Below are 102,633 nucleotides of genomic sequence, written 5' to 3'. Positions count from 1 at the left end.
ATGAGAGTTACCTCGTATTTTGTATTTTGTATAAGGATTAGACACCCATATCAAAACCGGTAACTCTCAATCTTTCAAGATCCAGTGTCAGTTCAAGTCACGACTAATACAAATAACGTTATTTGTCAGTCATTTTCATTGCTTGGGTAAAAATCCGCCCCCAAGGGGGCGGATAATTCTTCCTCATTCCTATCGATACATTATCCTGCCAACACCTCTTGACGGTGTTAAATTCCACCTTTGATAATAACGTTTTAAATTCTTATCGTTATTAATCACAAAATGAAAAGATATGTACGAATTTAACCTTGTGTTGTTATTACTCCAGCAGATGTGTGTCTATCTGGTGATCGCTTGGCTCCTGAGTAAAACTCCCCTTTTTATTCCCTTGTTGCAAGTGACTGTCCGTTTACCTCATAAATTGATGTGTTACGTGATTTTTTCCATCTTTTGCATTATGGGGACGTATTTTGGGTTGCATGTTAACGATTCAATTGCCAATACCCGCGCGATTGGTGCTGTGCTGGGAGGTTTTCTCGGCGGACCAACAGTAGGTGCAATGGTCGGATTCACCGGGGGCTTACACCGCTATTCTCTCGGCGGAATGACCGCATTTAGCTGTATGGTATCCACCATTGTTGAAGGTGTAATGGGTGGCCTTGTGCATATTTATCTGATGAAAAAAGGACAGATCAATAAATTATTGAACCCGTGGACAGCGGCCATTATCACTTTCCTTGCTGAATGCACCCAAATGGGCATTATTCTGCTACTTGCCGACCCTTTCAGTGAAGCGCTGAGTTTGGTGAAAGATATCGCTGCCCCCATGATCATCGCCAATAGTATCGGGGCGGCTATGTTTATCCGCATCTTATTGGACAGACGCGCCATTTTTGAAAAATACACCAGTGCTTTTTCTGCCCAAGCGCTAAAAATTGCTGTCTGTACAGAGGGAATTTTACGTAAGGGATTTAATGAAGATAACAGTATGCGCGTGGCAAAAGTTATCTATCAAGAGTTAGAGATTGGGGCTGTCGCGATTACGGATAGGGAGAAATTACTGGCGTTTATTGGTATCGGTTCAGATCATCATTTACCGGGTACGCCGATTGCTTCCAGACAGTCTCATCGTGCCATTGAGAATAATGAGGTTGTGTATGCCGATGGCAATGAAACCCCTTATTGCTGCTCCCTTAACCCAACTTGCAAACTTGGCTCGGCGCTGGTGATCCCTTTACGGGGAGAAAATCAACAGGTCATTGGTACGATCAAACTCTACGAAGCCAAGAATCGCTTGTTCAGTTCCATCAATCGCACATTGGGAGAGGGAATTGCCAGCCTGCTCTCTGCCCAAATTCTTGCCGGACAATATGAACGGAATAAGCAATCTTTGCTGCAATCAGAAGTAAAGCTCCTTCACGCGCAAGTGAATCCTCACTTTTTATTTAACGCTTTAAATACACTGCAAGCTGTTATCCGTCGGGATAGCCAACAGGCGGGCCAGCTTGTGCAGTATCTCTCAACATTTTTCCGTAAGAATTTAAAGCGACCTGAAGATATTGCCACGCTGGAAAATGAGATAGAGCATGTAAACGCTTACTTACAAATTGAGAAGGCTCGTTTCCGTGAGCGCCTCCAAATTGCCATCGAGATACCTGAATTCCTGCGCGATGCACGGTTACCCGCTTTTTCCCTCCAACCAATGGTAGAAAATGCGATTAAACATGGCACATCACAGTTACTGGATACAGGAAGAATTACGATTAGAGCCTATCAAAAAGACCAATTGCTATTGGTAGAGATTGAAGATAATGCAGGGCTATATTGCCCCAAAAAAGTGGGCGATGATGGCCTTGGGATGAGTTTAGTAGATAAACGTCTGCGGCTTCGTTATGGTAAACAGTATGGGGTAAGCGTTGATTGCCAGCCAGAAGAATTGACCCGTGTCATTTTGTGTTTACCATTAGAAAAAAAACAGGCTAAAAAATCGGCGTAAATATGAAGATATTGATTGTTGATGATGAGCCATTGGCTCGTGAAAATCTACGTTGTCTGCTGGAAGAGGAAATTGATATTCAAATCATTGGAGAATGTGCCAACGCAGTAGAAGCGATTGGTGCCATCCATCGCCTGAAACCTGATGTTGTTTTCCTTGATATTCAAATGCCCCGCATTACCGGGCTGGAAATGGTAGGCATGCTCGATCCAGAGCATCGCCCTTACATTGTTTTTCTGACGGCATTTGATGAATATGCGGTGCAAGCCTTTGAAGAACATGCATTCGATTATTTATTGAAGCCGCTGGAAAAAGAGCGCCTGAGTAAGACGCTGCAACGACTGCGTTCTGGCTATCAAAAGCAAAATCTGGCAGATCTTCATCGTGAAGATGAGCAGCTGAAATATATTCCCTGTACCGGACATAGCCGAATCTGGCTGATGCCATTGGATGATGTTCTGTATGTCACTTCCCGCCTGAGCGGTGTCTATGTCATGAGTGCTAACGGACAGGAAGGCTTTACCGAATTGACCTTGCGAACACTGGAAACCCGTACTTCATTAACTCGCTGCCATCGCCAATATTTAGTCAACATGACCCAATTAAGGGAAATTGTTTTTGGCGAAAATGGGCAGGCAGAGCTGGTACTTAGCAATGATGAGCGTATTCCAGTGAGTCGTCGTTATCTGAAACCGCTTAAAGAAGAATTGGGGTTAAATTAATCACCGCTTTGCCCGCCGTGATCCTCTACTTTCAGATTCAGAGGTTAAAGTTGAATTAAGCAAACGTATTACCAAGAAAGAAGATTTAATAAAATCAGCAAGATAAATAGCAAAAACCCTTTCTCCGTTAAGAGAAAGGGCTTTATTTAACTCATCATTGCGATATTTTTAACGCAACAATAAGTCAGGCACGCCAATGAAAGACCCGTGCTTATACATTGCCATTGCTTTGACGGCGACGTGGTGCTTCATCGTTGCCGCGACCGCGGAAAGAACCACGCTCACCACCACCACCACGACGTTCGTTGTTAAAACGACGACCACCGTTATTGCCATTGCCGAAACCCTCACGGTCACGACGTGGGCCATTGCCACCATTACCACTGTTACCATTGCGACCACCGCGACGCTCACGGCGCTCAAAGGGTTGCGCATCACCCATCAACTGCATATTCATTGGTTTGTTCAGAATACGAGTACGGGTGAAGTGAGACAGTAACTCCCCTGGCATGCCTTTTGGCAATTCAATCGTAGAGTGGGTAGCAAACAGTTTGATATTACCGATATAACGGCTGCTGATATCACCTTCGTTTGCAATTGCGCCCACGATATGGCGAACTTCAACACCATCATCACGACCCACTTCAATGCGATACAGTTCCATATCACCCACGTCACGACGCTCACGACGAGGACGATCACCTCTGTCACGCTCACCAAAGCCATTGCTATTGCTATTGCTATTGCGACGACGGTCATCACGATCGTTGAATTCACGGCGAGGACGACGCACTGGATCGGGTGGCAGAATAAGAGAGCGCTCACCTTGTGCCATTTTCAGCAGGGCTGCTGCCAGTGTTTCCATATCCAGATCATCGCCAGTACCCAACTTAGACAACAATGCACGGTATTGATCCAGATCGCTGCTTTCCAGTTGATTCTGAACATTGGCCGCAAATTTCTCCAGACGACGCTGGCTCAGAAGCTCTGCGTTTGGCAGTTCAACTTCTGGGATGGTCAGTTTCATGGTACGTTCAACGTTACGCAGCAAACGACGTTCGCGGTTTTCAACAAACAACAGAGCACGACCCGCACGGCCAGCGCGACCGGTACGACCGATACGGTGTACATAAGATTCTGCATCCATTGGGATGTCGTAGTTAACCACCAGGCTGATGCGATCAACATCCAGACCACGAGCAGCGACATCAGTCGCAATCAGAATGTCCAAACGGCCATCTTTCAAGCGCTCAAGTGTCTGTTCACGCAGAGCCTGGTTCATGTCACCATTCAGTGCCGCGGAGTTGTAGCCGTTACGCTCCAGCGTTTCTGCAACTTCCAACGTTGCATTCTTGGTACGCACGAAAATAATCGCAGCATCAAAATCTTCTGCTTCCAGGAAACGCACCAACGCTTCATTTTTGCGCATTCCGTAAACAGACCAGTAGCTCTGGCTAATGTCAGGACGGTTTGTCACACTGCTCTGAATGCGAACTTCCTGTGGATCATTCATGAAACGACGGGTGATACGACGGATCGCTTCTGGCATTGTCGCAGAGAACAGCGCAGTTTGATGTTCAGCAGGGATCTGGCTCATGATGTTTTCAACATCTTCGATAAAGCCCATACGCAACATTTCGTCAGCTTCATCCAAGACCAAACCTTTCAGGTTGGACAAATCCAATGTTCCACGTTTCAGATGGTCGAGCAAACGTCCTGGCGTCCCCACCACAACTTGTGGCCCCTGACGCAAAGCACGTAACTGAACGTCATAACGCTGACCACCGTAAAGCGCAACAACATTCACATTGCGCATATGTTTGGAAAAATCTGAACACGCTTCAGCAACCTGCACCGCCAGTTCACGGGTTGGCGCTAACACAAGGATTTGTGGCGCTTTAAGTTCAGCATCAATGTTATTCAATAAAGGCAAGCTGAAAGCGGCGGTCTTACCACTGCCTGTCTGTGCCATGCCAAGTACATCACGGCCGTTCAGCAGGTGTGGAATACATTGTTGTTGAATAGGAGAAGGCTTCTCATAGCCCAGGTCTCCCAACGCAGAAAGAATAGGTGCCGATAAACCTAAATCAGCAAAAGAGATTTCAGTCTCAGTGGTCATGTAATGGTGCCTCATTGATCATGGCGGCCAGTCTACATAACACAGTGAAAAGAATTTCTGTCATTTTCATTTAAAATGTGAACTGGCTCAAATTATGTTATTAAACGAACAAACAAGCCCCCATCTCCAGAGATGTGGACTTTAAAATCTGTCGTGAAAATGTTCGTCAGCTATTGTTGGTTCGATTCCGATAAGTCATCTTGTTTTTGGCCCAATAGTGCCAATTCCAACAATGCGTAGCGGTGCTCAACAAAGTTATGCACATTGTTAGCCACCGTCAGCTTGAATAACGCAGTTGCGCTATCCTCATCCCCCAGACTTAGGTAATGTTTACCTAAATAGAAGTCAGTTTCACTGAGATGCTCAGCGAGCGAAGTGTTATCTGTTGAACCCTGTTTTAAGCGTTCCATCAATGTTTTTTCACCGATTTTACCTAAATAGAATTCAACAATATTCCAGCCCCATCTCCCCCGGTTCGCTTTGTCAAAATGGTACGACAAATTCGTCATTGCAGCCTTGGGATCAATCTTATCTTCCACAAGGTACAACCACAACGAACGGAAGGGATCATTTGGATCGTCTTGATAAAACGCCTGCAGATCATCCTGCGCCAATCGATAGCGGCCACCGTAATACAGTGAAATGCCGCGATTCATTCGCGCGTAATTGTAAGTTGGATCAAGCTCTAAAACAGAATCAAACGCTTCATAGGCAGAATCAAAATTGCCTGCCTGCGTAAAATAAATTCCCAGATAATTAAAAATTTCAGGAATATCAGGGCGGATAGACAAAGCCACTGAAAAATCATTCTGTGCCAGTGCCCTCAACCCGAGGCTATCATACAGCACACCTCGTTCATATAAAAGCTGTGCATATTCATCTTCCGTCAGTGACCGACTCGCAAGTATTTGCTCCATGCGAGCCAGAATAACCTCTTGTTGCAATGTCGGTTGTAATGGAATAGCAATAACTTCATTTTTACGCCACCCAGTGCCGCTACATCCCACAAGGAGAAAAATAGCTGCAACATAACACCAGCGCAGAAAAGAATTCATTTCCCACTCCCGAAGCCCAGACATCAATCAGAATGCCCTATTACTCCACCCACATTGTATATTTCAGGCTTCCTGCCCAAAATTGACTTCCTCTCATCTTTCAAACTATTGCTAAGAACAATAACTCGAAGTTTATTGAGATAAACGGCGCCCTTTTTACAGGACGCCGCTCTTTACGTCAAATTTATTCTACTGATGATTCCGGTGATTGCAGTTCCACATCAGTGGTCATCACGGCTTCTTTCATGCTCAGGCGGATACGTCCCTGACGGTCAATTTCCAGCACTTTCACCGGAACTTCTTGCCCGATTTGCAGATAATCAGTGACTTTCTCTACACGTTTTTCGGCGATCTGAGAAATGTGTACCAGCCCTTCTTTACCGCCGCCGATAGCAACAAATGCACCAAAATCAACAATGCGGGTCACTTTGCCAGCATAAATACGACCCACTTCAACTTCCGCAGTGATTTCTTCGATACGTCTGATGGCATGACGAGCTTTGTCACCGTCAGTCGCCGCAATCTTCACTGTGCCATCGTCTTCAATTTCAATGGTTGTTCCTGTTTCTTCCGTCAAGGCGCGGATCACGGAACCACCTTTACCAATCACATCTTTGATCTTGTCTGGATTGATCTTGATAGTGTGGATACGTGGTGCAAATTCAGAAATATCATTGCGTGGGCTATGAATTGCCTGTTCCATCACACTCAGAATGTGCAAGCGGGCACCTTTGGCCTGATTCAAAGCAATCTGCATGATTTCACGGGTGATACCTTCAATTTTGATGTCCATTTGCAATGCGCTGATACCATCACAGCTACCCGCAACTTTAAAGTCCATGTCACCCAGATGATCTTCGTCACCCAGAATGTCAGACAGAACAACAAAGTTTTCACCTTCTTTCACCAGACCCATTGCGATACCCGCAACGGCTGCCTTAATTGGCACACCGGCATCCATCAATGCCAGTGATGCACCACAGACAGAAGCCATAGAAGAAGAACCGTTGGATTCAGTGATTTCAGAAACCACGCGAACGGTATATGGGAATTCGTTGATGCCTGGCATCACAGCCAATACGCCACGTTTCGCCAGACGACCGTGACCAATTTCACGACGTTTTGGTGAACCGACCATACCCGTTTCACCAACAGAGTACGGAGGGAAGTTATAGTGGAACAGGAAGCGATCTGTACGCTCACCCATCAGCTCATCGATAACTTGAGCATCACGCTCTGTGCCCAATGTTGCTGTTACCAGTGCCTGCGTTTCACCACGGGTAAACAGGGATGAACCATGAGTACGCGGCAGTACACCTGTGCGAACGTCAAGAGCACGGACCATATCTTTTTCACGGCCATCAATACGCGGTTCACCACGCAAAACACGGCTACGAACAACATTTTTCTCCAGAATAGCGAGAACTTCAAGCACCTCGGTTTCTTCCAGTTCAATGCCTTTTTCTGCAAATTCTGCCAAGATAACCGCAGTAACTTCTTCTTTGATGCTATCAACCTGAGCGTAACGTTCCTGCTTCTCAGTAATGCGATAAGCATCACCCAGACGGCTTTCAGCCAGTTCTGCAACACGATCGTGCAGAGGCTGATTAACAGGCTCTGGTGCCCAATCCCACTTCTCTTTACCTGCTTCAGCAGCCAGCGCATTGATGTTATCAATCACAATCTGTTGTTGCTCGTGACCAAACACAACCGCACCCAACATTTGCTCTTCAGTTAACAGTTCTGCTTCGGACTCTACCATCAACACCGCGTTATTTGTACCTGCAACGACCAGATCCAGGCGGCTATGTTTCAGCTCATCACTGGTTGGGTTCAGTACGTACTGATCATTAATGTAACCCACACGCGCAGCACCAATTGGGCCATTAAATGGGATGCCAGACAATGCCAATGCAGCAGAAGAGCCGATCATGGCAACGATATCAGGGTTTATTTGTGGGTTAACAGAAACGACGGTCGCGATGATTTGAACTTCATTCAGGAAACCTTCTGGAAACAGAGGGCGTAGAGGGCGGTCGATAAGACGGGCAACTAATGTTTCACCTTCGCCCGGACGGCCTTCGCGACGGAAAAAACTTCCCGGAATACGGCCAGCAGCGTAAGTACGCTCCTGATAGTTAACGGTCAGAGGGAAGAAATCCTGACCTGTTTTGACTTTCTTTTGACCGACAACGGTGACAAATACCGCTGTGTCATCCATATTTACCATGACAGCTGCTGTCGCCTGACGAGCCATCATGCCAGTTTCGATGGTCACAGTATGCTGACCATACTGGAATTTACGAACAATCGGATTAAGCAAAATAATATTCCTTTGTTAGTGTTGCCGATTTAAGAAATCAGCAACAATGGATTTTCTCTTCTTGCTACACCCTCACGACTAATGACAGTGCTCACTGCTTTGAGGACTCTCATTAGCCGCGCGAGTCACTGTAGCGGAAGAGGTTCAAATTTTAGAAACGGTGTAAAAAAACAGTAGATTAAATGTTCTGTTACCTATCAATTCCGTTTCCTAGAAGAAAAGGGGCCCAATTAGGCCCCTTTCCACCGAAACTCATCAATTAGCGACGCAGTCCCAGACGCTCAATCAGAGCAGTATAGCGTGCCACATCTTTACGCTTCAGGTAGTCCAGTTGCTTACGACGCTGTGCAACCTTTCTCAGCAGACCACGACGGCTGTGGTGATCTTTTTTGTGCTCTGAAAAGTGACCTTGCAGGTGGTTGATGTCAGCAGTCAGCAGTGCGATCTGAACTTCGCTGGAACCACTGTCGTTAGCGCCGCGACCAAATTCAGCAATAATCTGCGCTTTTGCAGCAGTACTTAGAGACATAGTATAACTCCAAATATGTAATTTAAAATGACGAGTGCCGATCTCTAATTCAGCCACTCATGTACAGACGCGGTATTCTACGCTGCAAATAGGTGAAGCGCAAGACAGCACAATCACCGTCATTCTGTGCTCCAACTCAATTTACCTACTGCAAATTCCTTGTCTGTTGCTATCGTTATTCCGTTTCAACAACCAGGCGGCGTGGTGCCACTAATCCATCATCATCAATCACTGCAATGCCGATGAATTTATTTTCATCTCCTTCGGTCACCCTCACCCATTCATCTGAAGCCAAATTATGTTTGCTGCGAACTGGCTGGCCTTGTTTGAAGTACGACGCAACGACAGATGTTAAGTGAATGACAGGAAAATGAACCACGGCGGTATCCATGGGTAGCAATAATGGATCAAGCAATTCCCACACCTCAATTTCTTGATCTTCAGCTTGTTGTTTTAACGCATATAACTGTTCCAACGTGACCATTCTTTGATTGGGATAGTTGGCAACCTGCAAACGACGCAGATAAATGACATGCGCGCCACAGCCCAAAAGTTCCCCTAAATCATCAATGATGGTACGAATGTAAGTTCCCTTGGAACAGTGTATTTCCAATTCCAACTCATTCCCTTCCCAGCGAATGAATTGCAATTCATAAACAGTAATAGGACGCGCTTCCCGCTCCACTTCAATCCCCTGACGGGCATATTCATATAGCGGTTTTCCCTGATGTTTCAATGCAGAGTACATGGAAGGAACCTGCATGGTATCACCACGGAATTGATCCAATGCAGCATTGAGCTGAGATTCGGTGATTTTTACGTCGCGCTCACTGATGATTGTTCCATGTGAATCCGACGTATCTGTACGCTGCCCCAAACGGGCAATCACACGATAGCGTTTGTCAGAATCCAGCAAGAATTGGGAAAATTTGGTCGCTTCACCCAGACAAATCGGCAACATACCTGTCGCCAATGGATCGAGTGCACCGGTATGACCCGCCTTACTGGCATTAAAAATCCGCCTGGCTTTCTGTAACGCATCATTGGAGGAAATATCCTGCGGCTTATCCAGCAACAGTACACCGTGTACAGCACGGCCTTTACGACGGCGCCCCATCATTTTTCCTCATTGTGATCCGCAGATGCGCGACGCTTCTCATCATTTTTAACGACGTTGCTAACCAAATTCGACATACGCATCCCTTCCACCAAAGAACTGTCATAAGAGAATGTCAGTTCAGGAATAATACGCAGGCGCATCGCTTTACCCAGCAGGGAACGAATAAAACCAGAGGCTTCGTTCAATGCCTTGATACCTTCTTTAACCATCTCTGAATCATGCCCGTCCACCAGCACATTCAGAAAGGTGACAAATACTTTGGCATAAGCCAGATCGCGGGAAACCTCAACACCAGAGACTGTCGCCATTCCGATACGGGGATCTTTGATTTCACGCTGTAAAATGATGGCAATTTCTTTTTGCATTTCCTGTGCAACGCGCTGAGTACGGCTAAATTCTCTTGCCATTGTTATATCTCCTGACATTTTGGGGGGCATAAAGCCCCCCAAGAATGGAATGAATTTATTAATAAATAATGGTATTAATCGATAGAGCGTTTAATTTCAATCACTTCAAAGACTTCAATCATGTCACCAACGCGAACATCATTGTAGTTCTTCACACCAATACCACATTCCATACCATTACGGACTTCGTTAACGTCATCCTTAAAGCGACGCAAGGATTCCAATTCACCTTCGTAAATAACAACGTTATCACGCAGTACGCGGATCGGATTATTACGCTTGATGGAACCTTCTGTCACCATACAACCCGCAATCGCACCAAATTTCGGTGACTTAAATACATCACGGACTTCGGCAAGACCCATGATCTGCTGCTTGTATTCTGGTGCCAACATTCCGCTCATAGCCTGTTTAATCTCATCAATCAGGTTATAGATAACGGAGTAGTAACGCAGATCCAGACTTTCGTTTTCAATGATACGGCGTGCAGAAGCATCAGCACGAACGTTAAAGCCCAGAATAATTGCTTCAGATGCCGCAGCCAGCGTCGCATCAGTTTCAGTGATACCACCCACACCAGAACCGATGATTTTCACTTTAACTTCATCAGTAGACAATTTCAGCAGTGAATCACTGATTGCTTCACATGTACCTTGAACATCCGTTTTCAGAACAATGTTCAGTTCAGATACTTTGCCTTCTTCTAAGTTAGCGAAGATGTTTTCCAGCTTAGCTTTATGCTGACGAGCTATTTTCACTTCGCGGAATTTACCCTGACGATACAAGGCCACCTCACGCGCTTTTTTCTCATCACGAACAACCGTTGCTTCATCACCCGCAGATGGCACATTGGACAGACCCAAAATTTCCACCGGAATAGACGGGCCAGCCGAGGTCACTTCACGACCAAGCTCGTTACGCATTGCACGAATACGGCCATACTCGAAGCCACACAGAACGATATCGCCTTTGTTCAGCGTACCGGATTGAACCAGAATGGTTGCAACTGGGCCGCGGCCTTTATCCAGGAAGGATTCAATGACCACACCATTCGCCATACCAGTGCGTACCGCTTTCAGTTCAAGCACTTCAGATTGAAGCAAAATGGCTTCCAACAACTCATCGATACCAATACCAGCTTTAGCAGATACATTGATGAACTGGTTTTCACCGCCCCATTCTTCTGAAATGATGCCGTATTGCGACAATTCATTCTTCACGCGATCCGGATCAGCTTCTGGTTTATCAATCTTGTTCACCGCAACAACAACAGGTACGTTGGCCGCTTTAGCATGCTGGATAGCTTCTACGGTCTGTGGCATCACACCATCATCCGCTGCGACAACCAGAACAACGATATCTGTTGCTTTTGCACCACGTGCACGCATGGAGGTAAACGCAGCATGGCCTGGGGTATCCAGGAAAGTGATCATGCCTTTTTCAGTTTTCACATGATACGCACCAATGTGCTGGGTAATACCACCCGCCTCTCCAGAAGCCACTTTAGTGGAACGGATATAATCCAGCAGAGAAGTTTTACCGTGGTCAACGTGCCCCATGATGGTCACAACTGGCGCACGAGATTCTGCCTGTGTTTCACCCGTATCACGATCACTCATCAGCGCTTCTTCCAGTTCGTTTTCACGACGCAGGATAACTTTGTGCCCCATTTCTTCGGCAACCAGTTGCGCGGTTTCTTGGTCGATCACTTGATTGATGGTGACCATTGCGCCCATGTTCATCATGGTCTTAATGACCTGAGCACCTTTAACGGCCATTTTGTTAGCCAATTCAGCAACAGTAATTGTCTCACCAATCACAACGTCGCGGTTAACCGCGGCAACAGGTTTCGTGAAGATCTGTTGTAAAGCACTAGGCTTACGTTGCTTACCTTTGGTACGACCCACTGCACGCGCTTCTTCGCGATCAGCTTTCGATTCAGAATGTTTATTATTCTTCTTCTGGCGGGATTTACCACCACGGGAGCGGGAACGACGTTCGCCTTCTACTTTGGCGTCATTTTCATCTTCCGCGTCACGGGCATAGCGGGAAGTGGTTATGTGGTAGTCGCTATTGTCACTGTTATCAGAATCATAAGACCATTTGTCCTTGTTCTCTTCTGCCATTTGACGCGCTTCTTCTGCAACACGTTTTGCTTCCTCTTCCACCTTACGGCGCATTTCTTCTTCAGCTTTACGTTTTAAAGTTGCAGCTTCAGCCTCACGACGCGCTTTTTCATTTAGCGCAGCAGATTGATTCTGAACTGATTTTTGATTGTTTTCGGTATGTTGCTTAGTCACTTTTTCTTTTTCCGCCGCCTCACGCTGAGACAGTTTAGCCTCTTCACGTTTGGCTTTTTCTTCTGCTTCACGTCGAGCGCTCTCTTCCACTTCACGTTTTGCCTTTTCTTCAGCTTCACGTTTAGCTTGCTCTTCCGCGAGTTTTTTCGCTTCAGCCTCAAGCCGCGCCTTCTCTTCTGCCTCGCGCCGAGCCTGCTCTTCCGCTTCACGCTTTGCCTGCTCTTCCGCTTTAACCTGTTCAATGGTATCGCGGTTTACATATGTGCGTTTTTTGCGGACTTCAATCGCTACCGATTTACTTTTGCCACCGGTGCCAGGAACGTTCAGTGTACTGCGCGTTTTACGCTGTAGTGTCAATTTACCTGGCTGACCGCCAGAACCGCCTTGTTCACGGTTCAGGTGGGCCAGCAAAGCTTCTTTTTCTTTCTGGGAAACAGAGTCAGTTGCGGTTTTCTGAATGCCAGCATCAGCAAATTGCTGGATGAGACGTTCCACCGATGTCTGGATCTCTTCTGCCAGTATTTTAACGGTTACCTCTGTCATTCTGTTCCTTCCTGCTACAGTTTATTTATGCATCATCGCCAAACCAACAGATATTTCGGGCTGCCATAATGAGTTCTCCTGCTTTCTCATCATTCAGTCCTTCGATATCAGATAAGTCGTCGATACCCTGCTCGGCAAGATCTTCCAGAGTGCAGATGCCACGGGCAGCCAGGTTAAACGCCAAAGTACGCTCCATGCCAGGCAGATTCAATAAATCTTCGGCAGGTTGCTGATCACTAAGACTCTCTTTCTGAGCCAGTTCCAGCGTCGTCAAGGCCGCTTTAGCACGTTCACGAAGAGCTTCAACGGTTTCTTCATCAAGGCCTTCTATTGCCAGAAGTTCATTGATTGGCACATAAGCCAGTTCTTCCAGTGTAGAGAAACCTTCCTCGACCAATACAGTGGCGAAATCTTCATCAATGTCGAGATGCTTAGTAAATGTATCAATAGAAGCGTGTGCTTCTGCCTGATGTTTTGCTTGTAGCTCTTCCGCAGTCATGACATTAAGTTCCCATTTGTCATCACCACGATGTTTTTTCAACAGCTGTGCCGCCAGACGAACGTTCTGACCATTACGGCCAATCGCCTGAGCGAGATTACTGTTTTCTACGGCAACATCCATGGTGCAGTTGTCTTCGTCAACCACAATAGATGCAACATCCGCCGGAGCCATTGCATTAATGACAAACTGCGCAGGGTTATCGTCCCACAACACGATGTCAATTCTTTCACCGCCCAGTTCACTGGAAACGGCTTGTACCCTTGCACCACGCATACCAACACAAGCACCAACAGGATCAATACGCTTGTCGTTAGTTTTCACTGCGATCTTTGCACGGGAACCCGGATCACGAGCAGCCGCTTTGATCTCAATGATCTCTTCACCAATCTCAGGCACTTCGATGCGGAACAATTCAACCAACATCTCAGGACGAGAACGAGTGATGAAAAGCTGTGCACCACGCGCTTCAGGGCGAACATCATACAGAACACCACGCACGCGGTCACCTGGACGGAAGTTTTCCCGTGGCAACATGTCTTCACGTAAAATGACCGCTTCAGCATTATTACCTAAATCCAAAGTAATATTTTCGCGGTTCATTTTTTTGACCTGACCGGTCACGATTTCACCCTGCTGCTCACGGAATTGATCAACAACCATCGCGCGCTCAGCTTCACGTACTTTCTGTACGATAACCTGTTTTGCCGTCTGGGTCGTAATGCGGTCAAAGGTCACTGATTCAATTTGATCTTCAATATAACCACCCAATTCAATCTCTGGGTTGTCAAATTTTGCCGCTTCCAGAGTGATTTCGCGCGTTGGCTGAGTCACTTCGTTAACAACTAACCAGCGACGGAAGGTATCAAAATCACCTGATTTACGATCGATACAAACACGGACGTCGATTTCCTGCTCATACTTTTTCTTGGTGGCTGTCGCCAGTGCAATCTCTAATGCTTCGAAGATTTTTTCGCGAGGGAGTGATTTTTCATTAGAAACCGCTTCCACAACAGCCAGAATTTCTTTATTCATCCTAGTTGCCTCATCCGAACTTTAAAAGTGGGGTACCAGGTTCGCTTTCTGGATGTTGCTCAGTGCGAACACTTCGTCTTTTCCATCCACCGTAACCGTAATCATTTCACCATCAACTGCCTTGATGATACCTTGCCATTTGCGACGGTTCTGCATTGCCATGCGTAAAACCAAACTGACTGCTTCACCAATAAAACGCTGGTAATGTTCAGCCTTAAACAGTGGACGCTCAAGCCCTGGTGAAGATATTTCCAGGTTATAAAGCCCTGGAATCGGATCTTCAACATCAAGCACTGCACTGACCTGGTGGCTAACATCAGCACAATTATCAACAGTGATACCCTCCTCACTATCAATATAGACTCGCAACGTCGATACACGAGCGCGAATAAACTCCAGGCCAACTAATTCAAAACCCAAAGCTTCAACTGGTGCTGAAATTATCTCTGTTAATTTTTGCTCTAATGTGGACAAGCCCACCCCCAAGACATAAAAAAAGGGCTATATTAGCCCAGTAGTTCTGCTGTCAAATAACAAAAAACCCCGATACTCGGGGCTTTATGCAACTGGACCCTATTTACTGCCAGCGGTCTCAACCTACTTCTTTTTTATACCTTTCAAAGCAACCTGTCAAATCAGGATAGATATCTCAATGGCTACTGAATCATTACTATTGAAAAGGTATAGGTTGTTAAGAAGTGGTTGCGGGAGCCGGATTTGAACCGACGACCTTCGGGTTATGAGCCCGACGAGCTACCATGCTGCTCCATCCCGCGTTCGAAAACGTGGCAAATCTTACGCTGATAATACTAAAAACGCAAGTTTCTAGATTAATGGTGCCGAGGACGGGACTTGAACCCGTACGCCCGTTGTTTAGGCACTACCACCTCAAGGTAGCGTGTATACCAATTTCACCACCTCGGCACTGATTTTATAGGTTTGTTATTTTAATGGTTATCTAAACTCATTGTTAAAATCAACAACCCTATTTCAATTCTGTTACTGAATGTTACTGTGGGATATCACTATTTGGTTTTGCTGGCGTTGTCGGAACTTCTGCCTGTTTTTCAACTTTTACAGGTTCGACAAGGTTATCCCATTTACTGCCGGAACTTGTCTTGTTGCTGGTCATATTACCAAGAATCAGACTGATAACAATGAACAACGTGGCAAAAACAGCCGTCATGCGGGTCATAAAATTGCTGGAACCCGATGAACCAAACAGCGTGTTAGATGCACCCGCGCCGAAAGAAGCACCCATATCAGCACCTTTACCTTGCTGTAGCAGAACCAGAGCTATTAGCCCGATGCCAACCAGCAAGAATATACCTAAAAGAGCTTCATACATATGTTGTACCCGTTTCCTCGTGGTGTTTACCACAATTTCATAGCGACGTTATGTTGCATCACCCGCTCACAAAATTAGAAAAATTAACTTATTGAGCGGGTGTGAATACTAACCAAAGCGTATCATACACGCAAGATTAATTTTAAATCCTGACGCTGATCGGGTGAAAAATCAACAAATCAACCGATTTTTTTCACCGCATCAGCAATACGATGCGCCAATGCCGTGACTTGCTTTTCATCTTCACCTTCCACCATGACACGAATCAATGGTTCTGTACCTGATTTACGCAGCAGAACGCGACCACGACCATTCAATTCAGTCTCAACTGATTTTACGGTTTCAAGCACTGATTCTGATTGCAGAGGATCGACATTACCTGCAAAGCGAACGTTAACCAAAATTTGTGGCAGAAGTTTCATACCACTGCACAGATCATGCAAGCTCATATTATTACGTACCATTGCACTCAAGACTTGCAATCCAGCAACAATGCCATCTCCTGTTGTGGTTTTGTCTAGCAAAATCACATGGCCTGAATTTTCTGCGCCCAAACGCCAGCCTTTTTCCTGCAATTTCTCCAGCACATAGCGATCGCCAACTTTCGCACGTTCAAAGGGAATACCAAGCTGTTTCAGTGCCAACTCCAGCCCCATATTGCTCATTAACGTACCCACTGCACCGCCACGTAGCTGACCTTGTCTCAACGCTTCACGCGCAATGATATAAAGGATCTGATCGCCATCAACTTTTTGCCCCAAATGATCAACCATAATGATGCGGTCACCATCGCCATCAAATGCCAGACCAACGTGCGCTTGTTCTTCCAATACACGCTGTTGCAATGAATGAACATCTGTTGCACCACATTCTTCATTGATGTTGATGCCATTAGGTTCACAACCAATGGCAATAACCTCCGCTCCCAGCTCTCTGAGCACATTCGGGGCAATATGGTAGGTCGCACCATTGGCGCAATCCAAAACAATTTTCAATCCATTTAAACTTTGTTCACTAGGGAATGTCCCTTTACAAAATTCAATGTAACGACCCGCCGCATCAACTATCCGATTTGCCCGTCCCAACTCAGCAGATTCTACACAAGTCAGAGGCTTTTCCATTTCCGCTTCAATCGCTTCTTCAACATCATCCGGTAATTTAGTTCCATCGATGGAGAAGAATTTAATACCGTTATCATAGTAAGGGTTGTGGGAAGCGGAAATGACAATGCCAGCTTCTGCACGAAAAGTACGTGTCAGATACGCCACGGCAGGAGTTGGCATCGGGCCGGTAAAAGATGCTGATAATCCCGCTGCGGCCAGTCCAGCTTCCAGAGCAGATTCCAACATATAACCTGATATTCGGGTATCTTTACCAATAATGATTTTGCGAGAACCATGACGCGCCAGCACTTTTCCCGCAGCCCAACCAAGTTTCAATACAAAGTCAGGGGTAATTGGGGTATTCCCCACTTTGCCACGGATACCGTCAGTGCCAAAATATTTACGGTTACTCATAAATTTCTTTCCTTTGCTGAACGAATTTTCTGCTCTCAGCGTTTTTTGCTGACATCATGTTCTTTAAAAACGATATATTTTCTGAATATGTATTTTATGGACATGTATTCTTTTCAGATACCGAATTCCGTACAAGTGTTGTTGGCAGACGCGGACAGAGTTGCATGAACGACTTGCATTGCCTGAACGGTTTCTTTTACATCATGCACACGGATAATCTGGGCACCTTTCATGGCTGCAATCACAGCACAAGCAACGCTTCCTGCCACACGCTCTTGCGGCGGCATATCAAGTAATTGGCCAATCATAGACTTACGGGACATCCCCGCCAGAATAGGTAATCCCAAATGATGGAATTCTTGCAAGTAAGCCAATAACTGATAATTATGCGATAAGTTCTTACCAAAACCGAAGCCAGGATCAAGAATCAGGTTGTTTTTTGCGATACCCGCAGCAACACAGCGCTCAATTTGCTGTATCAGAAAGGTTTTCACTTCCGACACAACATCTTCATAGTGAGGTTCTGTTTGCATTGTGCGAGGTTGCCCCTGCATATGCATCAGACAGATTGGCAAACCACTTTGTGCTGCCGCATCAAGTGCTCCAGGTTCCTGCAACGCACGGACGTCATTGATAATATGCGCTCCCGCCTTGGCTGATTCCCGCATAACAGTAGCTTTTGAGGTATCAACAGAGATCCAGACATCAAATCGTTGTACCAGCGCCTCAATCACCGGAATAACACGATCCAGTTCTTCCTGCCCACTTACCTCATTCGCTCCAGGACGAGTCGACTCTCCTCCCACATCAATAATGGTTGCTCCTTCTTTGATCATCCTGGCGGCATGTTTCAATGCTGCGTTAAAAGTATTATGGGTTCCACCGTCAGAGAAGGAATCAGGAGTGACATTCAAAATCCCCATCACTTGTGGGCAGGAAAGATTGAGGGCGCTGCCTCTGGCTGTCAGTTTCATCGCTAGGTGCCTTAATGTCAAAACCCCAGGACAAGCCTGGGGTTTAATATAAGATTATTAGCCTCGTTATGCGGTTGGATTACCATCCGCAGGCTTTGAAGTTTGCTGCGGAGATGAGGTGTTATGACGGTTATTGCTATTACCGCCGTTCTTATCACCTTCCCAACCTGCTGGTGGGCGTACTGTTGTACGATTCATCAGATCATCAATCTGCGGTGCATCAATAGTTTCATACTTCATCAATGCATCTTTCATTGAGTGAAGAATATCCAGATTATCCATCAGAATCTGACGAGCACGTACATAGTTACGATCGATGATAGCCTTCACTTCCTGATCGATTAAACGCGCGGTGTCTTCAGACATATGTTTAGCCTTGGCAACCGAACGGCCGAGGAAAACTTCACCCTCTTCTTCCGCATACAGCAATGGTCCCAGTTTTTCTGAGAAGCCCCACTGTGTCACCATGTTACGCGCAATAGATGTCGCCACTTTAATATCGTTGGACGCACCTGTAGAAACATTATCTACACCATAGATAATTTCTTCCGCTAACCGGCCACCGTATAAGGTTGAAATTTGGCTTTCCAACTTCTGACGGCTTGCACTGATCTGATCGCCCTCTGGCAAGAAGAACGTCACACCCAACGCACGGCCACGCGGAATAATCGTCACTTTATGCACGGGATCGTGTTCTGGAACCAAACGACCAATAATGGCATGTCCTGCTTCATGGTATGCCGTGGATTCTTTCTGTTCCTCCGTCATAACCATTGAACGGCGCTCCGCACCCATCATGATCTTATCTTTGGCTTTTTCGAACTCAACCATGGAAACAACGCGTTTGTTACCGCGAGCCGCAAACAAAGCTGCCTCATTCACAAGGTTTGCCAAATCTGCGCCAGAGAAACCGGGTGTACCACGCGCAATGACCGATGCATCAATATCAGTATCCAGCGGGATGCGACGCATATGAACTTTCAGGATTTGCTCACGGCCACGAACATCTGGCAGGCCAACAACGACCTGACGGTCAAAACGGCCAGGACGTAACAAAGCTGGATCGAGAACATCAGGACGGTTAGTCGCTGCAATAACAATAATGCCTTCGTTACCTTCAAAGCCATCCATCTCAACCAGCATTTGGTTCAATGTCTGTTCACGTTCATCATGTCCGCCACCCAGACCCGCACCACGCTGACGACCCACTGCATCGATTTCGTCAATAAAGATAATACATGGCGCAGCTTTTTTCGCCTGCTCAAACATATCACGAACACGGGAAGCACCAACACCAACAAACATTTCAACAAAATCAGAGCCAGAGATGGTGAAGAAAGGGACTTTCGCTTCGCCAGCAATAGCTTTCGCCAGCAATGTCTTACCCGTACCTGGAGGACCAACCATCAGGATGCCTTTCGGGATCTTACCACCCAGTTTTTGGAAACGGCCAGGTTCACGCAGATACTCAACCAATTCACCCACTTCTTCTTTTGCTTCATCACAACCCGCAACGTCGGCAAACGTGGTTTTGATCTGATCTTCCGTCAACATCCGAGCTTTGCTTTTACCAAAAGACATCGCTCCTTTACCGCCACCACCTTGCATTTGGCGCATAAAGAAGATCCAGACGCCAATGAGCAGTAACATTGGGAACCATGAAATAAAGAGGGTCGCCAACAGGCCTTGCTGTTCTGGTGGTTCACCAACAACTTTTACCTGCTTATTAAGCAGGGTATCCAGCAACTTTTCATCCTGAATTGGCATATAAGTGCTGTATTTTCCACTGTTGTCTTTCTTAGTGAAATCAATGTCACGACCCGAAATACGTACTTCGCTTACTTGATTCTGCGATATCTCATTGATGAAATTAGAGTAATCAACCCTACGACCACTAGAATCGCCGGGACCAAAACTCTGGAACAATAACATCAAGACAACTGCGATGACTAACCAGAGAATCAGGTTTTTCGCCATGTCACTCAAGGGATTAACCTCATATTACAACTGTGTTAACAAATAGTAGTCAGGGTACTACACTTTCCGCCCTGTCGCTACAATGTATACTTCACGTGATCGTGCCCGCGAAGATTCTGGTTTACGAACTTTTACCTTCGCAAAAAGGGAGCGTATTTCCCTCAGGTATTCATCAAAGCCCTCTCCCTGAAATACTTTGACAATAAAACTACCCCCAGGGGCCAGCACATCACGACACATATCCAACGCTAATTCAACCAGATACATGGATCGGGGAATATCGACCGCGGGGGTTCCACTCATATTAGGAGCCATATCCGACATGACGACCTGGACTTTATTATCACCAACTCTCTCAAGTAATGTTTTCAATACCAGCTCATCACGAAAATCTCCTTGCAGGAAATCGACTCCAACTATCGGATCCATCGGCAAAAGATCGCAAGCAATGACTCGCCCACTATTACCAATCTGACTCACTACGTACTGAGACCACCCACCTGGAGCAGCGCCTAAATCAACAACGGTCATGCCCGGTTTAAAGATTTTGTCGCTTTGCTGTATCTCATCAAGTTTAAACCAAGCGCGAGAGCGAAGCCCTTTTTTCTGCGCCTGGAGAACATATTTATCACTAAAATGTTCCTGTAACCAGCGACTTGAGCTTGCTGAGCGTTTTTTATTGGCCATTGTTCTTTCCAACTTTACTAATAGGTGCCTTATTTTTTGCGCTCTCTTATCAAATCACACCACACTTTTATGGTGATAGATATGAGATGGCGGTAGAATATATCGTTTTCAATCCCAACTAAGCAAAAAAACGATGACTCTTAACAAGAAACAAATCCAATACCTGAAAAGTCTCGCTCATTCATTAAAGCCTGTCGTTATGATCGGCAACAATGGGTTAACCGAAGGTGTGTTGGCTGAAATCGAACAAACTCTTTCGCATCACGAGCTTATCAAAGTCAAAGTTGCAGGCGAAGACCGTGAAATAAAAACTTTGATCGCTGAAGCGATCGTTCGTGAAACGGGTGCACATAACGTGCAAATCATTGGCAAAATGTTAGTTCTCTACCGTCCATCAGAAGAACGCAGGATTAGTCTACCTAAATAATCACGGCATATTTATACAAAAGTGCCATATTAATTTATACCCAATGAATTTCAAGTTGCGGCTTGCAAATCAATGTGATTGTTTATATCTCCCCGCGTAGGGGGGAGATATAAGATGCATCTTGAAAGACGATGGGTATATTTACCTTAATAAAAAAGGCCAAAAACTGGCCTTTTTTCTTTGAGCATGGTGTATTAGATATAATCCACGTTCAAAACTTCGAATTCCACTTGACCGCCAGGCGTGGAGATGACAACAACATCATCCACTTCTTTACCAATCAGGCCACGGGCAATCGGTGAATTCACTGAAAGAAGATTTTCTTTAATATTGGCTTCATCATCACCGACGATACGGTAGGTTTGCTCTTCATCGGAATCCAAGTTCAGTACCGTGACCGTTGCCCCAAAAATCACCCGGCCATTGTTGGTCATCTTCATGACATCAATCACCTGTGCATTGGAAAGTTTAGCCTCAATTTCCTGAATACGGCCTTCACAGAACCCCTGCTGCTCACGAGCAGCATGATATTCCGCGTTTTCTTTCAAATCACCGTGTTCACGCGCCTCAGCGATTGCGGCAATAATTTGAGGCCGACGTACATTTTTCAAATGTTCTAATTCTTCGCGCAATTTATCCGCGCCACGTACCGTCATCGGAATTTGTTTCATTTATTAAACCTCTAAATTAATCCTAAGCCCAAACAACATCTTCCTGGTTTTTGTAATAACAGCACATTTTTTAATAACAGCACAATGAGCACACCTTATCAGGCGAGCTTACAGATACTTGATAAAAAGAAGTGTAATTCAGCACAATCTGAAGTCCACAGGCATAATTACCTGCCAATCTATCATTCTAACGTAGAGTTGATGATGGATCATCGTTTATACGCATTAAACTTCAAGTTGCAATTTACAACACTCTATGAAACCTGATTTCTCCCCGCTCCGCGGGGAGAAATCACACGCATCTTGAAGTTAGATTGGTATACTTTTCCTTTGAATTATACCTTAGTATGATTAATACAAATATTCCTGGAATACATTACCTTCATACGCGAGATCTATGGCTCTTTTAAAAATGACCAGCAGAATAGCTTGTATGCTCAGCTTGAGTCTGAGTATTTTCAGTGCAAATGCCTCTTCTGATATTTCTTATATTGAGAAAAGTGCCCAGTATTTGCCTACAGGAACTAATTTATCATTTATTGCCCAAGCTGTTGGTGCAAAAAATCCCTTAGTTGATTATCACGGGCAACAAATGGCCTTACCTGCCAGTACGCAGAAAATTGTGACGGCATTAGCAGCGCTATTGCAGCTTGGTAAGGATTACCGTTTTATCACAACGCTGGAAAGTGATGCCCATCTTTCAGAGGGTGTATTAAAAGGTAACCTAACGGCTCGCTTTGTCGGTGATCCCATGCTGACACGTTCACAACTGCGCAATATGGCCGAAACTCTAAAACAATCTGGTATAAAACAGATTGATGGAGATCTTGTCATAGATATTTCGATTTTCTCCAGCCATGATAAAGCGCCAGGCTGGATATGGAACGATATGACACAGTGTTTCAGTGCCCCTCCATCAGCAGCCATCGTGGATAAGAACTGCTTTTCTGTTTCACTCTACAGCGCAGAACAACCTGGCGAACAGGCATTTGTCCGTGTGCCCTCTTTTTATCCTGTTAATGTACTGAGTGAAGTTAAAACCTTGGCTAAGGGTTCACCAGAAGCGAAGTATTGTGAATTTGATGTTACATCAGGTGATTTAAATCGATATACCCTTACAGGTTGCCTGACACAACGCGATGAACCACTCCCATTGGCTTTTGCTATCCAGAATGGGCCTGGTTATGCTGGCAAGCTCCTAAAGAATGAACTGAATATTGCCGGTATTGAGTTAAAAGGCCATATACGGCTCCAGTCGGCTCCCAAGCAACCAGAAAAGATCCTCGCCGTAAATCAATCTGTGCCATTAAATAAGATGCTCGAAATCATGTTGAAAAAATCAGATAACATGATTGCGGATACTCTCTTTCGTACCCTCGGCCACCGCTATTTCAACGTTCCTGGGACATGGCGGGCAGGTTCCGATGCTGTTCGCCAGATTCTGAAACAGAAAGCGGGTATTGATTTGGGCAATACTATCATGGTAGATGGCTCTGGCCTTTCACGCCACAATTTAATCGCTGCTACAACCATGATGGAAATATTGCAATTTATTGCTCAGCATAATAATGAGCTGGACTTCATCTCCATGTTGCCCAAAGCGGGATATGATGGCACGTTGGCTTATCGGCCTGGTCTGCATGAATCGGGACTTGATGGTAAAGTCTTTGCTAAAACGGGATCATTACAAGGAGTTTATAATCTCGCAGGGTTTATGACTACTGCCCGTGGACAACAAATTGCTTTTGTCCAGTTTGTCTCTGCATACTCTGTTCCTCCAGAAGATCAACGAACCCGCCGTGTTCCTTTATCTCGTTTTGAACACAATTTATATAAATCGTTATATCAAAGTCACTGAGTTGGCTCAGTTTTGGTAAGAAGAACTTGATCAAAAAAAGGGCGCCAAATACAGCGCCCTTTTTTATATTCAAATGGTTACGGAAGATTAGCGTTTATAAATAAACTCAACGCCTTCGTCATCTTCTTCGTCCCAGTCATCATCCCAATCTTCGTCGTCAGATGCTTGCTGTAGCTGCTCTTTATGGTAGTCATCCCACATAAATTCAACTTTTTCCGGTTGGGACTCCTCCGACGCTTCCATACTGCGAGGCTGCGTCTTCATGAACTCCATAATATCCCAGCAAAGCGCTTTCACGCCCTGACGATTCACGGCTGAGATCATGTAATAATCGCCTTCCCAACCAAGCTCATCAGCGATAGCTTTTGCCCGCTGTTTAGCTTCTTCTGGATCGGTGAGATCGACTTTGTTAAAGACCAACCAACGCGGTTTTTCTGCCAGTTTTTCACTGTAATTATGCAGCTCTTTGATGATGATACGGGCGTTTTCAACCGGATCGGATTCATCGATTGGGCAGAGATCAATCAAATGCAGCAATACGCGGCAACGTTCCAAATGCTTCAAGAAACGGATACCCAATCCAGCGCCTTCTGATGCACCTTCAATCAGCCCAGGGATATCGGCGACGACAAAACTTTGCTCGTTATCCATACGCACAACGCCAAGGCTTGGCACCAAGGTTGTAAATGGATAATCAGCGACTTTCGGTTTTGCGGCCGATACAGCACGAATAAAGGTGGATTTGCCTGCATTTGGCATTCCCAGCATTCCCACATCAGCCAGCAGCATCAGTTCCAACATCAACTCACGACTTTCTCCGGGCGTTCCCATCGTTCTTTGACGAGGAGCACGGTTCACCGAAGATTTAAAACGAGTATTGCCAAGGCCGTGGAAGCCCCCTTTTGCTACCATAAAACGCTGTTCATGGTGCAGCATATCCCCAAGCACTTCGCCCGTAGCAACATCACGTACACGCGTTCCGACCGGAACCTTAATCGTAATGTCCTGACCACGTTTACCCGTACAATCGCGGCTTTGTCCATTCTGGCCACGTTCAGCACGGAAGGATTTTTCAAAACGGTAATCAATCAGTGTATTGAGGTTTTCATCTGCCAGCAGGTAGACATCTCCACCATCACCACCATCGCCGCCGTCCGGCCCACCTTTTGGAATATATTTCTCACGACGGAAGCTGACGCAACCATTGCCACCATCTCCCGCTACAACCAGAATCCTGGCTTCATCTACAAATTTCATCAATTTTCTCCGTAGGATAGCCACTGTAAAGCTGGATGGCAGCTAGTACCCAGAGATGGCGTAATCCAAAATAATAAAAAGCCCCGCAACACACATTGCAGGGCTTCTGATTCGATCAAGATACAAAAAACTTATTCAGCTTCGATGCTGATAAATTTACGGTTTTTTGGACCTTTAACTTCGAACTTAACTTTCCCGTCAGCTAATGCGAACAGGGTGTGGTCACGGCCACAACCTACGTTGTTGCCTGCGTGGAATTTAGTACCACGTTGACGAACGATGATGCTACCTGCCAAAACAGACTCACCACCAAAACGTTTTACACCCAGACGTTTGCTTTCAGAATCGCGACCGTTACGAGTCGAGCCGCCAGCCTTTTTGTGTGCCATTAATCTGCTCTCCTAAAATCTTAAGCGATGCCAGTGATTTTAACATCGGTGAACCACTGACGGTGGCCCTGTTGCTTACGGCTATGTTTACGACGACGAAACTTAACAATTTTAATTTTCTCGCCACGACCGTGTGCTACAACTTCAGCTTTAACTTTAACGCCTTCAACTACTGGAGCGCCGATTTTGATATCTTCGCCGTTAGCGACCATCAGCACCTGGTCAAACTCAACAGTTTCACCTGTTGCGATGTCCAGCTTTTCCAAGCGAATTGTTTGGCCTTCGCTTACTCGGTGTTGTTTACCACCACTTTGGAAAACTGCGTACATATAAACTCCGCTTTCCGCGCACCCCCTAAAAATGCTTTCCAGAGCGCGCTATAAAATATTCACAATAGGGCGCGAATTCTACGCAAAAACCACTTGGAAGACAAGTGCAGAATTAGAACAGATGAGAAAAAAACAGAGTTTTTCAATTGTCATTTATTTGAACGGTTTTTCAAGTACAATCGATATATCTTGATATCTATTGATATGCTAATTAATGAGCACAGCTCTGAATCAGAGTCCAAAGCCAAAACATGAATTTAGAATCGATACTTAAACTCACCGCTGATGATATGGCAGCGGTTAATGCAACCATTCTTAACCAATTAAATTCTGACGTTGCGCTGATTAACCAACTTGGTTACTACATCATCAGCGGTGGTGGCAAACGCATTCGGCCAATGATTGCTGTACTGGTAGGTAAAGCCCTTCATTGCCAAGACGAAAAACATATCAAAGTTGCTGCTTTGATTGAATTTATCCACACGGCAACACTGCTGCATGATGATGTCGTTGATGAGTCTGATATGCGCCGTGGTAAGGCGACTGCCAACGCCATTTATGGCAATGCCGCCAGTGTCCTTGTGGGCGATTTTATCTATACGCGCTCATTTCAAATGATGACCGATCTCGACTCCATGCGCGTATTAAAATTGATGTCTGACGCTACCAATGTCATCGCTGAAGGCGAAGTTATGCAGTTGATGAACTGCAATGATCCTAATATTTCAGAAGATGACTATATGAGAGTCATTTACAGTAAAACCGCTCGCCTGTTTGAGGTCGCTGCGCATTCAGCCGCCATTCTCGCCAACGCCACGCCTGAGCAAGAAATAGCACTACGTGATTATGGTCGTTATTTAGGCACCGCATTTCAATTAATTGATGATCTGTTGGATTATGACTCAGATAACAGCACGCTTGGTAAGAACACAGGAGATGACTTAAACGAAGGCAAACCCACTTTGCCTCTTTTGCACGCCATGAACCACGGAACACCGGAACAATCCGCTTTGATCCGAAGTGCCATTGAGCAAGGTAATGGCCGCCATTTGTTGAATACCGTCCTGGCAACGATGAAACAGTGTGGTTCACTTAAATACACCCGTCAGCGGGCAGAAGAAGAAGCTGATAAGGCCATTTCAGCATTGCAGTCACTGGAAGATTCTCCATACAAGGCGGCCCTTGAGGGATTGGCCCATGTCGCTGTACAGCGACTTTCCTAAAACTGAATCAGCGCCCCAGAAAATTCAATCCAGGGCGCTGTCTTTATTATCAATATCATGAATACCGACATATTGGACAAGGCTGGCTAGCCCTTTTCTCAAAATAAATTTAACCATGCGTTCTCTTTCGGATTTGCTCAACTGGTAATAAGCCTCTACCCAGATCATAAATGGGTCCTGTCGCTTATTGCGGTAGTATTCGACTGAATTTTCACTGACCGTCAATACATTCACGACTTCTTCGGGCAAACTGTTGACATTATATTCGAGCGCTTTTCCTTGTACGCCACGCTTACGGCGTTGTTCCCAGCCCTCGCGTCTTGCCATCAGATTGACTCCTTGGGGAGACGATGGCAGCCCTGCGAGGCCGATGAGTTCTTTTGCAGAATACCACTCTTTTTTCATCTCTTTCTCCTCGCTTGATACTGGAACAGTGACGAGAAAGCCAAATTTTAAGCACCTGGCTTTTCAAAAGCTGCCTCAAGTAGCTATGATTTTTTCCAAAAAACTTCTTATGCCATCTCGTAATATCACTTCGGTAATGACCTCCTTCTCTTCCTCAGTGAGTAAATTAAATGCACTTACCCAAATAGATAAAGGATCTTGTTTCTGAACCTGATATTCCGCCGGTGTTTCATGAAGCTCCAAAGCTTCTAACGTTGATTTAGGAAAACAAGAGTAATGGTATTCAATCGCCCTTCCCTGGACACCTGACCGTTTTTGCCTCAACCACTCTTCACGTTTTGCCTTGGCATTAACTCCTTGTGGTGATCTAGGTAACTCACCTACACCGGTCAACTCCATTGCCGTATACCACTCTTTTTTCATAACGTTTCTCTATTTTTGTAACCAAGTTCAAAAAAGACGTCATTAAGAAAAAATTAGAAACATTTTTAGAAAAAATAATGTTATTTTAATTTCTTAATAACAGGTTCGTGTTCGTTATTAATTTCACATTAACGCTTTAGTTATACCACTAATGTGGCTTCTAATTTAATAGAAAAGGATTAAAAAAATGATTTCTATGAAATCGGATTGGCATCCTGCTGATATTATTGCCGCTTTACGTAAACGAGGAACGACGTTAGCTGCCGTTTCTCGTGCGGCAGGACTGAGTTCATCTACTTTGGCGAATACACTTTCTCGCCCGTGGCCCAAGGGAGAATGGATAATAGCGAATTACTTAGAACTACATCCGTCTGAAATATGGCCAAGCCGCTATTTCGATCCCCACACAGGAGAACTATTGGAAAGAAAAGTTAGAGAGAAAAAAAATAATTAGCTATCAATATAACTATTGAAAGAAAAACCGCTGGTTATTTCTAACTAGCGGTTTTAGTTATTTAATATATTTAACTTAATTCGTATATTAATAAATCATTAATAAATGAATTAGCCGTTAATAAACTTCTCGCCCAATTCAATATCTTTCTTCAAAACATCCAGCATGTTATCCAATGCTTTCTGTTCGAAGTCACTCAACTTGCCAATATCTAAACGTTCTTCGATACCATTTTTACCTAAGTGAACAGGCTGCGCAAAGAAACGGGCATATTTGCCATCACCTTCAACATAGCTGCACTCAACAACATTGCTTTCGCCTTGCAAGCCACGGATCAGCGCCAGCCCCAAACGAGCCGCTGCTTGTCCCATAGACAGTGTTGCAGAACCGCCACCCGCTTTCGCTTCAACAACCTCAGTACCCGCATTTTGGATACGCTTGGTCAATGCTTCAACTTCTTCATCAGTGAAGCTAACACCTGGTATTTGCGACAGCAGAGGCAGGATGGTCACACCAGAGTGCCCACCAATAACAGGAACTTCTATTTCTTCGACTTTCTTGTCTTTCAGTTCAGCAACAAAGGTGTTGGAACGAATGATATCCAGGGTTGTGACACCAAACAGGCGGTTCTTATCGTACACCCCTTCTTTTTTCAGTACCTCGGCGGCGATCGCTACAGTGGTATTGACTGGGTTGGTAATGATTCCAATTAATGCTTTTGGACAAGTTTTAGCAACCTGCTGAACCAGATTACGAATGATGCCCGCATTGATATTGAACAAATCGGAACGATCCATACCAGGTTTACGTGCCACACCCGCAGAAATTAATACGACATCTGCACCTGCCAGTGCAGGAGTTGCATCTTCACCAGCAAAACCAGCGACTTTGACTTCCGTTGGAATATGGCTCAGATCGGTTGCCACGCCTGGAGTCACCGGAGCAATGTCATACAAAGAAAGTTCTGAACCTGAAGGAAGCTGGGTCTTGAGTAGAAGGGCAAGTGCCTGACCAATACCACCGGCTGCACCGAGAACTGCAACTTTCATCCTGATACTCCTTAAATTAAGTACTGTAAATACGATCTATTTGTATACACTATGTATTAAAAACACCATGCATTAAAAACAATCTGTTAACAGTCAGATTATCCACTTAATAGCCTGATGATGGAACACCAAAGTCGTTTTATTCTAAACAAAATGCTTATCTGTTAATGAGATAATGGACACTTTTTCAAGAATTATTTCAGCCGTATTCCTCATCAATTAACGGATTACCTTACTCTTCCCTTTCAGGCCAAACAATCCCCAAACAGCACCATTTAATTAACAATACATTTACTCTGTTTAATTCACTATGCGCTGTATGTTGGTTTATTCTTCTCTTTCTTGAATAAAAATTCACTCTTTCGCATAATGTCCGCCTGATAACGGATTCAACGATGGTGAAATATGCGTGTTCCTTCGAAACAGGAAGATTTGGTAAAAGCTTTCAAGGCATTATTGAAAGAAGAAAAATTCAGCTCTCAAGGCGAAATTGTTTTGGCACTTCAAGAGCAGGGGTTTGAAAATATCAACCAATCTAAAGTTTCCAGAATGCTGACGAAATTTGGTGCTGTCCGAACCCGTAATGCAAAAATGGAAATGGTTTACTGCTTACCCGCAGAATTGGGTGTTCCTACTGCCACCAGCCCATTAAAAAATCTGGTATTAGATGTCGATTATAATCACAGCATTGTCGTCATACGAACTAGCCCTGGCGCAGCACAATTAATTGCCCGCCTATTAGATTCATTGGGGAAAGCAGAAGGAATTCTTGGCAGTATTGCAGGGGATGACACTATTTTTTCCACTCCAGCACAAAACTTTACGACCAAACAACTCTACGAAGCGATCCTCAACCTGTTTGAGCAAGAGCTTTAATTTATTCAGGTCTGCCGTATGACAATCTAATCAAAATATGCGTATGGCAGACCGAATTATAAGAAAATATTGACTAAACCACGTTGGCTTTTTGCGTTAATGCCGCCAATAGCTTTTCGTGGATGCCTCCAAATCCACCATTACTCATCACCAGAATATGGTCACCGGGCTGTGCCGTTTCTACAATCATTTTCACCAAAGTATCAATATCAGCACTCCAGCGAGTGGGCTGAATACACTGTTCAGCAATTTCAATGACCTGCCACGGAATATTGGTGGGTTGATAGAGAAAAACCTCATCGGCACGTCCCAAAGAAGAGGCAATATCATTTTTGCCCATGCCCATTTTCATGGTATTCGAGCGCGGTTCCAGCACGGCAAGAATGCGAGCCATGCCGCCCACTTTACTTCTCAACGCCTCCAGTGTAGCTAAGATAGCCGTTGGATGATGGGCAAAATCATCATACACCGAGATGCCATTAACTTCGCCGCGCAATTCAAGGCGACGACGGGCATTAATAAATTTATCTAGTGCCTGACAGGCATCCGCAGGTTGAACGCCCACATGATGGGCCGCCGCAATTGCGATCAAACCATTATGCATATTGTGTTCACCGACTAATGACCACTTCACTTCCCCAACCTGCTCACCCCGATGGAATACCTGATAGTGACTGCTATCCTGACTGATTTTCTTCGCCTGCCAATAACCACTTTCTCCGATCTGTTCCAATTCACTCCAGCATCCCATTGAGAGCACTTGCTTCAAATTAATATCATTATCAGGAACAATGATCTTGCCGGTACTTGGCACAACCCTGACGAGATGGTGGAACTGTTTTTGAATCGCGCCCAAATTTTCGAAAATGTCGGCATGATCAAACTCAAGATTGTTCATGACCAGTGTACGGGGACTGTAATGGACAAATTTCGAACGCTTGTCAAAGAAAGCACTGTCGTATTCATCCGCTTCAATCACAAAAAATGGGCTTTCACCGATGTGTGCTGAAACGTCAAAATTTCCTGGCACGCCACCGATCAGGAACCCTGGTTTATAGCCACACTCTTCTAGGATCCAAGCCACCATACCCGCCGTCGTTGTTTTGCCGTGGGTTCCTGCGACTGCCAATACCCAACGCTCCGGCAATATATGATCATGCAGCCACTGCGGGCCAGAAGTATAAGGAATGCCACGATCTAGCACCGCTTCAACGCAAGGATTGCCACGTGTCATGGCATTACCAATGATCACCATGTCTGGAGCAGGATCAAGCTGTGCCGGATCGTACCCCTGGATCAGCTCAATGCCCTGTTTCTCCAGCAAAGTGCTCATTGGGGGATAGACATTGGCATCAGAGCCAGTCACTTCATGCCCCTGTGCGCGAGCGAGGATCGCCAGCCCACCCATGAAAGTACCGCAAATGCCAAGAATATGAATACGCATTTATTTCTACCTGATTCATGAACTGTATCACTATTCTACCCCTCAAATCAGAGATTAAAAATGCAATAGCCTATGAATCATCGGATTCTTTAGCTAAACTGCCCGCGCCTAAGTGCGGCACATAAGTGCGACACATTAGTGAAGCACGCTTCCTAAAACCACAACCAAATTCAAGGCCTTTGTCATGAAAACATTGGGCGAATTCATCGTCGAAAAGCAGCAAGATTTTCCGCATGCTACAGGTGAACTGACTGCACTGCTGTCTGCCATCAAGTTAGGTGCCAAAATTATCCATAGGGATATCAATAAAGCCGGTCTGGTGGATATTTTAGGCACAAGTGGCGTATCTAATGTTCAGGGTGAAGTCCAGATGAAACTGGATTTGTATGCCAATGAAAAACTTAAGGCAGCACTGAAAGCACGCGGCGAAGTTGCAGGCATTGCTTCCGAAGAGGAAGACGACATCGTTATTTTTGATGGCGACCGCGCTGAAAATGCGAAGTATGTTGTTTTGATGGACCCACTGGATGGTTCTTCAAATATTGATGTAAACGTTTCCGTCGGGACTATTTTCTCAATTTACCATCGAATTACCCCGATCGGTCAGCCTGTCACCGAAGAGGATTTCCTGCAACCCGGCAATCGTCAGGTTGCAGCTGGTTATGTGGTTTATGGTTCATCCACAATGCTGGTTTACACGACAGGCTGCGGTGTCCATACTTTTACTTATGATCCTTCCCTTGGTGTATTCTGTCTGACCCATGAGAAAGTCCAATTCCCAGAAAAGGGCAATATGTACTCTATCAATGAAGGCAACTACATCAAGTTTCCAATGGGTGTGAAAAAATACATCAAATATTGCCAGGAACAAGACGAAGCAACCCAACGCCCTTATACAACCCGTTATATCGGTTCTTTGGTTGCTGATTTCCACCGCAATCTGTTAAAAGGTGGGATTTATATTTACCCAAGTACGGCAAGCCACCCAACGGGTAAACTCCGCTTACTTTATGAATGCAACCCAATTGCATTCTTGGCTGAACAAGCCGGTGGCAAAGCCAGCGATGGCGCAAACCGTATTCTGGATATCGTGCCAAATAGGCTGCACCAACGCGTACCTTTTTTTGTTGGCACCAAGTCTATGGTAGAAAAAGCCGAAAGTTTTATGGCCGAATTTCCTGAACAATAAACAGTATGATTAAGCCATAATTTAACGAGGTGGGTTTCCACCTCTTATTCCATTTGTTTTTCAAACCTCAGTTTTTTCTATTTCAATAACTCTCACCTTGCAACCAATTAATCATATATTTCTCCTGATATCCCATAGTCATTCCTAAAAAAACCCCTCTTTTGCATAAAAAATAAAACCCAATTTCAGCGGAAATAAAGCGATAACTTTTGGTTATCTGCTGATAATCATTTTTCATTACGCATAACAACAAAAGATTTCCTAATGTATGTAGGTATGGGAAATATTATCTTTTTTATATTAATGAGATAGCTATACCCAATAAAACAGAAATTTGGAACATCAAAGGTGTAATGCTAAAGCGCTGGCGACAGCCCATATTTTATGAGGAATTCATATATGGACTCGTATATAAATCATAAAGTTTTTCGGCTTTCTATTATCATGTATTCGCTTTTTTTACCCTTTACTCCTACGGGTGCGCTTTCAGCGGGTGAAAAGATTCAAGAGAATAGAATGTCCTTACAAGAGTCAGAAAATGAAAGGTACGCCAATCAGGCGCAGGATAAGCAAGCTATTCTTGATGCGGAAGCCGGTGTCATCGCACAAAATATCCACAAAGTGAGTAATATTTTATCCTCTTCCCCATCACAATTAACCGAGCAAGCAAAATCCTACGCTCTGGGGAAAATCAATGGTGCAATATCCACAGAAACACAAAAGTGGTTATCCAGATTTGGTACAGGCAGGATTAATCTCTCCGTCGATAAAAAAGGAAAGCTGGATAGCAGCTCTCTGGATTTGCTGTTACCGCTCTATGACAATAAAGCGGATTGGCTATTTTTCTCTCAGGTAGGTTATCGCCGTCACGATAGCCGCAATACCCTAAACCTCGGTCTTGGTGGACGTTATTTCACGTCTGATTGGATGTATGGTTTAAATACTTTCCTTGACAATGATTTTACGGGACAACATCAACGGCTGGGTGTTGGGGGTGAAATCTGGACTGATTATGTTAAATTATCTGCCAACACTTACTGGCGTGTGAGTAAATGGCGTGATTCCCCCAAAGAACTGGACTATGAAGAACGGCCAGCCAACGGCTACGATATTAATGGTGAATTTTTCTTACCCGCCTATCCAAACCTTGGGGGTAAGTTGAGTTATGAGCAATACTTCGGTGATAACGTCGCCCTGTTCAATCGGAAAACCAGGCAAAAAAATCCTAATCTTGCCCGAATTGGTCTGAATTATACCCCGATTCCACTGATGACAATGGGCGTGGATTATAAGTTCGGCAGCAGTGGACACAGTGAGGGACTCTTCCTGGCCAATTTGAATTATCATTTTGGTATACCTTTTGCTGATCAGATTTCACCAAGTCATGTTGCAGCTATGCGCACACTGATGGGGAGTCGTTATGATCTGGTGACAAGAAACAACAACATCGTATTGGACTACAAGAAAAAACCGGTGTTCAGCCTTGCCTTGCCAAATACCTTAAGCGGATATAGTGCCCAACATGTCCAAATCACGCCGAATATTACCGCTGAGAACAAACTGAAGAAGCTATCATGGCAGGTTAATGAAGAGTTCCGTAAAAACGGGGGAGCTGTCATACCTCATGGAAAATCTGTTGAACTGGACTTGCCGAAATATTCTGTCAAGGGGATAAACAGCTATACCCTGTCTGCGACTTCTGAAATAACGGGCAGCAACAAGCCCATAACATCTTATATGAATGTGGTTGTTGAACCTTTTGCCATTAAAGAGCAAAGCATCAAACCCAGTGGCACAGGCCCTGTAATTTCCAATGGCAAACCGGCTTATGATCTGGCAGCAACCATCACCTATGGCAATAAAAACAATCCGCCGGTTGCAAACAAGGCAATACCGAACGTGCAATGGAGCCTCGAGCCAGCAGATAAACATGCAACATTAGTCTGGGACTCAGCAGGCATGACCAATGATGCTGGCCAGTTAACTGCAACGTTGAGCAGCACTCAGCCACTAGACCCGAAAACAAAGATTTATCTGTCAATGGATGAGCAACCCAAATTGGAGATAAAAGGCGACAAGCCACTGAATTTCACCAATCTTGGTGATGCCATTTTAGCCAAAAATTTTGTGTTTGAGCAAAAAGCGCCTTATGAAGCCATGGAACACAAGCCAATCACTGTGACTGCGGCTGTGTTCGATCTCAATGGCAACCCAATCAATAAAAAGATAGATATGAACTTACAATGGAGCGTCGAACCGACTGATATACCGGGATTATCTGTTAAGCCCGCTCCCGGCTATGAAAACTCTTCTGATCAGGATGGTAATCTTAAGGCGATTGTGACCAGTACCCAAAGCGTGAAAGGTGTTAAAGTTGGGGTATTGATTAATGACCAACGTCAAAGCTTATCTGAACCATTCGATTTTGTCACACCAAAAAGCCTGAAGTTTGCATTCGGTGTAATATCGCAGTCACCTGCGGGGCCATTAACCGCTAACGGAAAGGAACGCTATACTTATAAGGTACCAGTTATCGACGTAGATAGTAAACTTCCTCTGAAGAATCAGGCTCTTGGCAAACTCGCAGTGGAGCTATTGAGTGCTGAACAGCAACAGTATGTATTTCCAGATAAAACAAAGATTGAGGTCCCTGCAAATCCAATCACCGATGCTGACGGTTATGTGACTCTCTCGATGACAAGCCAAGTCGCTATGGATGGTCTTTATTTTACCCTGTCCCCAGATCCATCCAGTGGCAATGATGCAGATAGCATACAATCCGAACCGGTAAACTTCGATCCTATTCCAGTGCCGGTGGGGATTTTTATGGGTACGAAAGTTTCAAATAACAAGAAATATATTCAGGAGCAGGGAAGGCCGTATAACGTCCATGGAGATCTCGTCATTCAACTGACGCAAGATGGAAAAAACAATTTGTTTACGGACTATAATTTTTCCGACGGCGCTGGTGACATTATCAATCCAGTCACCTTCAAATCTTCTAATCCCAATTTGGTGAGCGTAGATACAAATCCAAACGGTGACGGAAATATCACATTCTCCGAAAAACATTTCTCCAATGAGAGCTGGCCGGTAACAGTGACGCTCATCAAAAAGACTGATCAGGGTATCAAGTACGGTTATTACTATACTTTCAACCCACGAAAATACATACTTTTCGCCGATAACAAACCAACTGTTGATTTGAATCTAGGAGAAGTCTGTCCGCAGGTGAAGTGGGACCAAAACCGTCTCAATGGCCAGATAGCGCATGATCCGAATGTGTTTGATATAGGAGCAACCCCGCAAACGACGACGCCGACTTCACTAAGTTATGAATATGACGAAGATCATTTCCCTAATTTTGGACTTCAACGTCTTAGTCAAAACACGACGGGAACGACAATATTACGAACATTTATTCCAGGAGATAAATCCACACACTATACAAGAGTGATGTATGGATATGACTACCTGACAAGGCAAGGTAAAAAGGCAAATGAGTATGCACCCAAACAGCCGTCGATACCTATTTGTGTAATACGTGTTGATGGTTATGGCGAAATCCCTTAATTAAACCACGGCTAATCTAAAATAAGCGCAGACTCAATTAGGGTTGGGTCTGTGCTTTTTTATTATGCTCTTAAGCCACGCCAACAGCCGAAAAATCCGAGGAATTTTGGCCTGTTTTGGCTATAATACCTCGCACTCCATTTTGGTTTAAAATTGAAGGAAATCGTTTTATGAGCCTGAATAATGTACCGGCTGGCAAAGAGCTACCTGAAGATATTTATGTCATCATTGAAATCCCAGCGAATGCAGATCCTATCAAATATGAAGTAGACAAAGAGTCTGGTGCCCTGTTTGTAGACCGTTTCATGTCAAGTGCAATGTTCTACCCATGTAACTACGGCTACATTAACAATACTCTGTCTCTCGATGGTGATCCGGTTGACGTATTGGTGCCAACACCCTACCCATTACAGCCAGGTTCTGTTATCCGCTGCCGTCCGGTTGGTGTGCTGAAAATGACTGACGAATCCGGTGAAGATGCAAAACTGGTCGCTGTTCCTCATACCAAATTGAGCAAAGAATATGATCACATCAAAGATGTGAACGATCTGCCAGAGCTGCTGCGTGCCCAAATTACTCACTTCTTCGAGCACTACAAAGATCTGGAAAAAGGCAAATGGGTTAAAGTTGATGGCTGGGATAATGTTGAAGCTGCTAAGGCCGAGATCCTGTCTTCTTTCGAACGCGCTGCTAAAAAATAATCCTGACAGGTAGCTACCCAAAAAACCTCTGTCCCGATCAAGGACAGAGGTTTTTGTTGGTCTCTAATGTCCCATTTTACTTTTCTTCGTGGCGTTTCAGCCAGTCACCACAGGTTATCCGATGCAATCCCTCAACAGGCAATTTATAGAGGTAGATCCATGCTTTACCATACGGTGTTTCAATCAGTTCCCTGTCGTACTCCTGAGCGTTTTTTTTCAACTCATCCAACTCTGTCAGGATGGATGGTGTAATACGATAAACTTCACATTCGATTGTTCCTTCACCACGGATAACCGCCGGATAGTGCCCCAGATCATAAATTTCATAACCTGCTAATCTGTGTTCTCCCAACAATTGGGCATCCGTCATCCAGTGATGATTGCCTTGTTTTCGCCTCAGGCTACCATAAACAATAACTCGCATCTTTAAAACTCAAACTCATAGAGCAGATCTAAAGCCTGATCAATACCAGATACCGCTTCCAGATACAATCTTGGCATCACACGATAACGCAACGTCAACGTCGCCAAAGAGTCAAAAATACCCACACCATACTTCACCTGTAAGTCGTTGGTAATTCTGCCACTGACAACCACTTGAGATTTATCACCGACCCCTTGGGTATCCAAAGCCAAATCAGAGACACCAAAAGTTTCCCCAATCTTACCGACTAATTGACTACTCTGAGCAATCCCCAATCCAATCAGCATAGCCGCCATCTGCGAGTTGTCAGAATCTCCTTTTTCCAATCCTTCGCCACGTAACAAATAAGACAAGGCTTCCTGTTGGGATTTTACCGGATCAGAGAAAACTTCTACTTTCGGTTTATCTGCCAATCCGGTAACACGCACACCCGCGATGACTTTGTTCGCTGTCGATTCTGGATTACGGATAGCTTCAATGTTCAACAATGGCTGATCTGGCGGGCCAGAGAACATAATAGTTCCCTTACGCACTTGCAAATCTTGCCCATAAGCATGGAAATTCCCTTCCGGGATATCAATCTGACCATTCAGCCCCAACCCTTGCTTATCCTGAAGGACTTTCAAGTTCCCTTTAAGCTGCGCCTTCAAACCAAATGCACTCAGGTGCACATCATTACCAATATGAACATTTAAGTTACTTTGAATCAAAATAGGTGATTTTTTCTTCTCGATTGGCTGGAGGTTATTATCCAGCATCACTTCATCCGCAGAAACACCTACCGCTGACTCCGGTAACTCCTGAACGGTAATACGTGCCCACGGGATATCTACATTACCGTCAAGTTTCAGCAGGTTTGGTTTTGCTTCCAGCACCAAATTTGGACTGACATCCACCTTCACCATCGGCGGAACCGTGACACGTAACTGGTCACCATTGGCTGTCACTCTGGCGTACCAGGCATTCAGGTTGCGCCAGTCAGCATAACCATTCAGGTTTAGTTGTCCCTTGGGCGTTCTAATCATACCATGCATATCAGAGCTGGCACCGGCAAAATGAACGGCTAACTGGCCTTGGGTGATATCGAATGGCAGCCAATGACTACTCATTTGCAGGGCATCAGCGTTAAGTTGACCAAATAGCAACGGATCTCTGACATTACCACCAATACGTAAATTCGCACTTAATTCTCCCTCCGCTTTTTCGCCTTTACCCAAAATGGGTTTAACCAAGCCTAAAGAAAGTGCCTGAATATCGACATTGCCCGCTAATTTTCGGCTGCCTTCTAAATCAGCGACCTGCACATCGCCTTTTAACTGCCCGTTGCCAACCAATTTGAATAACCATGCCAAATTAGCCTTGCCATCTGCCAGCCCTGCATTCAAGGTGAGTGTGTCAAAATTAACCGGTAAAGTATTACCTTCCACAACCTGACGAACTTGTACCCCATTCCCTTGCAGAGCCACTTTTGCCTGGGGCAATCCCTGTCCTGCTGTCCATCTGATCTCAGCATGACCATTGAATACGCCCTTAAGTTGGGTGCTTTTATCAAGGAATGGCCGGATCATAGCCAGATCAAAGCGTTCAAGTACCACTTGTGCATGACCGCTGCTCCCCGCCTCAATGGGTTTTGAGATACAAAGCTGAGCATTGGGATTAAGCCAGCAATGAGGTCCCACAATGGCCTTTTGCTTCAAGTTGAAATAATCAATGGCTATCGCTTTGCTTAAACGCCACTCACCAACAGGTGTATTAAAGTCAGTATCGTTAATACTGCCTTGCCAATGCTCCTTTTGACGATCAAAGCTGCCATGAAGTGCCAATTGGCCTGATACCGGCGTGCCTTCAATTTTCAGTTGTAAATCATGTTTCTTTTCTGTACCTTTCGCGTTGAGTGTCAGGTTCCTGATGGTTAAATCCGCCTGCTGCAATTGCCGCACAACAACCGATAACTGACCCTGGATCTGCTCAGCCGAACGTACATCACCTTTGATCGTGGCGCTATCCACGCTTAGCTCATTCTGCCAGCGCAACCCGCGTGCATTCAAATCCGCCATGATTTGTGGGGCCTGCATATTTCCGCGCAGTTTGACTTCACCGGTAATAAAGCCAGCCAAACCCGGCAATAAGCCCGTTAATTGCGGCGCATTAATTTCACCATCCAGTTTCCACGCCTGATCCGTAAGTTGCCCCTGTATATTCAGCGTATTACGCCCAACGGCAAGATCGAGTTGCGGAATATCCCACTGGCCTGCTGCGTTACCCGATGCCTTGCCACGCGCTCTGATGACATTCTGTTTCACATGACCATCAAGGGTAATTTCAGGGATCTGGAGCTGCCAGCTTCCTCCATACACGCTACCACGCACGGCTATGTTACCGCCTAGTCGGGCGGGCCATTCCGGCCACTGTTTGGCCGTATTGATACCATCCAACATTAATTTAGCATTCCAGCTAATAGCTTTACTCCAATCAACCACGCCTGCAATATCGGCTTTACCCTGCAAGGCCGCCAAACGCAGGCGCGTTAACCTCAGTAATTCTTCATTACCTTTTGCATCCAACATTAACGATGCTGGCGGAAGATCATTGCCCTTAATATCCGAACGGAGAGAAAGATCGTAGTGACTTGCTTGACCATTCAAGCGCAACTTGACGCCATCAAGCTGATATTCTGGCTTGCCTTGCAGCGGCCATTGCAGGTGCTGGCTTTTCAATGTCAGACGCACAGGTAAGCCGGCTTTTGCCAATGCAGTCTGGGCATCCAAACTGGCGGCAACAGGGCCGGAAAGATTCAATGCGAGATCAAGCTGCTGTAATAGTGCACCTTTTAACGTTAAATCAACCTGTTGTCCGGTTAAATCATCCAGATTGATATGTTTTAAATTATCGACCTTACCCTTAACCACCAGATTTATTGGCCATTGTTCAGCTAGTTTTGCCGTTCCCCGTATCGCCAGCGAACCTTCCGGTGCCTGCACACTTAACGTTTTTATTTCGACTGCCTGCCCCTGATTACTGGCCTTTAGTCGCAAATCGTTAATCTTGATATCGGTATCACCGGTTAAATGAAGCTGGCTACCGTGGATACCTTCCAGCGTGATATCAAGCGGAATGGGAATATTGGGTAACTCCGCTAACAGCGGTTGGGCAAACAGCGCTTTCAACGTTTCACCCAGAGATTTTTCCGGTTCAGCCTGCTGCCTAACTTTTTGTGCTGTACCGATTTTTTCAGGTGCACTTTTTGGCAATGCCACTAACAGGTTATTAATTTCCGTCGGTTTTAATATCAGCCGTTTTTCTTGCCACTGAGCTGCCGTTTTAAACTCATCCAATGCAATGGCAATATCATCCACCTGCACATGAATATTTTTCAAGGAAAGCAAATCCAGTGAAATAGGATACGGTGTTTGCAATTCAGTTAATGGTTCCGATTCAGTCGTAGGTGCCGATGGCGGCAATTCAGCGGTATTCACCGAAACAGTAACACCTTCAGTGGTCAAGGCATTGACACATACCTGGCTGTGTTTCAGGCAGGAGAGCCGGATAGAGAGGTGCAAATTATCCGCATTAACGTTAACGCCTGGCATCTGATATTTGACGCCTTTTAACGTTAAATCGCGCCAACCGCCGCTGACACTCGCAATATCCAATCCGGGAACCCAACGTGCCGCACTGTTGATCACAAAATGCAAGCCCGTTTGCGTGCCAACCAGCCCGGCAACTGCCACCAATAACAGGCCGACAATCAGCAGGAAAGCAATACTCACCCTTTTTGCCCACTTCATAGTTCAGCCCCTAAACCAATATAAAATTCAATATTATGACTATCTGGATCTCCGATTGGTGTTGCCAAATCAAATTTTATCGGCCCAACCGGTGAAGCCCAACGCACGCCAATTCCCGCACCGGTTTTAAAATTACTTTTTCTGATGTCATTCACCGCTTCACCGGAATCAACAAACAATGCACTCCACCAATTGCCATAAATATTGTATTGATACTCCAACGAACCGACCGCCAACTTTGATGCCCCGATTAATTTACCTCCACTGTCTTTTGGTGAGATTTTCTGGTACTTATAGCCTCGAATACTGCGATCCCCCCCGGCAAAGAAGCGCAGATCCGGTGGTACTTTGTCGAATTCACTGGTTTCTATCCAGCCCAAATCTGCTCGTACCACAAAACGGTGATTCTCCCGATACGTTCTTACCCAGACGTGATGTGCCTGTAACACCAAAAAATCGACATTGGACTGCCAGGCTGTATCAGAAATATCGATCGAGTAACGCTGGCTATCTCCCCAATAAGGCATCGTGCCACCACGCTGGCGAATACGGCTGAGACTGAATCCCGGATAAAGCAACATAGTGGTATTACTGACTTTAGCCTGGGTAAAGTGGCTAAGGCTCCAGCGCAGATTCACGCCGTATTGCCAACCCGTAAAACGATCCCAATTACGAGAAAGGTTCAAGGTTGCCGTATCCGAAATAGTATCGTTAATATCTTTACGTCTATAACCCGTTTGTAGTTGGTAATATTCTTCCAGTGGGTTGACCTTAAGCGGCATTTTGTAGGATGCGTCAATGACTTGATCGCGTGCAGAAAGATTAAGGCTACTACTCAAACTGTGTCCACGGGAATTAAGCCATGGTTTTTTCCATTTAGCCTGAACACGAGGTCCGACATCTGTTCCATAACCGCCCCCCAATTCAACATAGTTGGCAGAGCGAGGCACTAAGGACGCAGTTAATGGCAATACCTTATCTTTACTCTCACGCCCTATTTTAAAATCGGGCACAACAACCGCAGAATTGAACCATCCGGTATCAACCAAACGGCGGTTAAACTCAGCTAATTGTTCCGAGGTATAGTATTCACCGGGTTTGAAAGGAATAAGGTTATCCAGGTAGGTTTCACGAATTTGCGATCCGTAGAATGTCACTGGGCCAAAATGATAGCGTTGTCCGCTATCAAAATCAAAATCCCATATAGATTCATGCAGATCCTTTGCTACCCCTAATTCACTTTTTTTCATGACAGCATCAAAATAGCCTTTTTTAACCGCCAAATTTGTCAACGAATTTTTAAAATCTTCATATTCACCGTGGTTGAGTATTGCCCCGTCTTTTGGCATATTTTTCTTAATCAGGGCGGCATAATCTTTATCTGTTTTAGCGCCACCTTCCAAATCAACATTCACTTTAGCGACTCGCACAGGTTCACCAAGCGTAACCTTTGCAGTTAAAACAGGACGGGCAGGAGGCGTGTTCTCTTGATAGTTAAATTCAACGGTGGGAGCATAATACCCCAATGGACGAAGCCCTTGTCGTATTGCTTTCTCCACACGAGCACGAAAACGGCCATCAGGAGAAACTTCATCGGTACTGATATTGGAAAGTTGCACTCTGGCATTTTTTTCTAATTCGCCAGAAAGACCTTCCAGCTTCAATCGTAAATTTGCACTATAAGCCGATGGAGTGATGATAGAGACAAAAAGCGCACATATGAGGGGATATCGTGACACTCGAACTCCTAATATTTATCTACCTGTTGAATAAAATTCAACAACATAAAAATGCCGCAATGAATTAATTCTGGTAAAGTTTTAACAATATACAAGCAACATATAATCATAAGACTTTGAATATACAGGAGGGAATCTTGCCAAATTCAACCAATGAAAGACAACCTGTTTCTTCACCAAATGCCATACCGGGTAGAACCACTCCATTAACCGTATCACCCTACCATGTCATCACACAGCATGCGATAGAGAACATTCCTGAAAATATGGAAATTGCCTATGTAGGAATGGGATGTTTCTGGGGCGTGGAGCGCCTTTTCTGGCAACAGGAAGGCATTTACACCACCTCTGTTGGTTACAGCGGCGGCACTACGCCAAACCCAACTTATGAAGAAGTGTGCACTGGCTTAACGGGTCATGCAGAAGTGGTCAGGATCGTATTTGATCCCACCAAAATTACCTATTCGCAATTACTCGCCCTGTTCTGGGAAAATCACGATCCAGCCCAAGGTATGCGTCAATATGGTGATATTGGTACTCAGTACCGTTCCGCCTTGTACACGATTTCACCACAACAGTATGAACAGGCTATTGCCAGCCGTGACCAATACCAGCAAGCGCTGACGCAAAATAACGACCAACGCACCATCACGACGGAAATCCGCGAAGCGGGGCCATTCTATTTTGCCGAGGATTATCACCAGCAATACCTCCACAAAAACCCCGAAGGATATTGTGGCTTAGGGGGCACTGGGATCTGCTTCCCGCCAACACTTAGGAATTAGCTGATTGCCTTTTTAGTGATATATACGCATTAAACTTCAAGTTGCAATTTACAACACGCTATGAAACCTGATTTCTCCCCGCTTCCGAGGAGAAATCACACACATCAAAAGGTGATGCGGTAATTAGACGACTCTCTCTGGTGCTGACAGAACACGAACTCCCTGAATATCTGGTGCGTTTGCTGATGAAATTACATGCCCATTATCTTTACCTTGTTGCGCAAATATCAGAGCTGGAATCTGAATTAGAGCAGGCAATCAAAGTAGACGCTACAGCTCAACGTCTTATGACAATACCCGGTGTTGGGCCGATTACCGCCAGCTTACTCTCATCCCAGCTCGGTGACGGTAATCAATTTTCATGCAGCAGGGATCTTGCAGCCTCAACAGGACTTGTCCCCCGACAATACAGCACAGGGGGCAAATCAACCCTGCTGGGTATCAGTAAGCGAGGTGATAAAAACCTGCGCAGGTTGCTGGTTCAGTGCGCCCGCGCGTTCATGATGCGGCTTGAGCATCAGCAGGGCAGACTTGCTGAGTGGGTTAAGGAACAACTTAGTAAGAAACATTCGAATGTGGTTGCCTGTGCTTTGGCAAACAAGCTGGCACGAATAGCATGGGCAATCACCACTCAGCAAAATGAGTATCAGGCATGAGATATATCGGTCTAATTCGATAGGCTATTTATTAAGCAGTTAAATACAAGTTACCCATCTGGTTTTGCGAAGACTGATTATTGATGACATGAACGGCCAGTCGGCCTGATGAATAGCCTGACAAAAAGAATGGCTCATTGAAGCCGAAGGGCTTTTTAGGTTCATCAGGCGCGGAACTCATCGTGGCGCGGGCTTCCTTGCCCATTGAGACGCCGGATAGATTTAAGCAAGCCCATCATAGGTCAAAAATCAGTGTTGCAAAAATGGGGGTGACCATAGATCTTTTTGAGTCTCTGTTAGCGTAATTTTCATGGGAGCAATATTGATCTGATGAGAATGAAAAATCAAGCATCTTCAATTACGATGGGTATAAGCTCCTGTCGATTTATCATGCCGTGACTTAATACCACTGTTATTTTCAATATTACTCTAACCTCCATATAAATCGGGGAAGTTCAATTTCTTTTTCAATGTAAGAATAATTAACCCAAAGTATGTTCATTGATACAATTTGTTTTTTTACACTTAGATATAAAGATGGTATAATATCATGAAATACATCGCCAAAAGACATCTCTTCAATATCTGGCTTGAAACCAATTAAAAACCCTTTTTCATTAAATCTTCTTATTTGAAAATTTGTTCTTTCTGCCCTTAAACAAGGTTGTGTTTTATGCTTATAATTTACAGATAAATATTTATTAACTTTTATATTAAAAAAATAAATATCGTCTTTATCAAATGTAGCATTTGTTTCCCAATAAACAGCATGTTTGTCATGATATGGGGAATTTTTAAGATTAGCTGTTACACTATCTCCATTAGGAATTAAGTCATACATACCATCATAATTTATTTTAACTGTATTCATAATTAATTTACCTCACATATAGAAGCTGTTCATATAAGGTTATGCTGGTAAAATAGTGTTCCATCACCATAAGATTTTTCCATTCACTATTTTAAGTAGTTTATGTATGTTCGTATTTTAGTATAGAACTTAAATTCTCAAATATTGGATTATATTTGTAAAGTTAGTTATTCACTTGTCAATTAAATAAACCTAATCATCACAGCATTTTTTACTGGTGCCAATATTGATATTAAATTAACTTATTAATAACGCACGTTTAAAAACGGCCGAGAGGCCGTTTATTATACTAATGATTGTATCGTGTTGATCTTATTACATTGCCATTAGTCAATGAGCAGTTACAAACAATCACCCTATTTCGGTCTGTAAACACAATACTTGCTGATTAACTTCACTCATTACATGGAAATGGCGTTTATCTTTGATTTTCGGGGGTAAAATCTTTCCATAATTAAATTCAAAAGCGCCCATGTCCTTAATATATAACCGCCCACGGAATAGGGTTTTCACGTAGAGAGCAATTTTCACTGGGTTATAGTGGCGAAAGATTTTCATCTCTGTTTTTTCCTCCCATGCTTCTTACGATATTATTCTATGCTACTGCATAAAATTTATTCACTACATAACGAGTCAATGTGTCACTGTTATGCCAACTGTATAGACTACGTATATGGAAATTTGTTCCCCTCAATATTCAGATTCAATCACTATTTTGATATAACATAATGATATTAATGAGCATTATATTACATCATCCTTTTGTTTGCTTATATACCAATCTAACTGCAAGATGCGTGTGATTTCTCCCCGCGAAGCGGAGAGAAATCAGGTTTCATAGCGTGTTGTAAATTGCAACTTGAAGTTTAATGCGTATACATTATTCCAAATGTTATTAAATTGTTTATTTTATTGAGGACAGACCAGTTAACAAGCGCTATGCTGAATATGTCATTCCCTGATAACATGCCACACCATGATAAATAAGGAATAAATATGTTAAAAAACAATATATTAATGAAAATCGTGTTATCTGCAATATTGAGTATCACGTCAATATTTGCGTTCGCCCATAACATCACCTTAGAACAACCAGTTCCCGCTGTCAGCGTGACAGATAAGGGCGAGCTGTTGCTAAACGATGGTAAGTTCAACTACCAAAATTGGAGCAGTACTGAACTTCTGGGAAAAGTAAGAACGATCCAGCATATTGCCGGTCGTAGTTCCGCAAAAGAGATGAATGATCCCTTGATTCAAGCATTGAAGGATGCTGATTTACCCAAAGATAAATATCAAACCACCAGCATCGTGAATACCGATGATGCTATTTTTGGCACTGGTGTTTTTGTTCGCAATAGTATCGAAGACAGCAAAAAACAGTTCCCGTGGTCACAATTCATTATCGATAGTAACGGGCTGGTTAAAAAGGCTTGGGGACTGGAACCCAAAAGTTCGGCAATCATTGTGCTGGATAAAAATGGTAAGGTGAAATTCGTCAAAGATGGCAAATTAAGTAACGAAGACATTACACACGTTATCAACCTAATCAAAGACGAATTAGGAAAATAGCCCATTGCCCATAGGGATGGATAATTTGCTATTATTAATTGTTTTTACTAAATAAATTTAAGATAAATTATCTGTTATATTTCCCCACATGTTTTTGTTTCCCTCCCCCTCTGCCTTCGGGCAAGGGGATTGAGAACCATCAAAGATAGTACATTCTGCTTTTGTCACCGTGATGCATCTTAAAATTCATAACTAATTAACCTGTTATTACTTTTTATACTAAAAATAACCATTGAAATAGTTTCAATTTGATACTACTTTTTAGCGAAGGTATTATTTCTATACCTAACAAGGGCACCCATGTTTACTTATCTATCAAACAAAATATAAATCATTTTTAATATCAATAATATGAGTTAATTTCACCACTATTATAGAAAATAATTCTCACCATAGCTGAGGGTAAAAAAATGAAAAAGTACATCTCTATCGCATTATGTGCGGCTTATTTTGTATTTGTGCCTCTTCAAGCAAGTGCTTTTGTCTGTAGCCCTTACCAATCAGATCAAGATTATCTTAATTGTGTGTTCAATTGTGCCCAACAGTGGTGGGTTCCTACGCTTATGTGTATTTAACTCTGAAAATTATTTTGAATAACTTAAGGTTATGTAGGTGGCTTCGATGATACGCAAATCAGCACGGAGTCGCCTCATTAGGTATACAAACGTAAAAATGGCCCCCTCATAGAGCCATTATCAGTTCAGCATCAAAAAACTCTGACTCTAAACCCTGGATTTAGGAAAGATTCACGCGGCGTGTAATCGAGAGTTTTCCCTTCCCAATCCGTCACATGTGCCCCCGCAGCAATAGCAATGGCATGGCCAGCCCCCGTATCCCAGATGTTGGTTGGCCCAAAGCGTGGGTAAAGTTGAGCTTTTCCCTCTGCAACCAGGCAGAACTTAAGTGAAGAGCCTACCGCAAGTGTATCGTGCACTCCTAGCTGGGAAAGATAGTCTTGCAACTCCTCATCGTCCTTGTGAGAACGGCTGACTACCACAACGGGCGGCTTTGCAGGCATAACTTTAATGGAAAGCGTCTGACCATTGGTTTCTTTCCACGCCTGCCGCCCTTGCCCAGAATATAAGACATTCTGTACCGGGACATAGACAACCCCCATCACAGGCACACCATTTTCGACCAATGCGATATTGACGGTAAATTCACCATTGCGGCGAATAAACTCTTTCGTACCATCCAATGGATCAACCAGCCAATAACGTTGCCAATTTTTCCGCTCTTCCCATGCAGGTGGATCTTCTTCTGATAACAACGGAATATCAGGTGCAATGCGCAACAATCCCGCTTTAATGATCTTATGAGCGGCAATATCCGCAGCAGTAACAGGTGAATCATCCATTTTATGCTTTATTTGCAACGGTTGCTCAGCCTGATAGACCTCCATGATCGCCGCGCCTGCTTCCCGTGCCAATTGGCAGATCTGTTGTAGCATCATACACCTCTGCGTTTGTTGTTTGGCTATACCACTTGAAGCACCATTTTTAACGCATTTTTTACCGGAATGGCGAATATTTTATTCACCCATCATTCCCAAATACAGCTAAAAAATAGCCGGTTAACCGGCTATTCAATAACTTACAGAATTTCCAATAATTCCACTTCGAAGATCAGCGTGCTATAAGGCGGGATGGATGCCCCAGCGCCACGCTCACCGTAAGCCAGATTGTGAGGAATATAAAGTTCCCATTTGGAACCAACAGGCATCAAGGTCAACGCTTCAATCCATCCCGGTATCACGCCGCTAACAGGGAATTCTGCTGGCGTACCGCGCTGCACTGAACTATCAAATACCGTGCCATCGATCAGGCGGCCTGTATAGTGAACACGAACACGGTCAGTACGGGCAGGGATAGCGCCATCACCTTGTGTCAGGACAGAAAATTGCAGACCAGACTCTGTGCTGCTGACGCCTTCACGCTGAATATTTTCTGCCAGGAATTTTTTGCCTTCTTCTGCCATCTCCTGCTGACGTTCACGGCGAACGCTATCAGCACGTTCATGTATCTCACGTAGCGCACGATGCAGTTCTTCTACCGGAATAGCAGGAGAACGGCTTTCCAACGCATCACACAACCCTGCCAACAGGGCTTCGGGTTCTAACCCTTGTAAACCGGATTCCTGTAATTGTTGCCCAACCTGCAAACCAATACCGTAACTTGCGCGCGCTTCAATAGACTCAAAAGAAGGTTTTGTCATGAAAGTACCTGTTATTAAATGAGTGAAAGCTCAAGCATAACAGCACTGTCTGGATGGGTAAACGCGTGAAGGTGAGTAATAATAATGTAAGCACCAATTATTGGAGTATAACTGCTACTGCGCCTTAATATTTAGGGTAGTTTTCGGCGCAAAACAAAAAACGCCGGCGATGCCAGCGTTTTTTGTCACATGTTCTTCAGCTAATCAACGATTAAGCTTCTGGAACAATGTTAACGTTCAACTGTGCAAATACATCGCTGTGTACCTGGAAGTGAACTTCGTGTTCACCAATAGTACGCAGAACGCCGTTAGACAGGCGAACTTCGCTCTTAGATACTTCAACGCCAGCTGCAGTCACTGCATCAGCGATATCACGAGTACCGATAGAACCAAACAGTTTACCTTCGTCACCCGCTTTAGAAGCGACAGTGACAGAACCCAGTGCGTTGATTTTCTCTGCACGAGCTTGTGCTGCTGCCAGAACGTCAGCCAGTTTAGCTTCCAGTTCAGCACGACGAGCTTCGAAGAATTCGATGTTTTTCTTAGTTGCAGGAACAGCTTTGCCCTGTGGTACTAAGAAGTTACGGGCATAACCCGCTTTAACGTTAACTTGGTCACCCAGGCTACCCAGGTTCGCTACTTTATCAAGCAGAATAATTTGCATTACCTTATCCTCTCAAAGTCGTTAATGGACTGAACCTATTACTGATGACGATCAGTGTAAGGCAACAGAGACAGGTAGCGCGCACGCTTGATAGCACGAGCGAGCTGACGCTGGTATTTTGCACGGGTGCCAGTAATACGGCTTGGTACAATTTTACCACTTTCGGTAATGTAGTTTTTCAGCGTAGCAATATCTTTATAATCGATCTCTTGTACGCCTTCCGCGGTGAAGCGGCAGAACTTGCGACGACGGAAATAACGTGCCATTTGGCTAGTCTCCAGAATCTATCAATTCAATCTGCTCGGCATGTAGAACCAGTTTGCTAAGACCATTGCGCCCATAATGGGAATTAATGAATCCTGAAACCATTATTCGACTGCCGACCGTTATACTGTGAGTATATTCCTGTAACAACTGTCCGCTGGCAATAACGGGCATTCTGCACCATGATTGCCTGCTGAATCCGGCTTCCTGTTGCTGTGAGCGATGTTCAAGCACAAACTGACAATGTGGAATACCAGATGGACTGACTCTTCGTATCGGTGCCTTGCACACTGTGCCTGTAAGCACCAAACGATTGGTTGTCACCGTAATTACTCTTCAGAATCCCCAGCTTCATCAGCATCATCAACCAGGCCTTCTTCCAGGACCAGATCACGGCCGCGACGTTCGTCTTTAGCCTTAACCATTGGTGATGCTTCAGTTATTGCGTGTTTAACGCGCATAACCATGCTGCGGATAACGGCGTCGTTGAAGCGGAAGTTAGTTTCCAGCTCATCAATCGCTTCTTGTGGCGCTTCAACGTTCATCAGAACGTAGTGAGCCTTGTGCAGTTTGTTGATTGGGTAAGCCAGTTGACGACGACCCCAGTCTTCCAAACGGTGAATCTGACCTTGCGCGTTAGTGATAGTCGCACTGTAACGCTCGATCATGCCCGGAACCTGTTCGCTTTGGTCAGGATGGACCATAAAAACGATTTCGTAATGACGCATTAGCATTGCTCCTTACGGATTATTCAGCCTCCTGTCAGGGTCAGCCGTGGCCCATGGAGGCAAGGAACGTGTTTAATACGGCTGAAAAATCGACGCGTCACTATACCCGTACAATACAAAAAACTCAATAAAGAATTACCGGGCACTTCTCTGGCGCACGATTTCAAATAAGCATACCCCTGTTGCAACCGATACGTTCAAAGAAGAAACTGAACCCGCCATGGGAATACTGATCAATTCATCACAATGTTCGCGGGTCAATCGACGCATACCTTCACCTTCCGCGCCCATCACCAGCGCCATCGGTCCCGTCAACTTGCTTGCATATAAATCATGTGTGGCTTCACCCGCCGTTCCGACAATCCAGATATTGTGTTCTTGCAGTAAACGCAGTGTCCGAGCAAGGTTAGTCACACGGATCAGCGGTACACTTTCTGCCGCACCACAGGCCACTTTTTTGGCGGTAGCATTCAATTGAGCAGAACGATCACGAGGAACAATAATGGCATCAACTCCCGCCGCATCCGCGGTACGCAAGCATGCTCCCAGATTATGTGGATCGGTGACACCATCCAATACCAGCAGGAATGGGCGCTCCAGCCGAGATAACAAATCCGGCAGATCATTTTCCTGATACTGACGTCCTGGCTTAATTCGTGCAATGATCCCTTGATGGACGGCACCTTCTGTTTGAGCATCCAGCCATTGGCGGTTGGCAATTTGTACCGCGATACCGGTACTTTCCAACTCCTGCAATAACGGGGTTAAACGGCGATCTTCACGCCCTTTCAGCACATAAACTTCCATGAAACGTTGTGGATCGCGCTCCAGCAAGGCTTTAACGGCATGGATACCGTAGATAATTTCACTCATGACTGACTGATACCTGACTCACTGATATTTTAAGATATCTAAAAATAGAGGGCGGCAAGATCCGCCCTGTTTGATGATTGTATGGATTAATTTTACTGTCTAGTTTTTACTCGCGATTAGCTTGCGCTTTTTTTCGCACGCTTCGCTTTCAGTTTTTCCGCAATTTTTTTAGTCTTGCTTGACGGTTTCTTCTTTTTGCCTGACTTAGGTTCTTTAGGCTTTTCCGTACTTTTCTTTTTACGAAAGGCGCTATCTGGCTCAAAATTGGCTGATTTTTTATGATCACGACCTTTTTTTCCATTTTTACGCTCTGGCGTACCTTTTTTCGCCTTATCGCGCGCCGTCTTCCCTTGATTACGCGCTTTGCGGGTTGTGGAAAGTAAGGTGAAATCAATATTACGTTCATCCATGTGAACCGCTTCCACCCGAATCTCGACTTCATCGCCGAGGCGGTAAGTTGTTCCAGAAGACTCACCAATCAAACGCTGGCCGACGTTATCATATCGATAATAATCGTTATCCAACGTCGAAACATGTACTAAGCCATCAATAAACAGATCATTTAAGCGAACAAAGAAACCAAAGCCTGTCACGCTGGTAATCAATCCGGTGAAAACATTACCCACCTGATCTTGCATGAAATCACATTTCAGCCAGTCGGCCACGTCTCTTGTTGCTTCGTCAGCACGGCGTTCGGTCATGGAACAGTGGTCACCTAACTGCAACATCTGTTCCATATTGTTGTGCCACCCCCCTGTTGGTGTCCCGTTATGCTCAATAACACCATTTTCTTGTGCTAATAAGTACTTAATCGCACGATGCAGAGCCAGATCGGGGTAGCGGCGGATTGGCGAAGTGAAGTGAGAATAAGAGCGCAATGCCAGACCAAAGTGCCCCCGATTCTCCGGTTCATAGATCGCTTGCTTCATAGAGCGCAGCAGCATCGTTTGCAGTAGCTCGTGATCGGGTCGATCCGCGACTTGTTTCATCAATTGCGCATAATCTTTCGGTTCTGGCGTCAGGCCACCCAACAAGCTCAATCCCAATTCATTGAAGACCGAACGCAGGTTTCGGATACTCTCTTCTTTTGGTCGATCATGGATGCGATATAACGCGGGCTCATGGTGTTTTTCAACAAAGCGAGCGGCGGCAATGTTCGCCAGGATCATGCACTCTTCGATAAGTTTATGCGCCTCGTTGCGTACAACGGGTTCTATGCGCTCAATGCGACGCTCTGCATTAAAGATAAATTTGGCTTCTTCCGATTCAAACGAAATGGCACCACGCTGTTCACGCGCATGTTCCAGTGCCTGATATAGCTCATGCAGATGCTCAATATGTTGCACCAGCGGCTTGTAGTGCTCACGCAATTCTTGATCGCCCTGCAAAATCTTCCAGACTTTGGTATAGGTCAAACGGGCGTGTGAATTCATCACCGCTTCGTAAAACTTGTAAGAAGAGAGTTTGCCCTGGGCGGAAACCGTCATTTCACACACCATGCATAAGCGATCAACTTCTGGATTGAGGGAGCACAAACCATTCGACAGCACTTCCGGCAGCATAGGGACAACCTGGGACGGAAAGTAAACCGAATTTCCACGGCTGCGAGCTTCCATATCCAAAGCAGTTTGCGGACGAACATAGTAGCTGACATCAGCAATCGCTACCCACAATCGCCAACCACCACCCCGTTTTCTTTCGCAATACACCGCATCATCAAAGTCTCGTGCATCTTCGCCGTCAATCGTCACCAACGGCAACGCTCGTAAATCTACACGGCCTTGCGTGGCCGATTCCGGTACATGTTCGTCCAAACCGGCGATCTGTTTTTCTACCATCGGCGGCCAGCTATGGGGAATTTCATGGGTACGCAGTGCGATCTCAACCGCCATATTCGTTCCCATGGTCTCGCCCAGCACTTCAACAATTTTACCGATGGCTTTAGTCCGACGAGTCGGGCGGTTTGTCAATTCAACCACCACGACGTTACCCATTCTTGCCCCGCAAGTAACTTCTTTCGGGATCAAGATATCGAAACAGAGACGGCTATCATCAGGAACAACAAATCCCATACCCGCATCCATAAAATACCGGCCGACAATCTGACTACTCTTTGGCTCCAAAACCCGCACGATACGCACTTCAACGCGACCTTTTCTGTCTGGTCGCAAGGGCTGTGCCAGTACCACCTCACCGTGGATCGCCATTTTCATCTGATCGGCTGGCAGGTAATAGTCTTCTTTGTGGCCTTCAACACGCAGAAAACCATAGCCATCACGGTGTCCAATCACCGTACCTTTCAATAAATCCAGCCGCTCTGGCAACGCATAACATTGCCGACGGGTAAAAACCAACTGTCCATCACGTTCCATTGCCCGCAAACGGCGGCGCAGTGCTTCCTGTGCATCTGGAGTAATTAACTGAAGTTCCTGTGCTAATTCCTGACGGCTGACCGGAGTGGTATGTTTAGAAATGATATCCAAGATGTATTCACGGCTTGGGATAGGAGATTCGTATTTTGCAGCCTCTCGTTCCTGAAAAGGATCTTTTGACATCGTCATTCCTCTATTGTCATCAGCAAGCTGTTTATCCCCTTGCTTCACTTAACCAAAAGTAATTGATAAAGGGGACGATTGTCTTTGACCATATCGGCCACAGTGTGTTTATCCAACTCTTCCAAAAAATTTTCTACCGCTTGATTCAAGACTGACTTTAAGCGACATGCAGGCGTGATTTGACAGGCACTACAGTTAACCAATGACAGAGGCTCCAATGAACGAACCACATCACCAATTTTGATCTCGCTGGCAGGTTTCCCTAAATTGATGCCGCCATTTTTTCCCCTGACAGCATTCACTAATCCTAAGTGACTCAGTTGATTGATAATTTTTACCATATGGTTACGTGAGACACCATAAACTTCAGTGACTTCTGTAATACTCGTCATTTGGCCTTCTGGTAACGAGGCCATATAAATCAAGGCACGTAATCCATAATCGGTAAAACTGGTTAACTGCACACTCACCTCTGGGAGACTGAATATAACGGAGCTTATTTGGCACCAAAAAATATATGTTTATTGGTTTTCGTTAGTTGATCATCATTATGTGGGTATTTTAAAAATTAAGCAAAACGGGAGGAAACAAAAACCGGGCAATAAGCCCGGTCATGTTCGCATAAAAGATGAATCTATCGATTAAGCATCAAAGGGATCACGCAGGATCATGGTTTCCGCACGATCTGGGCCTGTAGAAATAATATCAACAGGAACGCCTGTCAGCTCTTCTACACGTTTGATGTAGTTCAATGCTGCTTGTGGCAATTGGCTGTGATCTTTCACGCCAAAAGTGCTTTCATCCCAGCCAGGCAGGGTTTCATAGACGGCTTCAAGACCTTCCCAGTTTTCGGCGGCCAGTGGCGTTGTGTCAATGACAGTGCCATCAGGCAGGCGATAACCAACGCAGATTTTCACTTCTTTCAAGCCATCCAGCACATCCAGTTTGGTCATGCAGAAGCCAGACAGAGAGTTGATTTGGATCGCGCGACGAATAGCAACGATATCCAACCAGCCAGTACGACGGCTACGACCTGTAGTCGCACCAAACTCCTGACCTTTCTGACGCAGGTATTCACCTGTTTCATCAAACAACTCAGTTGGGAATGGGCCGGCTCCTACACGGGTAGAGTAAGCCTTGATAATACCCAGTACATAATCAACATAACGTGGACCCAGGCCAGAACCCGTTGCAACGCCACCCGCCGTGGTGTTGGAAGAGGTCACATAAGGATAAGTACCGTGGTCGATATCCAGCAGAGTACCCTGCGCACCTTCAAACATGACCAATTCACCTTTCTGGGTTGCTTTGTACAGCAAGTCAGAAACGTCAACTACCATGCCCGTCAGGATATCGGCAACCGCCAAAATGTCATCTAAGGTTTTCTGATAATCAACGGCAGGTTCGTTGTAGTAGTTAACTAACTGGAAGTTGTGGTAATCGATGATTTCTTTCAGTTTGACAGCGAAAGCTTCTTTATCAAACAGATCACCCACACGCAAGCCACGACGTGCGACTTTGTCTTCGTACGCAGGACCAATACCACGACCAGTTGTACCAATCGCTTTGGCACCACGCGCTTTTTCGCGGGCATTATCCAATGCAACGTGATAAGGCAGGATCAGCGGACAAGCTTCAGAAATAAGCAGGCGCTCACGTACAGGAACCCCACGTGATTCAAGCTCTTTCATCTCTTTCATCAAAGCATCTGGTGCTAAAACGACCCCATTTGCGATAATGCTAATGACATTTTCACGTAAGATCCCGGATGGGATTAAGTGGAGAACGGTTTTTTCACCGTTGATGACTAGTGTATGGCCCGCGTTGTGGCCCCCTTGATAACGAACTACATATTTAGCCCGTTCAGTCAGCAAGTCGACGATTTTACCCTTGCCCTCGTCACCCCATTGGGTGCCCAATACGACAACGTTCTTACCCATTTCAAAAGTTCACTCGGTTGCTTAAAAATGGATTCTACCATCTCATTTAGCACCTTTCAGTATTTTTTATTACTTCTGGTTATTTCGTTTCGTTATATAAATTGAGTAATAAGTAAACCATTGGTAATTACAGCGGGTTATAAAAAAGCCACTGTCGTTTTTTTACAGTGGCTTACAGTAGGTTAAGAAGATATTACTTCACAGGTGCTTTCATATAACGGAAGAAGTCAGTATCTGGACTGAGAACCATTACATCATTACCGTTAGATTTGAAGCTCTTCTCGTAAGCACGCAAGCTACGGATAAATGCATAGAATTCGGGATCTTGGTTGAACGCATCCGCAAATAATTTAGTGGCTTCCGCATCACCTTCACCACGTAATACCAATGCTTCACTCTGTGCTTCAGCCTTGATTTCAGTTGCTGTTTTATCAGCAGCAGCCCGGATCTTTTCCGCTTCTTCCGAACCTTCTGAACGCAAGAGACGCGCCTCTGCTTCACGGTCAGCACGCATACGCTGGTAAATAGCTTCTGAAATTTCCTGTGGCAAGTTGATCTGTTTGATACGAACGTCAACAACTTCAATACCTAACGCCGCCATACTGTTTGGATTAATGGCCGGTTGCTTGCCTTTTGTTTCTTTTTCTACCAAGGCCGCAGCAGAAGCAATGGCATTATCGACATCCGTTGCATCATCTTCTTCATGGGTTCCCCGATTCAGGGCATCACGCACATCGGTAGTTAAACGACCACGGGAATCAGTCACAATACCGCGTACATCAAGACGACCAATTTCAGAACGTAAACGGTCACTGAACTTACGTCTCAGCATTATTTCAGCCCGGTTAATATCACCGTTACCTGTTGCCAGATAGTAACGACTGAAATCATTAATGCGCCACTTCAAGTAAGAATCAACGATCAGGTCTTTATTTTCACGTGTCAAGAAACGGTCAGCCTTGATATCCATAGTTTGGATACGGGCATCAAGGGTCTTAACCGTTTCCATAAACGGAATTTTGAAATGCAAACCCGGCTCATAGATGATCGGTTTATTCTCTGCATCACGTACAACCTTACTAAAACGCAACACAATGCCACGCTCGCCCTCTTTGACAGTAAAGATTGATGAATAGAGAACAACCAATACCGCAATAATCGCAACAATAAATGAATTACGCATGATTATGGTCTCCCTATTCTGACCGTATCACCGCGCTGGTTATCGTTACCACCATAAGTGTTAGATTCCCGTTGTGGTGTAGGTTGATTCTGACGAATCATCTTCTGTACTGCTGTGTTATTGGACGTATTTTGCTGAGCGTGTGCCTGATCTTTCACGGCTTGATCCAATGGCAATAACAGCATGTTGTTACTCTTCTCGTTTGCAATGATTTTACGTGTATTGCTCAACACACGTTCCATCGTCTCGATATACAGACGTTCACGAGTAATTTCTGGTGCCGCCTTATATTCAGGTAAGATTTTGGCAAAACTTGCCACTTCACCCTTAGCATTCAATACCGCGCTAACTTTATAGGCTTTGGCATCCTCAATAATACGCTGGGCTTCACCTTTCGCTTTAGGTAATACTTCGTTTTCGTAAGCTCGTGCTTCACGAATGGTTTGCTGCTTTTGTTCACGCGCTGCGATCACATCATCGAACGCAGCCTTAACTTCTTCTGGTGGACGAGCAGCCTGGAAGTTTACATCGACCACAGTAATACCCATATTGTATGGACGGATAGTCTCTTCCAGTACCTTCTGAGTATCGTTACGGACAATAGTACGCCCTTCCGTCAGATTGGTTTCCATCGAATATTTGCCAACAACACCGCGCACGGCGCTGTCTGTCGCCTGACGCAAACTATCATCAGGATTGGTCACACTGAAAAGATAAGCTGCTGGATCGGTAACACGGTATTGGACGTTCATTTCAGCCAATACCACGTTTTCATCTGAAGTCAGCATGGCACCCGTCGTTGCCAAATCGCGAACAGATTCAACGTTAACCGCCCTAACCTGATCGATGAACGTCATTTTCCAATTCAAACCAGGCTGTACAACATGATTAAACTTACCAAATCGAGTGACTACACCCCGTTCTGTTTCTTTAATCGTATAGAAACCACTGACAACCCAAACAGCAATTGCAGCAGCAACGGCAAGACCAATAAGACGCCCGCCAAATTTAGGGTTCTGCCCAGAACCATTTCCACCTTTGTTTCCACCGAGACCACCGAGTTTTTCACTCAGCTTACGGAACAGATCGTCGAGATCAGTTGCCCCACGGTTACGACCACCTTTTTTGTTGCCGCCGGAGTTGCCGCCATTATTATTGCTGCTTCCCCACGGGTCGCGGTCCTGTCCGTTATTACCGGGCTGATTCCACGCCATGTTTTAGCTCCACTTTCTAGTTTTACTGGTTTTTCAGAGGTGACTGCTCTCCACCCAGATGGGTGAGGCTTCCCACTTCACAGGCCGTTGCCTGTCCCTGACAGGTTTGACCGCGGCCTCCGTGGGCAGAAACGACGAAATTCATCGTTTTTGTAAGCAACCAATATTATTGGGTGATAACTTTTGACAGTGCTGAGCTGTCATTGCAATTCTGGCACAGTCATGTCATCACCGCCATTTCATCTCTGCCACTCCATAACTATAAGCACCTTGAAATGACGGATAAAATGATACCCTGTTTGTTGTCTTGCGCCAATCAATCAGACAACATAGTCGGGTAATTTTGGTTCTTGTTTACACAAACGACGCCAATCGACCATTGGCATCCTGACTTCAACACCCACCCGGCCATTTTCTTCCAACCATTCATGTTCAATGGCTTGAAGCTGATAAAAACGGCTACGCAGACGCCCTGCTTCAGGTGGAAGGTGCAATTTATAGTGCGCAATTTCACCTGAAAGGCGCTCAGTCAATGCTTGCAATAACAGAGGAATACCTGCGCCAGTTTGTGCAGATAACCAGACTCTGACCGGCCGATTTTCTTCATCACGATCAATACGGGGAATAAAATCGTCTAACATATCGATTTTATTCATCACCATCAGCGAAGGGATCTCATTGGATTCAATCTCTTCAAGGACACTGTCAACAGCAATGATGTTTTCATCGAAGCGAGGATCAGTCGCATCAACCACATGCAACAATAATCTCGCCTGCCGAGTTTCCTGCAAAGTCGCCTTGAACGCTGCCACTAAATCATGGGGTAAATGGCGGATAAAACCGACTGTATCAGCCAAAACAACCGTACCAACATCATCCACCGCTATTCGGCGCAGTGTCGGGTCGAGGGTGGCAAAAAGCTGGTCAGCCGCATAAACGTCGGCAGAAGTGATTTTATTGAATAAACTGGATTTTCCCGCATTGGTGTAACCGACAAGGGAGACGGTTGGGATATCGGCTTTATTACGTGCCTGGCGCCCCTGTTCACGCTGCTTTTCAACTTTGTTGAGGCGCCCCAAAATCTGTTTGATTTTGTCACGCAGCATACGGCGGTCACTTTCCAACTGGGTTTCCCCAGGCCCACGCAGCCCGATCCCCCCTTTTTGGCGTTCAAGGTGAGTCCAGCCCCGAACCAGACGGGTGGACAGATGACGCAATTGTGCCAATTCAACTTGCAACTTGCCTTCGTGCGTCCTTGCCCGTTGGGCAAAAATATCCAGAATCACCCCCGTGCGATCAACGACACGACATTGGCACAAGCGTTCAAGATTACGTTCCTGAGCAGGACTGAGGGCATGGTTAAACAACACCACATCTGCACCGCTGTTCTTGACAGCTTCAGCAATTTCCTCTGCCTTGCCCTCTCCGACAAAATATTTCGGATGAGGTGCCTTCCGGCTTCCCGTTACAATCTGCACAGGAGAAACATCTGCGGAAGTCACCAATGACTCGAATTCACTGAGATTTTCCGTATCTTTTTCCTGTGAGAAGAAAACATGCACCAGAACGGCTAACTCTCCGCCTTCATAACGATCAAACAACGGTGCAACCCCTCAGGCTGAGTAAAAATCCAATTAGAAAAAACATAGGTAAAGTCTCCCTACCTATGTTTTTATTTTCAGGCACGGCTGCTGATTTATTCAGCGCCATCGCCTTCCTGTTGTACTACCGGGTTAGTGCCAGCATGATAATTTCCAACACTAGTTGGTACATTCTGGTTGTTACCATGATGAGACACAGGACGGGAAGGTACAACAGTAGAGATGGCGTGTTTATAAACCATCTGGCTAACCGTGTTCTTCAGTAAAATGACAAATTGGTCAAAAGATTCAATCTGACCCTGCAACTTGATGCCGTTTACCAAATAAATAGAAACCGGGACCCTTTCACGTCGTAAAGCGTTCAGGAATGGATCTTGCAAAGATTGCCCCTTAGCCATTCTATATTTTCCTTATTTGTTGTTTTTAACTAAGAACCGATTGGTTCGAAAAGTAACTACTCAAAAATGATACTTTGTACTGATAACGGGTACTGATCAATTGTACACAATCAATGAATTTATGTACTAACAACCTGCATGACTGTGTTTAGGTTTTGTTTAGGTTGATCGCTATCCAACCAGGTCACATTGTCCCAACTCCTGAGCCAGGTAATCTGACGCTTCGCCAATTGGCGTGTCGCACAGATACCACGATAAACCATCTCATCATGAGAGATTTCGCCCGCGAGGTAAGACCACATCTGACGATAACCAACACAACGAATGGAGGGTAAATCTGTATGCAAATCACTACGAGCATAAAGTGCTTTTACCTCATCTTCAAACCCTGATTTGATCATTTGTTCAAAACGGGCTGCGATACGCTGATGCAACATTTCTCGACTTGCTGGCGCAATCGCAAATTGATGAACTCGATAAGGCAATATTTCTCCAGACGTTTCAGTCAACTCAGTTAGAGTTTTACCCGAAATTCGAAAAACTTCCAGTGCACGAGTAAGACGTTGTGGATCATTAGGATGAATCCTTACCGCAGAAACGGGATCAATTTCCTGTAATTGTCGATGTAACGCGTCCCATCCCAGCTCTGCTGCCTGTTGTTCAATCTGCGCCCTAACCACAGGATCAGCGGAAGGTAAAGGCGATAATCCTTCCAACAATGCTTTGAAATATAGCATGGTTCCACCAACCAGAAGTGGTATCCTCCCAGCCGCCGTGATTTCTGCCATTTCTTGCAATGCATCACGACGAAAATCGGCAGCAGAATAGACTGCCGCAGGGTCAAGAATATCGATCAAACGATGAGGTGCTAATTTTTGCTCTTCTGCGGAAGGTTTTGCTGTCCCAATATCCATTCCACGATAAATCAAAGCAGAATCGACACTGATTAATTCAACCGGAAGATGCTGACGCAAAGCGATCGATAACGCTGTTTTCCCTGAAGCCGTCGGCCCCATGATAAAAATAGCTGTCGGCAGATGTTGAGTTTTTAAATCACTCATGATTAAGGAATGCCACCACTGCTTGTAAATCAATTAACTGTAATAACCCATCTGGCGGTGAGCTCACCAGCTGAGGGCAAAGGCGTTCGACATCAGCCAAAAGCTGGACAGCTTGCGCGATGTTCCACGTTTCATGCTCGCTATCCACGTGACGGGAAAGCCAACTGGCAACCTGCTCAACAGAAGCGGCTGACTGTTCCCCAAGATAGCCCAACAGTTCCGGCAAGAGTTTCGGCAGGTTCTGTTGACGCAGAGGCAACGATACCGCATGAATGGTTACTTTTCCATGTGCGACTGTCGATTCAATGCCAAAAGTCTTTAATAAGTCACTATTCTGCTTTAAGACACTCATTTCTGACTGATTGAGAGCCAGTTTCAGTGGGATCAATAACGGCTGGGATTTAAGCCCCTGTTCTCCGGGGGTGAGTTGCGCCTGTTTCAACCAGCGTTCAGCGACGGGCAGGGAAAGCAGTCCGATTCCCAATGGGGATTCGATCAAAGCATAACAACCTGCATAGATACACAATACTTTTCCAAAGCTATGTTTCCCCTGCCCCGTTGGCACAGACGTAGCAGAAACCGATACACCTTCCCGCGTACCCCGCTCTGGAAATAACGGGCGTTTTTCTTCCGGGGAGAATTGCATCATTTTTTGGTACAACTCCCCCTGTTTTTTCTGGTAGCTGTCCCCATGATGCATTTGTTGCGTACGACGATCATGATGCTCATGACGTCGTGAAGAGGCCTCATCCGCTTGTTCAACACGCTTACGGGTAAAATGGTTTTCTCCCGCAGAAGGGCGATTCTCCGGCACCCAACTTGTAGCACTCTCCTGACAACCCAGTGCCAATTCATCTCCCGTGCCGCGTTGTTTCAATACCGCAGCCACCCCCTGATAAATAAAATCATGTACCAGGCGAGCCTGATGAAAACGCACTTCATGTTTAGCGGGATGTACATTGACATCCACCTGGCGCGGATCGATTTCGAGATACAAAACATAAGCGGGTTGTTGTTCCCCCTTAATCAAATCCTGATAAGCTTGACGAATCGCATGATTAATCAGGCGATCCCGCATCATACGCCCATTGACATAACAATATTGGATCTCGCTCACTGCCGTATTCACGGGATCTACAATCCAACCCTTAATGGACAAGGAATCATGCTGCCATGATAACGCCAGCGCCTGTTGCACAAAAGCAGTCCCACAAATGGCGGCCAGACGCCGTTCATGCTGAGACTCATCTTTAGCAGGGCGATACTGGCGCACCAATTTCTCATTGTGATTGAGGTTAATGGCGACATCCAACCGCGCCAAAGCTATTCGACGCACGACTTCATCAATATGGCCAAATTCTGTTTTTTCTGTTCTCAGGAATTTTCGGCGGGCAGGGGTGTTATAAAACAGATCCAACACTTCAACCGTTGTCCCCACAGGGTGAGCAGCAGGTTTTACCGTGACATCCATATCACGGCCTTCGGCATAAGATTGCCACGCTTCTGCCTGGCTTTCAGGACGGGAAGTTAATGTCAGCCTTGAAACAGAGCTGATACTCGCTAAGGCCTCCCCACGAAAACCCATGCTGACAATCGCTTCCAAATCGTCCAATGACGCAATTTTACTGGTTGCATGGCGCGCCAGTGCCAGCATCAAATCCTGTTTGGCTATTCCACAGCCATTATCGCGGATTCGGATAAGCTTTGCGCCACCCCGTTCAATATCAATATCAATACGGGTTGCACCGGCATCAAGGCTATTTTCCACTAACTCTTTCACCACAGAAGAAGGGCGTTCAACCACTTCACCGGCAGCAATCTGGTTTGCCAATTGTGGGGGTAATATCTTGATAGCCATAATGTGACCTTACTTACAGTTCAGAGCCTTGATAGGCTATATTTGGTTACTTTGGTGCAGACTGCAACGGGTTAGCCAGAAAATAATGACGTAATCCCGAATGAATGGCCTGTGCCAGTTTTTCCTGATATTGACTGGAGCCTAATAACGTTTCTTCAGATACGTTACTGATAAAACCCGTTTCCACTAAAATGGACGGAATATCCGGCGAGCGCAAAACACCAAGGCTTGCATGTTCTGGTGTACGTTTATGCAGGGAACCAATTCTGGATAGCTGGCTCAATACCTGCATGGCGACGTCATAACCAACCCGCTGTGAATGCCCAAATTGCAAATCCAGCACGGCCTTACTCAGATACGGATCTGTGCCATTGGCGAGAGCATCGCCGGCACCGCCCAGTAATTCCGATTGTTTTTCATGCTGCTCCAACCAATTCCCCAATTCACTGTTTGCACGGCGGTTGGAGAGCACCCAGACAGAAGCACCTCTGGCACTGCGGTTGGGAGCGGCATCGGCATGAATTGATACCAGTATATTGGCTTTATGTTTACGGGCGACTTCAGAACGTCCTGCCACAGAGATAAAATAATCGCCATTTCGCGTCAACACAGGCGTGAACATGGGATCGTTACGCAAAAGGACTTCCAATTTACGAGCAACATTAATCGTGACATTTTTTTCTTTCAACCCCCGTTGCCCAATCGCCCCAGGATCTTGCCCTCCATGCCCCGCATCAATAGCAACAACAATCGGACGAGATACTTTTCCTTGCACAGACTGCTTTTTCACACTTTGCTCACGGTGGTTCGATGCTGGCTGAGTCTCTTTTCCTGTAAGTTGTGCATTATTTGTAAGTAATCGCTTACTTTCATTTTGTAGGGCATGATGATTCGATACAGGTGAATTTTTCGCTACTCCATGGGCTTTCAGTGTCATCACTACTTGCGATTTATTGCCGACATTTTTCACCGTAGAGGTCACTGTGGCCTTATGTACCAATTCCAACACCACCCGCTGATGATGTGAATCAGGTGGCTGGCTGGAGCGAACCCGTTTTACCAGATTCTGGCCGGATAAAAGCATTGGTAATCCAATAACTTTACCGGGTTGGCGAATATCTACCACCAACCGTTCAGGAGAATGCAAAGAAAAGAACCGATAATCAGGATGCCCGCCAGCGAATTCCAGCGTTACTACAGCCTCAGCTGGAGCATTCTTCACATGAATATTCGACAGCGTCGCCGCCGATGCTGCCGTCATAACCAACTGGCTCAACATGAAAAATAAAACACAGGCCATCACCCAATAGGCACGCCATTTTTTTATCACATCCACGAAAAAGGCATTCATCATGGTCGGGTATTCCTTCATAAGGACTTCAAATTATCCAACAGACTTTCACCATATTCAGATAACGCAATAAAACGTGCCTGGCGCCCTTCACTGTCATAACTCAGGTGCAACTCAATATCTGCATCAGGCAAAACGCCAGCGCCCTGCTGGGGCCATTCCACCAGACAAATGGAGTCCTGATGGAAATAATCCCGGATCCCCATAAACTCCAGCTCTTCAGGATCAGCCAGACGGTAAAGATCGAAATGGTAGACAGGCCGTGGTTGTAAGGCATAAGGCTCGACTAACGTATAAGTCGGACTTTTCACATGCCCCTGGTGGCCGAGAGCTTGCAGAAAACCACGGCTGAATGTGGTTTTTCCCGCACCAAGATCGCCATATAGATAAATAACATAGCCGCGATCGCCAACTGCCGCCACTGCATTACCCAATGCAACTGTGGCATTTTCATTTGGAAGTGATAAAACGAGTTCTTTCATTGAAAAATATCTGTTTTGATTTATTGAATGAGAAACTAATCAGGTAGACATATCAGTTAAATAGCTAACCAGTAACCATAACATAATTCAGACATTATCATTTACTATCTTCTGTGCTACCGTAACAGCTATATATCGCATTTTTTGTATTCAATTCCCTCTGTGTTAAGCTAACTCCTCTCTTTCAGCAGTAATTTGATATTTCATGGCAACCCCTCTCGATCTGCATCTTCTGGCAACCAACATCAAGCAATGGGGCCTTTCCCTTGGCTTCCAGCAAATCGGCATCTGTGACACTGATTTATCGGCAGAAGAACCAAAGCTACAGGAATGGCTTGATAAGCAATATCATGGCGAAATGGACTGGATGACTCGTCACGGTATGATGCGCGCCCGTCCCCACGAGCTTCTGCCGGGGACTTTGCGGGTTATCAGTGTACGCATGAATTATCTGCCTGCTAAAGCGGCGTTTGCCAGTACGCTTAACAATCCGCAAATGGGTTATATTAGCCGCTATTCGTTGGGCCGAGATTATCATAAACTGCTGCGTCAGCGTCTCAAAAAACTGGGCGACAAGATCCAAGAATATTGCAGCGCTCATGAATATCAGGGAACTTTGAATTTTCGACCTTTTGTCGATTCCGCTCCGATTATGGAGCGTCCTCTGGCAGAAAAAGCGGGGCTTGGCTGGGTTGGTAAACACTCACTTATATTAAATCGTGAATCTGGCTCCTGGTTTTTCCTTGGTGAATTACTGATTAATCTTCCCCTGCCCATTGATATTCCACAAGAGGAACAATGCGGACGCTGCGTAGCCTGCATGACAACTTGTCCAACCGGTGCCATTGTTGCGCCTTACACCATTGATGCCCGACGCTGCATCTCTTATCTGACCATTGAATTAGAAGGTGCCATTCCAGAAGAATTTCGCCCACTGATGGGTAACCGGATTTATGGTTGCGATGATTGCCAGCTTATTTGCCCCTGGAACCGCTTTTCTCAATTAACAGATGAAACTGACTTTAGCCCACGTGCCGCACTGCATGCCCCTGACCTGCTAGAGTTATTCAATTGGAGTGAGGAAAAGTTTCTGCGTATCACGGAAGGGTCGGCAATTCGCCGTATTGGATATTCGCGCTGGTTACGCAACATTTCCGTCGCCCTGGGTAATGCACCGTATCAAGACGACATCGTGTTAGCATTGGAAAAAAGGGTCGGCTTAAGTGAAGTTTTGGATGAACATATCCACTGGGCGATAACCCAACAAATAGCCCGCCGGAATGCTAATGCCATTGAGGTTCAAACCTCACAACAAAAACGCTTGATAAGAGCAATAACCAAAGGATTACCCAGAGATGCCTAATAATTAATCACCTAAGTTTCTGGTAAAAAAAACCGGTCATTTCCTTGTGAATAAAATAAAAATACTTTGCTGATCAACTAACAAACAGAGAATAAATGTTGATCATATTATTTTTAAATTAGGTTAATTACTTTAATTAATCAATAAGTTAAGTTTGAACTGTTGTTGTGAATGATAAGTCAAAAAAAGCAAATACAAAGCAGCCTCCTGTGGATAACTCTGTGTAACAAGTAGAGTATCATCAAGTGACTAAATAAGGTGATAATGTTAAAAACTGTGGATAAAAAACAAGAATTGAGTTCTAGTCAAGAACACCAGAAACCAGCAGCAAAGTAATAGCTTACTCATCCATTCTAGACGCTAGTGGAGAAATTTTCCTCTGCCCACTCAAAAATGAGGCGGCATTATGGACCTGTTGGGGCAGGATAGCAAGCGCTTTATCGACAATTTATTTTGGGTGGGGTTTGCAATAAGTGCCAACATTCCACGCTGGCACTTTTCCTTACTCATTATTCCTTACCGACTACGTCTCCATGCCCCAAATTAACGTATTCTTATCTTCTCCACCAATGCTCTGGACGCTTCCCAATCGTACTGCTTATAAAGACGCCCTAACGTCTGATAAGGGGCTCCTGCATAAAACAACTCATATTGGAGATGCCTTGAAGCAAACTCTGACCCAACCGCATCCCACACCAACTTCATCAACCTGACCCTTTCGACAGGAGAAGCAATTGACGAATATTGTGTTTTCTCAATGATGCCTAAAATTTCACTATCTTCTAAATCTGCCTCACTTGATGGCAACATCAAAATGCCACCACCAGCTAACTTCCTTATTGTTTCTAATACCTTGGGATATATTGACTGCGAGATAACCCGATAGGTGTAAAGCAGTGTTTTATCCGGTATATAAAACCCGTTATCAACTTTAGGGCAATGAAATACGCTATTGAACAGCCCTTCGACATTCATTGCATAGCAGGCTAACTGTGCAAGTGATTCCTTCACCGCGGGGATCTGCTCAACACCGTTTGTTTCAGCCATCGCCTGAGCCAATCCGGCCAAAAAATGCAACTTCACAGCATAACGAGCCAGGCTTTGGGTATCCATCATTACTTCTGTTGCCGTTGAGTCTAACTGCGTGAGGCACATTTCAATGTCTTCGAAGACAAACACCCTTTCCCAAGGCACCAGCACATCATCAAAATAGATCATTGAATCATTTTCATCGAACCGAGACGATAGAGGATAATCCCTGGGATTTGCCCCTAATTCGTAAGATTTTCTTGAAATGATTTTGATGCCTTTGGTATTAAGTGGCAGAGCGAAAGAGAGTGCATATCGCTCATCAATTCCCTGTTTAAAGGGATAATGTGTACCAACCAAAACTTCATCTGCCAGAGCGGCCCCTGTTGCCAACATTTTTGCCCCTCTGACAATAATCCCCTTAGCATTCTTTTCCACTACACCAAGAGTGTGGTAAATATTTTTAGTATGCTCACCAGGTGTTTTTGAACGGTCGCCTTGTGGGTTAATCAACGCATAAGTCAAATAAAGATCTTTCTCACTCGCATAGGAAAAATAATTTCGCAAAGCATCGGCCCGTTCTTGTGAATAAGATTCAAATAACTCGATATGCGTTATCATTCCGGTAAGAGCTGATGCGACATAATCAGGGCTTCTTCCAAGCCAACCTACTGTCTGCTTAGCCCACTCATATGCAGCCTGACCACGAGCAATTAATTTTTCCGGTGTAGACGGTAATTGCCAATACAGGCCAATCTGCTCGCCTGTTTCGGTCTTAAAAGTCATCTTATCGGCATGTTCAACTTTATAATCATATAAGTTTGCAACCGATCTAATGGCATTCTTAAACGCTGGATGATCCACATGATTTGTGATCTTCTCCCCGTTGATAAAAATGGTTCGACCATCACGCAAATCATCAAGATATCTTTCTCCAGTTCTTATCATCGCTTCTATACTCCTATCGCTAAATAGCGTTTCAAAATGGCAGGAGTATTCCTTACCCCGCGCGGCGCACGGGGTAAGGAACTCCAACATCTGATACTCTCAGTATTATGAAAACCCATTTAGCTACGATTTTTTAAAGGTCAAGAAAAGAGGTCTTTTAATCAGCACCAGCGATGAATACACGAAGATAATTGCCCCTATTTAGGAGAAGCATAACGACAATACAGATGTTAAATATCGCAAAGAGCAGAATCTATGAATGTCATTAATACCTGCTGCAATTATTCTACAGACGCAGGATCTCAATGGTGATCATGAGGGATATTACCTTTCCAGTGCCAACAAAAAATTTTACTTTTCAATGCACTGAAATATATTCCTGTGAATTAGTCAGAAAAGCGATATCAAATTCCAGCGCTATCGTGATAATGAATGTTATGATGATCCATGTATAAAAAGTTAATATTCCTCACCTCTATCCCGCAATAATGCGATAGAACAAGTAAAGTTATCCGACAATCTCTATGCCTAAATAATGTCGGTTTAGCATGTTAATGCAGTTTTGATAATTGATTTTTCTTATTCAAAGGAAAAAGCAGAACGAAAAAATAGATAAAATACAAACACAAATATTTTTATGGGAAGAAGATAACAAAATGGAGGAAATTGGAGCGGGAAACGAGACTCGAACTCGCGACCCCAACCTTGGCAAGGTTGTGCTCTACCAACTGAGCTATTCCCGCGTCGCTGACAGCTAATGTTATTAGCTTAAGATACCCGAATGCTGATTTTGAAGCCTGTTAACCTTATGAGTTATAGGTAATTCTTAGATCCTGCATATCAAGAGTGGGCGCCATTATGAACATGTTAAAATAGAATGGCAAGTTCTTTGCATTTACTCCCATGCTAAACGCTCAAAAGACACTCACTCCCGCCTGGCATAAAAAATCCCTACCATCACCCCAACAGTTATCTGGAATACCAAACAGCATAGAGTTAACATTAAATAAACAATTAACCAACATCTAATAAGATTTATGCTTGTCCTAACGATTTTGTGGAAATAGATTAACAACAATTTTCGTTGTTACTTAGATGATTATTCTCTTAAGAGAGGGTCAGGAACATGGCTCGACATTATCAATCTAAATTTGTCACGGGCACTGAGGCGCTGGTTGACCTTCTACTCGCTCAAGCTGAGTTGGATGAAATCCACAATCTCAACACGGCGGGGTTTGTTTCAGGTTATCGAGGCTCTCCTTTAGCCCGCTTAGATCAAACATTATGGCAACACAGCAAAGAACTTATCCAAGCCAGCATTCGTTTTCAACCTGCCGTCAATGAAGATCTCGCAGCCGATGCACTGATAGGAACACAAAAAGTCGAAACAGATCCAGACCGACAGGTTAACGGCGTTTTTGGTATGTGGTACGGCAAAGGGCCAGGTGTCGATCGTTCCGGTGATGCACTTAAACATGGCAATGCCTACGGCTCCTCACCAACCGGTGGTGTGCTGGTTATTGCCGGCGACGATCACGGTTGTGTCTCTTCTTCCATGTCTCACCAATCTGATCTCGCGATGATGGCATGGAGTATGCCTGTTTTGCACCCAGCATCAGTTGCCGATTATATGAGTGTCGGTTTATGGGGCTGGGCAGCATCACGTGTCAGCGGTGCATGGTTTGGCTTTAAAGCAATCAGTGAAGTTGTGGAAAGCGGTACCGTCAGAGAAAGCAAGCCATTCCCTGATTATAAAATTCCCCACGTTGATCCTGGCCCCGATGGATTGCATTGGCGCTGGCCTGATCTCCCTGGCCCACAAATTGAAAAGCGCCTGGCCTATAAACTAAAAGCCGTCGAAGAGTTCGCTAAACTTAATCCCATTGATTACCTGCTCGCCCCCTGCAAACACCCACATGCTTTATTGGTAACGGTTGGTAAGGCCCATCAGGATGTTATGGAAGCCCTGCGTGTCGGGGGCCTCACGCCTTCTGAACTAGCCCAACAAGGTGTCGCTTTTCTCCATGTCCGTTTGGTTTATCCTTTATCGCCGCTTCTCAGCGAGCTTGCTACCCAAGTCAGTCATATTTTTATTATTGAAGAAAAAGCAGCCATCGTTGAGATGTTGCTGGCTCATCAATTAGTTAAGTTACAGAAAATGACCAATCTGATAGGTAAACATAACCATCTTGGTCAGAAATTGTTACCCGCTGACGTCGAACTGCGCCCTTCACGCCTTGCCGCCCCACTTTCTGGATGGTTACAACAATTCAATTTATTTCTCTCCGTACCACCAGAATGGTCAACGACTACCAGTCAGCACGATGCGACTTTGCCCAAACGCACACCGTATTTTTGCGCTGGGTGCCCTCATAGCACTTCAACTCGCTTACCAGACGGTAGCCAAGCTCAGCCTGGTATTGGATGCCATGTTATGGCTACGTGGATGGATCGCAACACTGGAAACGGCCTCTTGCCAATGGGGGGAGAAGGTGTCGACTGGATAGGACATGCCCCATTTGTCAATCGCTCCCATGTCTTTCAAAATCTGGGCGATGGCACCTATTTCCATTCTGGTCACTTAGCCATTCGCCAATCAGTCGCCGCAGGAAGCCACATTACTTACAAATTGCTGTTCAATGATGCTGTGGCGATGACAGGTGGGCAACCGCTGGATGGAAATATCACCCTATCGCAAATTGCTTCTTTAATGATTGCTGAAGGTGTGAAAGAAGTGGTTGTCGTGACGGATGACATGGATAAATATAAAAACCGTCTTCTTGCCAATGTGAAGCTCTATGAACGAGATTATCTCGAAGATGTTCAGAAACATCTTCGAGATATCGTTGGCGTAACGGTACTCATCTACGATCAAGCCTGTGCCACAGAACTACGTCGTAAAAGAAAACGGGGGTTAGCGCCAAAAGTAACGCGGCGCGCCGTCATCAATGAATGGGTCTGTGAGGGATGTGGTGACTGTCAAATACAATCAAATTGCCTTGCCGTCATTCCAGTCAAAACGCCTTTAGGCACTAAACGCAAGATAGACCAACACGTTTGCAATTCAGATCTGTCCTGCCTGAAAGGATTCTGCCCCAGCTTTATCACTGTCGAAAATGCCAACCCACGTGCAGATCTCAGTAAGATTATCGCACAGACTGAGTTAGATAAAATTATCCACAAACTACCTCAACCAACACTGGCTTCTGCCGAAACACCTTATGAAATCCTGTTAGTCGGTATCGGCGGTACAGGTATCGTCACCGCAGGGCATCTACTTGCCAATGCTGCACAATTAGATAACGGCTTTGTGAGTCTGCTCAATTTTACCGGATTTGCGCAAAAAGGCGGGGAAGCCATAACCCATGTTCGGCTATGCCATGACAAGGATAAACTGCATCAAGTCAGGATTGATCGCGGGCGCGCTAATCTGGTTATTGCCGCTGATTTGGTGGCTGCCACAGGGCAAAATGCACTGGAAGTGATGTCAAGGGGATCAACAAAATGCATACTGAACACCCATGAAACCCAAATCGGCACGATGCTTCGTTCCCCTATGCTGGATTTGGATCACCCCAAAATGCTAGATACCCTGAATCAACATACACAAACATTACTTTCCATTGATGCAGAAATAATGGCTGCTCATCTAGTCGGTGACAGAGATCAAACAAATATCATATTAATAGGTTATGCCTGGCAGCTCGGCAAGCTTCCAATCACATTACCTGCCATCGACAATGCCATGCAAGAACTGGGAGCCTCAGCAGATAATGCCCGACGAGCTTTCTGTATCGGCCGCATCGCGGCAGCACAACCCGATATTCTGCAAAAACACCTCAATATTACGCCGCAAGAAAATATAAAAAGTTTGGACGATCTCATTATGCATCGGTATCAATTTCTGGTTGATTATCAAAATGAAAAATATGCGATGCGTTATCTTAGCCGTATTGCCCAGGTTCAAATGGTGGCTCAGCAGATCGATGCAGAAGAAATCACTCAATCCGTTGCTGAAAACTTATTCAAGCTAATGGCGTATAAAGATGAATATGAAGTCGCCCGACTCTACGTTAAAACCGGTTTTTTCGATAAGCTCCACTCGCAATTTGATAATACAGATACCATTCGCTTTCACCTTAGCCTTCCTCTCTTCAGTCGCAAAGATCCCCGTACAGGCCAACGAGGAAAAAAGGAATATGGTGCGTGGATCGTTCCTGTATTGCGCTTTCTTGCCGCATGTAAATCGCTGCGTGGCACTGTTTTTGATATTTTTGGCTATCAGGAAGAGCGTAAACAGGAAAGAAATTTGCTGCTTGAATATGAGCGATTAATTGATTTTTTAATCGAAAAAATGGAACGCAATAATCTGGCAACTTGCCTGCAACTCGCAGAACTGCCTGATCAAGTACGTGGTTTTGGTCATGTGAAACAAAAAGCGATGAAACGCATGTTGGAAAGTAAAGAAGCGTTGTTGAAAACGTTATAGAAATAAGTTGGTAATTTATTCTCTTATAACGAAAAAAGGGCCATCAGGCCCTTTTTTCTATGACTTGCAGACTTCTATCATATCTACAGTCCCGAATTTGGAGCGGGAAACGAGACTCGAACTCGCGACCCCAACCTTGGCAAGGTTGTGCTCTACCAACTGAGCTATTCCCGCATTTTGTACGGCTTGCATTAAGCCTGACTTGATATACCCGAATAAATTTTAATTTGGAGCGGGAAACGAGACTCGAACTCGCGACCCCAACCTTGGCAAGGTTGTGCTCTACCAACTGAGCTATTCCCGCATATATTCTGGTATGGCGTACTGTTGAAATTCTTCACCGGTACGGGAAGCGCATTATACGAGAAATTATTCCTCTGGCAAGTCCCACAACACAAAAAATTGTATTTTCCCTCCGATTGATGATTAAACCAGCAAACAATCCGCTTAACCATCAATACAGAGATTAATTTACGTACAAATCTTGTATCAAATACCGCTCTTTATTTTTGGATCACGTTTTATTTTTGGATAAAGTGCTCACGGTAATACACCAATTCAGCAATGGATTCCCGAATATCATCCAAGGCCTGATGGGTATTTTTCTTACTGAATCCCGACAGCATTTCAGGCTTCCAACGACGGGCCAATTCTTTCAGCGTACTGACATCCAGGTAACGGTAGTGAAAATACTTTTCCAACTCTGGCATATAACGAAACAGGAAACGACGATCCTGCCCCACACTATTGCCACAAATGGGTGATTTTCCTGCCGGCACCCATTGTTCCAGAAAAGCAATGGTTGCTTTTTCAGCTTGCACATTATCAAACTGGCTGTGCTTTACACGTTCGACTAATCCACTCGCAGTATGCGTCCGCACATTCCATTCATCCATTAATGCCAATTGCGCATCCGGCTGATGAACCGCAATTACAGGCCCTTCTGCAAGGATATTCAATTCCGAATCGGTGACAATAGTCGCAATTTCAATTATGCGATCGCGCTCGGGATCTAAACCCGTCATCTCTAAATCTATCCAGATAAGATTGTTCTCACTTTTTGACATGATATATCCTAGTTTCCTTCAAAAGAGGTAGTCTGTATCTGTGAGGTATCATAACGTTTTTGATCACTCACAGCGATGATCAGCAAGATAGATGAAAGATAAACAAAAAATAAGTGAGGTTCGGTGGCTAAAAATAAACTCTCTAAAGGGCAACAACGCCGTGTGCAAGCCAATCATCAGCGCAAGCTGAATAAGGCCAATGCTCAACAGTCAGAAATGGATGACAGCCAGTTTGGTGAGCCACAAGAAGGGGTGGTGATCAGCCGATTCGGGCAACATGCCGATATTGAAGCAGCCGATTCTTCTATACAGCGTTGCAATATCCGCAGAACAATCCACTCCTTAGTCACGGGTGATCGCGTTGTATGGCGCCCCGCGCTACAACTCCAGTCTGATGTCAAAGTGAATGGTATCGTAGAAGCGGTTCATGAGCGCACTTCCGTTCTTACTCGTCCTGACTACTATGATGGCATCAAACCCATTGCATCAAATATCAACCAAATCGTGATAGTTTCCGCTATTTTGCCTGAACTCTCACTGAATATTATCGATCGCTATTTAGTCGCATGTGAAACACTCAATATCGAGCCTCTGATCGTACTCAATAAAATCGATCTGTTGGATGCCGAAAGCCGTGAGTGGGTTAACGATGTCATGGATATCTATCGTCATATCGGCTATCGCGTACTGGAAGTTTCCAGCTATACCGGCGAGGGTATCCCTGAACTGACCGCACTGTTGGCTAACAAAATCAGTATCTTTGCAGGCCAATCTGGTGTCGGGAAATCCAGCTTGCTCAATTCCCTGTTGCCCGACATGAAAGAAGATATTCTGGTTAATAATGTCTCAGATAACTCAGGCCTCGGTCAGCATACTACGACCACAGCACGCCTTTACCATTTTCCACTGGGGGGAGATGTGATCGACTCTCCAGGTGTCCGTGAGTTTGGATTGTGGCACCTAACGCCAGAGCAGGTTACACAAGGTTTTATCGAATTCCGCGAATATCTGGGAGGATGTAAGTTCCGTGATTGCAAACATCTGGACGATCCTGGATGTGCTCTAAGGAAAGCATTGGAACAAGGCGCGATTGCTCAGGAACGTTTCGAAAATTACCACCGGATTCTGGAAAGCATGGCACAGGTTAAACCACGCCGAAATTTCACAACCGCTCAAAAATAAGGCAATAATTAACGATACCCTGACATTAAAAATAATGGCAGGTACAATAGCCAACTTTTGTCCAATTTGCCAAGAAGAGATCCAAGAGGTTTACGTGCTGGATAATTTTAAAATCAGTCTACAATATTTACTGCCAAAACAATGCATTACAAAACTGGCAGGTTGGTTTGCCAATAAAAAAGCGGGCTGGCTGACACAGCTTGCCATCAAAGCTTTCGCCAAGGCCTATAAAGTGGATATGAATGAGGCAAAAGCGCCTTCATTCACTGCTTATTCAACATTCAATGAATTTTTTGTCCGCCCTCTTAAGGATGGCATTCGCCCTATCGCCAATGAAGACCACCAATTGGCTCTGCCAGCAGACGGCACCGTCAGCCAGCTTGGGGCAATCCGCGAAGATCAGATTATTCAGGCTAAAGGCCACTATTACACGATAGAAGCACTGCTGGCAGGACAGTATCAACTGGCCGAACAGTTCCGTAATGGTCAATTTATCACGACTTACTTATCGCCAAGAGATTATCACCGTGTCCACATGCCATGTGATGGCGTGCTCAAAGAGATGATCTATGTCCCTGGTGATCTGTTCTCAGTAAACCCATTGACGGCAGCCAATGTGCCAAACTTATTTGCGCGTAATGAACGCGTTATCTGTGTATTTGAGACAGAGTTTGGCCCCATGGGGCAAATTCTGGTTGGTGCGACCATTGTTGGCAGTATTGAAACTGTCTGGAGTGGCTGTGTCACACCTCCGCGTGAAGGCATCATCAAGCGTTGGACCTACCCTACAGAAGGTCAAGAAGGCGTCATATCCCTCAAAAAAGGAGAGGAAATGGGGCGATTCAAGCTGGGTTCAACCGTGATCAACTTGTTTGCGGCTAATCAGATTAATTTTGCCAACAACTTATACAGTGGTTCACAAACCCGTATGGGAGACATGATGGCACAGACTGTCACATTAGAAGAATCCACAGTAAATAACGATGAATCAAAGAATTAAAGATCTCATCAACTAATTTATAACCAAGGAGCCCCTTATTGTGCGCCTGATTATCAGTTTACTTCTCAGCCTCTTAATTGCGAGCCCGGCTTTTGCTTCTGTGCCTCAGTTGGATGAAACCCAACTCAAACAAGAGCTGAAGCAAGTTGGGGGCAGCAAACGCTCACAAGATTCTGAAATCACACATGCACTTCAAGGGGCAATAAATTGGGTTAATGATACAAAATCCGCCAATGAGCGTACCCAGAAATATCGACAAGCCATTGATGAATTTCCTAAAATCATCAAAGAACTACGCCAAAAAATTCTTGCTGAAAACAATGCCGCTACTCCCATTCCGGCCAATCAGCCTATCAGTAATTTAGAACAACAAATTATCCAGACAAATAACGAATTACAGGAACAAGGACGCCAATTACAGCACGAACAGGATAAGCTCCGAGAAATCAGTGATTCCATGAGTCAATTGCCTCAACAACAGGCTGAAGCAAAGCGTTTGCTGGCTGAGGCAACTTCTCGGTTCCAGTCTCTGGATTCACCTTCCACCCCACTGTCCAAAGCGCAATTAGCGCTGGCACAAGCAGAAGTCAATGCTCGTAAGGCTATGGTTGATGAACTGGAGATGGCTCAACTTTCTGTCAATAATCGTCAGGAGATTGCGCGCATACGCGCAGAATTATACAAAAAACGCTATCAACGACTGGATTTTAAACTCCAGCAATTACGCAGCCAGTTAAATACCCAACGCCAGCAGAAAACGGAATCTGCACTGGAGTATACAGAAATGCTGGCGGAGCAGAGTGGAGAAAAACTGCCAACGTTTTTGCAGGATGAACTCCAGCAAAACCGCCAATTGTCGCAAATGCTCAATCAACAAGCCCAGAGAATGGAAGCCATTGGTTCAAAACAGCGCAAGGCCAATAGCGAAATTCTTTTTGTTCTCCAAACACTTAATACTATCCGTGAACAAGCACAATGGCTAAACGATTCCACTGCACTTGGCGAAACCTTGAGGGCGAGAGTCACCCATATTCCCGATATGTCAAAATCCCAGCAAATTGACAGGGATATTGTCGAATTGCGGGTCGAAAGACTGAAATATGAGGAAATGCTGGAGCAGCTGCAACAGCCTCTTGAGCAAACATTGCCCTCATATCACACTCTGACGCCAGAGCAAAAAAAGGTCTATGAGTCACTTATCCGCACCAGGAAAGAGCTATTAAATTCCCTGCTATCAGGATATGACAATGAGATACTGGAACAGACACAATTCAAGGTCATCACCAACAAATTAAATGATGCCCTGAAAGAAGTTCAGGATGCTACCCACCGCTATCTGTTCTGGGTAGCCGATGTCAATCCTATATCGCTCAATTATCCATTAAAGGTGGTGCAAAATCTGACGCGTCTGTTATCTCTGGACACGTTCTCTCAGTTGGGTGCCGCTATCCACAGCATGTTAACCAAACAAGATACTCTGCTCTATTTGCTGGGTACTTTATTACTGGTTATTTTTAGTGTTAGTTCACACCGCCAGTATCATGCTTTTCTTGAGCGTTCGAGCAATCGCATCGGGAAAGTGACACAAGATCATTTCTCTCTGACTATGCGCACCGTTTTTTGGTCTGTTGTCGCGGCATTACCGTTACCAATGCTTTGGTCAGCCATTGGGTATGGGTTACAAAACGCATGGCAGTATCCAATGGCTACCGCAATAGGTAATGGTGTACGTGAAACCACCCCCGTTCTGTGGATCTTTATGCTCAGTGCGGCCTTTGCCCATCCCAATGGTTTATTTATCGCCCATTTTCGCTGGCCGGAAGAACGCATCAAGCGAGCGATGCGTTTCTATCGTCTTTCCATTTTTCTGATCGTGCCTCTGATGATGGCATTGATCACTTTTAATCATTACAAAGACCAGGATTTTATCGCAACCCTCGGCAGGCTATGTTTCATCATGCTCTGTATCTCGCTGAGTTTGGTCACCAGCAGCTTAAAACGCGCCGGCATTCCACTCTATATGGACAAACATGGTTCAGGCGAGAATATTGTTAGTTCTGTCCTATGGTGGATACTGCTCTCAGCCCCAATCTTAGCGGCACTCGCTTCGATCTTGGGTTATCTGCAAACCTCACAGGCGCTATTAGGCCGTCTGGAAACCTCTGTCGCCATCTGGTTCTTCCTGCTGGTCATTTACCACATTGTACGTCGATGGATGCTGATCCAGCGCCGTAAAATAGCTTTTGAGCGGGCAAAACAACGCCGTGCAGAAATATTGGCCCAGCGCGCCAAAAGTGAGGAAGATTCGGGCAATATTAATAGCAGTATAGAGGGATCAATCGAGATTGAAGAGCCAGTCATTGATTTGGATGCCATCAGCGCCCAATCGTTAGGGTTAGTACGCTCGATCCTGACAATGATAGCGCTAGTTTCACTTATCCTATTGTGGTCTGAGCTACATTCAGCCTTCTCTTTCCTTGAAAATATTCGACTCTGGGACGTGAGTACAACCATCAATGGTGTTGATAGCGTTCAGCCAATTACTCTGGGTTCCGTATTAATTGCAATCTTAGTTATTGTCATTACTACGCAACTCGTCCGTAACTTACCAGCCCTGCTGGAACTCGCCCTGTTACAGCACTTAGTGCTGACACCGGGAACAGGCTATGCCATTACGACATTGACCAAATATAGCATTACCCTCATTGGTGGTTTGGTGGGTTTTTCTCTGGTAGGTATTGAATGGTCAAAAATACAATGGCTAATTGCTGCAATGGGGGTTGGGCTTGGTTTTGGCTTACAGGAAATTTTCACCAATATTATTTCTGGTCTGATCATCTTATTTGAAAAACCGATCCGCATTGGTGATACCGTGACTATCCGTGGCCTGACAGGCAGCATCACGAAGATCAATACACGGGCAACAACCCTGTCTGACTGGGACAAAAAAGAGATTATTGTTCCCAACAAGGCCTTTATTACAGAGCAATTCATCAACTGGTCACTGTCTGACACGATCACGCGTATCGTCCTGACAATCCCTGTGCCGACTGATGTTGACTCCGCAAACGCCACCGACATATTAATGTCTGCGGCCAAAAGCTCCCCCTTTATTCTCGATAACCCAATGCCGGAAGTATATTTAGTGGATTTGCAACAAGGCATTCAGATTTATGAACTACGTGCCTATGCCGCAGAGATGGGGCATCGTATGCCTGCCCGTCATGAAGTACATCAACATATTTTGCAGGAATTCCGCAAACATGATATCACCTTGCCATTCCCACCATTTCAGGCACGGGTTGATATTTTTGGACAAGAGATCCGCAGTGCTACAACTAACTTCACGGGCCGTAATCCCCCACGCAGGCCGGGAGAACTGTAAGCTTATATAACCACATGACCAAACGCATACCTTTTCAACTTAGCGGATTACTGGCATTCAATGGCGTTTCTATTCTAGGAAATGCCATTACTGAAATTGCTATCCCATGGTTGATTTTGGAAATATCGGGCAGCCCACTATTAGTTGCTGCCATAATGTCTGCAAAAATCCTTCCCCTGCTCTTTTCCATTTTCTTTAGTGCTCAATTAGTGGATAAATATGGAGCATATCGCATTTCCTTATTATCTGATTTAGTCAATTTTTTCAGTGTGTTGTTAATTCCTCTGTTTTACACTATGGACGTCCTGAATTTTTACCTGTTGGCGGTCTTACTGATATTCTCCACCATTTTGGATTCCCCTGGACGTTTAGCGAAAGACGTCATGCTGGCAAAAGAGATCAAGCAGAATAAAAGCGAACATGAATTGATCAATGGTATCAACAGTACGGTTGAGAATATTTGTGATCTGATCGGTCCCAGCGTTGGTTCATTGATCATTGCCACGCTCGGTACACTCAATGCCCTGTATTTCGATGCGGTAAGTTTTTTGATCACTGCATTAGGACTGATTATTCTGAAAAAACATTTTGTCGCCAATATCAACGAAGTGACTGAAATTCCCTCACAACCACACCATTATTTCCTTGAAGCATTCAGATACATGACATCTGAGAAAGAACTTCTCGCCGTACTACTCATTAGTGCAATAGTAAATTTTGTGATTACACCGTTTCTGATCATCTATTTACCCTATGTGAATAAACAAGAATTTAATTCTGTATTAAGCCTCGGTGTCTCAATGACCAGCTTTGGCATAGGAACAACACTCTCTTCACTACTCTATGGTGTTTATGGCAAATATTTTCCCAGCAACCGTATTATCATTACCAGCTACAGTCTATTTGTCCTATGCCTAATATCTTTGGAGCTATTTAACGGACAATATGCTTTTTTCATTCAGCTTTTCGCTATTGGTATTTGCATCGGATTTTCTGCTCCCGTTGAAATGACTCTGATTCAACGTCAAGTACCCGAAAATCTATTTGGCAGAATAATGACGCTATTCTCCTCCACACGATTTCTTGCTGTGCCTGTTGGGTATCTCTGTTTTGGTACGATACTGGAATCCAGCCTTGCCAAGCAAACGCCATTACTAATGGCTTTTGTGGTATCGGGGGGATTAATAATTTATTGGTTAATGTGCAAGAGAATTAAATAAAGCCAAGGATATGTCAGTTCGTTATGCCTAATATCTATGACTTTTGATTTGGATAAGATTTTCTTTTAAAAGGAGGGAGCGTGCTCCCAACTTCCAGAAGAAAAATTTCCTTAATAGATCAATTCAACCAATTGCAAACCTAACTGACTATTTTCCAGACCTTCTTTTACAGCACGAAAACCTTGAAGTAACTCTGGAGATAAGTTGTAGTAAGCAAGACGTAATTTACTCATAAATAATACTCCTTATATTAATATCTCAAGGGACTATATTAAAAATGATTACTTTAAGCAAAGGAAGGGATTATTTTTCATAACAATCATTTTATTTAAGTTAAAAAGGCATAAAAGGAGTATTGATTCAAATCCATATAATTAATGTAGTGAATTATATACCAATCTAACTTTAAGAGGCGTGTGATATCTCCCCGCGAAGCGGGAAGATATCAGGTTTCATATAGTGTTGTAAATTGCAATTTGAAGTTTAATGCGCATATACTAGAAACACAACAATCCATTGATTTATGTATAATAAATTAAATATTTTTAGATATTAATACTTTCTTCTTGGATCAGCACCGTACTCATTATCACCCTGAGTACCTTCCAACAGAGTAAATACGAATAAAATAATGCTGGCTACGGGAACGAAAGCTAATAAAAACCACCATCCAGAACAGTTAATATCGTGCAGTCGGCGTACTGTTACAGCAAGACTTGGAATAAAAGTAACAATGATATAAATCGCCAACAATGCCAAACCAGTAATATCATTAATTGCTGAAGCCAATGCTATAAGGGCCAGGAATACAATCATGTTAAATAAAGAGAACATCCAATATTCTTTACGGCGGGCACGGCCAGAGAATCCAGCATAATTTTTCAAAACACTTAGATACCAATTCATAATATCACTTCATCTAAATCAAATTATATAAAAGAAAAGCAGACAAACTATAAAGGATGATAAATTTTATACTTAATTATCTTTTAATGTCCATAGTTCATTACTAGTTGATAAATATTTCCTTATTTATACTATTATTAGATAGTGATTTAAAAAAACCTTACAAAAGTAAAATTAGAAACAGGAACTATATAAATATCTTTAACTCATATCAAAGTTACGCATAAATTTATCAGAAAAATAAGACACATTATTTTACTATAAACTAAGCTTACACCCACAAGATTCACCAATTTGTAATTCGAATTCAAACTCACGCTCCTGAGCGGTTCCATTCCATGTTCTTAATATTTCAATAGCTGTTTTGGCCATTTTGTCGATAGGTTGACGCACCGCCGTTAAAGAAGGCACATTAAATTGTGATTGCAAGGTAGCATTAAAACAAACTAATGCAATATCATCGGGAACGGCTAACCCATTTTCAGCCAACGCACGTAAACAACCAAAAGCCTGTAATTCATTAGTTGCAAACAACGCTCGAGGATGTTTTCCTTTTAACATTTGCAAGGTCGCTTCATAACCGCCCTGACGAGTATATTCCGTAGGAAAAATCCACTCATCACGTACCACCAAATTTGCCTGTTTTAAAGCATCACTCCACCCTGATAGCCGATCCTGGGTATTTAACATATCAAGAGGGCCACAAATAATGGCGATATCACGATAACTATGCTGGATCAAATGTTGGGTCACTTTGAATGCTGCAATCCTCTCATTGACACGAATTGCACTGACATTTGCACCTGCATTAACCCAATCCAACATAACACAAGGCGTACCACTGGCCTGAATAAGGTCAATATAAGGATGTCGATCAACGCTGGTATACAACAGACCATCAATCTGACGGTTTAATAAATTATTCAATAGCTCTCTTTCACGGCTACGATTATCCCCCGAATCCCCAGGTAACAATACTTGCCCATGTTTGAAAGCCTCCTGCTGCAAAGCATGAGCAACAGAAGAAAGAAAAGGATTAGCGATGTTTGGCAAGATAAGCCCATAAGAGTGAGTCGTGCCAGAAACTAAAGCCTTCGCAATATTATTGGGCCGATACCCTGTTTTTTGGATAGCATTCAATACACGTTGGCGAGTAGCTTCTGCAACAGGCCTTGGACCACCATTAATCACATAACTGACAACGGCCACCGAGGTTCCAGCTTCTCTTGCCACATCACTACGTGTCACTCTTTTCAGATGTGAATTCATGATATTCGTGTATTCCACTGTTTAAAGATATAAGGCTAATAACCAGAACAGACAAGCTCTTAAATGGCATCTTCAAGTAAATTAAGATCCCTACCTCGCGTTTCTGGCGCGAAAAATGTTGTGATAAATCCAATACCTGCCATCAATGAAAAATAACAGGCAATTGGCCACCAATGCCCGGTAAAAGACAAAAATGCCGATGCAATCAATGGAGCAGTTCCCCCTGAAAGCATTGCACCCAACTCTTTTGCCACAGCCATTTTGGTATAACGATTCGCTACCCCAAAGAGTTCCACTCCCCATGCAGCCTGAGCGCCAAATATCCCTAAAGAGGCCAATCCCATTCCTATTACAATTGTTGGAATGACAATCATAGGTTCACGGCTCTCCAATAAGATAAAAGCAGGAAATGCGTAAAGTACGAGTAACAGGCAAAAGCAGCGGTAAGTGATACGGCGTCCGAAACAATCAGATAGATAACCTGAAATTGGAATAATCAAGAAACCCAAAATGGATGAGATGAACACCGCGCTCGTAGGAATAAATTTATCCAGCATCAGTGCATTAGCCACATAGCCAATGATAAATCCTTGGGCCAGATATGATGGGCCATTCTCGCCAATTCGTAAGCCAACCATGACCCAAAAGGCTTTAGTACGTTGCCAAAAACGTCGCTTTTCATCAGTAACTTGTTGGTGTTCACTTACGACTAATGATTGTAAACGTTGCTCTGCCAACATTGCCTTATAACGCTCAAAAACAGGGGTCTCACTCATATGTCGCCGAATATAGAACGCAACTATTGCAATCAAAGCACTCGACAAAAATGGAATACGCCATCCCCAATCCAGTAAACTTTCTTTATCCAGAGTCAATACCAGCAACCAAACCAGTGATGCCAATAACGTTCCACTATTCGAACCAAGGGCAACGACAGATGAAACTAAGCCTCGTTTTGCAGGTGGTGCAAACTCCCCCAAAATGACCGTACCACCGGATAAAGCGGCTCCAGCTCCCAAACCTTGCATGAACCGCAATATGACTAAGCAAGCAGGAGCCCAAATACCGATATGGGCATAGCTTGGAATAAGTCCTATTAGCGTGGTTGAAATTCCCATCAGAATGACCGTCATCATCATGACGATCTTACGTCCTTTACGATCCCCTAACCATCCAAACACAAGAGCACCAAACGGCCGAGCGATGAATCCTACTGAATAGGTTGCAAAACTGGCAAACAAGGCAACGGAGGGCGTCATATTTGGGAAAAAAACATCACCAAAAATAATGCCTGCTGCTAAACCATACAGAGCAAAATCGGCATACTCTATTGTTGTCCCTAACCAACAGGAAAAAATGGCCCGTCCAAACCCCTTACGTCCTTCTTTTGTTGCCAGGCATGCTTCTGAAGCATGTTGTATCTGAGTGACAGCTGACGCCGTATGTTTATACGGCATAGCAAGATATTCCCTGAATGTTGGAACAGTAAATTTTTAATTCCAACAATATATATTGAACAATATTATTGTTATTCATGAATGATATTTACATAAATTTATCTACTCGCGTAGAATACTCAAACGTAAGAAATCAATAATTGAATATGAGTCATAAATATCAGGTAAAAATTAACTTTTGTAATTAATGAATTTTAAAACAAAGAACTAAAAATTAGTTTATAAGAATATAATAACGCTCTCCCGTTCAATATTCAGTAAAAAAGAGCCTCATACTCAAATAAATTGGAATCTAAATTTATGATTAAATCAGGATATTAAACTAATCCAGGTAAAATAACGCAATGTATACCAATCCAACTTCAAGATGCATGTTATATTTCCGCGCGGCGCGGGGAAATATAAGGCCTCGCCTCGTCTTGCGGATTGCAGCTTGAAGTTTAATGCGTATATAGGAAAACAGCATCCTTGTGATGCTGTTTTCAAACAATTAGCGTCTTTAAACCTGATACATTTTCCGTAAATAACCAGAAACAGCATCATCCGCATTGGAACCAATGACTTCCATCTCAGGTAAAATATCTTTCAAACGCTGGTGTGCTCCCTGCATAATGCAGCCTTTACCGGCTACACTTAACATTTCCCGATCGTTCATACCATCGCCAAAAGCAATGCAGTCATTTAATTGATATCCGATCAATTGACAAACTTGCTCCAATGCATGACCTTTAGAAACACTACCAGCCATCACTTCCAAACAATTTCTCAGTGAAAAACTGACATTAACCCTTTCCCCCCAACGGGCTTTAATCCTCTCTTCCAAATCCACCAAATAATCATGATCTTCACTGGTGTAGTAAACCTTGCATACGCCATCTGTGGGAAAATTATCGCGCTGAAAAAGTTGGTAATGGAAAACGGACTCCTGAAAAAACGCTTTCTGTTCAGGAGATTCTCTATTTATTAGCCAATCATCGTTATTAAAATAATTAGTCAGGATATCGGGATTATCAAACTCCAATAAACACAAATCATGGGCAATATCAGAATCTAAGTTATGGCTAAATATCAATTCATCCTGGGTATTGTGAACCCTTGCACCGTTGGAAGTGATCATATAAGCATCAATACCCAATCCATCACGGATCTGTCCCACATCAATATGATGGCGCCCTGTTGCAAAAACAAAATGAATCCCTTGTTCCGTCAATAAGTTCAGTGTTTCCTTGGTATACGGGGTTAATTTATGGTCGGGAGATAACAAAGTGCCATCTAAATCTGAAGCAACAACATGATACATGGTTATAGTTCCTAAACTAAATCAGTTCTGGTCAAAAAAATCACAAATTGCATTGAGGGCTTGCGCTCGCAATGCATCTTTTTCAAACAGGATTTCGTGATGAGCCCCCTGGATAATCAGAGGATTTTGGTGAGATGCACAAAAAGCTAATAACTCCCGATTACTTACTATCTTATCTTCACTTGCTTGTAATACGATGAGTGGAGTTTGAATTTTGCCCGCATTTTCAACCAGATTATCGCCCATCAGCATACTTTCACGCATCCAATGGTAAGTTGGCCCCCCAAGGCGCAATTCAGGATAATCAGCATAGTAACGCAAATAACGCTGATAACGCGCATAACTGTGCGTTAATAGATTGATAAAATAGGGTAATGGCTGCCATTGCCCCGTTGACAAGGCATAAGCGTTACGTCTTTTGACATTAGGTTCCGCCTGGTTAACCAGAAAATTTGCCAACCAACGAGGCATGGGTAAGTTGATACCAAACATCGGCGCACATAACGCCACAGCCCGAAAAATCGGCTCCTGGTAACGTATCAGAAAACGGCTCAAAATCGCGCCACCCATTGAATGGGCCAGAGCATAGCAGCGATGAGACTGACGAGGTGCGATTTCAAGCTCAATAAATTTAGCTAAGTCATCCACATAATGATCGAACGCTTCAACATGGCCTTTTTGTCGATCGTCCAACATGCGCCCTGAACGGCCTTGCCCACGATGATCAATAATGAAAACATCGTAACCCAGATGATAAAAATCATAGGCCACTTCAGGGTATTTCACGTAACTTTCACTACGACCGGGTAAAATGACAAGTGTTTTGTCATGATGGCAGGAACAAAAGGAGACATAATGGATGGAAATATCATCAACTCCTACAAATTGCCGTTCTTCTCTTGTTTGCCAAAAATCCAGTAATAGTCCATTCGTAAAGGCTGAGAACTGAGGTTCACGGTTTAACCAGCTAGCTTTCAATATCTCAGATACCATTCTTCATCCTCAGTTCATTGTCCTTTAGTTATTTAAATCTTCCAGTTACTCGAATTCTTCAAAATGCTCGCGGATTAAGGTCATAAATGCATCACCAAAACGCTCCAATTTCCGCTGACCAACGCCATTAATCAGCAAAAGTTCATCTGGCGTTATTGGGCACTGTTCTGCCATCTCAATTAACGTGACATCATTGAAAACAACAAAAGGTGGAATATTGTTTTCATCAGCAATGGACTTACGCAATTTGCGCAACTTAGCAAATAATTTACGATCATAGTTGCCGCTGTACGATTTGTTTTGCTGATTACGGCTTTTCAAGTTTTGGATACGTGGTACGGCAAGTTGCAGAGATATTTCGCCACGTAATACAGGCCGTGCAGCCTCTGTCAATTGCAATGCAGAATAGTTGGCAATGTTTTGGCTGATCAGCCCCAAGTGAATAAGCTGACGCAAGACGCTCATCCAATGTTCCTGACTCTGCTCTTTACCAATACCATAAACAGGCAGCTTATCGTGCCCGAAATCTCTAATGCGTTGATTATTTGAACCACGTAGTACTTCTACAATATAGCCAATGCCAAAACGTTGTCCAACGCGATAGATGCAGGACAGCGCTTTCTGTGCTTCTACCAGACCGTCGTAGCGTTTGGGAGGGTCAAGGCAAATATCACAGTTGCCACAAGCTGTTTGGCGGCTTTCCCCAAAATAATTCAGCAATACCAAGCGCCGACAGGTCTGCGCCTGTGCAAATGCGCCCATAGCATTGAGTTTATGCCGCTCAATATCCTGTTGTTCACCCGTGGGTTTTTCTTCTAAACAGCGACGCAGCCATACCATATCCGCAGGATCGTAAAACAGCACAGCTTCCGCCGGTAAGCCATCTCGCCCAGCCCGACCAGTTTCCTGATAATAAGATTCGATATTACGGGGAATATCAAAGTGCACGACAAAGCGCACATTAGGTTTATTAATTCCCATACCAAATGCAACCGTTGCTACAACGACCTGCAAATCATCTCGCTGGAAAGAATCTTGTACCCATGCCCGTTGGCTGTTTTCCAGCCCTGCATGGTAAGGCGCAACACTTACCCCCCGCTTTTGCAGACGCTCCGCGGTTTCTTCCACTTTATTACGACTATTGCAATAGATAATGCCACTTTTTCCCTGCTGGCCACGGACAAATGACCAGAGCTGATCAAGCGGTTTGTATTTTTCAACTAAGGTATAGCGAATATTCGGACGATCAAAGCTGCTGATATGGATAATCGGCTCATTCAACTCCAGTAAACGAACGATATCCTGACGGGTCGCTTTATCTGCTGTAGCGGTTAGTGCGATCACCGGAAGATCGGGGAAACGACGACGAAGTTGCCCTAATGCTCGATATTCTGGGCGAAAATCATGCCCCCATTGAGAAATACAGTGAGCTTCATCGACAGCCAATAAAACAGGCTGCCAGTTGCGGAGTTGGTCAAGAAAGTTATCCGTTACCAACCGTTCAGGGGCGATATAAAGCAGTTTAACACTCCCCTTACGGCAACGTTGAATGATATCAAATTGCTGTTCACGATTTTGAGTTGAGTTCAGACATTCCGCTTCAACGCCATTCGCACGTAGCTGATCAACCTGGTCTTTCATCAATGAAATGAGTGGAGACACAACCAGAGTCAGCCCATTTTTAACCAATGCGGGGATCTGGTAGCACAGCGATTTACCGCCTCCCGTTGGCATAACCACCAGACAGTCGCGCCCGTCAAGAACGGCGTCAATAACTTGCTGTTGTCCCGGACGAAATTGCTGGTATCCGAATGTTTTTCTTAATGCTTGTTCAGCCAGCGATGCCGTGCTGATGAGTTCTGCGGTAAACACGCCTTTCCTCGATCGTTAAAAGATAATCCCTGAAAAAGCCTAAAAACAGGCTATAAAAATACAGTCGCGATCCGATCTCCTGTATATAAAAAATTACTGCTTATTCTACACACTATATGATTATTTTTTGTAGTCTGTTTTTTTCCCCATGAATTGTTCCTCGAAGCGCTTCACAGACTGGCAAAGTCGGTAATGAAAGCATAAGCTTAACAATCCATTAACTATGTGAACCCATTTAACACCCGTTGATTTTACTTTTCATTATCAGGTTATCAGGAAAACCACCATGGAAAATATTCAACCAGTAGACACCATCTTAACCCCAGAAGAAGCCCGTAAATTTATAGGTGAAATCTTTGTTTATCATATGCCATTCAATCGCCTGTTGGGTCTCGAACTGCTCCGCTTCGAACAAGACTACGCAGAACTGCAATTTTGCTACCAAGAAAAATTGATCGGCAATATGATTCATAAGATTCTACACGGTGGTGCGATCGCTTCCATATTAGATGTTGCTGGAGGGCTGGTTTGTGCAGGCAATGCATTGATATCAATTGAAGCAATGACCATCGCAGAGATCCAAAAACGCCTAACTACATTGGGCACGATTGATTTACGCGTGGATTATCTGCGCCCCGGACGTGGTGAAGTATTTACTGCCAGTTGTCATCTTATCCGCGCGGGCAATAAAGTCTCTGTCGCCAGAATTGAATTGCATAATGAAAAACAAATGCATATCGCCAGTGCGATGGGGACTTATTTGGTTGGTTGATGAATACAAACTCAAAATAAATGAAGGAATGTGCCAGCAAAACACATTCTCTTCTCATGGGCATGTCCATTTTTAACCCCACCATTAGTTTATAATTTATTGATTTACATAAATTATTAAGTGATTTCAATCACACTCATTAGATCATTTGTTATACAGAACAAAGAAGTACTATATCCTCCTTTCTGTTATCTGAACGACAAAACTTTTAAGTTTGTGGGGTAAGGACATATGGATTGTCGCTCTCGTTGTCGGTTCAGGGAAGAATGCCGTATCCCTCTGCCAAATGTTTATCAAGCACAAGCCGTCGACACTCTTATCATTCTCAATGTCCTCCGCATTAAACACTTTCCGTTATCACTCTTGCGCTCATCAGCGCTAAATACGGGAGAACAATATGTCATTAAAAAAGGGCAACCCATCTTCTAGCGGTCTGCTGTTCACGCTGAGCGCCGGTAGTTTATCGCCGAAAACCTTTGTAGTGACAAATTTCACGCTAACAGAGAGTTTCTCGAATCCCTTCCAGCTTGATGTTGGACTAGCAAGCGCCAACCCTGCCATTGATTTTTCAGAGGTACTCGACCGTACAGCGACATTGACCATTTTGCAGGAAGGAATCGAACAACGCAGCATCAGTGGCATGGTATCCCGTTTTGAACAAGGCAATATTGGCTTACACCAAACCACCTATCAAATGAGCATTCGCCCTGATCTGTGGCGTACGACATTACGCCAAAACTCACGCATTTTCCAACAACGGGATATTAAGACGATCATCACCACTATCCTAAAAGAACATGGCATTCGGGATGTGGTCTTCAGCCTGCGCCATCCACATCCCGAACGGGAATTTTGTGTTCAATATCAAGAAAGTGATTTTACTTTTCTCCAGCGTTTAACTGCCGAAGAAGGTATTTTCTACTTCTTTGAGTGCAGCAATGGCCGCAATACTCTGGTATTTGCCGATGATTCAGGTTCAGTGCCACCCGGTATCGAACTCCCCTACCAACCCAGTGAAAACGGATCAACAGGGGAAGCCTGTGTCAGTCACTTAACCAACAGCGCTCAAGTTAAGCCTGCACAAGTTAAGCTCAAGGATTACACCTTCAAAAATCCAGCCTGGTCGGCAGAATTCAGCCAGCAGATGAAAGACGATAATCTGCAACAACTCTATTACGAACACTACGACTATCCGGGGCGTTTTAAAAACGAACGGCACGGCGCAGCTTTTACCCGCTATCGCCTTGAAGCACTGCGCAATGATGCCATCACCGGACAAGGCAGCGGTCGAGCTATCGCTGTACAACCAGGACGTTTGTTCATATTGAGCAACCATCCACGCGAAGCATTGAATCAATCATGGCAGGTGATCACCGCCACCCATACAGGCCATCAACCACAAGCTTTAGAGCAAGAAACAACAGGCGATGGCACTACGCTGCATAGCCAATTTAGTTTTATCCGTCAAACCCAGACTTGGCGCCCTTCGCCACTCCCCAAACCAATCATTGATGGACCGCAAATCGCCAAAGTTGTTGGTCCTGCGGGTGAGGAGATTTTCTGTGACCAATATGGTCGTGTCCGTCTCCAGTTTCCGTGGGATCGCTATGGCCGCAGTGATGATCAAAGCTCCTGTTGGATACGTGTTACACACCCGTGGGCAGGGCAAGGCTGGGGAATGCTGGCTATTCCTCGTGTCGGACAAGAGGTTGTCGTGGATTTCCTGCACGGCGACCCTGACCAACCCATTGTTATTGGCAGAACCTACCATGCCAGCAACATTCCTCCAGGCGGGTTGCCGGGCAGCAAGACCCAGATGTCTTTCCGTTCCAAAACACATAAAGGCGAAGGCTATAACGAGCTGTTATTTGAGGATGCAAAAGGCAGTGAACAGCTTTCCCTTCATGCTCAAAAAGATATGAATACGACTGTCCTAAACAATATGAATACCACGGTCCTCAACGACCGTACCACTCAGGTGAAACACGATCACACCGAAAGCATCGGTAACAACCAAGTGATATCGGTGCGTAAAGATCGCATCAAAGAAGTGACTGGTGAGGAAATCAGCACTATCCACGGCAACCAACAAGTGACGGTGGAGAAGAATAGCCAACTAAGTGCCAAGGACAATATTTCTATTCAATCAGTTAATGGTGGCATCGAAATTCGCACCGCTGGAGCCAGTATCACTTTGGACAAAGAAGGCAACATCCATCTCACGGGTAAAAATATCATCATCAACGGTAAGGAACAGATTCAGCTGAACTAATTCAGGTGAGCCATGCAAAAGATCTATCCCATAAACAAATACATATGCAGTACACGAAACAGAACAGAGTGACAAAAGGAAGCCCCCCATGAATACACAAACCTACCAGATAAACGAAGGAACTCTCGCTATTCCAGATAACTGGCGTGACGAATCAATGAACGTATTTGTTCTGCCAGATAACAGTGGCATCAATTTGGTGATTAACCGCACACACGTGCCTATGGGTTCCGACCACAGCACCTACTACGCTCAAACATTGACTCAGTTTAAAACTCATCTACCCGGTTATAAGGAGCATCAAAGACTGGAAATAGAACTTGGCGGTGACCCTGCCTGGCGGCTGGATTATCAATGGCAAAGCCCAGAGGGTGAGATGCACCAGACCGTGGTGTTACAAATACAGGGGAATTTATTGCTGGCTTTTAACCTGACTTCTCCACAGCCGTTTGATGAAGGACAGCGTAACGCTCTGCTGGCGGTTGTCAGTAGTTTCCAAGCGACTTGATTGGAGAGCAACGATGGGATTAATGGATGAAATTGTCATTCGCACTGCGCGGGTAGGCGCAACCCATGCCAGCAAGCAACTTCAAGCAACAGCGAGAGAGCCAGGCCCGGCTGCGGCACGTGAAGGAGATCCTATCCAGCACAGCAGTTTCTTAGGCGCACTTGCGGGTGCTATTGCTGGTGCATTGATCGGAGCTGCAATATTTGGTGCTGCGGCACTGTTGATCGGTGCAACGGGTGGATTGGCTACAGTGGCTATTATGGCACTTGGCACCCTGGCTACATTCAAATTTGGCGATCTAATAAACCGAGCTAGTTCGGCAGTCACGGATGCAGTAAATAGCTGTAGTTCACCAGACGGTGTTATTGCCAGCGGTTCACCTAATGTCTTTATTGAAGGCAAACCAGCGGCACGGGTGGAGCTGGACACAGCAGCGTGTAAAAAACATTCCGCACCACGCATCGCTCAGGGCAGTGAAAGCGTGTTTATCAACAAGAAACCAGCCGCCCGGATCAAGGATAAACTGGAGTGTGGCTCGACCATCAAAGGTGGGGCAAGCAAAGTATTTATTGGTTCAGGCCAAGGCACCTACCTTGAGATACAAGAAGAGTTCCCACTCTGGCAGCGTGCGTTACTTGTTGCAGTAGAATTCCTCGTTCCGCCATCACGAGGCGCGGCAAAAGGTTTTGCAAAACTGTTCACTAAATCTGGCCGAAAAGCCATTCTGGACGGCGCCCAAACAGGTGCTAAAAAAGCGATCAAGATCGTTGGAGGTAAAAATATAAGTTGTGCCAAAAATGCTTTCAAAGAAAACAAGGGGTTGAAGCGTTATACAGAAAGCACCAAAAAATTTTTTACAGGCGACCCGATAGATGTCACTACCGGTTCTCTGTTTGACAGACGTACCGATATCGAGTTAGGACAAACAGTGCCATTGCAATTTACCCGCAGTTGGTCCCCTGGGTATCGTGGATTACTGGGAGAAAACTGGCTGGATAACTTCTCCGAATGTGCCCTCGTCACCGGGGATCGGGTAGAAATTCTGACGACAGAAGGCGCCTCACTTCACTTTGCCCTACCAGACAGTTATAACCACAGCGTCAATCCCGAACACCCTAATTTCAAACTAAGCCGATATAAACAAGGGCTTATCCTAAGTGATCGCCATAGTTCAATTCGCAAATATTTCACCTTACCGACTGCAACAGAGAAAGATGGCACCCTGAGCTGGCGACTGACGGAACACCGTGACCGCAACGATAACACTATTCGCTTTCATTATAGTGAACAACATCAACTGATTAAGGTGAGCCATAGTGATGGCCCCGAACTTATATTGCTATACCGTGAAAACGGTTTGCTGGAAGAAATCCGTCGTACTGATAATGGGCTTAATGAAGTGATGGCACGTTACCGCTATCACGATAATGGCTGGCTGGCCGATGCAGACAGTACACAAACATATCACCTGTTTTATGAATACAACGAACAGGGGTTAATCAGTCGCTGGTCTGACAATGATCAGACCGCAGTGGATTACGTTTACGATAAACAGGGACGTTGTACCTATAGCGTGGGTTCCGGTGGCTTCTATTCTGTTCACCTGTCCTATGAGCCAGGCATCACCCGTTCAACCACGCCACAAGGCCACACGACAACCTGGCACTACAATGACCAGCAACAAGTAACACAAGTGGAAACACCGTGCGGTGGCATTACTCGTTATGAATACGATGAATGGGGAAATTTACGCCGACAGATCTTACCAAAAGGGGAAATGATTACCCTTGATTATCTTGCAGATACCGGCTTGGTGGCCACCTTTACCAATGCCATCAGCGCAACGTGGAATTATCACTATGATAATGACGATCGCCTTATCAGTATGACTGATCCACTCGCACGAGTTTGGTGGCAACAATACGATGATAAAGGCAATCCTGAATGTTTTATTGCACCGGATGGACACAAAACTACCCTGACCCGTAATGAATTTGGTCTAGTGATTGCCATAGAAGATAGTGACGGGAATAAACGCAGTTGGGAATATGACCGCCACCAACGGCTGACCAAATTATTTGATGAAGAAAACCGTAGCCTGCAATTAGGTTACGACAGTCAAGATCGCCTGCGGAGAATGACCACGGGGGGTGGAGCACTTTGGCGCTGGGATTACGACCGTCATCACCGAGTCTCTTTAAATGATCGTCCCAATAACAGCATTGAGCGCTTCCGCCATGACCGCCACGGTAACCTGACCGAATGGACAGATGCCCACGGGGTAATATGGCAGATTGAATATGGACCATTTGATTTACCTGTCGCGCGTGTAGATGGTGAAGGAAACCACTGGCAGTACCGTTATGATCTCGACAACCTGCAATTGCTGGAAGTTATCAATCCACAAGGGGAAAGCTACCATTACACACTGGATGCCGACGGACGGGTTATTACTGAAACCGACTATGCTGACACCCAATGGCATTATGCTTATGATCTGCATGGTAATTGCATTGAAAAACGCGATGCCTTAGGCAATATCACCCGCTATGAATACGATGCTGAACAAAGACTAACAGCCATACATACACCGGAAGGAACCACCCGTTACCGTTATGATCTTATCGGCCGACTACTGGAAATCACCACGCCTGACAGTATCCCGCTGATCTTCGAATACGATGAGCAAGGTCGTCTTGTCAGAGAAACCCAACCGCATGGAGAAATTCTCCGAGAATATTCGGATAACACCACAACAGAAAGGCAACTCAACACACCAGATGGACGACGCTGGCAGGCAAAGACCACAGTTAATAAAGTTGGAGAGCTTAATTTACTGACTATTCATGGTGGCCATACCCTGACACTAGAACGGGATGAGGATGGGTATGAATGGCACCGCCAGTCTGACAAAGGTTTTATTCTGCGTCAGGAACATTCATTAATGGGGCTACTCACTTCCCAGCGTGCCGGACGTAACACACAATTTTTTACCCCTCATGAAGTTGCAGGTATCCCACAACCTACATTAGCGGGGATGGATCGTGAATATCGTTACGATGATGCACTTAATCTAGTGGCAGCGAATGATGAACGCCAATGGCTGCGTTATGTCGTTAACGGCAACGGACAGGTCACATCAGTCAGTGATGGCGAGCGGTTGCGGGAACATTATCAATATGACGCTTGTGGCTATCCGGCGCGCCGTTTTGATGGCCTCAATGAAGTTGATGGTGAGTGGCTTTACCAAAAAGGGCATCGGTTAAGGCGCCTCGGCCAACATCTATTTGAATATGACGATGCCGGCCGGATGACGGCGATGCAGTTATGGCAGGATGGTCACCGCGCTCAGTTGACGAAGTTTCGCTGGAACAGCCAAAATCAACTCATTGGGGTACTGACGCCAGGCGGTCAACAATGGGAATATCGCTATGATGCTTTTGGGCGACGAACTGAGAAAGTTTGCAAACAAGCCAAAATGCGTATGACCTATTTGTGGGATGGTGATGTTCCGGCTGAAATTCGTGAGTACCAACACAATCGGTTGCACTGCATCCGCCATCTGGTGTTCAACGGCTGGCAGTTGCTGGCGCAGCAGGTGCAGTTTTTTACGCCAAATCCCGAAAACCGTGATGAATTGATTGCTGGAGAGATCGAAACTCACTATGCCGTATGTGCCCCGACAGGGGAACCACTGGCGTTGTTTGATCCGGAAGGGCATCGAGTTTGGCGCCAGCCACCGCAGAGCCTGTACGGGCTGCGTCTGGGTATGCGGGGTGAAAATGCCGAACTGAATCCGGGCTTACAATTTGCCGGTCAATGGCTGGATGAGGAGAGCGGGCTGGTCTACAATCGGTTCAGGTATTACTCGCCGGTGGCGAGTTGCTATCTCACGCCGGACCCGTTGGGACTGGCAGGCGGGTTTAACCCGTATTCTTATGTGTATAATCCGACGGGACTTATAGATCCATTCGGATTAGCTGGTGAAAATATATTTATTCACTACACAAATAAAGCTGGTTTTGATGGCATTATGAAGAGTGGAGTTCTAAATCCAAACGTCAGCGGAAAGGTTTATATAACAGATATATTAATGTCGCCAAAAGATGTTTTAAGAGATCTATTAATAAATAATCCTATTCATGCAGGTCGTGGAGATTATGCAATTATTTTTAAAGTAGATCCGGGAGAGCGCGGTAATATACATTTATCTTCTAGGTTGGAATATATTCATGAAGGAAAACTAAAGCTAAAAGATATTCTATATTCAGGAAAAAATCCTTATGCCATGCTGGAGCATCTTGATTATGATACAAGGCTAAAACTTACTGATAATCAAGTTAAAATTAGAAAATGCGGAGGGAAATAATGGATAATGAATCTATTCAACTAGAACGTGATGAAGTCAATGCCATTATAAAGCTTATACTTTATACAAAATTCGAATGTGAAGAGGCTGGAACACTAACATATTCAAGCAGCCCTTTAATAAATTCAGCTTTAGAAAAAATGCTTAATATGTATGGATACAAAGATGATTGGGATGAAGTTTTTTCAAAAATCCCAGAAGTTAATAAAAATATTGCAATCAAAAAAATCGAACTTTTTGAAAAGCAAGAAAACAACTGTCTAGATGAAGATGTTAAACAACAAGTTTTATCAAATTATGTCTATCCATATAAGTGGTAATTAATAATAACAGCCGGAAAGATCCCAGTGATCTTCCGGCTTTCTTCTTTTTTAGAGCCGCTCAGTCCCTGCCCTTAGCGGTTTTTATATTCCCCAATCAGCTCCCGCATTCGCAGCTTAATGTCACTGAGCTGGTCTTGCTGGCGCTGGTACTGCTGTTTAATGGTGCGGGTGTCGTCGCTGTCAGGGATCAGCACCAGACAGCCGTCCATAATCTTGACGGTGAGTGTTCCACCAATATCGAATCCGGCCGCTTTAAGCCACTGGCCTTTCAGGTGTATCGCAGGCGGGGCGGTGGCCTTATTATTTTGCGGCACGTATCCCACGGTGTAATAACGTTCGGTTTTGGCGGCTTTATTTACCGCGCGGTTTTGCTTAGAATGCGCCTTAGCCATCATTCAACTCCTTCTTAGTTGCTTATGGTGAGCGATAGCAGCAGGTAGCCGCCTGTTGTTATCGCGCTAAATCATTCTGTTGTCTTAGTTCTTCAACCACTTACGCGCCTGATACTTGATCACCATTCCTTCCAGCATCTCTCTAATGACGTTTTTTTCTTCTTCGGGAAATTCATTAATCGCTTCGAACAAAAAAAGAAACTCATTAGGTGGCGTCCGTTCGCCCTCTTCAAAAAGTAACCAGTCAGCAGAAATAGAAAACGTTTTAGCTAACTTGCGCAGGGCTTCGGCGGAGGGTTCAGAAGTTCCGGCTTCGTAGCGTTTAACCTGCTGAACATGAATGTTGGCAGCATCAGCTAACCCTTGCTGGGTTAGCCCTTTTTGCTTCCGTAGTTGAATCAAACGGGCAGAGAAACTCATCTCAGAACTCCATGATAATACAGAATCCATAATGTAAGTCCTCCAGTAATGCGCCCTTGACAATAGTTACATTATAGGTACTAATATAATACATGTAAAGAATCTTGACGGGTATTTAAAGGAATATCGATATGGCTCGCATTCCCGACGCAGAATTACAGCACCTAAAATCCGCCGTCTCTTTAGTGGCTATCATTGAGCAGCAGGGGCGGCAGCTCTTTAAGCGCGGCAAAGACATGATCGTGCTGTGCCCGTTCCATGAAGAGAAAACGCCCTCGATGGTGATCACCCCGTCGAAGAATCTCTATCACTGCTTTGGTTGCAGTGCAGGCGGATCGGTGATCGACTGGGTGATGAAAACCGAGAATTTAAGCCTGCGTCATGCCGCCGAACGCTTAAAGGCGGTGCTGGGGCACAATCCGGCGGTTGAGCCGCTGGTGCAGCCGGAAGAGCTGGCCAGTGATGCCATCGGGCAACAGGTGCTGCTGTCACGGGTGGTCGCGTTTTATCACCATACCTTGCTCAATGCCCCAGAAGCCCAGGCGTATCTGTCCAAACGGCGGCTCAATCATCCTGAGCTGGTCAGCCAGTTTAAGCTGGGCTTTGCCAACCGGACACTGGCTTACCGCCTGCCAGCCAGTAAATACAAGGCCGGGGCAGAGATCCGCCGCCGCCTACAGGCTGTTGGCGTGTTGCGGGAGAACGGACGGGAGCACCTGCGCGGTTCATTGGTTGTGCCAGTGATGGATGCACAGGGGCAAGTCCACGAACTGTACGGACGCATGATCAGTGATGATCTGCGGGCCTCGGTTATCCGTCATCTGTACCTGCCGGGTGCCCATCAAGGCGTCTGGAATGCAGCGGCGCTGGGTGCGTCCAAAACGCTTATCCTGTGTGAATCACTGATCGATGCGATGTCGTTCTGGGTGACGGGGCAGCGCAATGTCACGGCAGCCTATGGTGTGCATGGCGTCACGGCGGATCACTGGCAGGTCTTTGAGCAGCACGGCATTAAGCAGGTGCTGATCGCCTTTGATAATGATACGGCAGGCAATGATGCCGCGGTGAAACTGGCGGCCGCGCTGGTTGCCAAAGGCATCATACCCTTGCGTGTGGTGTTCCCACCGAGTATGGATGCCAACGAGTATCTGTGTCAGGTGGCTGAGCCAGAAACCGCCTTTGCCCTGCTGCTTGAGAGTGCCGTGCCAATGCAGGAGGCGGCGGATATGGTGGCCCTTGAACGCCAGACACCTGAGCCGGACACGGTATCAGAATCCGCTTCCCCTTTAGCGGCTGAACCTGCGCCCAGCGTGACGCCGAATGTGGTCTGTGAGTCCGGGGATCATGGTGAGTTGCTGATCTCAGCCGGGACACTGCAATGGTGTCTGCGCGGTCTGGGTACGGTGAAAGCCGGTGCGGCGGCGATGAAACTCAATGCACAGGTGCTGGACACACAAAGCGGCGTGTTGTTCGCTGACGGGGTTGATCTGATGAGCGGGCGCTCACGCAATAGTTACTCCCGCATGGCCGCCGCTGAGCTGGGTCTGACCGAAGGTGACATCCGGCGGGTACTGGGGCAGGTATTACTGGCGGTTGAACAGTGGCAGCAGCAAGGCGGCGCGGCATCCGTGGTCAATGTGCCGAAAATGAGTGACACAGAGCAAGAAGCAGCACTGGCCTTACTGCAAGATCCCTATCTGACGGCCCGTATTACGGCTGACTTAGCCGCCTGTGGTGTGGTTGGCGAATCCACTAACTTACTGGCGGGCTTTTTGGCGGCAGTGAGCCGCAAGTTACCCAAACCGTTAGCCGTCCTGATCCAGAGCAGCAGCGCCGCCGGAAAATCTTCGCTGATGGAGGCCGTACTGAATCTGATGCCGGAAGAAGAGCGCATCCAGTACAGCGCCATGACCGGGCAAAGCCTGTTTTATCTCGGTGAAACCAATCTCCAGCACAAGATTTTAGCGATAGCCGAAGAAGAAGGCGTGCGACAGGCGGCTTACGCGCTCAAGCTGTTGCAGTCAGACGGCGAGCTGACCATGGCGAGCACGGGTAAAGATGAAGCGACCGGAAACCTGGTGACCAAAAGCTATACCGTCAAAGGCCCGGTCATGCTGATGCTGACCACAACGGCCATTGATGTCGATGAAGAGCTGCTTAACCGCTGTCTGGTGCTGACGGTCAATGAATCCCGTGAGCAGACGGAAGCGATCCATGCGGTGCAGCGCCAGAAGCAAACCCTTGAAGGCTTGCTGGCTGAGAACGAGCGGGACTATCTGACGGCGCTTCACCAGAACGCCCAGCGGCTGCTGAAACCGCTGAATGTCGTCAATCCGTATGCGTCGCAACTGACGTTCCTGTCAGACAAAACCCGCACCCGCCGCGACCATATGAAATACCTCACCTTAATCCAGAGCATTGCCCTGCTGCACCAGCACCAGCGGGACATCAAGACCGCAGAACATCGCGGCAAGACACTGGAATATATCGAAGTCACGAAAGACGATATCCGGCTCGCCAATCAGTTAGCCCATGAAATCTTAGGCCGGACGCTGGACGAAATGCCGCCACAGACGCGCAAGCTGTTACTGCTGATCCAGCAGATGGCGCACGACATGGCAGCAGAACAGCGGTGTGCCCTGAATGCAGTGCGCTTTACCCGGCGGGATATCCGGGCATACACGAACTGGAGTGACAGCCAGCTTAAGCTGCATTGCCAGCGGCTCAGCGACATGGAATATCTGCTTGTTCACGGCGGCAGTCGCGGGCATCTGCTGCAATACGAACTGTTGTGGGACGGTGACGGCGACAGCGCCCACTTAAGCGGTCTGATCGTGCCTGTATGATCCCCGCAAGTCTGGGCAAAATAGAGGCAAGTCTATGCCAAGTCTGCCCCAAGTCGGGGCTAAGTCTGGGTAAGCAAAATAGCCCTAAAGTCATAGCCAGACCGGGTTTAACGTCCGCAAGTCTGACAAAACGAAAAATCACTGTTCCGGCAACACAATAAAAACTCCCCGTCATACCGTACCGCCGGATAGCTTCCACAACAAAAAGGAAAATCCGCATGACAATCTCACACGATAGCTCATTGATTACGCTGCGTCAGCAGCTTGAAGCGTGGCTGGACGTCCGGGCATTACAGGGCAGCAGCCCCAAGACACTGGAAACCTATCGCGCCCAACTGCGCCCTTTTATCGAATGGTGCGAACAGCGGGCCGTTCACTATGCCCCGCAAGTCTCGTTACCTTTGCTGGAGAGCTGGCAGCGTTATCTGCGCAGTTACCGCAAACCGGATGGGCAACTTTACAGCAATAACAGCCAGCGCGAGCGGCTGGGCACGCTGCGGTTGTGGTTCCGCCACTTATTACAGCGCCACCATATTCTCTACAATCCGGCGGAATTACTGGTATTGCCAAAGGAAGAGAAACGCCTGCCCGCACAGGTCTTAAGCGAAAGTGAAACAGAGCAGGTGCTGACCAGTCTGGACACACAGACGCCGATGGGCTTGCGCAACCGGGCGATACTGGAAATCCTCTGGAGCAGCGGTATCCGGCGCGGCGAACTGCGCAATCTGCGACTGAATGATCTCGACTTCGGGCGGGGTGCGGTGATGGTACGGCAGGGCAAAGGCCACAAAGACAGGGTGATCCCCATCGGGGAGCGGGCGCTGGACTGGGTAGACCGTTACGTTGCAGATGCGCGGCCCCGGTTAACGCTGCGTGATGACAGCGGACACCTGTTCGTTACGAAATGGGGAAAACCCATCAGTCCGGGGATGTTAACGCAAATCGCTGCCGAAGCTATCCGGGAGCAGGCACAGCTTGACAAACCGGGTGCCTGCCACCTGTTCCGGCACTCCATGGCGACACAGATGCTGGACAACGGCGCGGATATCCGTCATATCCAGGCGATGCTGGGGCATGAGAAGATCAACACGACCCAGATCTATACGCGGGTCGCCATCAAACAGCTCAAGCAGGTGCACAGCCAGACCCATCCGGCAGAGCGTGCCCCCCAAACCCAACCGGACGCCGACAACCATACCGAACCGCCGGAGAACGGTTCAGGCCGTGCCAGTGGCGAGTCTGAGGCCAAACCGACGTCACAGGGCACGGGACAGCCCAATAATCCCCGTTGAGTCCGTCGGGGTGCGGGGCAGGGGCAGACCGTGACCGGACTGCCCGGAAGCCTCGGTGCCGGCGGGGGTAAATGGGCCATGGGCGGCGGCGGCCACGATGCCCCCAAGCAGCCTGTGCCGGCCGCCCAAAGCCCATTCAACATAATGCAGGGAGATTAGGCGAAATTCGCCGTGCGGCTCCGCCGCCCCGCCCACAGCCCGAAGAGCGGCTCACATCGCACAATCTGCATTATGTCTGGCGCCCCCGCTTATCGGCGCCGCAGACGTGCCGCCGCACAAGGCTGGCGCCTTCTGCGCTAACCGCCTGAGCCGATCCCTGCCA

The 102,633-nt window shown here is 45.3% G+C and carries 86 protein-coding genes, 5 tRNA genes and 1 pseudogene; 28 read left to right on the top strand and 64 right to left on the bottom strand.

What is annotated here, in order from left to right; all coding sequences use genetic code 11:
- Nucleotides 1-292: 292 nt before the first annotated feature.
- Complete coding sequence (locus IQ209_RS08610; protein WP_193850861.1) at nt 293-1,996, top strand: sensor histidine kinase; 1,704 nt, start codon at nt 293-295, stop codon at nt 1,994-1,996.
- A 2-nt stretch (nt 1,997-1,998) separates the two neighbouring features.
- Complete coding sequence (btsR, locus tag IQ209_RS08605) at nt 1,999-2,718, top strand: two-component system response regulator BtsR (RefSeq protein ID WP_193850859.1); 720 nt, start codon at nt 1,999-2,001, stop codon at nt 2,716-2,718.
- 211 nt (nt 2,719-2,929) lie between these two features.
- On the opposite strand, the gene IQ209_RS08600 is transcribed toward btsR, so the two are convergent.
- From IQ209_RS08600 to rlmE, 17 genes are all read right to left on the bottom strand, one after another.
- Nucleotides 2,930-4,837: a DEAD/DEAH family ATP-dependent RNA helicase gene (locus tag IQ209_RS08600; protein ID WP_193850857.1), complete on the bottom strand. Its 1,908-nt coding sequence runs from the start codon at nt 4,835-4,837 to the stop codon at nt 2,930-2,932.
- Nucleotides 4,827-4,901 (bottom strand): hypothetical protein, encoded by a 75-nt coding sequence (locus IQ209_RS18750; protein ID WP_223281609.1) that lies wholly within the window; start codon nt 4,899-4,901, stop codon nt 4,827-4,829. Before IQ209_RS18750 ends, IQ209_RS08600 begins: the two co-directional genes overlap by 11 nt.
- Nucleotides 4,902-5,007: 106 nt before the next feature.
- Complete coding sequence (gene nlpI, locus IQ209_RS08590; RefSeq protein WP_193850855.1) at nt 5,008-5,892, bottom strand: lipoprotein NlpI; 885 nt, start codon at nt 5,890-5,892, stop codon at nt 5,008-5,010.
- Between the two features lie 184 nt (nt 5,893-6,076).
- The gene (gene pnp, locus IQ209_RS08585; RefSeq protein WP_193850852.1) at nt 6,077-8,215 is read right to left on the bottom strand and encodes a polyribonucleotide nucleotidyltransferase; all 2,139 of its coding nucleotides are present in this window, start codon (nt 8,213-8,215) and stop codon (nt 6,077-6,079) included.
- Nucleotides 8,216-8,474: 259 nt separating this feature from the next.
- Nucleotides 8,475-8,744: a 30S ribosomal protein S15 gene (gene rpsO, locus IQ209_RS08580; RefSeq protein WP_099132626.1), complete on the bottom strand. Its 270-nt coding sequence runs from the start codon at nt 8,742-8,744 to the stop codon at nt 8,475-8,477.
- A gap of 175 nt (nt 8,745-8,919) precedes the next feature.
- Nucleotides 8,920-9,861, bottom strand: a complete 942-nt coding sequence (truB, locus tag IQ209_RS08575) for a tRNA pseudouridine(55) synthase TruB (RefSeq protein ID WP_193850850.1) — start codon at nt 9,859-9,861, stop codon at nt 8,920-8,922.
- Nucleotides 9,861-10,271, bottom strand: a complete 411-nt coding sequence (gene rbfA, locus IQ209_RS08570; RefSeq protein WP_189758681.1) for a 30S ribosome-binding factor RbfA — start codon at nt 10,269-10,271, stop codon at nt 9,861-9,863. Before rbfA ends, truB begins: the two co-directional genes overlap by 1 nt.
- 74 nt (nt 10,272-10,345) lie before the next feature.
- The gene (gene infB, locus IQ209_RS08565; protein ID WP_193850848.1) at nt 10,346-13,114 is read right to left on the bottom strand and encodes a translation initiation factor IF-2; all 2,769 of its coding nucleotides are present in this window, start codon (nt 13,112-13,114) and stop codon (nt 10,346-10,348) included.
- A gap of 25 nt (nt 13,115-13,139) precedes the next feature.
- Nucleotides 13,140-14,648, bottom strand: coding sequence for a transcription termination factor NusA (gene nusA / locus IQ209_RS08560; protein ID WP_193850846.1), 1,509 nt, complete (start codon nt 14,646-14,648; stop codon nt 13,140-13,142).
- A 21-nt stretch (nt 14,649-14,669) separates the two neighbouring features.
- Nucleotides 14,670-15,122, bottom strand: coding sequence for a ribosome maturation factor RimP (gene rimP / locus IQ209_RS08555; protein WP_193850844.1), 453 nt, complete (start codon nt 15,120-15,122; stop codon nt 14,670-14,672).
- A 225-nt stretch (nt 15,123-15,347) separates the two neighbouring features.
- Nucleotides 15,348-15,424: transfer RNA gene (locus IQ209_RS08550), tRNA-Met, on the bottom strand.
- A gap of 58 nt (nt 15,425-15,482) precedes the next feature.
- A tRNA-Leu gene (locus IQ209_RS08545) sits at nt 15,483-15,572 on the bottom strand.
- Between the two features lie 85 nt (nt 15,573-15,657).
- Entirely contained in the window at nt 15,658-15,996 is a 339-nt protein-coding gene (gene secG, locus IQ209_RS08540) for a preprotein translocase subunit SecG (RefSeq protein ID WP_193850841.1), read from the bottom strand.
- Between the two features lie 179 nt (nt 15,997-16,175).
- Nucleotides 16,176-17,513 carry a phosphoglucosamine mutase gene (gene glmM, locus IQ209_RS08535; RefSeq protein WP_193850839.1) on the bottom strand — a complete coding sequence of 446 codons (1,338 nt, stop codon included), beginning with the start codon at nt 17,511-17,513 and terminating at the stop codon, nt 16,176-16,178.
- 113 nt (nt 17,514-17,626) lie between these two features.
- Nucleotides 17,627-18,487, bottom strand: coding sequence for a dihydropteroate synthase (gene folP, locus IQ209_RS08530; protein ID WP_193850837.1), 861 nt, complete (start codon nt 18,485-18,487; stop codon nt 17,627-17,629).
- Nucleotides 18,488-18,553: 66 nt separating this feature from the next.
- Entirely contained in the window at nt 18,554-20,473 is a 1,920-nt protein-coding gene (gene ftsH / locus IQ209_RS08525) for an ATP-dependent zinc metalloprotease FtsH (protein WP_193850835.1), read from the bottom strand.
- A gap of 48 nt (nt 20,474-20,521) precedes the next feature.
- Nucleotides 20,522-21,151 carry a 23S rRNA (uridine(2552)-2'-O)-methyltransferase RlmE gene (gene rlmE / locus IQ209_RS08520; protein WP_074019936.1) on the bottom strand — a complete coding sequence of 210 codons (630 nt, stop codon included), beginning with the start codon at nt 21,149-21,151 and terminating at the stop codon, nt 20,522-20,524.
- Between the two features lie 133 nt (nt 21,152-21,284).
- On the opposite strand from rlmE, the gene yhbY reads away from it, so the two are divergent.
- Nucleotides 21,285-21,578, top strand: a complete 294-nt coding sequence (gene yhbY / locus IQ209_RS08515) for a ribosome assembly RNA-binding protein YhbY (protein ID WP_193850833.1) — start codon at nt 21,285-21,287, stop codon at nt 21,576-21,578.
- Nucleotides 21,579-21,772: 194 nt separating this feature from the next.
- Here yhbY and greA read toward each other — a convergent pair whose 3' ends face one another.
- Nucleotides 21,773-22,249, bottom strand: coding sequence for a transcription elongation factor GreA (gene greA / locus IQ209_RS08510; RefSeq protein WP_193850831.1), 477 nt, complete (start codon nt 22,247-22,249; stop codon nt 21,773-21,775).
- Between the two features lie 397 nt (nt 22,250-22,646).
- Here greA and dacB point away from each other — a divergent pair, with 397 nt between their 5' ends.
- On the top strand, nt 22,647-24,107 hold the full coding sequence (gene dacB, locus IQ209_RS08505) for a serine-type D-Ala-D-Ala carboxypeptidase (RefSeq protein WP_193850829.1): 1,461 nt from the start codon (nt 22,647-22,649) through the stop codon (nt 24,105-24,107).
- A gap of 87 nt (nt 24,108-24,194) precedes the next feature.
- Here dacB and cgtA read toward each other — a convergent pair whose 3' ends face one another.
- The 3 genes from cgtA to rplU all read right to left on the bottom strand — a co-directional run bounded on the left by cgtA (nt 24,195) and on the right by rplU (nt 26,082).
- Nucleotides 24,195-25,364, bottom strand: coding sequence for an Obg family GTPase CgtA (gene cgtA / locus IQ209_RS08500; protein WP_193850827.1), 1,170 nt, complete (start codon nt 25,362-25,364; stop codon nt 24,195-24,197).
- 131 nt (nt 25,365-25,495) lie between these two features.
- Nucleotides 25,496-25,753, bottom strand: a complete 258-nt coding sequence (gene rpmA, locus IQ209_RS08495; RefSeq protein WP_011148617.1) for a 50S ribosomal protein L27 — start codon at nt 25,751-25,753, stop codon at nt 25,496-25,498.
- Between the two features lie 20 nt (nt 25,754-25,773).
- Nucleotides 25,774-26,082, bottom strand: coding sequence for a 50S ribosomal protein L21 (gene rplU / locus IQ209_RS08490; RefSeq protein WP_012986964.1), 309 nt, complete (start codon nt 26,080-26,082; stop codon nt 25,774-25,776).
- Nucleotides 26,083-26,333: 251 nt separating this feature from the next.
- Between rplU and ispB the strand changes: the two genes are divergently transcribed.
- The gene (ispB, locus tag IQ209_RS08485) at nt 26,334-27,305 is read left to right on the top strand and encodes an octaprenyl diphosphate synthase (RefSeq protein WP_193850817.1); all 972 of its coding nucleotides are present in this window, start codon (nt 26,334-26,336) and stop codon (nt 27,303-27,305) included.
- A 24-nt stretch (nt 27,306-27,329) separates the two neighbouring features.
- Here ispB and IQ209_RS08480 read toward each other — a convergent pair whose 3' ends face one another.
- Together IQ209_RS08480 and IQ209_RS08475 are read right to left on the bottom strand one after the other, a co-directional pair.
- Nucleotides 27,330-27,710, bottom strand: coding sequence for a DNA-binding protein (locus IQ209_RS08480; RefSeq protein ID WP_193850815.1), 381 nt, complete (start codon nt 27,708-27,710; stop codon nt 27,330-27,332).
- Nucleotides 27,711-27,785: 75 nt separating this feature from the next.
- Nucleotides 27,786-28,133 carry a DNA-binding protein gene (locus IQ209_RS08475; protein ID WP_193850813.1) on the bottom strand — a complete coding sequence of 116 codons (348 nt, stop codon included), beginning with the start codon at nt 28,131-28,133 and terminating at the stop codon, nt 27,786-27,788.
- A gap of 187 nt (nt 28,134-28,320) precedes the next feature.
- Here IQ209_RS08475 and IQ209_RS08470 point away from each other — a divergent pair, with 187 nt between their 5' ends.
- Nucleotides 28,321-28,587 (top strand): helix-turn-helix transcriptional regulator, encoded by a 267-nt coding sequence (locus IQ209_RS08470; protein WP_099132640.1) that lies wholly within the window; start codon nt 28,321-28,323, stop codon nt 28,585-28,587.
- Nucleotides 28,588-28,697: 110 nt separating this feature from the next.
- Here IQ209_RS08470 and mdh read toward each other — a convergent pair whose 3' ends face one another.
- The gene (gene mdh, locus IQ209_RS08465) at nt 28,698-29,636 is read right to left on the bottom strand and encodes a malate dehydrogenase (RefSeq protein ID WP_193850810.1); all 939 of its coding nucleotides are present in this window, start codon (nt 29,634-29,636) and stop codon (nt 28,698-28,700) included.
- Between the two features lie 405 nt (nt 29,637-30,041).
- On the opposite strand from mdh, the gene argR reads away from it, so the two are divergent.
- Complete coding sequence (gene argR, locus IQ209_RS08460) at nt 30,042-30,512, top strand: transcriptional regulator ArgR (protein ID WP_193850808.1); 471 nt, start codon at nt 30,042-30,044, stop codon at nt 30,510-30,512.
- Nucleotides 30,513-30,585: 73 nt separating this feature from the next.
- Here the strand turns inward: argR and mpl are convergent, their stop codons facing one another.
- The gene (gene mpl / locus IQ209_RS08455) at nt 30,586-31,956 is read right to left on the bottom strand and encodes a UDP-N-acetylmuramate:L-alanyl-gamma-D-glutamyl-meso-diaminopimelate ligase (RefSeq protein ID WP_193850807.1); all 1,371 of its coding nucleotides are present in this window, start codon (nt 31,954-31,956) and stop codon (nt 30,586-30,588) included.
- Nucleotides 31,957-32,140: 184 nt separating this feature from the next.
- Between mpl and fbp the strand changes: the two genes are divergently transcribed.
- From fbp to ppa, 3 genes are all read left to right on the top strand, one after another.
- A complete protein-coding gene (gene fbp / locus IQ209_RS08450) occupies nt 32,141-33,145 on the top strand; it encodes a class 1 fructose-bisphosphatase (protein WP_193850804.1) in 1,005 nt (334 codons plus the stop codon).
- Between the two features lie 516 nt (nt 33,146-33,661).
- Nucleotides 33,662-36,718, top strand: coding sequence for an inverse autotransporter beta domain-containing protein (locus tag IQ209_RS08445; RefSeq protein ID WP_193850802.1), 3,057 nt, complete (start codon nt 33,662-33,664; stop codon nt 36,716-36,718).
- A gap of 170 nt (nt 36,719-36,888) precedes the next feature.
- Entirely contained in the window at nt 36,889-37,419 is a 531-nt protein-coding gene (gene ppa / locus IQ209_RS08440) for an inorganic diphosphatase (RefSeq protein WP_193850800.1), read from the top strand.
- 76 nt (nt 37,420-37,495) lie between these two features.
- On the opposite strand, the gene IQ209_RS08435 is transcribed toward ppa, so the two are convergent.
- Genes IQ209_RS08435 through IQ209_RS08425 form a run of 3 tightly spaced genes read right to left on the bottom strand, consistent with a single transcriptional unit; the run spans nt 37,496 to nt 43,370 of the window.
- Complete coding sequence (locus IQ209_RS08435) at nt 37,496-37,843, bottom strand: gamma-glutamylcyclotransferase (RefSeq protein WP_193850798.1); 348 nt, start codon at nt 37,841-37,843, stop codon at nt 37,496-37,498.
- A 2-nt stretch (nt 37,844-37,845) separates the two neighbouring features.
- Complete coding sequence (locus IQ209_RS08430) at nt 37,846-41,631, bottom strand: translocation/assembly module TamB domain-containing protein (protein ID WP_193850796.1); 3,786 nt, start codon at nt 41,629-41,631, stop codon at nt 37,846-37,848.
- Complete coding sequence (locus IQ209_RS08425) at nt 41,628-43,370, bottom strand: autotransporter assembly complex family protein (RefSeq protein ID WP_193850794.1); 1,743 nt, start codon at nt 43,368-43,370, stop codon at nt 41,628-41,630. Before IQ209_RS08425 ends, IQ209_RS08430 begins: the two co-directional genes overlap by 4 nt.
- A 137-nt stretch (nt 43,371-43,507) precedes the next feature.
- Here IQ209_RS08425 and msrA point away from each other — a divergent pair, with 137 nt between their 5' ends.
- A complete protein-coding gene (gene msrA / locus IQ209_RS08420; protein WP_193850792.1) occupies nt 43,508-44,155 on the top strand; it encodes a peptide-methionine (S)-S-oxide reductase MsrA in 648 nt (215 codons plus the stop codon).
- 107 nt (nt 44,156-44,262) lie between these two features.
- Nucleotides 44,263-44,811: pseudogene (locus IQ209_RS08415) on the top strand (IS110 family transposase); the annotation flags it as partial.
- A 31-nt stretch (nt 44,812-44,842) separates the two neighbouring features.
- On the opposite strand, the gene IQ209_RS08410 reads toward IQ209_RS08415, so the two are convergent.
- The 3 genes from IQ209_RS08410 to IQ209_RS08400 all read right to left on the bottom strand — a co-directional run bounded on the left by IQ209_RS08410 (nt 44,843) and on the right by IQ209_RS08400 (nt 46,240).
- On the bottom strand, nt 44,843-45,016 hold the full coding sequence (locus tag IQ209_RS08410) for a hypothetical protein (RefSeq protein ID WP_193850863.1): 174 nt from the start codon (nt 45,014-45,016) through the stop codon (nt 44,843-44,845).
- Nucleotides 45,017-45,235: 219 nt separating this feature from the next.
- Nucleotides 45,236-45,682, bottom strand: a complete 447-nt coding sequence (locus IQ209_RS08405; RefSeq protein ID WP_193850790.1) for a hypothetical protein — start codon at nt 45,680-45,682, stop codon at nt 45,236-45,238.
- Nucleotides 45,683-46,033: 351 nt separating this feature from the next.
- Nucleotides 46,034-46,240: a DUF1107 domain-containing protein gene (locus IQ209_RS08400; RefSeq protein ID WP_193850788.1), complete on the bottom strand. Its 207-nt coding sequence runs from the start codon at nt 46,238-46,240 to the stop codon at nt 46,034-46,036.
- A 438-nt stretch (nt 46,241-46,678) separates the two neighbouring features.
- Between IQ209_RS08400 and IQ209_RS08395 the strand changes: the two genes are divergently transcribed.
- Nucleotides 46,679-47,251, top strand: a complete 573-nt coding sequence (locus IQ209_RS08395; RefSeq protein WP_193850786.1) for a YtfJ family protein — start codon at nt 46,679-46,681, stop codon at nt 47,249-47,251.
- Nucleotides 47,252-47,957: 706 nt separating this feature from the next.
- On the opposite strand, the gene cysQ is transcribed toward IQ209_RS08395, so the two are convergent.
- The 19 genes from cysQ to tsaE form a co-directional block, all read right to left on the bottom strand.
- The gene (gene cysQ / locus IQ209_RS08390; RefSeq protein WP_193850784.1) at nt 47,958-48,701 is read right to left on the bottom strand and encodes a 3'(2'),5'-bisphosphate nucleotidase CysQ; all 744 of its coding nucleotides are present in this window, start codon (nt 48,699-48,701) and stop codon (nt 47,958-47,960) included.
- A gap of 143 nt (nt 48,702-48,844) precedes the next feature.
- On the bottom strand, nt 48,845-49,465 hold the full coding sequence (locus IQ209_RS08385) for a peptidylprolyl isomerase (protein WP_193850782.1): 621 nt from the start codon (nt 49,463-49,465) through the stop codon (nt 48,845-48,847).
- Between the two features lie 211 nt (nt 49,466-49,676).
- Entirely contained in the window at nt 49,677-50,129 is a 453-nt protein-coding gene (rplI, locus tag IQ209_RS08380; RefSeq protein ID WP_193850780.1) for a 50S ribosomal protein L9, read from the bottom strand.
- Between the two features lie 38 nt (nt 50,130-50,167).
- Nucleotides 50,168-50,395 (bottom strand): 30S ribosomal protein S18, encoded by a 228-nt coding sequence (gene rpsR / locus IQ209_RS08375; protein ID WP_000135199.1) that lies wholly within the window; start codon nt 50,393-50,395, stop codon nt 50,168-50,170.
- Between the two features lie 4 nt (nt 50,396-50,399).
- On the bottom strand, nt 50,400-50,717 hold the full coding sequence (priB, locus tag IQ209_RS08370) for a primosomal replication protein N (protein WP_189758652.1): 318 nt from the start codon (nt 50,715-50,717) through the stop codon (nt 50,400-50,402).
- Nucleotides 50,718-50,722: 5 nt separating this feature from the next.
- Complete coding sequence (gene rpsF, locus IQ209_RS08365; protein WP_193850778.1) at nt 50,723-51,121, bottom strand: 30S ribosomal protein S6; 399 nt, start codon at nt 51,119-51,121, stop codon at nt 50,723-50,725.
- Nucleotides 51,122-51,256: 135 nt separating this feature from the next.
- The gene (rlmB, locus tag IQ209_RS08360) at nt 51,257-51,994 is read right to left on the bottom strand and encodes a 23S rRNA (guanosine(2251)-2'-O)-methyltransferase RlmB (protein WP_193850776.1); all 738 of its coding nucleotides are present in this window, start codon (nt 51,992-51,994) and stop codon (nt 51,257-51,259) included.
- Nucleotides 51,995-52,110: 116 nt separating this feature from the next.
- Complete coding sequence (rnr, locus tag IQ209_RS08355; RefSeq protein ID WP_193850774.1) at nt 52,111-54,549, bottom strand: ribonuclease R; 2,439 nt, start codon at nt 54,547-54,549, stop codon at nt 52,111-52,113.
- A 44-nt stretch (nt 54,550-54,593) separates the two neighbouring features.
- A complete protein-coding gene (nsrR, locus tag IQ209_RS08350; protein ID WP_193850772.1) occupies nt 54,594-55,013 on the bottom strand; it encodes a nitric oxide-sensing transcriptional repressor NsrR in 420 nt (139 codons plus the stop codon).
- 177 nt (nt 55,014-55,190) lie between these two features.
- Complete coding sequence (locus tag IQ209_RS08345; protein WP_074021072.1) at nt 55,191-56,489, bottom strand: adenylosuccinate synthase; 1,299 nt, start codon at nt 56,487-56,489, stop codon at nt 55,191-55,193.
- Between the two features lie 193 nt (nt 56,490-56,682).
- The gene (gene hflC, locus IQ209_RS08340; protein WP_193850761.1) at nt 56,683-57,672 is read right to left on the bottom strand and encodes a protease modulator HflC; all 990 of its coding nucleotides are present in this window, start codon (nt 57,670-57,672) and stop codon (nt 56,683-56,685) included.
- A 2-nt stretch (nt 57,673-57,674) separates the two neighbouring features.
- Nucleotides 57,675-58,886 carry an FtsH protease activity modulator HflK gene (gene hflK, locus IQ209_RS08335; RefSeq protein ID WP_193850759.1) on the bottom strand — a complete coding sequence of 404 codons (1,212 nt, stop codon included), beginning with the start codon at nt 58,884-58,886 and terminating at the stop codon, nt 57,675-57,677.
- Nucleotides 58,887-58,908: 22 nt separating this feature from the next.
- The gene (locus IQ209_RS18575; protein WP_255528762.1) at nt 58,909-59,031 is read right to left on the bottom strand and encodes a hypothetical protein; all 123 of its coding nucleotides are present in this window, start codon (nt 59,029-59,031) and stop codon (nt 58,909-58,911) included.
- Nucleotides 59,032-59,206: 175 nt separating this feature from the next.
- Nucleotides 59,207-60,487, bottom strand: a complete 1,281-nt coding sequence (gene hflX / locus IQ209_RS08330; protein WP_193850757.1) for a ribosome rescue GTPase HflX — start codon at nt 60,485-60,487, stop codon at nt 59,207-59,209.
- Between the two features lie 95 nt (nt 60,488-60,582).
- Nucleotides 60,583-60,885 carry an RNA chaperone Hfq gene (gene hfq / locus IQ209_RS08325; protein WP_193850755.1) on the bottom strand — a complete coding sequence of 101 codons (303 nt, stop codon included), beginning with the start codon at nt 60,883-60,885 and terminating at the stop codon, nt 60,583-60,585.
- Nucleotides 60,886-61,004: 119 nt separating this feature from the next.
- Complete coding sequence (gene miaA, locus IQ209_RS08320; protein WP_193850753.1) at nt 61,005-61,946, bottom strand: tRNA (adenosine(37)-N6)-dimethylallyltransferase MiaA; 942 nt, start codon at nt 61,944-61,946, stop codon at nt 61,005-61,007.
- Nucleotides 61,939-63,804 carry a DNA mismatch repair endonuclease MutL gene (mutL, locus tag IQ209_RS08315; RefSeq protein ID WP_193850751.1) on the bottom strand — a complete coding sequence of 622 codons (1,866 nt, stop codon included), beginning with the start codon at nt 63,802-63,804 and terminating at the stop codon, nt 61,939-61,941. Before mutL ends, miaA begins: the two co-directional genes overlap by 8 nt.
- A gap of 46 nt (nt 63,805-63,850) precedes the next feature.
- The gene (gene amiB / locus IQ209_RS08310; RefSeq protein ID WP_370588411.1) at nt 63,851-65,158 is read right to left on the bottom strand and encodes an N-acetylmuramoyl-L-alanine amidase AmiB; all 1,308 of its coding nucleotides are present in this window, start codon (nt 65,156-65,158) and stop codon (nt 63,851-63,853) included.
- A 14-nt stretch (nt 65,159-65,172) separates the two neighbouring features.
- On the bottom strand, nt 65,173-65,637 hold the full coding sequence (tsaE, locus tag IQ209_RS08305) for a tRNA (adenosine(37)-N6)-threonylcarbamoyltransferase complex ATPase subunit type 1 TsaE (RefSeq protein ID WP_193850747.1): 465 nt from the start codon (nt 65,635-65,637) through the stop codon (nt 65,173-65,175).
- A 205-nt stretch (nt 65,638-65,842) separates the two neighbouring features.
- On the opposite strand from tsaE, the gene queG reads away from it, so the two are divergent.
- Both queG and IQ209_RS08295 read left to right on the top strand, forming a co-directional pair.
- Nucleotides 65,843-67,000, top strand: coding sequence for a tRNA epoxyqueuosine(34) reductase QueG (queG, locus tag IQ209_RS08300; protein WP_193850745.1), 1,158 nt, complete (start codon nt 65,843-65,845; stop codon nt 66,998-67,000).
- Nucleotides 67,001-67,406: 406 nt separating this feature from the next.
- A complete protein-coding gene (locus IQ209_RS08295; RefSeq protein ID WP_193850743.1) occupies nt 67,407-67,547 on the top strand; it encodes a hypothetical protein in 141 nt (46 codons plus the stop codon).
- Here IQ209_RS08295 and IQ209_RS08290 read toward each other — a convergent pair.
- Nucleotides 67,544-68,977 carry a 4-hydroxyphenylacetate 3-hydroxylase family protein gene (locus IQ209_RS08290; protein ID WP_193850741.1) on the bottom strand — a complete coding sequence of 478 codons (1,434 nt, stop codon included), beginning with the start codon at nt 68,975-68,977 and terminating at the stop codon, nt 67,544-67,546. The genes IQ209_RS08295 and IQ209_RS08290 overlap by 4 nt on opposite strands.
- Nucleotides 68,978-69,644: 667 nt before the next feature.
- Nucleotides 69,645-69,720, bottom strand: a tRNA-Gly gene (locus tag IQ209_RS08285).
- 383 nt (nt 69,721-70,103) lie between these two features.
- Here IQ209_RS08285 and IQ209_RS08280 point away from each other — a divergent pair.
- Nucleotides 70,104-73,466, top strand: a complete 3,363-nt coding sequence (locus IQ209_RS08280) for an indolepyruvate ferredoxin oxidoreductase family protein (protein WP_193850739.1) — start codon at nt 70,104-70,106, stop codon at nt 73,464-73,466.
- Nucleotides 73,467-73,564: 98 nt separating this feature from the next.
- Here the strand turns inward: IQ209_RS08280 and IQ209_RS08275 are convergent.
- The 3 genes from IQ209_RS08275 to orn form a co-directional block, all read right to left on the bottom strand.
- A tRNA-Gly gene (locus tag IQ209_RS08275) sits at nt 73,565-73,640 on the bottom strand.
- A 54-nt stretch (nt 73,641-73,694) separates the two neighbouring features.
- Nucleotides 73,695-73,770, bottom strand: a tRNA-Gly gene (locus IQ209_RS08270).
- Nucleotides 73,771-73,987: 217 nt separating this feature from the next.
- Nucleotides 73,988-74,533, bottom strand: a complete 546-nt coding sequence (orn, locus tag IQ209_RS08265) for an oligoribonuclease (RefSeq protein ID WP_193850737.1) — start codon at nt 74,531-74,533, stop codon at nt 73,988-73,990.
- Between the two features lie 123 nt (nt 74,534-74,656).
- Between orn and rsgA the strand changes: the two genes are divergently transcribed.
- The 4 genes from rsgA (at nt 74,657) to IQ209_RS08245 (ending at nt 81,320) form a co-directional block, all read left to right on the top strand.
- Entirely contained in the window at nt 74,657-75,715 is a 1,059-nt protein-coding gene (gene rsgA, locus IQ209_RS08260; protein ID WP_193850735.1) for a small ribosomal subunit biogenesis GTPase RsgA, read from the top strand.
- A 94-nt stretch (nt 75,716-75,809) separates the two neighbouring features.
- Nucleotides 75,810-76,715, top strand: coding sequence for an archaetidylserine decarboxylase (gene asd / locus IQ209_RS08255; RefSeq protein WP_193850733.1), 906 nt, complete (start codon nt 75,810-75,812; stop codon nt 76,713-76,715).
- A 40-nt stretch (nt 76,716-76,755) separates the two neighbouring features.
- The gene (gene mscM / locus IQ209_RS08250; RefSeq protein WP_193850731.1) at nt 76,756-80,100 is read left to right on the top strand and encodes a miniconductance mechanosensitive channel MscM; all 3,345 of its coding nucleotides are present in this window, start codon (nt 76,756-76,758) and stop codon (nt 80,098-80,100) included.
- Between the two features lie 14 nt (nt 80,101-80,114).
- A complete protein-coding gene (locus IQ209_RS08245) occupies nt 80,115-81,320 on the top strand; it encodes an MFS transporter (RefSeq protein WP_193850729.1) in 1,206 nt (401 codons plus the stop codon).
- Nucleotides 81,321-81,430: 110 nt separating this feature from the next.
- Here the strand turns inward: IQ209_RS08245 and IQ209_RS18570 are convergent, their stop codons facing one another.
- The 7 genes from IQ209_RS18570 to recQ all read right to left on the bottom strand — a co-directional run bounded on the left by IQ209_RS18570 (nt 81,431) and on the right by recQ (nt 89,117).
- Nucleotides 81,431-81,553: a hypothetical protein gene (locus IQ209_RS18570; protein ID WP_255528761.1), complete on the bottom strand. Its 123-nt coding sequence runs from the start codon at nt 81,551-81,553 to the stop codon at nt 81,431-81,433.
- Nucleotides 81,554-81,872: 319 nt separating this feature from the next.
- Nucleotides 81,873-82,226, bottom strand: coding sequence for a DUF805 domain-containing protein (locus IQ209_RS08235; RefSeq protein ID WP_193850727.1), 354 nt, complete (start codon nt 82,224-82,226; stop codon nt 81,873-81,875).
- A 258-nt stretch (nt 82,227-82,484) separates the two neighbouring features.
- Complete coding sequence (locus tag IQ209_RS08230; protein ID WP_193850725.1) at nt 82,485-83,495, bottom strand: LacI family DNA-binding transcriptional regulator; 1,011 nt, start codon at nt 83,493-83,495, stop codon at nt 82,485-82,487.
- A 59-nt stretch (nt 83,496-83,554) separates the two neighbouring features.
- The gene (locus IQ209_RS08225) at nt 83,555-84,952 is read right to left on the bottom strand and encodes an MFS transporter (protein WP_193850723.1); all 1,398 of its coding nucleotides are present in this window, start codon (nt 84,950-84,952) and stop codon (nt 83,555-83,557) included.
- 499 nt (nt 84,953-85,451) lie between these two features.
- Nucleotides 85,452-86,252, bottom strand: coding sequence for a sugar/pyridoxal phosphate phosphatase YigL (gene yigL / locus IQ209_RS08220; protein ID WP_193850721.1), 801 nt, complete (start codon nt 86,250-86,252; stop codon nt 85,452-85,454).
- Nucleotides 86,253-86,273: 21 nt separating this feature from the next.
- Nucleotides 86,274-87,245, bottom strand: coding sequence for a lysophospholipase L2 (pldB, locus tag IQ209_RS08215; RefSeq protein WP_193850719.1), 972 nt, complete (start codon nt 87,243-87,245; stop codon nt 86,274-86,276).
- Nucleotides 87,246-87,290: 45 nt separating this feature from the next.
- The gene (recQ, locus tag IQ209_RS08210) at nt 87,291-89,117 is read right to left on the bottom strand and encodes an ATP-dependent DNA helicase RecQ (protein ID WP_193850716.1); all 1,827 of its coding nucleotides are present in this window, start codon (nt 89,115-89,117) and stop codon (nt 87,291-87,293) included.
- 286 nt (nt 89,118-89,403) lie between these two features.
- Here recQ and IQ209_RS08205 point away from each other — a divergent pair, with 286 nt between their 5' ends.
- The 6 genes from IQ209_RS08205 (at nt 89,404) to IQ209_RS08180 (ending at nt 97,358) form a co-directional block, all read left to right on the top strand.
- The gene (locus IQ209_RS08205) at nt 89,404-89,889 is read left to right on the top strand and encodes a thioesterase family protein (protein ID WP_193850714.1); all 486 of its coding nucleotides are present in this window, start codon (nt 89,404-89,406) and stop codon (nt 89,887-89,889) included.
- Nucleotides 89,890-90,120: 231 nt separating this feature from the next.
- Nucleotides 90,121-90,318 carry a hypothetical protein gene (locus IQ209_RS08200; RefSeq protein WP_193850712.1) on the top strand — a complete coding sequence of 66 codons (198 nt, stop codon included), beginning with the start codon at nt 90,121-90,123 and terminating at the stop codon, nt 90,316-90,318.
- Nucleotides 90,287-92,161: a type VI secretion system tip protein VgrG gene (gene tssI / locus IQ209_RS08195; protein WP_193850710.1), complete on the top strand. Its 1,875-nt coding sequence runs from the start codon at nt 90,287-90,289 to the stop codon at nt 92,159-92,161. Before IQ209_RS08200 ends, tssI begins: the two co-directional genes overlap by 32 nt.
- An 88-nt stretch (nt 92,162-92,249) precedes the next feature.
- Entirely contained in the window at nt 92,250-92,669 is a 420-nt protein-coding gene (locus IQ209_RS08190) for a DUF1795 domain-containing protein (RefSeq protein ID WP_193850708.1), read from the top strand.
- 13 nt (nt 92,670-92,682) lie between these two features.
- Nucleotides 92,683-97,038 carry an RHS repeat-associated core domain-containing protein gene (locus IQ209_RS08185; RefSeq protein WP_193850706.1) on the top strand — a complete coding sequence of 1,452 codons (4,356 nt, stop codon included), beginning with the start codon at nt 92,683-92,685 and terminating at the stop codon, nt 97,036-97,038.
- Nucleotides 97,038-97,358, top strand: a complete 321-nt coding sequence (locus IQ209_RS08180; protein WP_193850704.1) for a hypothetical protein — start codon at nt 97,038-97,040, stop codon at nt 97,356-97,358. The genes IQ209_RS08185 and IQ209_RS08180 overlap by 1 nt, the downstream gene beginning before the upstream one ends.
- 74 nt (nt 97,359-97,432) lie before the next feature.
- Here IQ209_RS08180 and IQ209_RS08175 read toward each other — a convergent pair whose 3' ends face one another.
- Together IQ209_RS08175 and IQ209_RS08170 are read right to left on the bottom strand one after the other, a co-directional pair.
- Nucleotides 97,433-97,753, bottom strand: a complete 321-nt coding sequence (locus IQ209_RS08175) for a SymE family type I addiction module toxin (RefSeq protein WP_193850702.1) — start codon at nt 97,751-97,753, stop codon at nt 97,433-97,435.
- 84 nt (nt 97,754-97,837) lie between these two features.
- A complete protein-coding gene (locus IQ209_RS08170) occupies nt 97,838-98,173 on the bottom strand; it encodes a helix-turn-helix transcriptional regulator (RefSeq protein WP_327213553.1) in 336 nt (111 codons plus the stop codon).
- A gap of 131 nt (nt 98,174-98,304) precedes the next feature.
- On the opposite strand from IQ209_RS08170, the gene IQ209_RS08165 reads away from it, so the two are divergent.
- Together IQ209_RS08165 and xerC are read left to right on the top strand one after the other, a co-directional pair.
- On the top strand, nt 98,305-101,019 hold the full coding sequence (locus IQ209_RS08165; RefSeq protein WP_193850700.1) for a CHC2 zinc finger domain-containing protein: 2,715 nt from the start codon (nt 98,305-98,307) through the stop codon (nt 101,017-101,019).
- A 218-nt stretch (nt 101,020-101,237) separates the two neighbouring features.
- A complete protein-coding gene (gene xerC, locus IQ209_RS08160) occupies nt 101,238-102,311 on the top strand; it encodes a site-specific tyrosine recombinase XerC (RefSeq protein ID WP_193850698.1) in 1,074 nt (357 codons plus the stop codon).
- Nucleotides 102,312-102,633: the final 322 nt, after the last annotated feature.

The sequence above is a fragment of the Xenorhabdus sp. BG5 genome (genome assembly GCF_015163665.1).
GTDB lineage: Bacteria > Pseudomonadota > Gammaproteobacteria > Enterobacterales > Enterobacteriaceae > Xenorhabdus.
Note: the sequence above shows the minus strand (reverse complement) of the source record. Positions and strands in the feature narration are given on the sequence as shown.

Coding starts and splice junctions, on each gene's coding strand:
- nusA (WP_193850846.1), bottom strand. CDS start 14,648: ATGAATAAAGAAATTCTGGCTGTTGTGGAAGCGGTTTCTAATGAAAAA.
- rpmA (WP_011148617.1), bottom strand. CDS start 25,753: ATGGCACACAAAAAGGCTGGCGGCTCGACTCGTAACGGTCGCGATTCT.
- btsR (WP_193850859.1), top strand. CDS start 1,999: ATGAAGATATTGATTGTTGATGATGAGCCATTGGCTCGTGAAAATCTA.
- IQ209_RS18575 (WP_255528762.1), bottom strand. CDS start 59,031: ATGAATTTCGTCGTTTCTGCCCACGGAGGCCGCGGTCAAACCTGTCAG.
- hflC (WP_193850761.1), bottom strand. CDS start 57,672: ATGCGTAATTCATTTATTGTTGCGATTATTGCGGTATTGGTTGTTCTC.
- IQ209_RS08230 (WP_193850725.1), bottom strand. CDS start 83,495: ATGAATTCACATCTGAAAAGAGTGACACGTAGTGATGTGGCAAGAGAA.
- IQ209_RS08170 (WP_327213553.1), bottom strand. CDS start 98,173: ATGAGTTTCTCTGCCCGTTTGATTCAACTACGGAAGCAAAAAGGGCTA.
- ispB (WP_193850817.1), top strand. CDS start 26,334: ATGAATTTAGAATCGATACTTAAACTCACCGCTGATGATATGGCAGCG.
- IQ209_RS08435 (WP_193850798.1), bottom strand. CDS start 37,843: ATGCGAGTTATTGTTTATGGTAGCCTGAGGCGAAAACAAGGCAATCAT.
- infB (WP_193850848.1), bottom strand. CDS start 13,114: ATGACAGAGGTAACCGTTAAAATACTGGCAGAAGAGATCCAGACATCG.
- argR (WP_193850808.1), top strand. CDS start 30,042: ATGCGTGTTCCTTCGAAACAGGAAGATTTGGTAAAAGCTTTCAAGGCA.
- IQ209_RS08245 (WP_193850729.1), top strand. CDS start 80,115: ATGACCAAACGCATACCTTTTCAACTTAGCGGATTACTGGCATTCAAT.
- rpsF (WP_193850778.1), bottom strand. CDS start 51,121: ATGCGTCATTACGAAATCGTTTTTATGGTCCATCCTGACCAAAGCGAA.
- IQ209_RS08475 (WP_193850813.1), bottom strand. CDS start 28,133: ATGAAAAAAGAGTGGTATACGGCAATGGAGTTGACCGGTGTAGGTGAG.
- IQ209_RS08445 (WP_193850802.1), top strand. CDS start 33,662: ATGTCCTTACAAGAGTCAGAAAATGAAAGGTACGCCAATCAGGCGCAG.
- IQ209_RS08205 (WP_193850714.1), top strand. CDS start 89,404: ATGGAAAATATTCAACCAGTAGACACCATCTTAACCCCAGAAGAAGCC.
- xerC (WP_193850698.1), top strand. CDS start 101,238: ATGACAATCTCACACGATAGCTCATTGATTACGCTGCGTCAGCAGCTT.
- cysQ (WP_193850784.1), bottom strand. CDS start 48,701: ATGCTACAACAGATCTGCCAATTGGCACGGGAAGCAGGCGCGGCGATC.
- IQ209_RS08290 (WP_193850741.1), bottom strand. CDS start 68,977: ATGATAAGAACTGGAGAAAGATATCTTGATGATTTGCGTGATGGTCGA.
- mdh (WP_193850810.1), bottom strand. CDS start 29,636: ATGAAAGTTGCAGTTCTCGGTGCAGCCGGTGGTATTGGTCAGGCACTT.
- pldB (WP_193850719.1), bottom strand. CDS start 87,245: ATGGTATCTGAGATATTGAAAGCTAGCTGGTTAAACCGTGAACCTCAG.
- glmM (WP_193850839.1), bottom strand. CDS start 17,513: ATGAGTAACCGTAAATATTTTGGCACTGACGGTATCCGTGGCAAAGTG.
- rbfA (WP_189758681.1), bottom strand. CDS start 10,271: ATGGCAAGAGAATTTAGCCGTACTCAGCGCGTTGCACAGGAAATGCAA.
- queG (WP_193850745.1), top strand. CDS start 65,843: ATGGCAACCCCTCTCGATCTGCATCTTCTGGCAACCAACATCAAGCAA.
- IQ209_RS08345 (WP_074021072.1), bottom strand. CDS start 56,489: ATGGGTAAGAACGTTGTCGTATTGGGCACCCAATGGGGTGACGAGGGC.
- dacB (WP_193850829.1), top strand. CDS start 22,647: ATGGCTCTTTTAAAAATGACCAGCAGAATAGCTTGTATGCTCAGCTTG.
- fbp (WP_193850804.1), top strand. CDS start 32,141: ATGAAAACATTGGGCGAATTCATCGTCGAAAAGCAGCAAGATTTTCCG.
- truB (WP_193850850.1), bottom strand. CDS start 9,861: ATGGGGCGCCGTCGTAAAGGCCGTGCTGTACACGGTGTACTGTTGCTG.
- rplI (WP_193850780.1), bottom strand. CDS start 50,129: ATGCAAATTATTCTGCTTGATAAAGTAGCGAACCTGGGTAGCCTGGGT.
- folP (WP_193850837.1), bottom strand. CDS start 18,487: ATGAAACTGACAGCCAGAGGCAGCGCCCTCAATCTTTCCTGCCCACAA.
- IQ209_RS08280 (WP_193850739.1), top strand. CDS start 70,104: ATGGCTCGACATTATCAATCTAAATTTGTCACGGGCACTGAGGCGCTG.
- yhbY (WP_193850833.1), top strand. CDS start 21,285: ATGACTCTTAACAAGAAACAAATCCAATACCTGAAAAGTCTCGCTCAT.
- IQ209_RS08610 (WP_193850861.1), top strand. CDS start 293: ATGTACGAATTTAACCTTGTGTTGTTATTACTCCAGCAGATGTGTGTC.
- IQ209_RS08470 (WP_099132640.1), top strand. CDS start 28,321: ATGATTTCTATGAAATCGGATTGGCATCCTGCTGATATTATTGCCGCT.
- orn (WP_193850737.1), bottom strand. CDS start 74,533: ATGTCAAAAAGTGAGAACAATCTTATCTGGATAGATTTAGAGATGACG.
- IQ209_RS08410 (WP_193850863.1), bottom strand. CDS start 45,016: ATGGGCAAGGAAGCCCGCGCCACGATGAGTTCCGCGCCTGATGAACCT.
- IQ209_RS08175 (WP_193850702.1), bottom strand. CDS start 97,753: ATGGCTAAGGCGCATTCTAAGCAAAACCGCGCGGTAAATAAAGCCGCC.
- IQ209_RS08185 (WP_193850706.1), top strand. CDS start 92,683: ATGGGATTAATGGATGAAATTGTCATTCGCACTGCGCGGGTAGGCGCA.
- IQ209_RS08165 (WP_193850700.1), top strand. CDS start 98,305: ATGGCTCGCATTCCCGACGCAGAATTACAGCACCTAAAATCCGCCGTC.
- IQ209_RS08235 (WP_193850727.1), bottom strand. CDS start 82,226: ATGAATTGGTATCTAAGTGTTTTGAAAAATTATGCTGGATTCTCTGGC.
- mpl (WP_193850807.1), bottom strand. CDS start 31,956: ATGCGTATTCATATTCTTGGCATTTGCGGTACTTTCATGGGTGGGCTG.
- rlmB (WP_193850776.1), bottom strand. CDS start 51,994: ATGAGTGAAATTATCTACGGTATCCATGCCGTTAAAGCCTTGCTGGAG.
- rlmE (WP_074019936.1), bottom strand. CDS start 21,151: ATGGCCAATAAAAAACGCTCAGCAAGCTCAAGTCGCTGGTTACAGGAA.
- IQ209_RS18570 (WP_255528761.1), bottom strand. CDS start 81,553: ATGAGTAAATTACGTCTTGCTTACTACAACTTATCTCCAGAGTTACTT.
- miaA (WP_193850753.1), bottom strand. CDS start 61,946: ATGAGTGATTTAAAAACTCAACATCTGCCGACAGCTATTTTTATCATG.
- tssI (WP_193850710.1), top strand. CDS start 90,287: ATGTCATTAAAAAAGGGCAACCCATCTTCTAGCGGTCTGCTGTTCACG.
- rpsR (WP_000135199.1), bottom strand. CDS start 50,395: ATGGCACGTTATTTCCGTCGTCGCAAGTTCTGCCGCTTCACCGCGGAA.
- amiB (WP_370588411.1), bottom strand. CDS start 65,158: ATGATGAATGCCTTTTTCGTGGATGTGATAAAAAAATGGCGTGCCTAT.
- yigL (WP_193850721.1), bottom strand. CDS start 86,252: ATGTATCATGTTGTTGCTTCAGATTTAGATGGCACTTTGTTATCTCCC.
- IQ209_RS08395 (WP_193850786.1), top strand. CDS start 46,679: ATGTTAAAAAACAATATATTAATGAAAATCGTGTTATCTGCAATATTG.
- IQ209_RS08200 (WP_193850712.1), top strand. CDS start 90,121: ATGGATTGTCGCTCTCGTTGTCGGTTCAGGGAAGAATGCCGTATCCCT.
- rnr (WP_193850774.1), bottom strand. CDS start 54,549: ATGTCAAAAGATCCTTTTCAGGAACGAGAGGCTGCAAAATACGAATCT.
- cgtA (WP_193850827.1), bottom strand. CDS start 25,364: ATGAAATTTGTAGATGAAGCCAGGATTCTGGTTGTAGCGGGAGATGGT.
- IQ209_RS08190 (WP_193850708.1), top strand. CDS start 92,250: ATGAATACACAAACCTACCAGATAAACGAAGGAACTCTCGCTATTCCA.
- IQ209_RS08430 (WP_193850796.1), bottom strand. CDS start 41,631: ATGAAGTGGGCAAAAAGGGTGAGTATTGCTTTCCTGCTGATTGTCGGC.
- IQ209_RS08295 (WP_193850743.1), top strand. CDS start 67,407: ATGGACCTGTTGGGGCAGGATAGCAAGCGCTTTATCGACAATTTATTT.
- IQ209_RS08385 (WP_193850782.1), bottom strand. CDS start 49,465: ATGACAAAACCTTCTTTTGAGTCTATTGAAGCGCGCGCAAGTTACGGT.
- greA (WP_193850831.1), bottom strand. CDS start 22,249: ATGAAACAAATTCCGATGACGGTACGTGGCGCGGATAAATTGCGCGAA.
- mutL (WP_193850751.1), bottom strand. CDS start 63,804: ATGGCTATCAAGATATTACCCCCACAATTGGCAAACCAGATTGCTGCC.
- IQ209_RS08180 (WP_193850704.1), top strand. CDS start 97,038: ATGGATAATGAATCTATTCAACTAGAACGTGATGAAGTCAATGCCATT.
- hflK (WP_193850759.1), bottom strand. CDS start 58,886: ATGGCGTGGAATCAGCCCGGTAATAACGGACAGGACCGCGACCCGTGG.
- IQ209_RS08405 (WP_193850790.1), bottom strand. CDS start 45,682: ATGAATACAGTTAAAATAAATTATGATGGTATGTATGACTTAATTCCT.
- rpsO (WP_099132626.1), bottom strand. CDS start 8,744: ATGTCTCTAAGTACTGCTGCAAAAGCGCAGATTATTGCTGAATTTGGT.
- IQ209_RS08480 (WP_193850815.1), bottom strand. CDS start 27,710: ATGAAAAAAGAGTGGTATTCTGCAAAAGAACTCATCGGCCTCGCAGGG.
- IQ209_RS08600 (WP_193850857.1), bottom strand. CDS start 4,837: ATGACCACTGAGACTGAAATCTCTTTTGCTGATTTAGGTTTATCGGCA.
- IQ209_RS08225 (WP_193850723.1), bottom strand. CDS start 84,952: ATGCCGTATAAACATACGGCGTCAGCTGTCACTCAGATACAACATGCT.
- nlpI (WP_193850855.1), bottom strand. CDS start 5,892: ATGAATTCTTTTCTGCGCTGGTGTTATGTTGCAGCTATTTTTCTCCTT.
- IQ209_RS08400 (WP_193850788.1), bottom strand. CDS start 46,240: ATGAAAATCTTTCGCCACTATAACCCAGTGAAAATTGCTCTCTACGTG.
- rplU (WP_012986964.1), bottom strand. CDS start 26,082: ATGTACGCAGTTTTCCAAAGTGGTGGTAAACAACACCGAGTAAGCGAA.
- ppa (WP_193850800.1), top strand. CDS start 36,889: ATGAGCCTGAATAATGTACCGGCTGGCAAAGAGCTACCTGAAGATATT.
- secG (WP_193850841.1), bottom strand. CDS start 15,996: ATGTATGAAGCTCTTTTAGGTATATTCTTGCTGGTTGGCATCGGGCTA.
- tsaE (WP_193850747.1), bottom strand. CDS start 65,637: ATGAAAGAACTCGTTTTATCACTTCCAAATGAAAATGCCACAGTTGCA.
- hfq (WP_193850755.1), bottom strand. CDS start 60,885: ATGGCTAAGGGGCAATCTTTGCAAGATCCATTCCTGAACGCTTTACGA.